The organism is Legionella steigerwaltii, from assembly GCF_001468065.1.
Lineage (GTDB): Bacteria > Pseudomonadota > Gammaproteobacteria > Legionellales > Legionellaceae > Legionella > Legionella steigerwaltii.
Map to the genome: position 1 here is coordinate 1 of NZ_LNYZ01000010.1, position 112,500 is coordinate 112,500.

Genomic DNA, 112,500 nt, shown 5'->3' on the forward strand with positions numbered 1-112,500 from the left:
AAAATTATTGTAGCCTGGGTGCAGCGCAGCGGAACCCGGGAATGCGTATCACTTATCCCGGGTTCCGCTGCGCTGCACCCAGGCTACGTATGATTCGACGAATCAAATAATTTAATTTGCATTGCTTGTGATGAGCTTTGCCAAGCCCTTTTCATAATTTCGGTATTAAAAGAAATGCCAAAATCACCATTTCGATTCAGCGCAATGACTCCCATTTCTCCATTTAATTGCTTATTCCGCTCATGAATTACATGATCACATGCTTCCTGCAAGGACAGACCAAATTCCACCATCATGGAGATAGTATGACCAACCACCTCCCTAATTATATATTCACCTTCCCCAGTCCCAGATACAGCGCATGTCGCATTATTGGCATAACATCCAGCGCCAATCACACAACTGTCACCAATTCTCCCAGGGAGGCAATTGCTGATTCCACCTGTTGAGGTTGCTGCTGCAAGATTTCCTTGCACATCTAAAGCCACAGCACCAACGGTTCCTTTCATTTTCTTGTTCTGAATTTCTTCCATGGTTTCTATTTTATTGAGCTTTTGATACACCTCATACTGCTGTGGCGTAATAAAATAAGATTCTGCTTCAATTTCTAGACCATATTTTTTTGCTATTTCTAAAGCACCATATCCTGAAAGAAAGACATGTCTTGTTTTCTCCATCACCAGCCTTGCCAAACGAATCGGATTTTTTACGGTGCGAACCATAGACACAGCACCAGCTTGTAAATCTGTGCCATTCATAATCGAGGCATCCATTTCGACTTCACCTCGAGAATTTAATGCTGACCCTTTTCCTGCATTAAATAAGGGATTATCTTCAAGGATTCCAACGGCTTCTTCCACTGCTTCTAAAGCAGAGCCGCCTTTATCAAGCACCGAATAACCCTTTTCTACTGCTTTAGCCAAACCATGTTCAAATTCTTTCTGATTCTCGTGTAAAAAAGAATAGTTTTCACTAGCACCACCATGTACCGCAATTGCAATTTTATTCATTAAGTTATTCCATCATTCAGATTCTTCACTGATAGGGATTGCAGGGTTCGCTAGAGTACGATCTGCAATTGAAAATTGGCAGCCTTTTACCAAAAGATGAACGATTAAATTTTCAACAAATACTGGCTCCCCTTCTTCAACATCTGTGATATTCGTTTGATCAATATTCCTGCCATCAATAATCACTACCATACCTGATCCATAACATTCTGCATCCGATCCATTTCGAATGATCAAAGCAGTATCCTCGCCTAAACCAATACCCAATTGTTCTGGATTCATAATAATTGCATGGGCAAGACGACTAAACCGCCCTCTTTTAATGAAATGTGTATCAATAATGCAAGACAATAAAATCCCCAATCCTGAAGAAGTTAACAAATTTCGATACCTTAGAGCCTCTGATAAACCGCCCCCGGTAATCATTACTGTGCCCATAACCATAGCTCCAGCACTGGTACCCGCAATAATAAAATCACTATCTTTCAGATATCGTTCTTTAATAATATCAACAATTGGGGTGCCACCTAGTATGGTTGATAAACGAAACTGATCTCCTCCTGTAAAAAAAATAGCCCCAGCATCTGCTGCCCTTTTTAAATACTCATTGTTGCGCGCTTCACTTCTTTTTTTTATAGGAAGAAAACCTATATTGTTGTAGCCCATATCATGAAAAACTTTTTGATAAATTTTTTTTACTTCATCCTGAATTTCTGAGCCTGTTGTAATAATTTCTATTTTCTTATTCGATGGAGGTAATAATTCACTTAAAATTTCATAACGAGTAAATTCTTTTTTTTGCTCCAAAATATCCACCGGTTCATTGTCGCCCTTATCCTCGGCACCACCGATAATCAATAACTTAGCTTTGGGTGTCATTGTAAACCTCATTCGCCATCACCAATTGCTTTTCCTTTTTCTTGAGAAAATTAGTTGTTTCAAATACATCCTCAACGGCACAAAAGATAAAAGTATTGGGCTCCGCTACCCCCATCATATGTTCAATAGCCTCAATTTCATCTGAAATAATATTTAAAGACGGTTTAAAATCAGAACGAAGAATTCCAGCAACAAGAAGGCGGTTAATTTCATGATGCGTTCGCCCTCTCCCATCCTTATCATGGCGAATGACAATTTCATCAAACATGGAAGCAACATGATAGCCCAGATTTTCTATGTCCTCATCTCGTCGATCACCTACTACACCTATAATTCCGATTTTTTTAGCACAGTGAATTGAATCAAGATAATTTTTTAGCTCACAAAATGCACCTTCGTTATGCGCGTAATCGACCATGATTTGGCAATGAGGAAATTTAAAAAGATTCATTCTGCCTGGGAGATTTTCAACGGTGGGATAAAAAACCTGGAGCGCTTCTTTTATTTTCTCGAAAGAGAAATGACTAATCACTCCAGCTAATACCGCCGCTAAAATATTTCGAATCATGCTGGTTGCCGCACCTTGAAAACTGAGCGGTATTGATTTTATATCCGCTAGAATGGTTCGCTCAGATCCCCTTTGCACTATAACATTCTCTTGATCAAGATAAGCAGCCAATCCACCTAAGCTGCAATGCTTTCTAATCTGAGGGCTTTCAAACATACCAAACAAGGCGATATTGCAATGTAAATCATTTCTTAAATCATAGGTTAAAGCATCATCAGCATTTAAAATAGTATATCCTGTTTCCTTGACGCTCCGCGCAACAACCGCTTTGACCTCTGCCATCTCTTCCAACGTATGAATATCATTTAATCCGAGATGATCCCCAGTAATATTAGTTATCACACTAATATCACATTCATCAAACCCCAGGCCTGAACGCAGAACCCCACCACGAGCACATTCTAATACTGCATAATCAACCTCAGGATCATACAAAACAGCTTGTGCACTAGCAGGACCACTACAATCCCCGCTATAGATCAATTTATTATTTATATAAATACCTTCTGTGGTTGTATAACCTGTATAATGATTTGCAAAACGTGCTAAATGAGCAATCAGCCTGACCACCGTTGTTTTTCCATTAGTACCTGTGACTGCGACTATTGGAATTCTTGAGGTTAAATTAGCTGGATAAAGCATATTTAAAATAGGCTCGGCTACATTACGTGGTGTCCCTTCATTAGGAGACAAATGCATTCTTAATCCTGGCCCAGCATTTACCTCAATAATTGCCCCATGGTTCTCATTAAGAGGACAACTAATGTCTTTTGAAATTACATCAATTCCACAAATATCCAAATTCACCAGTCTTGCGACACGTTCTGCAAGAAAGAGATTAAAAGGATGAACCGTATCTGTGACATCGCTAGCTGTTCCTCCAGAGCTTAAATTTGCAGTCTCTTTTAAGTTTAAAATATGATCTTTGGGTAAAATACTTTCCAAAGTCAGATTATTTTGTCTTAAAATGGAGAAAGTAGACTCATCAATTTTGATTTTTGTCAGTATATTTTCATGAGAATCACCTCGATTGGGATCCTCATTTGTCTGCTTTATTAATTGATTAATTGTAAGTTCTCCATTACCTACAATTTGAGCCGGGATACGTTTAGCTACCGCAACGACTTTATAATTGATTACTAAAAATCGATAATCATTTCCAGATATAAAACGTTCGATGAGCAATTCATTGGAAATTTTTTTTGCGAACTCATAGCCAAAATTTGCTTTATCAAAATTTGTGATATTGGCCGTTACTCCTTTTCCATGATTGGCATTTAACGGCTTAATCACTAATGGGAAACCCAATTGTTCGATCGCTTCTTTAAGTTCTACTTCAGACCTAATAATCATTCCCTTTGGAGTTGGAATAAAATTCGCGTTAAGAATACACTTGGTCAGCTCTTTGTCAGAAGCTATATCAACGCCAATTGAACTTGTTTTCGAAGACACAGAGGCCCATATCTTTTTTTGATTTCGACCATATCCCAATGTAATTAAGGAGCTATTTTCATAGCGCTTCCAAGGAATTTTTCTTTTTTTGGCCTCATCCACAAGCGCTTGTGTGCTTGGTCCCAAACCTTGTTTTTTAAAAATTTCTTTTAAGTGATTGATTGCTTCATCAAGAGGATAATTTTTGCCTTCTGCTATGGAGTGGATGAAATCGACTGCTATCTTTCCTGCATACAAACCGGCTTCTTCAATCTGGTATGCAAAAATAACATGGTAAACCCCATAGTCCTTAGTGCCATAAGTTCTACCAAAGCCACAATCCATCCCTGCGAGACACTGCAATTCCAACGCAACATGTTCGATTACATGACCTAGCCAAGTGCCCTCCTCAATTCGTTTTAAAAATCCACCTTCAATCCCCAAAGAACAACGATGACTGTATAAACTAGGTAGCTTTTGAATCAATCTCTCTTTGAATCCAGCGATACGGTTTGTAGGAAGCTCTTCATATTTTCCTAAGTCAAGTTTGATGACAATGAGTTCCCTTCTGAAATTTGACCAATAATTAGGCCCATTCAAGACTTGGGTTTTTAAAATGTTCATTCGCAGTCCTTGGCATAAAATGAATTACTAAAAACTCCTTTTAGCATAGGAAGAATTATTTAATTCTTCAAATTAATTAAAAAAATAATTCATTCATGAATTGCAGGGAACTAAGGGAAACACCTAATTGATACAAAAAATATAATTTTTGCAGAAAAAACACCTGCATTCCTTGCAAAGGAATGCAGATATTCAGACTATTTTTTAACATTACACGTGATTTGTGTGCAATCTCGACAATGCTTTTGTGCAAAAGCAAATGATTTAGCAGCAGAAGCAGCATGATCGGACATTTTCTTATCCGCATCTTGATCTGCTCTTTTTTCACTTGAGCTTGCATTAGTAGTACAAACCCAATTTGATCCCATTGACGTCTTTGGAGTATTCGCATTCGAACTTGAACTTGCAGAAGAACTATTTGCATTTGAGCCCATAGTGTCATCACTAGCAAATGAGGTTAGTGAGATTAAAACCAACCCGCTGAATAATATTCCTGATAAAATTTTCATGATTTTTTACCTCCTGTATAAAAACCAGTTATTGTCGTTTTAAATTCAGGTGCTGAAAAATTTGGCCAATGATTTTTATCAAAGCCAGGTGCATCCTTCAAATGCTGCTTTTCTACATTGAGAATAAAACAATCATCCTTGTTATCGTACAAAAAAAGATTCCAGGGCACAGCAAAGTATTTATTTCCGAATCCTAGGAACCCGCCAAAATCTAATACCAGATAGTTTACTTTTCCGGATTGCTTATCAATCACAACTTCTGCAATCTCACCTAGGTTTTCATGTGCGGGATTCATAACCTTAGAGCCTGTGAGCTCGCCGGATTTAACAATTCCTCTGTTTTCCATGATTAAACTCCTTTTTTATAAGACGAAATCCCTTTGACATTTTAATGGTGCATTTTCTTTTGGAAATCGTGCACTGCTTTTTTAGCCTGTTCTTCCGTATAACCATAATGCTTTCTTAGTTTTCCAAAAATTTCCTCTTGATTCCCTTCAATTTGTTTTAGGTCATCGTCTGTAAGTTTTCCCCAAAATTGCTTCATTTGACCTTTTATTTCCATCCATTTACCTTGAAAAATATTCTGATTCATTATTTTCTCCCTAAAATTTTTAAGCCAATAAAAGAGTTTTTTATTAGGCAAATAAAGGCTAGTCAATAATTTTTAAAAATGCAAAAAAATAGAACCAAATATTCAAAATATTAGCAAAACCGTGAGGTCATACTGTAATTACCCTTAGGATTATTAGGGTCTTTTACAATTCTACTATCTTGGCCCTAGGGAGGTTTCCATTACAGTAACAGGATGCCCTTTAAAGTGATCTGTATCTATAATTTTCCATCCTAGGGACTGGTAGTAATTGGGAACCGTGCGATCAAAAGCAAAAAGATAAAGCATGTCATACCCCATTTTTTTTGCTTGTTCTTTAGTTACTTCAATAAGACGTTTTCCAAGCCCTTGGTTTTGATATTCAGATTTTACGGTTAAGGAGCCTAACCATGGCATTAAATCGGGACGAATACCATCATTTTCACGCAAACTGCACATACCCACTGGTTTTTTTCCATCCAATGCGACAAACATAATTGGCATTTTTTCATTATTTGCATGGTCACGAAAACGTTGTTCTACCGCTTCAAGCGGTACCTCGGGTAGCCAAATCTTTCCAAGAAGCTCTCGCCAAATAAGGGCAAGCTCAGGGATCGCATCAAGATTATTTTTTAAAAGTTCAATTTTTATCATGTTTACATACCCATTAATTGTTCCATTATCGAGTTATCTCGGATGGATTACCGTTGTGCGCGCTGATTATCTCATAAATTATCTAAAGATTATTAGATATTCATCTATACTAAACATAGTTTGATGTAGGAGAAAGGAATAATAATGAATACTCATTCTGGTAGCGGTCGTGGTGATTTTCGTACGCTTTATTTAGGCCGATCTGTAGACGATCTCATTATTGAGTACATGGAAGAAAATGATATCCCAGGGATGTCTCTGGCGATTGTCCAGGCTCCCTATATTACGCGTGTAGTTGGTTATGGATTCGCTGATACAGAAAAAAAACTTTTAGTCTCCACACGGACACTCTTTCATGTGGGTCAATTGACTCATGCTTTTACTGCGGTAGCCATCATGCAATTAAAAGAAGAAAAGAAACTGCAGTTGGATGACTTGGTTTCCGTTTATATATCAATTCCGCAAACATGGGAAGGCGTTACCATTCGACAATTATTGACTCACAGTTCAGGTATACCTGATTTCACAAAATGTGACGATTTTTCGTTCCACAAGGACTATAAACCTAAAGACATTTATAGTTTATTTACGGATTCGAGCTTGCATTTTCCTTCAGGGACCAAAATGCAAGTCAGTGCCACAAATTATTACTTATTGGGACTTATTATAGAAAAAGTCAGTCACATGAGTTATGAGGACTATGTAACAAAAAATCAAATTAATCGAGTGGGTTTAAAACGAACATTTTTTATCAAGAATAAATCGTCAATCGATAATGAAGTGAACAATGACACCCATCCTTTTATACACAGCGAATTTTTGCATAAGCCAACATATATAGACCCTATAGAAGTTGCTCAAGGTTATAAAACGGAGAATAAAGCAGTTCCGGAAGTTACCTGGACTACCACTTTTTCGCACTGTGGTGTTGTTGCGTCTGCAGAGGACATTAGCCAATGGGATATCAGCCTGGCTGGAACTATTTTAGTCAAAGAAACAGAGAACAGAGACTTTCTTTATCAATGTATTACCTTAGATAATAAAACGATTATTCCTGGAAATGCAGGATGGCTATTCCCCGGACACCCGGGATTAATGGAGATCAAAGGAAATATTCCAGGTTTTTCGACATTTTTAAGCCGTTTCACTGCAGCAAGTGAACTCTTATGCGTCACTCTTTTAGCCAATAAGGAAAATTTAACTGATTTAGATATACTAGGCCGAAAAATTGCTGCAGCATTTGACATTAAGCTAGGAGCTCCTGAAGGATCGGGGTCAGAAACGTTGCAAAGTCCTTATTCTGTCTCAAAAACAATAGAACGAATAATTGATATTATTACCCAACAAGGCGGAAAAATATTTGCCCATATTGATCACAGCAGCGAAGCCCAAAAGGTAAATCAAACATTACGTCCAACTGAAGTTCTTATTATAGGTAATCCCGCAAAGGGAACTCCATTAATGCAAGAAAATGCAGCCATTGCACTTGATTTACCTTTGCGGATAATGGCCACAGAAGACAGTGATGGAAAAGTATGGTTGAGCTTCACTGATCCAATTCAGTTAGGTAAGGAATATCATTTACACAATAAGGAATTAAAACAAATCGCTACCGCATTGCGCATGCTTTGCGAGAAAGCTGTATCTGCACAAAGTATTATTTAAGATTTTGACATATGATTGAATGTAGCCTGGGTGAAGCGAAGCGGAACCCGGGTTTAAGAAGCTTTATTCAAATTAAGAAATCCCCGGGTTCCGCTTCGCTTCACCCAGGCTACGAGTTGCAATCTAAACTAAACTTTTTCTTCTATCTCATAGTTCTGAATTAATGCAGGATTTTCTGGTGATAAAGTAAAACTCACTTTAAGACTTGCTTTTTCACCTTTAAGAATAAAATATCCCCGTAATTGATTTTCTGGAGTTACCGCGCCAACTGTGAGGATTTTTCCTGCCTTGGCAAAAAGCTCTTGAGTTTTCTTTTGCAACGATGCAACAGATGAATCCAAAAAGAAATTTGCTGCGAATACGCCGCTTGTTTTTGCGTCCTTCCATGCAGGCAGTAATTTCACCAATGCTTTTTGTCGCTCATTCAATATGTGTGAAGGGGGTAACTCTCGTGGTTTGAGTTGTGCCCCTTTAATGAGCTTATTCAACACGCGTACATTAATTGCCTCTGCAGAAGCATAAGTCACATTAGTCAATAAAACCACGCCCACACCATATTCAGGCAATATAAGCCAATTACTTCCAAAACCAGGTAATCCGCCGGTATGTCCTACTGCTATTTTAGCATCACAATCCCTAGACCATCTTAATCCATACCCGTAAGCACTGATTGTTGGACACTCTTTGCCATATACCTTAACTTTTGAATCTACTGCGTAGAATCGCCAAGGTTGATGCATTTCACGTATAGAGCTTCTTTTTATTGGCCCTGTTTCTGCATCATCTCGTGCGGGCCATGCGGATTGATGCAGGGTAACGTAATGGCTAAACGATTCAATGGAAGCAATCATTCCTCCCATGGAAGCATAACTGCCATCGTGTAAGAGAGGTTCTTCCTGCCAATATCCATTCACCCATTGATAACCATGCGCTAATTGATTTGGTGGAATCTGGGCAAATTCCCAAGCCACCTGCTTCATGTTCAGAGGCTGCCAAATATTTGCCGCAACATAATCCTGATAGGAAATTCCTGATGCTTTTTTAACAATCAATCCCAGGAGAGCAAATCCCAAGTTACTGTATTCAAATGATGTCCCAGAAACATTAGATAGTGAAATTCCGTGTTTCACTAAAGCAATTAGTTCTTCATTAGTTTTACTCAGATTCCTATCACCCCAGGGATTATCTTCTGGAAATCCGGCAGAATGAGTTAATAAATCACGAATCGTAATCTCTGGCGCATCTTGGGTTAATTTTTGATCTTTTAGCTCAGGAATATAAAGAGATACAGGATCATCTAATCTTAATTTACCCTCATCACGAAGTTTTAAAATAGCCATGGCGGTGAAACTTTTAGTCATCGATGCGATACGAAACATCGATTGAGAGGTAGCAGGGATTTTTTTTGCGATATCGATGTAACCACCACTTCCTGTATGCACCAAACGACCATCTAAAATAATCCCATAAGCATAACCAGGAACATGATTTTTTTCTGCATACTGCTGGTACATTTTATCAATGATGGGAAATGTTGTCTGAATTTCTGCAAGCCTATTACTCTCAGTAAAAACAGGTGGAAGATAGGAGTTATTTTCACTGTTTGCCACTAGAGGGAGCATTGCAGTGAGAACAACAAGTTTTCTTGCGATAAAGCGATGCATCATGAAATCTACCTAGTCCGTTAAGAAAAAAGTGGAGTATACCCAAGAAACTTCAAAATGCTAGGGTTTTAGAGTTTCGTGGGTATATATAATATTTGTTGACTGAAATAGACTTAAAATGAAAAATAAGATCTGTAAATAGCCTCCATTTTATTGGAATAATCGAATGAAATTCTCAATGTTACTAAGAATGATGCGGTTTTGGCCTCCTTTTTGGGGCGCTGGAATTAGTGTAAAAAACTTTCATCCAGAGGGTACTCATATTCTGGTACAGATGAAAATGCGCTTTTGGAATAAAAATTATGTTGGAACGCATTATGGTGGTTCTATGTATTCCATGACCGATCCATTTTATATGTTGATGCTCATGCATTTATTAGGAAAGGGATACATTGTTTGGGATAAATCAGCATCCATTCGCTATAAAATACCTGCTAAAGGGACTCTTTATGCGCGATTCGAATTATCCCGAGAACAAGTTGAAAAAATTCGACTTGAAGTCAACGAAACCCAAAAAATTGAGTCAGAATTTATTGTTCCTATAACTGATGAGGAAGGGAAGGTCGTTGCTGAAGTGAAAAAAATTCTTTCGATTATAAAAAAATAGAGGCGCAGCGAATCAATAGTTGCTTTGGGATACTCATTATTTAATAGGAAATACTATGCCAATACATTCTTTTTCAGAAGAAGAGCAGACCCCCGTTTTAAAGCGCCACAATGAGTCTCAAACCAAGAAAAATAAAATTCCCGAATTGTTACGCAATTACAATTCAGGCTGGCCACTCTTACAAGTCAGTTTATATAGTGTGACTAATGATGCAATTGAGCCAATAAAATATGAACCAGTTCTAGGCGGTGGCACATGTCATTTTTTTTATATTGGAGCCTTTAACCTTGCAAGCCTCTTAACAAAAATACCTGGAAATATGGAAATAATTACACCTTATCCCATAACCCCAAAAAGGGAACTCGTCAAAGCAGATAATGTGCTTTTATTTTTAAGGTCTTTTAGCATTCATCATAAAAGTATTGGCATTAAAATTACCAGTAAATCAAGAGGTTATTGTAAAAGTCTGTCTGTTGATCTCCCTATGGGAGATGAAAGCAAATTTTGCGATGCGTTGACTGATATCTTCTCATTTGCACTAAAACAAGGTGCTTCACTCAAAGCAATTGGTGGATCGAATTGGAATACCCACATATATACTCAAAAACAAATTGAAGAAGCAATTAACCCTGAGGTTGCTGTTTTTCAAAACGGCCAAATTTTTATTGATTTAGGAATGTTTTTAGAACAAAGAGTAAAAGATGCAGAGATAATTGCATTATTTAAACATCTATTTAAAATTGAACCTTTTTTGGAACTCCAAAAAAAATTCCCCGAATTCAAACCGAATAGTCTCAAAGTGGTTACAGAAGCCGAGGAAACGGCTGCAAAAACACTTGAGCTCACTAGGCCAAAATCACCTTCTTTTTTCCAGGAAGAAAAAAAGGAAACATCAGTGGTTGATGCTCCAACCTTGTTTATGCATAGTTGATAGAAAAAATCGATTTGACACCCATATAGGCTTATCACCCTTGGAATCAAACTCAACTTCCAAAAGTAAAAGTGTATACTTTGACTCCAGGCTCAGTAGCAATAATCTGTAAATAGCCACTGGTGAATTTCTTTTGAGAAACTAACTCATAAATGGAATATTTATCGATTAGTATGCTGCTTTCCTGAAGTTTTTTACCCGATTGTTCGTCTGTTACGATCACTTTGACCTTAATGGGGCTTGCAGAGCTATTTCCCATAACCGCATATACCTTACGCGCATTAAAATGTATTTTTACAGCAGCATTTGCTTCTTCAGCAATAATATTCTCTGCATTGATTTGCCATAATCCTTCTAAACCCCATGCATTAGTCGATAACTGCTCAGGAAAATGATATCGAGATGCCTTATCTTGAATAAGCTCTGGACTGTAAGAGGAATCAGCCTTTGCATATCCTAAGTAAGTTTCTGGTGTTTGGGCGAGGTTGAAAGAAATATTTTTTAAAGATTTTAAAGTGCTTAAATCCTTAATCCCCAATAAAAAGCGAATATTGTTTTCCATCACATCGTATTCACCTTCACCAAAACGTTTATAGACCACATCGCCTTTTTTATTAATTAAATAATGCGCAGGCCAATAATGATTTTGATAGTTCCGCCAGGTAACAAATTGATTATCTAGGGCAACAGGATACAAAATTCCATATCGCTGCACTGCCGCTTTGACATTATCCAGATTTTTTTCAAAATCAAATTCAGGTGTGTGGATACCAATAATAACTAATCCTTTATCATGGTAACGAGCATACCAATCTTTAATATAAGGCAAAGAACGCAAACAATTAATACACGAATAAGTCCAGAAGTCGATTAAAACTACTTTCCCATGCAAGTCGTCCAAACGTAATGGGGGGGAATTAATCCAAGCGTCAATTCCTTGTATCGGCGGTGCTGGATAAGAAAACCATAAACCATTAATGAGAGAATTCGACGTTTTAATTCCTGTTTGGGGAGTAACTGAAGAAGAAACAACCTCTCCTTCAAAGTAGATCATATAAACAACACTTGCAATAATCACCCCTCCTAAAAATTTACGAAAAAGAGTGGCGCGTTTTTTGAAAAAGGCGAATGTATTTATCAGTTTTTTCCCATAGAGGGAAATAATAAACATAGGAACTGCAGCCCCGAGGGCAAAAGCCACTAAAGTAAAAAAACTAATAATCGTTGTTTTCTGCAATGCGGTTTGTACGATAATCGCAGCCAAGATAGGTCCTGCACAAGGAGTCCAAATAATGGCAATGATTCCCCCAAAGAAAAGCCCATTCCAAAATCCTCCTTCCAGTTTATTGGCTGAGGAAAAAAGGTTGCCTATTCGGGTCAATCCTTGAGTTATTTTGCCAAATTGCTCTGTTAAATAATTCGAGAGCATAATGGCACCGAGAAGAAGCAAAATGCCATAACCAACATCTCGAACTAAATTAAAATCAATATCAAAGTAATGAACTAATTGATGAGAAAAAAATACTACTAAAGAAAAAAACAAAGTAAAACCAACAATGATCCCCATAGGTCTTTTTTTGGATCCGCTCAAAGAGCCCGCCAAAAAAATAGGCAAGATAGGTAAAATACAAGGAGAAATAATAAGACCGAATCCTTCAATAAATCCTAAAATAACATTAAGAAAATTTGCTTCCATTTTTTATTTCCGGACATCAGCCCTCGCTGCCATGAACTTCCTTCTCCCCACGGGAGAATGAGCCCTCACTCCTGCCTCTCTCCCACAAGTGGGAGGGGGATTTTTAGTGCCATCTGAATATATTTCACCATTATCCCTCTCCACCTTGGGGGAGATGGGTTAGGATGAGGAGAAACCTAAACGGCCATGTACTTACAAACGCACATGAGCACCACTTTCTTGCAACCGTTTAGCAACAACTAATTGAATATTGTCTCTTGCTCGAGCAGGAAAATATTGATAAACGGCTAAAAAATCTCTCGCGTTAATCGTAAGAAATTGGCATGCAGTTATGGTACTTATGCGTGCCGTTCTGCGTACATTACGCAAAATGGCAATTTCCCCGAACACATCACCGGGTCCCAAAGTATTAACACGCTTCCAACCCATTGATTGTGTTTTTACGGAGACTTGCACAGTCCCTCGAATAATAATAAAAAGTCTATCCCCTACCTCACCTTGCTCTATAACGATCTCTTCAGGCCTATAGTTTTCAATAACACATTTATCAGAAAGCATTTTTTGTTCAATAAGGCCGATGCCCGTAAAAATAGTTGCACGAGATAGTATTGGGATAATATCTGATTGAGATAGATAATTACTCGGTTCCATATACTCTCCCTATTCAAAATGAATTACCCTATAAATAACATCGTCTTGATCATAGTATAGATTGAATTTGCTAAAATTTTTTGAGATTGGGATAATCGCGTAATTGCTCACAAAATAATTGGCCAAGAAATAATAAAACACTGATCAAATCGGCCACCCCGCCTGGACTAATCCCCATCGTGGAAAAAACTTGATGCAATTCCAACGCTTTTTTTTGGCGAGTTTTCACACATTGAATCGCCAATAGTTTCGCTGTTCTATTTTTTGCATAATTCAACCCCAACTTGCCTTTTCGATGAAGAATATTGGTATCATCCATACGCAGTAAAAGCTCTGAGTAAGCAAACAAACAGACCGTATCGAGTGATTGTGTCTCAACAAAAAGTGAAATAAAGGCTGGAAGTAATTGAAAAATCAGATCATAACCATGCATCGCCATGTGCTTCGCATCAATGACCTTGTATTTTCGTCGGACTAAAGCACCATGACTTTCCGGATTTCCCAAATGGTTTTTCAAATGCCTTGGCCAATCGTTTAATATTTGCCGATGAACATCCAATGGAGTGAATTGTTTTTTTTCCTGGGCCAAGCGAATCACAGAAACGCAAACAATACCCAAAGCAAAGATAGCACCACGATGCGTATTTACCCCCCAAGTTTTCTCCAGCATGTGCTGCTCTGCTTCAATGGCTATTTGTTTTAACTCTTCAAAAGAATGAGTGATTAATCCTTTTTTTGTAATTTGATAAAAATAATGGCGTAAGGTAAACAGACTACGATAAAACGTTTCACCATTCATATCATGATGCGCACCTGCATCTACAAAACTAACTAAACCTGGTTTGGGGTATGCTTTCACTTCAAAATAAAGTGCTCTAACCGCCATCTTGGCGAGCGTTCTTTCACAGCAGGGGATAGTGTTCATAAAGTTCGGTTCTTGATAATAACGTTACTTTGTCCTTACTCTTACACAACAGTTTTTTTGCGGATAAATCGAGTAATTCTTTGATTGGAATATCACCAAAATTAGGAAAACGTACCTCTCCGTCTATCGTTCGATTAAATTTTTTTGTTAACGCACTAATTGTTTCATGCAAATCAGTCCAAGAATATCCTTGATAATTGATAAGTAAATCAAGATCAGAAGTATCGTTAACAAAAGCAGAGCCAGATAAATAATGGAATAAAAATGATCCATAAACAGCAATATCAGAAATAGAACACGTGTCAGTAATGCGCTTTAAATCCTTTATCTTATAATACGAAGAAAAAAAATCTTGCATCGCGATAAGTTGCGGAGGTGGTTGTTGTTTTTGTACAAATGATGGGGCGACCTGCACACCAACTCGATGCTTTTTATTTCCGTGCAAAAGAGTTACCCCCAAATTAATTAGATCTCTCTCGACGCAATCGGCCTCTGCAGTAGAGTTTCGGGCAAATTGTTTGGCATAAATGAAAGGCAATCCTCGTGCAAGCCAAAGTGCCGCCTCTTGTGCAATCATTTCGAGATCATCATGACATGAAGTAATAACAAAATCAGCTTGAGGCTGAAGATAAATCAAATGATGCCGTTGTGGATTCATAAATGATTGGCTACTTTATTGATAATCGAAAAAGCAAGTTTTCTGCCACCACGCTCGCTACCTAAGAACGCTCGCTCGTCTTTTGTATTGTTTTTTTGGATCGCTAAATCAATTTTTTCAGCAAGTTCAGATGGATTTACTATCTCATGTACCCCACCAAGTTCATAAAAATTTTGCACCCCCGGGGCAAAAACTGGAAATGTTTTACTGAGCTCTTGAAGTGTACTTAATTCTATTTTGGTTACTTTGGCAATTCCTTCCAGCCACATCACAGCTAAAGCTGCATCCGGTAAGGCTAAAATGGTATCTGCCGTCAAGCCATAGGCTATAAAAGCACCTCCTAATGCTTGATTATAAACAAGAGATATCAAGACATTCCCTTGTTGGCGCAAACACTCTAAACATTCGAGTAAATGACCAAAATATTGTTGCATCCCCAGCCATTCATCACGCATCGTTAACTCTTGTCCAGCAACATCAACTAAAAGCAAAACAGGATCTTTTGATTCACTCTCAAGAATATCGATGACATGCTGAGCCATAATCAATGCTTGTTCTGCTCCTAAGAATGTCGACTCCTTAACCCCAAGAATATGAACCGGTTGACTCTTCAGAGTTGCATGTCCATAAACAACCGATTGGTTTTCTGTCAGCTTAATGTCCTGAGAAAATATCTGTTTGAGAAGATCCTTTAATGCTACCATTTTTTATTCCTTTTGTATTATCGCAGACTAAATGCTTTGTAGCCTGGGTGCAGCGCAGCGAAACCCGGGATCGGCATAACTACATTTCCCGGGTTCCGCTGCGCTGCACCCAGGCTACAATTAATTACAATTACTTTTTTATATTTTTTGCTGCCTTTAAAAACTCCTGCTCGTCCATATCAAAAAGCGTTGCAGCATACTTTGGAGCAACGTGACTCAGATAAGTTCCCTCTTCTTGATATCCTTGCGTTTCTTGAAAACGTTTTTTTAACAAAGCCTGTTTTTGTTTTACAGAGCTAAGATTCAGCGGTACATTCTTATCAAAAGCAGCAATCAATTGAGCACGTATTTCTGCAACCTCTGAACCAACATAGCTTTGAGCAATACCTTGTAAATAGCGGGTTTTCCCCCCATATACACGCCAAACTAAAGCCCTATCCTGTGAATTAAAGGCTTTGACACCTGCCACAGCTTGAATCACCTCGGGACCTGATACGCCAATACGCCCTGTTTCATTAATCATAAGATAATCCAAACATGCAGAAATAATTCCCATGCCTCCAAATGCACCGTTTTTACCACAAATAACACCTATAGTGGTTACTCCATGACGTCTTGCTTCAAAAATAGAGCGAATCGCTTCCGAAATTGCGATTTCACCAGCATTCGCTTCGTGCAAACGCACACCGCCACTATCAATGAGAAGAATCACTGCCTTCGCCTGTGTTGCGATCGCCGCTTTGAATAAACCAGTAAGCTTTGCACCATGAATTTCGCCCACAGCACCGCCCATAAAATCTTTTTGTTGCGCAGCCACTAGCACTTTGTTCTTTTGTAACAGTGCTGAACCAATGACGATGCCATCATCTGCTTCACCAGGTAAATTTAAAGCAGCTAAATAGGGACTATATAATTTTTCAGCGGCAAGCCACTCCGTGAACGAGTCCTCATCAAAAATAATCTGAATTCGTTCGCGCGCATCAAGCTCTTCATAATTACTTCCTATTTTGTAATTACCCCGAAACTCGTCCAAGGCTTGACCTAAACGCAATAAAACAACTGCGGGTGTTGCGCCATTATCATTGATTGTAAATTGCAAACCGACCGGTTGGTGTTGATTCACAAAATCCCCAATAACCATTTTCCAAACGGGTTTATAATGCTCAATTGCAGTCTGGATCTTAAAAATTGTTTCTGAGGTATCATTGGTTTCAATAATAACTTCCAGATTACCTGAGCCAACCACGCCACACACTGTTTTTTTACCCTGAAGACGTTCACCAGAAAGTGTAAAACGAAATTCCATTTGTTCCATATTCTTTGTCCTACCAATTTCTAAATTTTACAGGGGGTTCATATAAACCTTGGGAGCAATCAACAAGATCACGAATTGACTTGGCGGCCAATAAATCTCGAGTTGCGTCAGCAACTTTAATCCCCAAATCTTCTGGCCGTTTTATTACTCCTCGACGACGCAATTCCTCGACTTTCATCTTATCGCGCATTATTCCAACTTCAGTATATCCGGCAATACCGCGAATGGCGTGTTCGCGCTCTTCAAGAGTTCGACACATCAGGAGATTAGCAATCCCTTCTTCAGTCACTACATGACTCACATCGTCCCCATAGATCATCACTGCGGGCAAATCCGCATTCATCGATTTTTGTAAAGCCCAGGCATCCAACTGCTCCACAAATGTAGGTTGTGTTGAACTCTGAAACGTTTCTACCATTTGAATCACCAATTTTCTTCCTCGAGGCATTTTAGTCGCCAGTGCTTGGCTGCGTTCTTGTCCTGCTTTTAACCAAGCATAGGAAGAATGACGTCGTCCAGGAGCATCACAACCCATGTTGGGAGCACCACCAAAACCTGCGATACGCCCCTCAACAGCGGTAGAACTATTTCCTTCGAGATCCATTTGCAATGTTGCTCCGATAAAAACATCACACGCATAATGTCCAGCCAACTGGCCTAACATACGATTCGAACGTAACTCCCCTTCTTTACCCGTGAAAAAAATATCGGGACGAGCGGCTGCGTAGCGATTCATTCCTACCTCACCCCCAAACGGATAAATGGTTTTCACAAACCCTGCTTCAATGGCAGGTATCAAGGTAGGTAAAGGATTAACCACCCAGTGTTGGCATATTTTTCCCTTTAAACCCAATGATTCGCCATAGGTAGGTAAAAGTAATTCAATGGCACAGGTATTAAATCCTACACCATGATTTAAGATATTTACTTGATAAGGTGCATATATCCCTTTGATGACCATCATGGCCATTAATATTTTTACTTCATCTATTTGTGCGGGATCACGTGTAAAAAGTGGTTCGATATAAGATATTTCCGGACCTTGCACAATCACATCAACCCAATCTCCAGGAATATCAACTCGTGGTAAGTGCTCAACCAGTTCATTGACTTGCACAACAACCACACCATTTTTAAAATTGGTCGCTTCAATAAGAGCAGGTGTTTCCTCGGTGTTCGCGCCAGTAAATAAATTACCCTGCCTATCTGCCTTATCCGCCATTAACAAACAGACATTAGGTGTCAAATCTGCGACTAAACGCCCAAAAAGCTCATTGTAAGTATGAATATTACCTATCTCAATTTTCTTCTCTTTCACCATATTGGCAAGTCGCACCGATTGCGGGCCGGAATAAGAGAAATCGATTCGATTTGCGATACCTTTTTCAAAAACATCAAGGTGTTCGGGCAAGGCAATTGCCGATTGGATCATATGCAAATGATTGATCGCTACAGGATCTAACTGAGCCATTGCTGTCGCCAAAAAGCTGGCTTGCTTTTGGTTATCCCCTTCAATACATACTCGGTCACCTGAGCGTATGAGCTGAGAAAGTACTGCGACTAAATCATGTGCTTCAACAAATTTGTTGTTTTTAAGATAGGGTTTAATTCTGGACAGACGCTTTAAATATTCTTTTTTATTCTGGTCCCACATTATTGCTTCCTGCTTTGTATTTTTTAACCAGGGTCTGTTTACAATTCGCTAGCTTGAGCCAAAATGCTGTGATTTTAGAGCACCGAAACGCAGCATACACAAAGTATGTGAGTATCGGAGCACATAAAATCACAGCATTTTGGTCATGATAGTAGAATTGTAAACAGACCCTAGTGCAACTTGAGTCTTGGCTTTACTCTGCGACTTAACAAATTCGACAAGGTAAGCAGAAAAACTCGCCATCCACCATATAATGCCATTTGGTGTTGTTTATATAAAGATAAATAGAATAAACGTGCCAGCTTACCTTCTATCATGAATTTCTTCGTAATTTTACCCATCAAATTACCAATCACTTGATGACTTAAAGTAACTAAAGAACCATGATCACGATAATGATAAACAGGTAAAGGTTTACCTTCTAAATATTTATCCAAATTTTTATACAAAAAACTGGCTTGTTGGTGTGCTGCTTGCGCACGTGGCGGTACTGTTTTATCTGAATTAGTTTGCGGGCAACTCGCACAATCACCTAGAACAAAAATAGAATCATCCAGGGTTGTTTGTAAGGTTTGCTTCACTAACAACTGATTGATGTGGTTCACCTCCAAACCATCTAAATAACGTAAAAAATCTGGGGCTTTAATGCCAGCAGTCCAGACAACAAGATCAGCGGGAATAAATTGTTTTGATTTAGTATGCAAACCATGTTCTGTAACTTCATCAACTTGCTCATTGACACAAATTTTTACACCCATGCGAGCTAACTCTACAGATACTTTTTCTGAGAGCTCTTCTGGAAGTGCAGTCAGTAATCTGCTTGCCGCTTCAATGAGAGTAAACGAAATAATTTCAGGTTGAATACCAATACCATAATTTATAATTTCATGGATTGTGCTGTTTAATTCTGCGATTAATTCAATCCCAGTAGCACCACCGCCTACAACCACAAGATTAAATTGATCCTGCTGTGGTTGCTGGGAAAGACGCATGCAACGGTTTAATAACTCGCGGTGAAAATAGGCTGCTTGCTGCATGTTATCTAAAAACAAACAATGTTCACGCACTCCAGGAATACCGAAATCATTAACCACACTTCCCACCGCAATGATCAAAATATCGTATGGTACAGCTCGTTTTGGCAGAACCTCTTGTTCATGACTGTAAAATGGGGACAAATAAATTTCTTTTTTACTTCGATTTAAACCTTCAAGCGCGCCTAAAACAAAATGAACATGGTGTGTCGCCGCATAAGCAAGATAATCAATTTCATTTTCATTGGTAAACAGGCTACCTGCGGCCACCTCATGCAATAACGGTTTCCAAATATGAGTTGGTGTGCAATCAACTAAAGTTATGGACGCTTTACCCGTTTTTCCAAACTTCTTCCCAAGCAATGCTGCTAACTCCATTCCTCCTGCACCACCACCTACAATCACAATGTTTGGTACTTTTTTTGACATAAAAATTCTTCCATGGGATAAATTATTATTATAGTAGTCTGTTGATAATTATCTTTCTATCATTTACGTGAACGTATGCGTACCACGGGTAATTCGGACCAGCACGTAGTGTAACGCGGTGAGCACATTTGCAAGCGTGCATCCCAAGGCTTACTGTTGCACCCTTCTGCCGCAAGATATAAGGTATTTCGACCGAACTTTTGATTAATTTTGTCAAAAACGAACATAAAATCTTCTGTTGCTTGCAATTCCTTTTGACTGACTTGATGAAATAAATCCAGTTGACGTGATTCTTTGGAGGTAAGATTAACAAGGCATACTCCAGTCTTTTTATAATGATATCCTTGCTTGAAAATTCGGAATAACCCTTTTTTCGCTAAATGAGTAATTATTCTCAAATCATCGGTGGGGTGAACAAAACGCACCTCAATGGATTGAACATGTTGTGCCAAATCATCTCGAAATCGATTGGTGTAGATAAAAACATGCATGCCGTGTGTTAATGAGCGTTGAGCACGCAATTTTTCAACTGCACGCGCGCAATGACTACTCAAAGCTTCTGCTACCGCTGCATATTCAGTTTGCATGGAACCAAAGCTTTTGGAGGATAGAATACTTTGTTTGGCTTCCTGTATTTCCAAATCATGGCAAGAAATACCTTGCAACTCTAAAGCTGTGCGCATCACCACTACATTAAACTGTTTTTTCAGTACGTGTACATTAGTCGTCGCTAAATCAAAAGCCGTATAAATACCGTAATCAATAAGCTTTTTACTCCACTTCCTACCAATACCCCAGACATCGCCAATGGCAATTTTTTTCAGCCATTCTTCTTGATTGTTCATATTAAAAATAGGAGTTTTTAAGACTTTTTTACACAGATGATTGGCAAGTTTTGCCAGTGTTTTAGTTTGAGCAATACCTATGGAAGTAGGAATACCCGTATTTTTTAAAATCTTTTTTTGCAAAGCCAGGCAAAATGAATCATGTAAATGTACAGGCATACTGCTTAAATCAAGAAAAGCTTCATCAATAGAATAAATTTCCATATGTGGCCAATCTTGCTCTATAGTCGCCATCACGCGCTGAGATAAATCACCATATAAAGTAAAATTAGAAGAAAATACCTGAATTTGATGGCGTGCACATAAAGATTTAACCCTAAAATAAGGCTCCCCCATACCCACACCCAAAGCCTTAGCTTCATTGGATCGAGCAATAACACAACCATCATTACTTGAAAGCACAATAATAGGCTTCTCTCGTAAATCAGGACGAAAAAGACGCTCACACGATGCATAAAAATTATTACAGTCAATTAATGCATACATGATTTAGGTCACTTTTTGATTTTGGTACATAAATCAAATATAAGCTGAATAAAGCCACTTGTAAATTATTATCTGCACAATTACCGCTTATTCGAACTGACACTCTTTCAAGGGTATAATTTTGGTCTTTTTAATCCATTTATGCCCAATCCATATCATGAGAAAAAGTGGCACTCCGATGTAAGAAATAAGCAAACCATACCAATCAATAGGGGTCGCCATTAAAGCAGTATAATTCTGTCCGCCAATAACGATGATGCATACACCAAAAGCAAACAAGGGTCCAAAAGGATACCCCTTAGCTAAATAAGGAAGCTTGGCAGGATCTTTTCCTTGATGCAAATAAGCCTTGCGGAAGCGGTAATGACTTATTGCTATTCCCATCCAGGCAATAAAGCCGGAAAGACTCGTTGCATTGAGCAACCAAAAATAAACCGTACCGTTACCGAAAATGGAAGATAAAAAAGCCAACATAGCAACTGCACTCGTTAAAGCTAAAGCATAGATGGGTATTCCTCTTCGGTTAACAACAGAAAAAACTCGAGGAACATGCCCTTCCTTAGCTAGATACCAAAGCATTCTGCTGCCAACATACATACTTGAATTTGCTGTTGATATGACTGCAATAAGAATGACCACGTTCATAATCGTTGCTGCAAACGCTTTATTGTATTGTTGAAACACTAAAGTAAAAGGACTCGTTACCACATCAGAGCTAACCAATTGTGATGCAGTATAGGGAATTAAAAGACTGATAATAAAAAGAGATAAAACGAAAAATATTAGAATACGCCAAAAAACCATTTTTATGGCTTCGGGAATAGTCTTCTCAGGATGTGCACTTTCCCCAGCAGCAACTCCGATTAACTCGGTACCTTGAAAAGAAAAACCCGCTGCAACAAAAGCGCCAAGAACACCAATCCATCCGCTATGAAATGGAGCATCACCAATGCGCCAATTTTGAAAGCCACCTGCTTTGTACTCTGTGAACCCCAAAACCAAAAAAACTCCGGTTACAATAAATAAAATAATGACAAAAATTTTGATAAATGAAAGCCAATATTCCATCTCACCGAATGCTTTAGTGGATATCGCATTAAAGCCGATAATCAAAAAGAGAAAAACAGAACACCAAAGCAATGATGAACTCTCAGGAAACCAAAAATGCATGATTAATGCAGAGGCAGAAATTTCTGATGCAATATAAATGGCACAGCTATACCAATAATTCCATCCTAGCGCATAGCCTAAAGAGGGGTCAAAAAAGCGAGCTGCATAAACATAAAACGATCCGCTAGTAGGCATCAATGCCGCCATTTCACCAAGACCAGTCATCAAAAAATAGACCATGATCCCCATAATCAAATAGGCAAGCAAGGTACCACCAGGTCCAGCTATGGATAAAGCATTACCACTCGCTAAGAAAATACCCGTTCCAATAGAACCACCCAATGTTATCATTCCCAATATACGCGCATTGAGTTTGCGATGAAGCGAAGGTTCTGGGGTTAGATCATGCATCATTCAATCCTTGAATTTGGAAAAAGAGTAAAGTACTCACACTTCCATTAATTATCTTGACGTACTGCGCTTTATGCGCAGTATCCGGAGCTCTTGCTTTTAAAAAGAGCGCTCAAGTACTTCAAAGTAACATCCTGGATACCGCGAATAAAGCGCAGTATGTAGGATTTATCTCTTCACTTAAGGGCAGTGCACCTAATCGTTAAGAAACTCACACAGTAGACGTTGAAAATGATGGGTTCCTTGCTCTTTTGTCGGAGAGAATCGACCGGTTTCATAAAAACGAGAACGAATCCCCCGTTGGACGGATTCTACGACTGCCTCATCTTCACGTTCTACTTTATCCAAATCTCCACCAGCTCCTTTACCTAACTTGGATTCATCAAGAACGTACGTTAAGAATGAAACTTTAGTTAATTCAGGACCTAATGGTTTTACCACATTGACAGAACATCCCCATGGATAAAAGTTAAGCATTGTATTTGGAAAAATCCAATAATAATACGCGGCGACTTGTTTCCCGTAGTCAAGGGAGTCTTTAGGCAAATCAAAACTTTCTTCACCATGGCTGGCTAGAGCCAATTGTAAATTACAATAACGATAAAGCTCGGTGGTATAAGTGGTGCAATCAATCACTTTTCTTAATGAATGATGGACAAAGGGAATATGTAACGCCTCAAGATAATTTTCGCAATACAATGCCCAATGCGCTTTAACTAAGTAATCACGTGAGCGATTGCTATCGAGATGCATTTTTTCCATAGGTAACCAAAAAAGACGCTCTTTAATATCAGCAAACACATCCCTAAAAGATACTTGAGGCGCTAATGAGGCAAAAAGAAATGGTTCAAGACAATCAAATGGGATTTGCGGTAAATTGTCCTTTGCCGTTGGGAAATTGCAGGTTTTCTCAAACTCAGGCATATGCAAAAGTTCACCGCAAAGATTAAATCTACGCCCATGATAGGAACATTTAATTTTCTCGGCAGAACACGGTGCCTCAATCAAGATATTCCCTCTATGAGTACAGACATTACTAAGGCAACGAAAACAGTCTTGTTCATCACGTACAAATAATAAAGGTTCGTCCAACAAGCCTGGCAATAAGGTAAAAGGTACCAGCTGTCCCTCTAATCGTAAGCTTTCTGTGCTGCAACAAAATTGCCAAGTCCTGGCAAATATTTTTTCTTTTGCCTGTTCGAAACATTCCACAGACGTATAAAAATGTGCAGGTAAAGTGGAGGCTTGTGCAATATCAGGATCTACGTAAAACTTATTCATGATCAACTTCCTTATAAATATTCCTGTCTTTACTTATTGGGCAGGGCAACTTTGGCGATATTAAAACACCAATCACTTTTGTTATCCATATCTAGCATTATCGGAGTCAATCACTGCTGACAAAAACTGTCAGCACGATCCTTTAAACTCTTATCTCCATTAAATCAAAAGGAGTTTATTATGCATCTTGATCCAAATTTAATAATTTTCTATGTCGATAATCCTCTAGTCAGTGCACCTTTTTATGAGGGGATACTGAAGAGCCAACCCATCGACTCATCACCTACTTTTGTCATGTTTGTATTGAAATCAGGCATGCGTCTTGGTTTATGGGCTAAACATACTGTTGAACCATGCGCCACCCTGATGGGCGGTGGAAATGAGCTTTCACTGCAAGTACAAGATGATCGTGCAATTGATGAACTTTATACCCTCTGGCAAAAACAAGGAATCCAGATTGCTCAAACGCCAACGATGATGGATTTTGGTTATACCTTTGTAGCCCTTGATCCAGATAATCATAGAATTCGGATTTTCTCTTTAAATCCACAGCTCAAAGTTGCTTAAGGATACTGTAATTAGATTCCCTTCTCCCTTGTAGGGAGAAGGTGCCCGTCAGGGCGGATGAGGGATGCCCTCACCCCTGCCCCTATCCCACAAGTGGGAAAGGATTTTCTCTTAAAATTCCAGCTGAAATAAAGCCTCAGATAAATTATGATTAGGTCATTGAGTGGATAATTAAGGGTCTGCAATGAATGTATTGGTTACTGGTGCATCAGGTTTTATTGCTGCTCACATTGTAACTGATCTCATTACAGCTGGACATGCAGTCACATGCTGTGTTCGTGATGTTGCGTTCACTCAAAAATTGTTCCCCTCAGCACGTATTATTCCCTGTGATTTTATCCATGATCAATCCATCAATCTCTGGGGCGAACGTTTGCAACAAATTGATCTGGTGATTAATTGTGTAGGAATTCTTTACCATCCTAAGAATAAAATAATATGGTCCATTCATTATGAAACACCGAAAGCATTATTTGATGCATGCGTCCAGGCAGGAGTAAAAAAGATTATTCAAATCTCCGCTCTTGGCATTGAGGCATCCGATGTAGTTTATGCTCAAAGTAAGAAAGCAGCGGATGACTATTTACTCACACTTCCTATTCCATCAATTATTCTGCGCCCATCCTTAGTTTATGGTCGTGGCTCATACGGCGGCTCCTCTTTATTTCGCGGTCTGTGTGGATTACCATGGATTACCCCTGTACCCGGTAAAGGGGGGCAAGAGTTTCAGCCCATTCATGTTGAAGATCTCTCTAAAGCCATCATCGAGTTGATTGATTTACCTCTGGAACACAATTTACTGTTACATGCAGTCAGTGCAAAACGAGTTAGCTTAAATGATATCCTAATGCACATGCGAACCTGGTTAGGTTTTGCCAAATCACGATTGTTTTTTGTCCCTGCACAACTTATTCGATTTGCCTCATTTATTGGCGATTTAATCCCCTATTCCGTTTTGAATACTAACTCTTATAAATTACTTGTTCAAAACAGTGTTACAAGCCCAGAAGAGACCCAAAAATTTCAAGAAAAAATTGGTTTTACGCCCCAAGTATTCCCTGAGGGGATGTATCGCCATCCCAGTTCGATACAAGATCGTTGGCATGCACGACTTTATTTTCTTAAACCCATCCTAAGATTTAGTATTGCATTTATTTGGCTATTTACTGCAATCATCTGCCTGTTTTTCTACCCTAAATCTGCTTCTTATGAACTTTTAGCTCAAATTGGGGTGAGTGCGTTCTGGCAACCTATTTTATTTTATGGAGCCAGCATTCTTGATGCCGTTATTGGTTTGGCCGTATTGTTTATGAATCACCTAAAAAAAATCAGTCTATTACAAATCATCATCATTTTAGGTTATAGTGCCTTATTAACGTGGAAGCTTCCTAATCTATGGTTTGAACCGTTCGCACCTTTAGCAAAAAATATTCCGCTTTTGGCCGCGATATTCGTTTTTTTAGCCCTGGAGTCTGATCGATAATGCTCTATTTTTGGCTCAAATTTATTCACGTCATCAGTTCGACAATCCTTTTTGGTACGGGCATGGGAACTGCCTGTACCATGTTGTACGGACATCGAACAGGAAAAACTGAAGTGATTGCTGCTACAACACGCTATGTCGTGCTTGCAGATTGGATTTTTACTGGAACCTCTGGCTTTATTCAACCGGTTACTGGGTTTTGGATGGTCTATTTAGCAGGTTATGCCTGGACCTCATTATGGGTAATGGGATCAATTATTGGCTATTTAATTGCAGCTTGTTGCTGGTTTCCTGTAGTGTATCTCCAGATTAAAATGCGCGATTTTGCTGTGGAGGCAGAACAAAAAAACATGCCCTTACCTCCTACTTATTTCCGTTATTTTAAATATTGGTTTTGCTTAGGTTGGCCAGCATTTATTAGTCTGATTATTGTTTTTTACCTGATGACCAATAAACCTGCTGGTTTTTAAAGATGTAGTTTGGGGGTATTGTAGCCGGATTACGCTGCGCTAATCCGGGCTACAAAAAACTCCTGATTCCGCCGTGCAAACAAGAGTGATGAGCCCAATTACTCTTCTACTGTAATATCAATTTTTTTCTCAACCGCCATTTCCTTTTTAGGAATTGAAATTTCCAACACGCCTTGTTTGTATTTAGCGCTTATTTTTGCATCATCAGCAGTTTGCGGTAAGCTAAAGCGGCGATAAAAATGACCTTGCGAACGTTCCATACGCGTATAGTTATCTTTGTTTTCTGTTTTCTCAAAGTGACGCTTCCCGCGGAGTGTTAAGATGTTATGCTCTAAAGATATTTGTATGTCTTCTCTATTCACTCCAGGAATGTCTGCAAGTACTAAGAATCGATCTTTTTCTTCTTTAATATCTACAGGAGGCGCCCATGTACTTGTATCAACAATCGAAGAGTCTGATTGGTTTCCTCTGAAAAAATTGTCTAGCAAAGTCCCAATCTCATTGTATACCGGAAAATAATCACGTCTTACTATACTCATAATTTTCTCCTAATCGTTGTTTATATATTTAAGAAATAAAGGCGCTTTATTAAAATTCAAGGGGGTATAAACGTTATTTTTGTCAACTGTGCACTATCACTATTGCCAACGGCCTCAAATTTAATATTAAATGAAGAATCAATGGTTTTAAGGGCTTTATGATGGATAAGCGCGTTCTTTTTAGTATTTTTTTACTTTTAACCACATTAAAGGGCTTAGCAGGCAATCAGTCCGTTTGTCAAAATCCACAGATTAAAATTTCCGGTCCTCGTGAGGTTGTTTATTCTTATAAAAAAGATCATTGCAGCGAGATGGATATTCCTGATACTCCTGCTATGGCCTTCAAAGATGCCGAGGGGATGGTGCATTTATTTAATGGATTTTCCGGCAGTTACATGAGTGTCGGTAAAACTCTAAATGAGGTTAAACGCGATTGCAGTCAACCTTTTACCAATGAAGTAAAACCTATTGCTGGGAATACACCGGATTCCTTTGATAATTGGAAATGGTTCCGTAGCCCCTGGACTTACGATGGCAAGACTATTTATAGCTTGATCCATAACGAGTTTCATGGCTGGGAACAACCTCAGCAATATTGCCCCTCTGGTAAAGAAAATCCCTGCTTATATCCTAACGTCACTGTTGGTAAATCAACGGATAGCGGAAAAACCTTTCATACCGAGAGAGTCAATGGCCAGGTTAGACTAGGGCTGGTATCGCCTTATCCCTACGTGCTTAATGCAAAAAAACAAGGTGGCATTCGCGCATCAACCAATATTATTTCAGCGAATACAAATGGCAAAACCTATTATTATCTTTTAGCGAGCAACCGTGGTGCTCCCGGCCAGGCTCAAAAAGGAGGAACCTGCCTCTATCGAAGCGATGATGTCAGTAAACCAGGTCGTTGGCGCGCCTGGAACGGTAAGGACTTTTCAGTTGTTGTGAATGCAACACCTTACCGCGATAAAACGATTGATCCAACGCAACACCTCTGTACTCCAGTATTTTCTGCACCACCAAGTTCTTGGACCTACAACACCCTACTCAAGCAATATGTCGCAACCGTTGGAATCAGAGAAGGGGGTTCTCTCTTCTTTGGCTACGTCACTAGCCCTGATATGATTAATTGGTCACAGCCGCAGAAAATCATGAAAACTACGTTTACGGAATTCCATGCATCTCATAGAGGTTCAGGAGTCGTTGGACAAACCTATCCCAGTATTCTTGATCCCCAAAGCCCGGGGCTCAATTTTGAATACTCAGGTCAAACACCTTATCTCTATTTCACTCGCTTTAATCCCAAAGTAAAAGGAGGTACCTGGCATAATCGCGATTTAATGCGTGTACCACTTCAGGTTTCTTGTGGCTAATTTATGACGGAAAAGTTAACATCAACAAAGGGACAATTTCTAATTAAAAATGGAGAATTACGATGCAGTATCTGCTAAGAATTTTAATATTAGGTTTTACTTGTGTTTCCACGAGTTTTGCAAATTCATCTGCCACAGAAGTACCTATTTTAGGTAAAACAATAACTCAAACAAAACAACAACAGATGACCCCGAAGCAAGCCTTGCAACGCTTGAAAGTGGGAAATCAACGCTTTTTAACCAACACCCAAATACAAAGAGATTATTTAAAACAGGCACATCAATCCTCTTTTGGTCAATATCCATTTGCAGTAGTCCTCAATTGTATGGATTCACGCAGTGTTCCTGAATTATTTTTTGATCAAGGTTTAGCTGATTTATTTACCTTACGTGTGGCCGGAAATGTACTCAATGATGATATTTTGGGAAGCATGGAGTTTGCAACTAAAGTAGTTGGCTCTCGTCTTATTGTAGTCTTGGCACATACCTCATGCGGCGCAGTAGCTGGTGCATGTAGTGGGGTTCAACTGGGACATCTCACCGATGTTTTAGACAAAATCAAACCCGTTGTTCAAGAAAGTATGCAAGAACAAAAAACAAAAAATTGTGCTGAACCCCAATTAATTGATGCGATTGCTAAAGCGAATGCCTTGAGGGTTGTCAGAGAAATACAGGAAAGAAGTCCAATACTCAAAGACTTAATTAGTAAAAAACAAATAGGAATTGTTGCGGGATTACATGACATAAAAACAGGGAAAGTGCAGTTCTTTGAAGAAGAGCGTTCTCTTCCCAATTAAAATGAATTGTAGCTTTGTAGCCTGGGTGCAGCGAAGCGGAACCCGGGATTGAGAAAGTTCATTCATGCTCATAAAACCCGGGTTCCGCTTCGCTGCACCCAGGCTACAAAAAATCAAGCCAATCAGGACGTTTTCTTTTTTAATGTGTCCATTAAAATATTTTCTAATTGTTCTTGATTTACTGAAGTGCATACCCGTACTGTATTACCCTTCTCATCTTCTACCGTAGTCCCCGACCGTTCTTCCGGACTTAATACTACCCTTAATTTTCTATTACTGGATTTAACAATTGAATCATCATAGGCGATTACTGCAGAGAGTACGTCCCAAAAATACCATTTATGTTCAAATATTTCCGCCTCATTATGATGAAAAAGCTCATAGAAAAATTGATTGGCGAGATTCGTTTGATTTAGTTTCAGTTTCTGATAGAAAGCTTTTGTTACAGGAACCTGATTGGTCACATCCAAGCCTACCATAGTGATAGGGATTCCAGAACGAAATACTTTGTCGGCAGCATAAGGATCAATATAAATATTCCATTCTGCAGTGGTATTTTTAATTGAACGATCCACATCCACCAAATTCCCTGGACTATCCACTGCTCCCCCCATAATATAAATCATTTTAATTTTATTTTTTATTTCTGGCATTTGGGTCACAAGCTCACCCAGATTGGTTAACGGACCAATCGCTAAAATCTCGACTGGCTCTTTTGCGTTTTTTAAAGTGGATTGCAACAATTGAATTGCAGTTTGTGAAGGCATCACTTTGACTTTAGGTAATAAATCTGCAGCACCCACTAGATTATCAGCGAGTTTACGTAACCAGTCAGGGAATTGATGTGTTCCGGCCATAGGGGTTTCACGGCCACAGCTTAGTGGAATTTTATCATGATGCATTAAGGCTAATAATCCAGCAACATTCCTTAATCCAGTGGAACAATGAGCCTCTCCGGTGCCTACCACTGTAATCGCTTTAACATCAATATCTTTTTGTGCTAACAAATAGAGAATTGCCAATTCATCATCCACCCCCACATCTGTATCAATAATAAAAGGCCTCGCAGCATTCGCTAGAGACAACAACAAAAATAAACTTAAAAAGACAAAAGCTTTTACTACAAAATTCACGATAAAACCTCCGTTTCTGCATAGAGTTTTTTAATGGTTAATGCGGCTATAAAACATAGAATTGCACTCAACATTAGATAAAAACTGGGGGCAAGATTGTTGTTTAACTTTTCAATTAAATAAGTAGCAATAAATGGGGTTAAACCTCCGAAAAATGCGAATGCAAGATTATAAGAAATAGCGATCCCGGTGTAACGAATAGATACCGGGAAGAGCTCAACCAGTAAACTGGGATAAACCATAATAGAACTACTCAAAACACCAAAAATAGCTAAAGCAGCAGTTAGTGATAAAGTGGTTTGCTTGGATAAAAGAATAAATAAGCAATGACTTAATAAAATAAAACCAGCCACTCCAATTAAAAGAACCAGCTTACGCCCCACTCGATCAGCACACCAGCAAAAAAATATAAGTAATAAAGAAAAAAAACCCAAATTAATGGTATTAAATAAGGTCGCTTGTTGTTTTGGATAAGCAAGGATCGTTGAAAGATAGGTGGGCATATATAAGAATAATAAATTAATCATTACAGAACCAAGACACGTTATACCAATACCTTGTAAAATCTTTCGCCAGTATAAGGTAATTGCTTCAACAAAAGGCATTCGCGTATTTTCCGCTGAATTTTTAAATGCAAGAAACAAAGGACTTTCAGCCAACCGTTTGCGAATGTAGAAACTGAATATCCCAAGCAATCCACCAAATATAAATGGAATGCGCCAACCGAAGCGTAACAATTGAGCGTTTGAAAGTTGATTCGTGAGAATTAAACTAATCAAAGCCCCCAGAAAAATACCTAAATTAAGAAAAGAAAAGATAACACCACAAGCAAGTGCTCGCGAACGAGGATTCACATGTTCACAAGTAAAAGTTAATGCTCCGGGAATCTCACCACCGATTGATAATCCTTGCAATAAGCGCAAAAAAATCAAAAGGATACTCGAAAAAATCCCTATGTGTTGATAAGTAGGTAAAAATCCAATAAGAACCGTGGGAACGGCCATTAGGATAACTGAAAAAATAAACGTTTTTTTACGACCGTATTTGTCTCCAAAATGACTAAAGGCGATTCCACCTAGGGGACGGATTAAATAACCAATCGCAAAAACGGCATATACACTCATCAGTGAAGCTAATTTGTCAGTTTCCGGGAAAAAAATCTGGCTGATTATTGGTGCAAAAATAACGTAAATGACAAAATCATAAAACTCCAACGCACCACCCAAAGAAGCAAGAAAAATAATTTTTCGTTCGCTAGAACTTAATTTCAGCTCATGCACGTGCAAATCCTTTTTATAGCAAAGCTGTAAAATAGCATAACTTTTCATTGCGCTCATGAATTTTTTAAAAACAATATGCTGCACTTACAGTAAATATTTCAAGAAATAGTTCTTTTTCCTGAATTTTAGTATTATCAATGGATGTGATACATTGTTCTTCACCAACAGATGAAAAACCATTCCATTTCTCAGCAAATTATTCAGCGTGTTGAGGCGGTTATTACGCAGGCTCATATTGATGCTTATAAACAAGATGGAGCCGTTTGTATTCGCCAAACTCTAAGCTTTGAAGAAATAGAATTACTTCGTGAAGGCATTGAACTTAACCTGAAATCGCCCAGTCATAGGGTTAAAATTGCGAGTAAAAGTGATGATCCAGGGGAATTTATTGAGGATTTCTGTACTTGGCAAGCAAACCCTCATTATAAGCAATTTATTTTTGAGTCACCGGTTAGTCTGATTGCAGGCAGGCTCATGGAGAGTAAAAAAACTCGACTCTATCATGATCATCTCTTAGTCAAAGAACCAGGTACTCGACAACGAACACCCTGGCACCAAGATCAGCCTTATTACAATATTGAAGGAAGGCAAAATTGCAGTTTATGGATACCTGTTGATCCAGTACCACGCGTATCCACTTTAGAGTTCATTGCTGGTTCTCATTTGGGGCCATGGCTCATGCCTCGTTCTTTTATGGATCATCAAGCAAAATGGTTTCCTGAAGGAAGCCTCGCGGATCTCCCCAATATCGATGCAAAGCGCGAAGACTACCCCATTATAGGTTGGGCAATAAATCCTGGTGATGTGGTTTGCTTTCATATGCTTACACTTCATTCTGCAAATGGAGTGAATTATAATCAACGACGAAGAGTATTCTCTGTGCGTTTTCTTGGTGACGACATAACTCATGCACCAAGAAAATGGGTTACATCACCTGACTTTCCAGGTTTAATCGAACAGCTTCCAGCAGGTGCACCAATGGATCACGCTTTATTTCCTTTAATTTGGGAATGCTGAAGTGAGATTAGGGAAAAACCATTAACTGTAGCTGTTCAGGTAATGGCGTCAACTTAAGCATTCTAACCTCTTGTAGCCCCGTAGCCTGGGTGCAGCGAAGCGGAACCCAGGGAAGCTTGCGCCAACAAAACCCGGGTTCCGCTTCGCTGCACCTAGGCTACAGGGCTACGATTTCTTAAGTTGACGCTATTATGCGAACGTTTACCATTAACTTGGCATATGAATTACATAAGTAACTACACCCCAAATCACTAAATCTTGTCCATCCGTAATATCAATCGGTTTATACTTCGGATTTTCAGGAAGAAGCTGCACGCGATCGCCTATTTTAGATAAGCGTTTCACTGTCAATTCACCGTTGAGCGCTGCGATCACAATTTTCCCATGCTGTGCTTCGAGACTCTTGTCAACAATCAAGAGATCACCAGTATGAATTCCCGCATCAATCATCGAATCTCCGGTCGCGGTAAGAATGAATGTCGCAGCAGGATGTTTTATTAATTGCTGATTTAAATCCAAATAGTGTTCAATATAATCATCACCTGGAGAAGGAAATCCTGCTTGAACTCTGCTGGAGTAAAGAGGCAATTTATATGTTTTAGGCCCCTTTTCCAATAAGGCATGAATTTCCGAAAGACGAGAAATAGGAATCCGTATTGCTTTAGTTGGTTCTAATCCATATTTTCCCCCACCTGGAGGCCTTCCCGCTCCTTCTCGTTTCCCTCCACGTTGACTCATAATGCCTCTCATTTGATTTTTGAAACAAAAATCAATGATAAAAACATATTAATTCATTGTAAATAGGGTACTGTGTTTCGTTGCTCAAAAATTAGGCCATTTTGGCTCAATCTAGCGAATTGTAATCTGACTCAAACAAAAAATTCTGTTTTTTTTCTTAAAAATAAGCAATACTTCTTTCTGAATGAATCGTGGTAAAACCTATGGTTAAAATAAGGCCTTTCCTTAAATGGGCAGGCAGTAAATACAACTGCCTGGAAAAAATTATTCCCTTTCTCCCCCCGGGTAAACGTTTAATTGAACCCTTCGCAGGCTCGGGCGTTGTTTTTATGAATACGAATTATTCGTCCCATCTGTTAGCAGAAAGTAATCAAGATTTAATTTATCTTTTTACTACATTGCAACAACAAGGGGATGCATTTATTAAGTTCTGCCAAACCTATTTTAGTCCCGAATTCAACCAGAGAGAAAAATATTATCAAATAAGATCTGATTTTAACGACTCGTCTCATTCACCACAAAAATCCGCTTTTTTTCTTTACCTAAACCGTCATGGTTACAATGGATTATGCCGATATAATTCTAAAGGGTTTTATAATGTTCCATTTGGACTTTACAGCAAACCTTATTTTCCACATAAAGAAATGCATCTTTTCCATCAGAAAAGTCAACGAGCTGAATTCATCCATAATGACTTTAGAAAAACATTTGAATATGCGGAACGAGGAGATGTAATTTATTGCGACCCACCTTATGTACTTCTTTCAGAGAAATCACACCATTTACCTTACACCAAAAAACTGTTTACAACAGAAGATCAAATAGAGCTAACCGAGTTGGCCCAAGAGACAGCAGCAAAAGGTATTCCAGTTATTCTGTCCAATCACGACACCGAATTTACTCGATACCACTATAGAAAAGCAGAAATCAAGAGCTTCCCGGTATCACGTTTTATTAATTGCCAAGGATCACTACGCCGACCGGTGAACGAGTTAATTGCAATATTTAGCTAAATAAATCTATGTAGCCTGGGTGCAGCGAAGCGGAACCCGGGTTTCGCTTCGCTGCACCCAGGCTACAATTGGAATGAATTCAGTCCATTCTAATGAATTGGATGATCTTTATGATCTTTTATAAAAAAAGCAAGAATAGTAACAAGCAATAATGAAAGAGGTAATATAGATAAAGCAACCTGGTAGTCCACTACTGTGTAGATATGCTCTCCCTCCACAATACCACTGTCACCAAAAGTATCCAGTAATTTACCGACTAGTGGTTGGAAGATTACCCCACCAAGAGTTACTATCATATTTGTTGCTGCAAATACCGTACCTGATAATTGAGCGCCACTACATTCTTTGGCCATGATAAATACAATAATTTCTGTGGCACTAAATACACCATATAGAAACAATAAAACATTCAAGCTAAAGTAGGATAAACCAGGCCAATATAATACAATGCTAATACAAATTAAGGCCAAAATGGCACCTAAAACCAAAGGCAACAAACGTCTTCCTGTATGATCCGATAAATAACCGGCTATAGGAGCACCAACTGCCCAACCTAGAAAAACTGCAGAAACCGTTTTAGCAGCTTCAACCTTAGTCAAACCGTGCGCTTGTTCTAAATAAGTTTTTCCCCACAGTTCACCAAATACAGACAAAGAAGTATACAAACAAGCACCGACAAAACCGATAACCCAAACCTCAGGAGCCATTAATACTTTAAGAACATTTTGAAAGAATTCTGGCAAAGGATGTCGATTAGGGTGATGTCCCTCAGGCCCATCACGAACCACAAGAAACATTAATACACTCAATCCAGCACCTACTATTGCGATCAGGAATAGTACCTGTTCCCACCCCATGCTCTGAGACCATTCAGTAATCTTCACTTCACCATAAACAAGGCCTAACATTCCTAAGGTAGTCATCAGGCCTGCGACTAAAGAAAAATAACGTCTGGGCAACCAATGTAACGCAAGTGATAAGACCCCCACAAAAGCAAAGGAAGAGCCAAAGCCCACTAGAAAACGTCCGGCCCCTACCAAAAACATGGACGAGGTCAGTGAAAACATCCAGGAACCAACAGTACAACAGACACAGGCAAAAGTTAAAAGCCGTCTGGGGCCAAATCGGTCCATGAGCATGCCTACAGGCATTTGCATAGGAGAGTATGCAAAATAATATAAGGCAGATATCTGACCAAAAGTAGTTGCAGAAATATGCCCCAAAGCAATACTGAGCTCAGTCTGTAAAACGCCAGGAATAATGCGTAAGATAAACTCATAGCAATAAAAAACAGCCCCAACAAAGCAGATAAAAATGCCATAGAGCATTTGTTTTCTTGAAACGATATCATTTAGGCGCATGAGCGTGTGTTTCCCTTAAAAAGAAAGTTAATAAAGCTGCAATCAACATACTGAGAGGTATAAAAGCAAGCGCAATACGGTAGTCAGCCACGTTGTATAACTTATTAACATTTTCCACAACTAATGCTGAAGATAACGAAGCACCACTACGTAAGGAATAGCTGAAATCCAATAAATGTCCTACTAAAGGTTGCAATAACATACCACCGAGCATAACAATCATATTAGTAAATGCCATCGCTGTACCCGCTGCTTCCCCGGGGCTCAACTCTCTTCCGACTGCAAATACGATTGCTTGTGCACTATAAAATAACCCTAAGAAAAACATGAGTATCTGAACGTTAGTTTCTGTCAAACCAGGAAAGTATAGAATAACCAACATAAGCACGGTCGCAACACTAGCACCTAAAAACATCGGCAGCTTTCTGCGCGCTATTCTGTCAGAAAAGTACCCCATCAGTGGAGCACCTACAGTAAAACCTAAGAAAAGCAATGAGTTTGCTAAACCAGCACCATGTGCAGACAACCCATGTGCATGTTTTAGATAGGGAATACCCCATAACTCAGCAAACACAGTTGTAGGTAGATAAACCATGCAACCGTACAGTCCATTAATCCATATTTGCCTGTTACTGATTATTATATTTAAGTCAACTAGACCTCTTTTAAAATTAGAAACTGTACCACTTTGTCTGTATCGACCTTTTTTATCGTGAATTCCTAACCATAAGACAAAAGTTAATACAATCCCAAAAAATGCGGTCATGTTTAAGGTTCTAATCCACCCGAATTGAATAACAAATATTTCTAAAAAATTATCACCCAACATGGCCCCTACTGTTCCTAATGCCGAAGTGATACCAGAAACCATCGCAAGCTTATTCTCAGGCAACCAGATGGTCGCGAGCTTTAATACTCCAACAAAAGCAAACGCAGAACCTAATCCAACTAGAAATCGTCCTGAAGCGGCTACCCAAAAAGAGGTTGTCCCTGTGAATAAAAAAGTTCCAATAACGCAGATTAAACAAGCAAAAGTTAACAATCTTCTAGGACCATATCGGTCCATCATAATCCCTACAGGTAATTGCATAGGGACATACGCATAATAATATATGGATGAAATGTGCCCAAATCCCGTGGCTGACAAATTAAAATGCTCGCGTAGCGCGCCCTCCATCGCACTAGGCGCAATTCGAAGCAAATATTCGTAACTATAAAACAAGGCCCCAAGACCACAAATAAGCCATCCAATTAATGCGTAATTTCTACGGTTTTCAGAAAGCAAGGCAATCTCCTTAATATTCGTAAAGCAAGAGTATGCACTGTCTTAAATTCAACAGTTAAAACTCTTATCTTTATAATTCACCTATTGTTATCCTGAATGTAACCAGGCACACCTCATCCGGGTATTTACTACACTTTGATGAGATACCTTATTGCATACAGAATGCTACTTTTATTCTAAATTACTACTCATTTGATTCGCGCCACTTGCTATTGCAGCTTGAGCTACAGCAGCGGGAACTCGTTCTCTTAAACGAGGATCTATAGGCTTGGGAATAATGTAGTTAGGGCCAAACTCCCAATGCGTAACACCTGGGTAATTATCCTTTACTACCTGGGGAACGGGCTCATGCACCAGTTGACGAATTGCTTCAACTGCCGCAATCTGCATCGATTGATTAATACACTTAGCACGAACATCCAACGCGCCACGAAAAATATATGGAAAACACAACACATTATTAACCTGGTTAGGATAATCGCTACGTCCAGTAGCAATGACTAAATCATCACGTACTTGAAAAGCCAATTCAGGTCTAATTTCTGGATCAGGGTTCGATAAAGCAAAAATAACAGGTTTAGGTGCCATTAATTTCAATAAATCAGCATCTAACAAATCTGGCTTGGCAACGCCAATAAATACATCAGCATCAACCAGCGCATCAGCTAAAGTCCGGCATTCGGTAGTCCGGGCAAAAGCAAATTTATAAGCATTTAGATCGGCACGTCCTGAATGAATGACACCCTTAGTATCCAAAAGCAACATATTTTCTTTATGCGCACCTAAAGCAACAAGCAACCGCATAGAAGCAATTCCCGCCGCACCTGCGCCAATACACACAATTTTTGCTTCCGATAGTTTTTTTTGTTGTAACTCAAGCGCATTAAGCAACGCCGCTGCAACAACAATGGCTGTGCCGTGTTGGTCATCATGAAATACTGGAATATTCAATTGCTCAATCAAGGCTTGCTCAATTTCAAAACATTCAGGGGCCTTAAGATCTTCTAGATTGATCCCACCAAAAGTAGGAGCAATACGTTTTGCTGTAGCAATAAAAGCTTGTGAATCATGAGCATCTATTTCTATATCAAATACATCAATACCAGCAAAACGTTTAAATAAAACTGCTTTACCTTCCATAACTGGCTTACTGGCGAGAGGCCCAAGATCTCCCAAACCTAATACCGCAGTGCCATTGGTCATTACTGCGACTAAATTTCCTTTATTCGTATAGCGATAAGCATCTTCGGGGTTTTCTGCTATCGCAATCACTGGAGCTGCTACACCAGGTGTATAAGCGAGAGACAAATCACTCTGAGAGTCAGTTGATTTTGTAATATGGACACCAAGTTTTCCAGGAACTGGAAACTCGTGGTAATCTAATGCGCACTGCTTTAAAACTTCGTTATCCAAAATACTCACTCTCTTACATGTAAAAACAAAACTTAAGTAAGGTCTAAAATCCTACCAACCATTATCAATTCACTGCTCATCCTAAGTGTCATAGACACACAAACATCTGACTATGAAACTCTTAAAGTAATTAAGAGAAACAGCCATAAAATGATGAGGATTGAGACTAAAATCGAACGACAAGAAACCTACAACCACCGCAAATTAGCACTGCAGGAACAATCTGTCAATAAGCTATACTTCGAGTGAAGTATATATAAATAAGGCGCAAAATGCGCGCCTTATTTCTTTTCTTCTTTCGCTTGCGTAGAACGCTGGCTATAACGATCACGGAACTTCTGCACACGTCCACCAGTATCTACCAATTTTTGCTTACCAGTATAAAAAGGATGACATTGTGAACATACTTCAATGTTCAAGTCTTTACATAAAGTTGAACGAGTTTCGAATTGCTCGCCACAACTGCATGTAACCTTAACTGTTTTATATTCTGGATGAATTGATGCTTTCATAACACTACTCTCTATAATAATGAGTATCGCCACCTGAGCTCACCGTCAGGCACCATACTCCACACAAATGACGCAAGACAATAGCAGAAAAATCCTTGTAAAGCAATTTTTATAAATGGGGATAAAACTTAAGTTATACTTGCTTCCCACTAGCCAAAAAGGAATACTGTTTATTATTAATATAGTTTATAGACTATAATTTGTATATATTTCGTTCATATGGCAATTATTATGGCTGTTACATACAAGCCTTTTGACGAATTGGATCATGAAATTCAACTACAACTCGGTAAGAGATATAGAGAAAGTCAAATAGACTTTGATAATTCTTCCATAGTTCAAAGCGCCACAAGAGTCCTTAAGAGTCTAAAGATTCATAATTTTACGTCAATCATGGTAGGCCCAGATAGGGCTGGCCAAAGTTTAATTTGGCGAATCAATTAAAAGAAAAGAAGATCGAGTTGATAAAAGATTATTTAAAAGACAATCTAAATATGGGAGAGCCCCCGATTCGATTAGTTCATATAACAGCGTATTGACTCAACTCGATAGCCACCCCTTTCATGAGATAAAACCGAGCAAAGCAGAAGGCTTACAACAAACTATTACTATAACTGTAGAAAAAGAAATCTCAGAGCCCGCCTTGGAGACTGACAAACCAGAGGAAGTACATTCACAAATTCCTCATACTGGATAGCATGAATTGCTCTAGTCATGGCTTCTTGTCGCATTTGAATGCAATATTTTCATCAATTTGTAACAAATTTGAAACGATTGGTCTACTCTTATAAAAACATGTTAATTTAATAGGAGTTAAAATGAAAAAACTGGAATTATATAAGCTTGAAACACCAAATGACCTCGATATAAAAGATCGTCGTCGAATTGCTGAGGCTGTTAATCCACTCCTAGCTGACACGTTTGCTTTGTTCGTTAAAACCAAGAATTTCCATTGGCATATGACGGGACCACATTACCGTGATTATCATCTTTTGCTAGATGAACAAAGTGAACAAATTTTTGCGATGACTGACGTTTTAGCAGAGCGTGTACGCAAATTAGGAGAAAGAACCATCCATTCTATTGGACAGATCAAACAATTGCAGACGCTTCGAGATACTAATGAAACCCTTTCTGCAGATGATATGCTACAAACTCTACTGGAAGATAATAAACATTTTTTAAAAAATTTGCGAAAAGTTCATGAGGTGTGCAGCAAAAGAAATGATTTTGCCACAACAAGTATCCTGGAAGTTTATATTGATGAAACAGAACGACGCGTTTGGTTTTTATTTGAAACATTGCAAAATAAGTGATGAAAATAGACTAGCAACAACGAAACCCTATCTTGTAGCCTGGGTGAAGCGAAGCCGTAACCCGGGTTTAGGAGAGCGATTATTTTTCATACCCGGGTTACGGCTTCGCTTCACCCAGGCTACATCTAACTGACATTAAAATCCAATTCAACCCAAACAGGTGCATGATCAGACGGTCTTTCCGCTTTACGCGGCTCTTTATCAATAACTGATTTTCTGCATAATGCATTGAGCGGTTCACTCAACAAAATATGATCAATACGCAAACCCCGGTTACGCCTAAAAGCACCCGCCCGATAATCCCACCAACTGAATGTTTGCTCATCCTGTGGAAAACTTCTAAAACTGTCATGCAACCCAAGTTGTAATAATTGAGTAAACGCTTCCCGTTCAGCAGGACTTACTAATACAGAACCTATCCATTCAGCAGGATCATGAACATCGCGGTCTTCAGGAGCGATATTAAAATCACCGACTACGGCTACATTAGGGAAAACACTCATTTGCTGTTGAATAAATGCAGTAACCTTTTGCAACCAATTCAGCTTATATTGATATTTATCCGAAGTTAACTCCGAACCATTGGGAACGTATAAATTGATGAGACGAATACCCGAAACAGTAACAACTAAAATACGTCGTTGAGGATCTTCAAAATCAGGGATATCGGTTAGAACATCAGAAAAAGGATGTCGACTGATTATGGCAACACCGTTGTACGTTTTCTGTCCTGAAAACGCGATATGATAGCCTCTCTCAGTAAATGCTGTTACAGGAAAATTTTCGTCAAGCAACTTAGTTTCTTGCATAGCAAGAACATCTACACCAGTAGAATCAAGCCATTGCACGACTTGATCCAGTCTTATCTTCAATGAGTTCACATTCCAGCTTGCTAATTTAAGCACACCAATCTCCCTTATATTCAATTAACAAAGGAGCATGATCAGACAAACGTGCTTCTCGAAAAATGCGACTATCGACTACATCCTCCATAAGACCGGGAGTAATGACTTGATAATCAATTCTCCATCCTACATTTTTTTCCCAGGCACGCCCACGAAAAGACCACCAGGTATATTGTTCTTCTTCTTGATTATGCACACGAAATGCATCAACAAAACCCAGAGTCCCAAACAATTCATCCATCCAAGCTCGTTCTTCAGGTAAAAACCCTGAGTTTTTTTGATTGCCGCGCCAATTTTTCAAATCAATTTTTTTATGGGCAATATTATAATCGCCACACACAATCAACTCTCGTCCTTCATTTTTTAATCGTACTAAATGCTCAGCAAATTGTTCAAGAAAACCATACTTCACCATCTGGCGTTCATCGCCACTGGTGCCTGAAGGTAAATAAAGCGAGACAATACTGAATTTGGGATAATCAAATTGAATGTAGCGTCCTTCATTATCGCAATAGTCAAAGCCCATGCCTTTAACGATACGATTCGGTTTATGGCGTGCATAAATTGCCACCCCGCTATATCCTTTCTTTTGAGCGGAATAATAATCACAAAAATAATCACGTGGATAATACAATTCCTCAGGAATTAATTGCTCGGGTTGGGCTTTCGTTTCTTGAATACAAACAAAATCAGCGTCTTGCATTAAAAGCCACTCATAAAATCCATTACGTGCTGCTGAACGGATGCCATTGGCATTAAAACTTATTACTTTCATTTCTATTCACTTAATATTTATTATAGCCTGGGTAAAGCATAGCGAAACCCGGGATATCATGGTCAAATAGTTCGAGCCATTTCACCTAAATTAGGCCTAAATCTTTTTTTCATTTAATTTAAGAGCAGCTCGAGCCAAACGTTCACCAAGGTGCTTGGCTAAATTAATTTCATCCTGGCTCAGAGGTCGATCATTTGCTACACCAGAAACATGAGTCACTCCATAGGGTGTTCCACCGCTCATCGTATCATTTAAAGACGGCTCAGAATAAGGTACCCCTAATAAGACCATACCATGATGAAGCAAAGGCAACATCATACTTAACAACGTGGTTTCCTGACCACCGTGCATACTGGCAGAAGAAGAAAAAACACAAGCAGGTTTATCCACTAAATCGCCTGCCAACCATAAAGATGAGGTACTATCCAGAAAATATTTCAAAGGAGAGGCCATATTTCCAAAACGAGTGGGACTTCCTAAAGCAAGTCCATGGCAATAACGTAAATCATCTAAGGTTACATAGGGTGCACCGCTATCGGGAATCGCCTTATCTACTGCTTCGCACGTAGGAGATACAGGTGGTACCGTTCTTAATCGTGCCTCAATACCTGCAACACCTTCTACACCACGTGCAATGTATTGTGCTAATTGCGCTACAGAACCGGTACGCGAATAATATAAAACCAAAATATAAGGATCAGACATCAAAACAGCTCCATTATCTTAAACTTAGAAAAACAGTTGAGTTATACCTGCTGTGCAAGCCAATAGTATGAACTTACTCGCATAAACTCAACTGCTTCTTTTAGGTTAAAATTTAAAATCATACTTTAGTTGTTCTTCTAACTTCATTTCAATAAATTTAATTCGCTTAGACAAAGATCCTCCATTTTCAGGTTTTAATATTTTCAAATCGAGGATAATTTCATCAGTGGACTCATAATAATCATTAACTGACATATTTGCGATAATTTTACTTACTGCACTGACATGATGTCTATTCCAATGTCCTGACATGACACGCCCAATAAATGAACCAAAAAAACAACTTTCTTTGGTGTAGTCTATAAGTAGTGCTTTAATTCTTCTGTAATTAGACTCACCACTGACTTTATTCCAGACCTTGGTATAAGAATCAGGAAAATCTATAGTTAATTTCGAACGATTAAAAAAAGAGTATGCTTTTACTCCAACACACGAAAAAAGAGAATGAGACTCAGAATTTACTGAAGAAACACCAGAGCCCTCTTCTATTAGATCAAAATCGTCACTTAGTGTAGCAACAGAACGCGAATCATATGACATTTTTTTTCTCCTCCGTGAGAACAGCTGTTTTTTATAGAACTTGCTGCCTTAAATAATCCCTAGTCCTCCAAAATGTAAATAAGCAAGGCGAATTGTCGCAATAATTTTCCTTAATTTATTTGACAATGTTTATCATAACCAACAAATAAAAGCATACCTTAATTTTTAGAATAAAGGCGATCCTTTTGAATAATTACTTATTATTAATGGGATTGAAATTGTAGAGCGAGAGACTTTGTAGCCTGGGTGTAGCGCAGCGGAACCCGGGATTTTCTGCACAATTTCCCGGGTTACGGCGTACACGCCTTCACCCAGGCTACTTTAGATTAAAGAATATAACGCGCCAAATCCTCATCCGCCACAATCTGTCCGAGGTTTTTTTCCACATATGCTTTGTCAACATGGACTGATTCGCCTGATTTATCTGTAGCTTCAAACGAAATAACTTCCAATAATCGCTCCATCACAGTATAAAGCCTACGCGCGCCAATATTTTCGGTACGCTCGTTGACTTGCCATGCTACTTCAGCAATACGTCTAATTCCTGTTTCATCAAAAGTCAGCGTTAATCCTTCAGTAGCCATCAAAGCACTGTATTGCAACGTCAATGAAGCAGTAGGCTCAGTAAGAATACGTACAAAGTCTTCTACAGAAAGAGCAGATAACTCAACGCGAATAGGTAATCGACCTTGCAGTTCAGCAATCAAATCAGATGGCTTGGCCACATGGAACGCTCCCGATGCAATAAATAAAATATGATCGGAACGAATCATACCGTATTTGGTAGTCACTGTGGTTCCCTCAACCAAAGGCAATAAATCGCGTTGTACCCCTTCACGGGAAACATCACCGCCGCCCCCATTTTCAGCACGTCGTGCTACTTTATCCAACTCATCAATAAAGACAATACCATTTTGTTCTACATTTTCTATAGCACGAATCTTAATATCATCTTCATTAATTAACTTGACTGCTTCCTCTTCACGTAAAATTTGCATTGCCTTACCAATAGTCATCTTACGTGTTTTAGTTCTATGAGTGCCCACTTGTTGAAACATCGATTGCAATTGGCTTGTCATTTCTTCCATACCTGGAGGAGCCATTATTTCGATGCCTATTGGCGTTGCTGAAATTTCTATTTCAATTTCATTATCATCGAGAATCCCCTCACGCAATTGCTTACGAAAGACTTGTCTGGCTGTGCTATCTTTTTCACTCGGAGTTAAGCTACCACGAGCAGGTGGAAGCAATACATCAAGAACTCGCTCTTCAGCTGCATCTTCAGCCAAATGTTCCACCTTCTTCATAGCAAATTCACGTTCTTGCTTTACCGCAATATCTGCTAAATCACGGAGAATGGTATCTACATCACGACCAACATAGCCCACTTCGGTAAATTTTGTTGCTTCTACTTTGATGAACGGAGCACGAGCCAACTTTGCCAAACGTCGAGCAATTTCGGTTTTACCCACGCCAGTTGGTCCAATCATGAGAATATTTTTTGGCATGATTTCATTGCGCAAAGCAGTGTCTTTAATGTTCATGCGCCGCCAGCGATTTCGTAATGCAATTGCTACAGCTCTTTTTGCATCATCCTGACCAATAATATATTTATCTAATTCCTGGACAATTTCACGAGGGGTCATTACCTCTCGGATACTCTCATGAAGAGTCATCATTTTACTGTTTTTCGTTGCCATTATTTAATTCTTCTATAGTTAAATTGTTATTGGTATAAATACAGATATCTCCAGCAATAGTTAATGCTTTGCGCACTATTTCCACAGCGGATAATTTTGTATTTTCCATCAATGCTCGTGCTGCTGCTTGCGCAAAAGGTCCTCCCGAACCAATCGCAATTAAGCTATGCTCAGGCTCGATCACATCGCCATTACCTGTAATAATTAAGGAAGACTTTTTATCTGCTACAGCAAGAACCGCCTCGAGACGGCGCAACATTTTGTCCGTTCTCCAATCTTTAGCAAGCTCAACCGCAGCGCGGACTAGATGACCTTGATGCATTTCCAGCTTACCCTCAAAACGTTCAAAAAGAGTAAACGCATCCGCAGTACCGCCAGCAAAACCAGCAATAATTTGATCTTTGTAGAGTCGTCGCACCTTGCGTGCATTACCTTTCATCACGGTATTACCTAACGTTACCTGACCATCGCCGCCGATAACGACCTGATTTCCGCGTCTTACTGAAAGTATGGTTGTCCCACGAAATTGTTCCAAAATTAAATCCTCAAATCAAACCGGAATAACATACATGGGGATAATAAACAAAAAAACAAGGGGGCTTAAAATGAATAAATTCTAACTGCAGGCTACAATGATTTATATGACCACGAAAATAGACCGTAGCCTGGGTGCAGCGAAGCGGAACCCGGAGTCAAGAAGCACAATTTTTTATCTGAAACCCGGGTTACGGCTACGCCTTCACCCAGGCTACGATGATTTATATGACCCCGAAAACAGTTACAATAAATTTGCAGCTGCCAGGAATCAAATCAAAAAAGACACGCCATGGGGCAAGTTTCCTAACCCTAAGTGTTGGGCAATGCTTTGACCTACATCAGCAAAGGTATCTCTACGTCCAATAAAACGGCCCTTAAGGCTTGGTCCATAGACTAAAACTGGAATATGTTCCCTTGTATGGTCTGAACCAGGAAAAGTAGGATCACATCCATGATCTGCAGCAATAACAATGAGGTCATCAGGCTTTAATAATGCATCAAGCTCTGGTAGACGCGCATCAAACTCCTCAAGAGCGTGTGCATAACCCACTACATCACGTCGATGACCAAATGAAGAATCAAAATCTACAAAATTAGTAAAAACCAAACTCCCTTCGGGAGCTGTTTTCATTGCGGTTAAAGTGGCATCAAATAAAGCCATATTGCCATCGGCCTTAATGGTTTGCGTTATACCCTGGTGCGCATAAATATCAGCAATTTTTCCCAGAGCGATAACTTCACGGCCCGCTTTCTTTAAATAATCGAGTAATGTTTTTGCTGGGGGTAGCGTAGCATAATCCTTACGATTTGCAGTTCGTTTGAACGCTCCTGGTTGGCCTATAAATGGACGAGCAATCACACGGCCAATCTGATATTCATCGACTAAAGCGCGAGCAACTTCACAGATATCATACAAACGCTGTAAACCAAAGCTTTCTTCATGAGCGGCAATTTGAAATACACTGTCCGCAGAAGTATAAACTATTGGTTTACCACTTCGCATATGTTCTTCGCCTAACTCCATGAGGATTGTAGTTCCTGATGCATGCTTCTCACCAAGGACTCCAGGTATACCAGTTCGTTGAATCAAAGTATCAATTAATTTTTTGGGGAAACAAAAAGGTTGTTCTGGAAAATAACCCCACTCAAACGTCACTGGAACTCCAGCTAATTCCCAATGTCCGCTCGGGGTATCTTTGCCTAAGCTCTGTTCTACTGCGTAGCCATAATAACCAATCGGCTCGGGAAAAGTGGATAACTCAACAAAGCGCAACCCGCTACTGGCTAAGGCAGCATGATGAAGCCCTAATTTGGCCAGATTTGGCAAAGTTAATGGGCCTTGGCGTAACCCTACTTTGTCGCACTCTCCACGCTCACATGCTTGATGGATATGAACAAAAGTATTGGCACCTGCATCACCATAGCGAGATGCATCCAAACTGGCGCCTATGCCAAAAGAATCCATGAGTAGGATACAAACTCTCATCTTAATCCTTAATATGTTGGCAGTGTGTTTCTTTTAAACCTAAAAGCATGAGAAAAGCAATTAATAAGCCTACAGGTAAAATAATTGCAGCATATTGATATGCATTAAGTAGATAAACGGGGGTTCCATTAACCATATGCATACCGCCATGATTCGTCAATAAATAACTAAACAAATTTTGATACACAATGTAACCACCCTGAGTCAATATCGAAATAACGCTGACAGCAGTTGCGGTCATTGCAGGTGAACTACTCTCAGCGACCAGAGCATAACTAATCACTTGCGCTGAAGTAAACAAACCAAGTAAGAAAAATAAAAATGCCATCGTGCTATAAGAAACAGGCAGGTAAAGCACTGCGAGCACAGTCAATAAGGAAGCAATCACACCCATTTTCATAGGCATAATCCGTAAACCTATCTTATCAGATATCCAACCCACCAGCGGCGAACCAATGATCGCGCCTAAAAATAACATGCCATTTACCATAGATGCTTGCGCAGAGTTAATGTCTAATCGTTGTACCAGATATAAAGTACCCATCATTGCACCAAATACAGCAATGGCCATGTTCATTAAACTGGCATAAAAAGCTGCCCGTATGTATTGAGTATTCAAATAGGCTTTTTTAGCAGCTGAGAGGACATTAATTGGTTTAGCAACTTGTTTGATTGTGTTCTTCGGTCTTTCCTTTATCCAAAAAAACATCACAACCAACATAGCAAAACCAAGAATTCCAACATTTTGTACTGCCTGGCGCCATCCAACCAAAATAACTAATTTGGTCAAAGGATATTGGGCCAACATACCGCCTGCCATTGCCATAGTCACTATAGCACCGGTTACCAAAGCCATCCGCTTTGGAGGAAACCAATGAGATGCCAAACGCACTGGCCCCAAGAAACAGAATGCACTTCCAATACCGGTGATAAATCGACAAAATAGAGCCATATAAAAAGAATGAGAGTGAGCCAAAAGAAAAGTACTGGCTACGCACAAAAACATAGCAAATAATAATGTATTTTTAATCGAAAACCGGTCAAGAACCATTCCAGCAACAAAAAGAAACAACACATTTGAAAGATAATAAATGCTTGATAACCAAGCCATCTTATCCGCTTGGATCTGATAGTCCTGCATGATATGTGCCGCGATGGACGCAAACATATTCCCCTGTATAAACTCATAAAAGAAGAATAAGGTTGCAGCAAAACACACAATCCAGGGTAATAATGATGATTTAATATCATTATATCCTTGAAACTCATCCACCACTTGCATTTTTACTCCTCAGCTTATCGCTTGCAATATGTTTCACGGGTTATTAACACGGCGATTAAAGCCACAATCGTAGTTATTGGAAATATCCACATAGCGTATTGAAAATCAGCCACAGAATAAGTTGTCACCGCTGCACCAGCATGATGCGCGATTAACCAACCAAAAAGTACTTGTCCTACACCGCCGCCACCCATAATAATCACTGAAGCAATCCCTGTTGCAGCGCCTGTATTTTCAGTGGAATTACTTTCAGCTACTAAAGGATAAGAAATTACTTGTGTGCTTGTAAAAAATCCTAACGCAAAAAAGATAATACTAAGCGTCGTTTGCGATAAAGTAACATCCAGGAATAAAGGAATGACTGTGATAAGCGTCGCAATAGCTCCCACTATCATTAAAGGTTTACGACGGCCCTGGGAATCAGACAACCATCCTGCCAACGGGCAACCAATGACACTCCCCATAAAAATCAGACTCACAACATTACTGGCTGCCATTTCAGGTAATTGATGCACCACTTGCAAATAGCTAGCACCCCATAAAGCACATAAAACCATAATGGGTAAATTAAGAAAAGAAGTATAAAATCCTGCTAGCCAATTTTGAGAATTGGATAATGCCTTAACAAATCCAGAAATGACTTGTCCCTGATGCGTATTAATCTTCATCGGTGAGTCTTCAGGTTTATCGCTTACCATCCAGTAAATCCAAAGTAGCAATACAGCACCAACTGCACCATCAATTAATAAAGCCTTACGCCATCCAAATAATTCATAAAGATAAGCAAAAGGAGTATGAGCCATCATTCCACCAACAAAAGCCATAGTAACCAAAGAGCCTATGACAAGCGCTTGTCTCCTTGGTGGAAACCAATGCGATACCAATACAACACAGGATAAAAAGCAAAATGCATTACCTATTCCAGAGAGAAAATGACAAAACGAAGCCAAAATGAATGAATGAGTTAATGCGAATCCGACAGTACCCAGGACACAAATAAACATAGCGCTTAAAATAACGGTACGCGTAGAAAAACGATCCAGGATGATCCCTGCAGGGAGAAGAAATAGGATATCCGCCCATAAATAAGCGCTGGACATCCAGCTTAATTGAGTTGCATCAATATTAAAGTCATCTCGTAAGGGCTGATTGATTACATCAAAAATATTGAGCTGAAAAAATTCATACAAGAAAAATAGGCCAGCTGACAGGCACACAATCCAGGCCATTAAGTCGCCACGGGGCACAAAAGTGCTCGAATTCACTGTAATGGATTGCGACACAGTTACTCCTTATGACCTAAAAATTGCGCCCGATTATATCAAAACTATAAATGAATTGGTATCTTTCTTGAACAAACTTTGAGCTTGCGAGCTCAACAAAGCAAAACCCTTTGGTCACTACATTTGGAATTTCCCTTCTCCCCGAGGGGAGAAGGTGCTCGTAGGGCGGATGAGGTATTGATTGTGGCTAATGAACCCCCACCCCTACCCCTCTCCGACACGTGGGAGAGAGGATTTCGTTTTAAGTACTTATCCATGCTCCGCGTTCGCACAAGCTTCTTTTGTCGAAACCGGAATACGCATCAATAATAAGGCCTTATCTCCTGCATAAACACGTTGAACTAAAATCATCTTGGAAAATAAATCAGGAGAAATCTCTTGGGTCTCGAGTGGCTCGATTGCCAAATAATTTTCTCGATCATTACTCAATAAGCTGCAAAGTCTTTTATTACTCAAAGCAAATTTCGCTCTGCCACCAGAGTAAAATTGTGCTGAGAAGTCTGCTTTGTAATCCCAATAAATAAGATAGCTTCCTGCAACTGGATTTTGTTTTAACCAGGCAGCAACTACAAATTTTTGTGTTTTGGAAACGGCTTGCGGTATTGCATTAAATGCAAGGGTTGCCACCAAGAAAATTACCCCGATAACAACAGAAAGTCTAATAAAAAGCTGCTGGGCTTTTGCTACAACACCAACTCGATCCCAATACTCTACAAAGAACAATGAAAAAGCAGGAATACTAGGAAAAACGTAGGTGTAAATGATATTACTAGAAAACGTAAAAAAGAATAAAGGAACTACAGTACAAAGAAAGAAATAACTTAGCCATCCATCTTTATCTATAAATACCTTACGCACATTATGTCGGTACTTAATAAACCAAGCGGCACCTAAAAGACACCAGGGGAAAATACCACTTGCCGCATAAATCCAAATCATACCCCAAGGTTGCTTATGTGCATAACCATATTTATCACCGCTCCATCCTGGTTTTAAAAATCGGTTGAAATTCTCACCCACAATAAAATAATTTAAAAACCCAGGTGTACGTATCTCCGCCCAAATATACCAGGGAAGTGCAATAGCAAACATCAATAAGATACCCTTTATCCAAGGTAATCTTTGCCACAAATTACGCCATTCATTGCGTAATAAAACCCAAAAAAAGATAGGCAATCCTGACAAGACTACAGCAACTGGACCTTTCGCCAGCAATCCTAACCCCAAGCCTATAAAAAAAACATAAGACCAAAGCGCACTGCTATCAACCACTGCGCGCCAAAATGCGACCAGGATTAAAGTAATGCAAAAGACTAAAGAAGGATCGGTCATCACAGTTCCTGCATCAAGGAAAAAATCTAATGTTCCAGCAAGAACTAAAGTGGTGATCATTGCGATAAAAGATCCACTATGTCTTTTAGCTATATCCCAAACAAGCCATAGCGTTGCCAAAGATAAGAGTAACCCAGGTAAGCGAACAGCAAATTCATTCACCCCAAAAAGTTGCATTGAAAAAGCAGAAAGCCAGGTAGACAAAGGCGGTTTCGCCCAAAAAGGTACCCCATAATCATGTAATGGAGTGACCCAATTTCCTGTTTCCAACATCTTGCGAGCAATCTCCGCGTAACGCGACTCGGAAACATCATTCAAGGGAATAAAACACATCGAAATTATTCGACAGACAAGCAGAAAGATTAATGCAAATACTGCATTATTATAAAATTGTTGTTGCAACTGTTTATCATTTTCGATATTCAAAACAGACCTCGTTAAAAAACTTTCTATCCCAGACAAGCAATATGTATTAAATAGATACAAACCTAGGTTTGTACAGTTTTATCAAGGCTACATTAATTAAGCACTCAATAAAAATGACAGAAATATTACCCGTTATTTAAATTAATACAATTTTTTTATGTTTTTTGATAAAAAATAGCTCAACGTTGAGGACAAATAAAGCAATTAACTTAATGAATTTTCATGGATTTTCATATAAAGAATAAATTGTATAATGAAAATACATGACGAGCGGTTTAGTTTAGTTTACACTGAGACCTTGTAAGAAGAACTTACATAATTATCCACTGGACATTTGGAGACTAACATGACGTTTGTATTAAAGGACCTAAGTGCAATAAGAAAGTATTTTGACGATACCGTTGAGATCTTATTAACACGTGAAAGTAAGGGAAAAATCGAAGACCTTACTAATGCCAATAGAAAATTTGAACTTCAATTTCTCACCTCAATACTTGTTAGACTAGAAGAACAAGCAAAAGAAAAATCTCCTAATCTAGTCTATCTATCAACCGTTTTTTACGGTGCAATGTACACGATAATACAAGATATCGAAAATCATAGAAAATCATGGGAAGCACCCGGATTCGTAAGCGACCGCTTAAAAGAATTAATTGGAATTGGTCCTGATGCCAAAGAAGAAGACAGGCCTGACTTATATCAAGTATCTAAATTCCATACTGCGTTAAATGGATTTATGAATCAGGTTTTTATAGAACATGATTCTCGTAATGGCTTTGCAAAAAACCATATGCTGACTGCTGTTCCTACAGATAACTTAAACGAGTTAATTCAAACCTCTTATAAACTGGAACAGGATGCTCAAAAAGCAATTGTTGCTTCCTTTGCCACTGATGGACAAGGTGCTCCTGTGCTCGCTGAGTACAAGCCAGCCAAAAAATCCCCTGCCTCTGCAACTGGTCGATTTGGTGGTTGGGCTAAACTTAATGCGGATATTGATAAATTAATCAAGGATGAGCTTGCTGATAAAAATACTCACAAGATTGAAAAGTTAAAGTCAAAAGAGCGCATTGCCCAACTCCATGTTCTGAATACTATAAGAGAAACACTCAAAGTATCAGAAATCACTGAAGCCGAAAAAGTTGCTATTCTCGCAGGAACAATGCACCTCATCCGTAAACAAATCCAGGATGAATGTGACGCTTCATATCTTAAGAAAAAGGAAAATTCTGTTATTTTCAAAGGATTAAGTAAGATCCTTGCAGTAGATGAAGTCAAACCACAAGACGTTGAAGCTTTGATTACATCCGCTACCCAATTTATACAATTTATGACAGTTACCCCAAAAATAAATGGTAAAAAAGCAATTCGTAGCGAGCATTTGCTTAAAGCAATTGCTGACTTTGATTTAAAAGCTACTTTTAATTTACTCATTGACATGATCCACGCTTGTCGTGTTGATGCATTAAAAGTGGTCGTTGAAGACTTTAAAAAAGAAACTAAAGGACCTGAAAAAGCTCCTAAAGGTTACATAGGCAGTCTCTCCTCTGCTCTAAACTTCTCTATCTGGAATAAAGCCAAAGAGGATGAGGAAGAAGAAGATGAAGAGCTGGAACATAAGCAGGAACATAAAAAGGGTGTTACTAGTTAAACCAACTCACTTTACCCTTTAAAGTATGTTTTTAACTTGATACTCAAGATAAGGTGACTGAATTATTCTTAATTCATCACCTTATCTTTTAAATATTTTAGTTACCGCTGTACTTCAGATAAGCCATTTAGGTTAATTTTTTGTTACAATGCCTTTTTTCTCGAATTTGTTTGTGCCTTACTCTAATGAAAATTAAATTTATTATTAAAAAAATTTCACTCATCTTAATGTTTTTAGTGATGAGTCAAAATATCAGTTTTGCATTTGAACCTAGTTTTTCCGAGGATACTGTTAACAAAAACGACAACATTATCAATTCAAGAAATCAATCTCTGAAAGATCACAACCCCCAAAAAGAGCTTTCGAAAAAATTACCTGTTGTCTCCAAAAAAACGGTCTCCATTACCATTGATGATCTACCTTTTGTTGGTGAATATCGAAATTTTCATTTGAACATGATGATCAATACTATGACTAAGGAACAAGTTCCCGCTACCGGATTTATTATAGCCAGAGAGGTTCGCAAAGATAACTGGGAAATACTCCGCAAATTTCGCGATGCAGGCTTTGGATTAGGTAACCATACCCTCTCTCATGCTAATTTAAATAAAATGAACACCCAAGAATACATTCAGGAAATTAAAAGAGCGGACCATATTTTGCATCCTGTTATGACTGAGCCTAAATATTTTCGCTACCCCTATTTAGCGATGAGCACAGGACAAAAGAAAGAAGACATACTGTGTTATCTTGCGAAAAAAAATTACCATGTTGCTCCCATTACCATAGATTCCAAGGACTTCGTCTTTAATCAACGCTTGTTATCCGTACCCGAGCTAAATAGACGCGCTTACCTTGAAGAATTAAAACCCTTTTATCTTGATTTTATTTGGCAACAAACGCTTCGAGCCGAAGAGCACAGTCAATTTCATCACAATACCGAGCAAGCACAAATATTACTGATTCATGCGAATTTGCTTAATGCTTATGTTTTGCCTGATATTATCCATTTGTACAAACAAAAGGGCTATGAGTTTGTCAGCTTAGAAGATGCATTAAAAACCTTTAAATATCCAATGCAATGCAGTAGACATTCTATTTTTGCTCAAAACAAAAAAAGACATCCACAACAAAAGACTGAAAGGGATGCAGATATTGAGACATTTATTGAATGGGATTAGGAGAAAAAACTACAAATTTCACTTTTCACTAGTTAAAACACGGTAATTCTTGGTAAAAAATTTAGCTTTCACCTAAACTAATAGATAATGGACTTGCTCTAGTTACAAGGGACTGATAGTCATGTTAGTTAAAAAAGCAGCTTTTACTTTAATTGAACTTTTAGTGACTTTACTGGTACTCTGCGTAGCTTTAGTTATAGCGCTTCCAGCCTTAAGCAATATGCTCATGAACAGTCGCCTAACAGCATACACAGATATGCTTGTCAATGCACTGAATTATGCACGCAACAATGCACTTAATGAATCAATGAATGTCATGGTCTGCCCATTCGGAGCAGCACAATCTACCACTTGTGGGGTAAATTGGGCAGCAGGATGGATAGTGGTAACCCAGCCTACGGCAGGTACAAGCACCTTATTGCAAAGTCAACAATTTTCCCCCTCAGATCCTACCCTTTCAGGAAATGTTGTAAGTGTGAGTTTTGATCCTCATGGATTAACCTCCGCACCAAGTAATTTCAAATTCTGCGATAGTCGAGGTGGAACATTTGCTCGCTCCGTGGAAGTGTTAGCAACTGGATTTGTCCAATCTGGTTCAACACCCGGACAAGCGGTTTGGGACAACAGCGCACTTGCATGTCCTTAATGGAGATTATTTATGAATTATTCAGGAAGATACCGTGCGCAACAAAGAGGAATGTCGCTGATTGAAGTCCTAATTGCTTTTGTGATCCTGGCTGTGGGTATGTTAGGGATAGCAAGTATGTTAATCCTGTCTAGCAAAGCGAATAATTCAAGTTACGCCAAACAACAGGCGGTACAATGTATTTATGATATATTTGATAAAATTCGTGCCAATACTCAAGCTGCGATTAATGGTAATTACAATATCAGTAATATCAACAGCAGTGGTTCGCCTATTCTTCCAGCACCTCCTGGGGTTATGTGCAACCAATCATCTTGTTCGAGCGCTCAATTGGCTTCATATGATACATGGTATTGGCTAAGCTTTGATGTGAACAGACTGCCCAGTGGAAGTGGTTCCATTACTTCTGCTCCTGCGCCGGGTACAGGAGGAAATACAATTATTACGGTAACTGTGCAATGGGACGATAGTCTGGCACAAAATCAGGTTGGTGCAAGCAGTACTCCAGCGCCAACTAACCCTAACTACGTTCAACTGAGTGTACAAAGTCAATTATGAACACATATACAAAACATCAACAAGGTTTTTCGTTAGTCGAATTAATGATTGCCACAGCAATAGGCCTCCTACTCAGTTATGCTGTGATGGAAGTATATGTAACTCAAACCCAAATCTATAGAACAACAAATTCACAGGCACTTATTCAAAGTACAGAAAATGCTATTGCTAACTTAGTAGTCCCTATTATTCGCTCAACCGGATTTGTAGGATGTGGTTCAATCAGTACCGCAATGTCTAATTTAAATGGCGGCGGATCAAGTCCTATCGGGACATTGAATGCCAACCCAGCCTTAATTGCCGGTTACAACCGCAATGGGGCAACAATTTCAATTACTCAGGATAATTCTACCAATGACGGAAATGCTGGTGATTGGACGCCGTCCCTGGATCCCTCTTTGGCAGGAAGCGTAGAAAATACCAGCGATGTTTTGGTTGTTCTTGGCGCAGCCCCCGCAAGCTTTCCTGTTTCAATAACAGCGATTGATTCAAGCAGCAATTCCTTTACGGTGCAAAGTACAACTGGTCTTAGTCTTGCGATAGGGCAATTTGCTGCAGTCTCTGATTGTGTTAAGTCCTCTGTGTTTGCCCTTACAGGAGTCGCAGGAACAACTATTTCCCATGACGCGGGATCAGGAGAGTATGACAATTCTACCTCTACTTTTATCGTTAATTATCAGGCCGGATCTCAATTCATCCCGTTACAGCAAACAGCATTTTTTGTAGGACAAGGACAAGGCGGACAAAGTGCATTAATGCGGGCCACCCTAACTTCGGCAGGTTGGTCCATTCAACCGCTTGTTCCTGGAGTTGAAGTCATGAAAGTCGAATATGGCATAGGTGGCAATGGCTCAATCTCTCAGTATGTCACTGCCGACGCTGTTCCAAACTGGGCTCAAGTTTATGCAATTCGTCTGGGTTTTTTAATTGAGGGGCAAGCGGCTTCCGGCACTCAGAATACCACTCAATATAATGTATTAGACACCGTAGTTACGGTGCCAAATGATAATCGACTTCGTCATGTATATGAAGTCAATATTGCTTTAAGGAATGCGGGATCATGAAACTTATTTCGCACAATACAAAATCTATTCGCTCATCCAGTGATGACAAACATCCTATGGATAAACAGAGCTCATTACAAGAGCTTTCTCGGAAGAATGTCATTGTAAATGAAAAAGGTTATATCCTTTTACTCACTATGGTTTTACTTATTATGCTTACCGTTTTGGCACTTACAGATGTGTCACTAAACACCACACAAACACGGATTGCAGCTAATGCTACAGACAGTGAAATAAGTTTGGAAAAAACTGAAGGAGCACTAAACGAAGCAATTAATAATTTACTGAATGGAACTTACAACGCAAACGATTTTTTAAAAAACAGTACTGGGTTGTATCTATTAACTCCGGGTAATCCGCCATTATGGACAACAGTTAATTGGTCCAGCTCTACGTCAGTAATTCCCAGTTTTCAAGGCTACTCCAATAGCCAAGCAAGCTATATCATAGAGCAACTACCCTCGGTTATTCAGCCTGGGCAAAATATGAAAACGCCCACTTATGTATATCGGGTTACAGCACGCTCTTTAGGTGCCAATGGCAATACATCGGTAATACTACAAAGTACAGTACAAATACAACCATAGGTAAAATTGATTATGAACAATGCACGACGCAAATATTATGGTAAAGGACTCAAGAGTTTATTATTAATCTTGCTGTCATCCTTTGCTATTGCGGCGAGCCAGCCTACTTTGAATATTCCCCAAGTTCCATTGATCTTAGCTAGCCCTATTCATCCCCAAATATTAATTGCGATTGGAAATTCAGAGTCAATGGACGGTGACTTAAGCGGTGCGATTATGGTCGGTTCTGGCTCTCTTTCAGGAGGTTTATCCTCACTGAGTAACTCCAGTTCCCCAGTAAATTATACCGTACCTGCAGGATTTACTCCTCCAATACAGGCAGCAAATAGTAGCGGACAGGCCCCTTTTACCGTCAACCAAAGCGGCACTCTGGTGGATAATAGCGATAGTCGTTTAAATGTGGCAAAAGCAGGTGTTCAAGCAATTATCAATACCTACATGCAATCTACTGATTTTGCTTTGGAAACATACAGTGTCAGCAGTGTCGGAGTATTTAACACCTGGGTTTATTACATGTCCCCTCAAAGCAGTAATTTTTCATTCACCAGTACACCAGTTGCAGGTAACACCTATGTAACTAACCCTTGTTACAACTACACTAGTGCCTCTTCAACCATTCAAAGTAATTGCAGCTCAATCGCAACTTTTTATGGTACGTCTGTAGTGTCTTCTAGTTTATACATGCAAATTGGCTCATCAAGTGACTATCCTTCTATTAATGACGTACTTTATGCAGGAGGTGGATTCCCAGGGGTGTTTCTTACTTACAGTGGACCGTCACCTGCGACCCCCTATCCACCTAATTTTTCTATTAGCAGTTACAATAACGGTAATGTATTAATTTCTTACTCCAAATCATTACCAAATGTTGGTAGTTTTGCGACAAGTCCAACCAACGCAGGTTTTGTGCCCTTCTCCCCACAAGTACTTTATTCTCAGCGCGGTTTTGGATATAACGGCAGCCAATCCGCCACCACAGGAAACATTCTAGTTCCTATGACCAGTGCCGGAACAACCCCGACTACAACAAGTATCAATAATGCCATTGCTGTATTTACACCCTACTTACAACCTGAGACAAATTCGACGTCAACCAAGGAAATTAAATCTTCGGCAGTTCAGTCACCTATTGCAGGTTTACTCACAAAAGCCAACTCTTATCTCACAACATTAGGTACCACCAGTGGCAATGGTTGTCCCCAGAAAAAATACGTTATCTTGATTTCTGATGGTCTGCCAACTCAAGATCTTAGTGGCAAACTATGGCCTCCCTTAGGCAGTGCCGCTGCTGCAGGTTATGGTATTACCGCAACCTTTAATGCAGATGGTTCGCTTAAAAGTACCAATTGCCAAGCCTTAACCGATGCAATAAATACGATTACTACACTCAAACAGAACGGAATTCCAACCTATGTTATAGGACTAGGTGCTGGGGTAAATCCTTCATTAAACCCTCAGGCAGCATCAACACTCACGGCAATGGCTGTAGCTGGAGGTACCACTAATTATTACCCTGCTACCAGTTCAACCGATCTGGTTAATGATCTGAACTCCATTATGATTTCTATCCAAAATGGATCTTATACAACCACTGCTGCATCAGTAAGTTCTACACAACTGAGCACAAACAGTGTGGAATATAAGGCTAGTTTTGTATCCAATGATACCCCTTATCTCGATTGGACGGGAAGTCTAGTTGCCCTGCCCCTTGATCCTACAACAGGGATTCCAACAGGAGTGACTAACTGGAATGCACAACCGCTATTAGATAGTCTGGTCGCTGGTTCAGGATGGTCATCCAACCGATTTATTGCAACCTGGAACCCTACAACCAGTGCCGGTGTTCCTTTTGAATGGGCCAATATAAGCACTACCCAACAAGCGTCACTTCAACCTTCAGATTCATTAGGCCAACAAAGGTTACAGTATTTACGAGGTAATACAGCCCTAGAGCTCCATAATGGTGGGAGCTTCCGAAATCGTTCTCATATTCTTGGTGATATCATAGATAGTCAGGTCCTGTATGTGGGCTCCCCATCAGCACCTTATACCACCCCAAGCTATCTTTCTTTTGCCCAAGCACAAGCGAATCGTCAACCCATGGTTTATGTGGGCGCGAACGATGGCATGTTGCATGCGTTTAATGCCACGAATGGTCAAGAGGTATTTGCCTTTATTCCCAACGGGGTATTTAATAATCTTGTCTATCTTACTAGTCCGCTTTACAACTTAAGTCATCGTTTTTATGCAGATGGCTCACCTCAATCAGCAGATGTGCAATTTTCTGACAGCAGCTGGCATACTGTGCTGGTTAGCAGTGAAAATGGAGGTGGCAACAGTATTTTTGGATTGGATATTACCAATCCCGTCAACTTTATTAATGAAACAAACCTGGCTCAAAAGGTACTTTGGGAGTTTACTGATAGTGATATGGGTCTTGGTTACAGCCAACCTCAAATCGCTCAAATTGGCGCGAGTAATGCAACGCCGGCTACTTTTGCGGTCTTTTTTGGCAATGGTTACAACAATCCTAATAATACGTCGATACTGTATGCAATCAATCCACAAACAGGCGCACTGATTAGCAAAATTAATCTATGCAGTGCTGTGCCAAGCGCATGCAGTAGCACAACACCTCAAGGATTATCCTCAGTCGCGGTGGCAAACTCAAATGGCTTTCAAGGGGTTCCCATAACTAATGTCTATGCAGGAGATTTACAAGGGAATATGTGGTCTGTAAATGTAAGTGATCCAAACCCAGCCAATTGGACTGTGCGCTTATTATTTCAAGCAAGGGATTCTTCAAACACAGCCCAACCCATTACTACAGCACCTGTAGTAACTCTTAACCCCAATTATCCACGCATACCCGGATTGTTTGTCATGTTTGGTACTGGACAATTACTGCAGACCGCCGACCTGCTCAATACCCAGACACAAACAATTTATGGTGTCTTGGATAAACCGCAATCAAGTGTTACTTATACGCGGACTAATCTTCAACAACAAACTCTGAATTTGGTTTCTACTGCAACCTCGGGTTTATCCGTACCTGTAGTGACTGCATCATCAACTCCAGTCAACTGGAATAATCAATTTGGTTGGTTTACTGATATGATTACCTCAGGGCAACGTATTGTTACAAATCCTACTGTATTCAATGGTGCCTTTATCAGCACGTTAAACACACCACCGCAATCGTGCGGCCCCAGCTTTTCTTCCATGTTACTTGAACTCAACTTCAAGACAGGTGGGTCATTTCCTAACCCTCAAATTACTGGTGTGAGTGCTAATGGATCTGCCAATAATCAGTACTTGTACTCGGGCGTTGTAGGCGTTCAATTGTCCAATAACTTTGCAAATGCACCAACTGTTGTATCGAATCAAAGTGATTACATCGTTCTGCTCATTACCCAGGCTAATGGCAGTCAATCGACCATATTAAATCCTAATAGTACTCAAAGAAAAACAGGATGGTGGCAACTGCAATAAGGATGCAAAAATGAATCAAACACGAAGAAAAGGCTTCACCTTAATTGAACTAATGATGGCAGTACTTATTATGGCCATCCTGGCTACAATAGCTTATCCTTATTACGTGAGTTTTTTGCTGAAATCGCGTCGCTCTGATGCGATAGCCACCTTAGCACAAGATCAGATCACATTGGAACGGTGTTATTCCCAAAATTTTTCCTATAGTGCAGCCTGTGGTTCATTACCTGCATTTCCTCAAACATCGGCGCAAGGGTTCTACAATATTACCCTAACTAATTTGGGGCCAACGTCGTACACGCTGACAGCAACTCCAATAGGCAGCCAAACTGAGGATACGACTTGCGCCAGTATGACTGTGGATCAAGCCAATACAAAAACTGCGGTAGATACAGGAGGAACAGCACAAACTATTTGTTGGAATCCAACATAATCATCCAATAGACACCGAGTAAGTAGAGTTTGGCGCTGCAAAATTTACTTTACAAAGAAATCTCAATTCTCTACTATCCCTTTCAACGGAAAGTCCAACTTAAAAATGAAATGGAAATTTTTTGCTTTTTTATAGGCATTCTCTATCTATATACCTCAAATTATTCTTTACCTGTAATCAGCCTACTGATTTTTTACCTCAACCCAAGGTATCCAATAATTTTGTTTTTCATTTTAGGGGTCTTATTCGCATGGCTGCATCAAACTTTAGTTTTACCCAAAGGAATAACGAACATTAGACCTCTTTCGAAACGTGCTGCAGAGAGACAAATGCCAGGAGGGACAGAGCACAGAACCGGAGTGTACACGTCAGTACATGAGGACTCGAGCGCCGTACCGAAGACGCAGTTGTCCTCTGCAGTAGCGTTTGATGTAATACCTAAGGTCACAATAGAAGGAATTATTGCATCCATTCCTACCCAAAATTTTACCAAAACACAATTTTTATTGGCTCTTGAGCAGTACGATCACCTTCCCGCACGCGGTTTAATCCAATTATCCTGGTATAACAATGCCCCTAAATTACATTCTGGACAACGATGGCGATTCACTGTCAAATTGAAAAGGCCACGAAATTATCTTAATCCTGGAAGCATGGATTATGTGCGTTCACTTGCTGCACGTCATATCTTTTGGACCGGGTATATTCTCTCTAAAGACAATACACTACTCACCGAATCATCTTCTGATTTTAGTTGGCTTGGATTACGTGAACACTTGAGCAATCAACTCACTCAATTAGCGCCAGACCAAACCACAGCGGGGATTGTTGAAGCCTTAACTTTAAATTTAACAAACCATATTAGCCAGGAAAGTTGGGATTTATTTAGGCGCACTGGCACAACCCATTTATTTGGAATTTCTGGAGAACATATTGCATTGATATCGGGAATGATTTATTGGCTAGCTCGCAGGTTATGGTGTCAAAGTGCACGTTGTTGTTTGTTCATTCCGGCACCCTACGTAGCCAGTGTTGTTGCGCTTTTAGCTGCTGTATTTTATGCCTTTTTAGCAGGATTTGCCCCCCCGGTACAGAGAGCATTAATCGGATGTTTCTTTTACACAATCTACCGCTTAGGAAAACAACGATTTTCCGCATGGCAGGTATGGCGTTATGCTTTGCTTGGGGTTTTATGTATTGAACCACATGCAGTGTTCATGCAAGGATTTTATTTTTCCTTTCTCGCTGTTGCTTGTTTGCTTTTAACCCAACAACGCTGGAGATTAGAAGGATATAAGGGAAATTTAGCCTTACAATTAAGTTGCTTGATTGGGCTCATGCCTTTAACTCTCTATTGGTATGCTTATGGTTCAATCAATGGATTTATTGCGAACTTATTTGCTATCCCTTTAGTGGGTCTACTGATTGTCCCCTTAGCATTAATCACGATGGCACTTTGTTCTTGGAGCATTGCTGGCCTATTCATGAAACTTTTGTCTTTACTGATTGCCCTCTTATTTAAGGGATTAAATTTGATTGAGCATTTAGCAAGCATGAATATCAATGGGTCCATTCACAATATTGAATTAGTTATCAGCCTAATGGGTGCTTTATTGATGTGGGTTTTATTGCCAATTAAACCCTTTCAATGGATAGCTCTGCTGTGGGCATTACTCACCTTTTTCCCGCCTCATACGGTACGAGCACCTGGAGAAGCAGTGATTGATATTTTGGATGTTGGCCAAGGTCTAGCAGTTGTAGTAAGAACCCAAGGTCATGTTTTGATCTATGATACCGGAGATCGATTTTTCCAAGGAAACGATCTGGGAAAAATGGTGATTTTGCCCTATCTTAAAAGCTTAGGAATCCAAAAAATTGATGCTGTAGTCATTAGCCATCCAGATAAAGATCACCGAGGTGGACTCAATTCACTGGAGAAGGGTATCCAAATAGAACAACTGGTAGTAAATGAGCCTCATTATTATCATAATCATGGCATGCGGTGTCATGATTACCCACAGTGGGTATGGGATGGCGTGAATTTTCGTTTCTTACCAATCACAACTCACTTTAAAAATAAAAATAACAATTCATGTATTTTACAAATAAGTACAGAGGCCGGGAATGTGCTCCTAACAGGTGATATTGAGAAAATAGCTGAAGATTATTTAATAAAATCTTATGGAGATGAGCTCGCATCTGATGTTTTAATTGTTCCACATCATGGCAGTAAAACATCCTCTTCCTATCGATTCTTGCTGGAAGTTGCCCCGCGCTATGCTATCGCTTCTTTAGGTTTTGACAATCGTTTTCATTTTCCGCATGCTAAAACGTTAACAAGCATGAAATCATTGAATATTCCCTTTTATAGAACAGACCGCTGTGGTATGGTCCAAATTACCCTGCCCGTTCAAGGGGAAATAAAAAGCCCGACTTGTTTTAGTGGTCTCGATGGCACTTAATGCATTTGTAGTTATAATTAATTGTAGCCTGGGTGAAGCGCAGTGTAACCCGGGATAAAGAAGTGAATTCGTACTCAAAATCCCGGGTTACGCTGCGCTTCACCCAGGCTACAAATAGTCATTTCCTTTTAATTCAATGCCTGAATTTCGGCCGCACTTTTTTTAAAAAAAGCTATAGTGACTAATGGAACAACAAATTTTGAGCGATTCATGTTAACTGATTCAATAAAGAAAGAATATTATCAAGCATTACTTGCTAAAAACTCTAAATATGAAGGTGTATTTTATGTAGGTGTTAAATCGACTGGAATATTTTGTCGACCCACTTGTCCTGCCAAAAAACCTAAATTTGAAAATTGTGAATTCTTTCGAACGGCTCAAGAAGCACTTCTTGCTTCATATAGACCATGTGCGCGCTGCCAGCCATTGTCCTACCCTAATCAGGCTTCACATTTAATTCAAAAATTAGTTGCTGCAGTAGAAGGTAATCCTGAAAAGAGATGGAAAGACAAAGACTTTGCAGAATTAGGAGTTGATACATCAACCGCACGTAGACAATTTAAAAAACGCTTTGGCATGACCTTTGTTGCTTATGCACGCGCAAGAAGAATGGGTATTGCCATGAAACAAATTCGTGAGGGTAAAATAGTGATTGAAGCACAAGTTAATGCCGGATACGAATCCGGTAGTGGTTTTCGTGACGCTTTTTCTAAAATTATGGGTGCAGCCCCTTCACAATTAGACAAGCATCATATCGTTTTAAAAGCTTCTTGGTTCGACTCACCTTTAGGACCAATGTTTGCAGTAGCTGATGAAGAGGCTTTATATCTTTTGGAGTTCGTAGATAGGAGAGGATTAGAACGAGAGGTAGAACGGCTGAGAAATAAAATGAAAGCAGCTATTATTCCAGGCGAAGCGCCCCCACTTCGTTCTATTGAAGAAGAGCTCAAAGCTTATTTTTCGGGGAATTTAAAAAAATTTAATACCCCAATACAGATGCTAGGCAGCCCTTTTCAAAAAATGGCTTGGCATGCTTTGACACTTATTCCTTATGGGGAAACCAGAAGTTATGCAGAGCAAGCACAAGCATTAGGTAAACCTACTGCATATAGAGCAGTGGCCAATGCCAATGGTGCAAACTCGCTTTCGATCATTGTTCCTTGTCACCGAATTATTAATTCCAGTGGAAATCTAGGGGGTTATGGGGGAGGAATTGCACGCAAGCAATGGTTACTTGATCATGAAAAGAAAAATAAATAACACACTATTTCAATAGTAGCCTTAGTGTTTAATAGCCGGATTATCTGTGCTAATCCAGGCTACTGAAAACCCGGGTTACGGCTTTGCCTTCACCCAGGCTACACAATAAGAAAGTTTCAAGGCTATATTTGTAGCCTGGGTGCAGCGCAGCGGAACCCGGGAATTTAGAGGTGATATTAATCTTCAGGTATTAGGATTGTCCGCCAAAAAGCTTGGTCAATGAAAACGAAAAAGGAGATGGATTAAAGACGCTCTCTACTCCCGATGTATACTCCGCTTCCATCGCTGCTTCATCTTCTTCATCTTGTTTTTCTTCCTGTTTACTACGAACCGGCGGTGCTGGTGTTGTAACAAAAGGAGTTAAACGAGGGGGGTGATTTTCGAACTTCTGGCTTGGGGCATATGCTTTAGGAAATAGGTTTTTACTAATCAGTTCTTTAATCAAAGCATTACTAACAGTGAGTTCATTTTCATTCCGGGTTACCGTGAAATTATCCACTGGCACTCCCTGTTTTGCTAAAGCAATCTTAAATTGCTCAAAAACCAATTGCAAAAGCCGAACAATCTCCTGAATATCTTTTTCGTTATACAATAAAAGGCTCGGTTTAGGACGGATTGTTATTGCATTTTGTCCACCGTCCCCACTAAACAATAAAAACTCCATCATTTCTTCCAGATCAAATAAGTCAATTGCAGCTGTATCCTGCGCAATTAGTTCCTCACCTGACAGTAAATCCAGTGGAGTGCTTCTGACAGCATCTTGTTTTTTCATTCCTATACTGTTTTGCTCAAGCGATAGAGCCTGGATTATAAATCGGCTACTATCTGAGTATTTTAAATCGGGCATATTTCTCCACCGATCATTATCATCATGATCCAAGTTTTCATAATAGCAAACTGCCGATCCTTCTTTTGATTCCTGCAACCATTATTTACAGTTTCTTAACCATTTATTTGAGCTATTTGCCTCGTTTTCAGAAGAGCGAATAGGTTCCACTGATAAATGATTAAGTCGCAAAGTGCCTCTCTTGATTTCAAAAATCCGATATAAGTTCAAAGGTAATAATAAAGAATGCAGAACAAAAATCGGGTAAAGCGTGCTCCCAAGAGCATAAAGAATAAAGGCTACATTGGAGCATATTGCTATAAGACGTAATGTCAAAATCCTTTTGACATAAAAAGTCGCTAAAACCAAACAACAGGCAAGATAGCCAATAATTTCGATCGTTGATTCCATTTCAACTCCCATTTACAATCCATTCATATTCAACATACACCTAGTATGCGAGACTCGCAAGTGGCTTCGGATTCGTAAACTGGGTGAAATGAAATGAACTCTGATCAAAAAGCAATCAAATCAGGAGCAATCTTGATTCTGTTCGTTTCACCAAACTAGGTCTGTTTACAATTCGCTAGTTTGAGCCAAAATGACGTGATTTTAGAGCCGAAACGCAGCATATATGAAGTATGTGAGTATAGCAGCGCATAAAATCACGTCATTTTGGCCAAGATAGTAGAATGCTAGGGTCTGTTTACAATTCGCTAGATTGAGTCAAAATGACGTGATTTTAGAGCACCGAAACGCAGCATACATGAAGTATGTGAGTAGAGCAGCGCATAAAATCACGTCATTTTGGCCAAGATAGTAGAATGCTAGGGTCTGTTTACAATTCGCTAGATTGAGTCAAAATGACGTGATTTTAGAGCACCGAAACGCAGCATACATGAAGTATGTGAGTATCGGAGCGCATAAAATCACGTCATTTTGGCCAAGATAGTAGAATTGTAAATAGACCCTATAAAGGTAGTGGTGTGGATGAAGAAGGCATTGGCGGCATAAACACTCGCTCGTTCACAAAAGTGATTGCCTCTCGTTCAAACGTTGTCTTAACTGCAGAAAGCACTTCGTCTCGTACCATAGCTAAATCACTTTTTGACCAATACAATATTTTAAGCTCAACCCCTCCCCTATCAATCATCTGCGATAATAAAATTTGAGTATTGGGCTTAGGTAAAATATAACTGCATTCCTCGCAAATTTTGTAGAGCAATGATTTAATCGTAGCTACATCATGCACGGCATCGATTCGAAGTACTATTTCATCACGTTTTTGGGGATAGGTACTTAAATTAGTAATTTCTGATTTAATTAAACCCTCATTAGGTATGCGAATCAAACGATTATCACTGGTTTTAATTTTGGTTGATAACCAGTCAATCGTTTCTACCGTTCCTTTAATGTCTTTAAAGGAAATTACATCACCGACTTGAAAAGGACGTTCAAATAAAAGAAAAACACCACTAATGAGGTTGGAAGCAGCAGTTTGTGAAGCAAAACTCAAAGCGACAGTAAACAAACCCGCTGTACTCAATAATATAGTTAGCTTAAATCCCATTTCATGTAATGCTGAGATTGAAAACAGCAAAAACAAGCCATAATAAACCACGCGGCTTGACAACATGGCATGATGTTTTGAGAATCGACTTTCAATTATCTTTTCAATCAAATGACTCATTTTTTTTGCAAAAATATAGCCAAAAAAGATCAAAAATAAAGCAAAAGCGATGCGCTCCCAATCCATATGTTTCAAATATTCTAGGGTGTAATCCATAATTGCTCAAATAAGATACCGAAAACAAGCAAAAATAGTATCAATTTTCACCAATAGATACTATAAACTTTTTTATCGATCCAGGATTTTTTAGTAAGGTTCATCGTGAATGCACTCGAGGGTCATGACTGAATGAATAAATCGTATAGCATGGTCATTTTTTTTGAAAAAAAACCCACGCGCCTTACGCTGTGGGTTAAAAAATCACTATTTCACTTAATTAATAACAGGATTCTTGTAACCAACAATGTCCATATCTATTGCATACGCGAACAGTTTGACAGTAATCGTTATAATAATAATCATTATAGTAAGGAACGCCTATAACAACACCGGGTCCATACCAACCACCACCCCAGCCACCATACCAGCCGCCACCATGCCAGCCGCCACCATGCCAGCCACCGCCGCCATGCCAACCACCGCCGCCATGCCAACCACCGCCGCCATGCCAACCGCCGCCACCCCAGCCACCATGTGCAAAACTTGCCCCAGCAGTAAATAGGCCGAGAGCAAAAACCGTAACACATATGATTTTACTCATAATATTTCTGCTCATGATAATTTCCTATTTTCTAATGTCCATAAACTTAAGTATAGCTTAAATATGCTTCAATAATAATAGAATTGTCAATTTTTTGTCGCCCGGAATGTGCATTTTAAATGCATCTAATAAAAAGAAATAATCAAATTTGGTACTCATTTAAAGTTGTATTTAAAATGAAACTTAAGTATGATTTATTTTATTTATATCAGCGGATAGTAGTATGACCGAGCTGAGTAAAACACACATCGAAAAACTCGTGACTCATTTTTACCAAAAAGTACAAAGAGATGAGATCCTTGGCCCCATTTTTAATGATGTGGCACACGTTGACTGGAACGAACATATCCCTCTGCTGTGCCAATTTTGGAATAGCGTTATGTTGAAAACCAATGAGTATCACGGTAATGCCTATCAAAAACACGTCCTATTAAAACAATTCGCCCCTATTGAAGAGTCACATTTTGTCCGTTGGCTTAATTTATTCCAAAACGAAGCGGCAAACCATTTACCTATGGAGATTGCTGAGGAAATAGTTCAAAAAGCCACGGTCATTGCAGAGTCTTTAAAATATGGGATGTTGCACCAGGAAAAGAGGGTTAAAGAACATGATTAAGCCACTAACTCGTGATATTCTAATAACCTTAATTATTAAATTTAGCTTATTGATTTTATTATGGATAATTTGCTTTAAGAATGTGGAAAAACCACATCAAAGCAATGAACAATGGCTGTTAGGCACAGTACAAACAAAAGAATATCCTTCTTCTAAAGAAGAATAAACTGGGGAAATCCTTAGTATTTTCCGAGACAAACTGGGGATTTAAAGGTTTTATCAATATATTACATGTGAGGTGAGCAATGATTCCTGGCAGTGACCTGGTCGATCTTTCCCGTTTACAGTTTGCTCTAACTGCGCTTTATCATTTTCTTTTTGTCCCACTCACGTTGGGCTTGTCGTTAATTTTAGCGATCATGGAAACCATTTATGTAATGACCGGTCGTGATATTTGGCGACAGATGGTCAAATATTGGGGGATTCTCTTTGGCATTAATTTTGTTTTAGGCGTAGCTACCGGCTTAACCATGGAGTTTCAATTCGGTACCAATTGGGCTTATTACTCTCATTATGTTGGAGATGTTTTTGGTGCCCCATTAGCGATTGAAGGACTTATGGCGTTCTTCCTAGAAGCTACTTTTGTGGGTTTGTTTTTCTTTGGTTGGGATAGATTAAGTCGCGTGCAGCATATGTTTTGTACCTGGTTATTGGCTTTAGGTACAAATCTTTCTGCATTGTGGATTTTAATTGCTAATGGCTGGATGCAAAACCCTGTTGGCGCTGAATTCAATTTCCAAACCATGCGTATGGAAGTAACTGATTTTGCTGCAGTAATGTTTAATCCAGTGGCACAAGCCAAATTTGTTCATACCATAAGTGCTGGTTATGTTACTGGCTCAATTTTTGTTTTATCCATTAGCGCTTATTTTTTATTACGCGGTAGAAATATCAATTTCGCCAAACGTTCAATGACAGTTGCTGCAAGCTTTGGGCTTGCATCAGCTTTAGCGGTGGTCGTATTAGGTGATGAAAGCGGCCGTCTAGATAATGAAAATCAAAAAATGAAATTCGCAGCAATAGAAGCGATGTGGCATACAGGAGCAGCTCCTGCACCCCTAACCGTCTTTGGTATTCCCGATGAACAATCTATGAAAACCAATTATGCATTGGATATTCCCTTCGTATTGGGAATCATCGCAACGCGTTCTTTCACAGAACCCCTAGAAGGAATTTCTGAGTTGATAGAACAGGGGAAACAACGAATCAAAGAAGGTATGCTCGCCTATGAGGCGTTGACCCGATTACAAAAAAATCCTAATGATGTGCAAGCAAAAACAGATTTTACTGCACACAGCAAATATTTAGGTTACGGTCTGCTCTTAAAGAAATATACTGAAAAAGTAGTTGACGCAACTGAAGCGCAAATTAATCAAGCAGCACAGGATTTGAAACCCCGTGTGACACCTTTATTTTTCTCTTTCCGGATTATGGTTGCTTGTGGGTTCTTCTTCATCCTCTTATTTGCAACAGGTTTTTACTTGTCCATGAAGCGTAAATTACATACTACCCGCTGGTACTTGCGTGCTGCATTCTTTTCACTTCCATTACCTTGGATTGCTGCAGAGTTGGGATGGGTAGTCGCAGAATACGGACGGCAACCTTGGGTAGTTCAGGATATCTTACCCACAGCAATGGGTACCTCTAGTTTGAGTGTGACTCAAGTATTAACCTCAATAACCGGTTTTATTCTCTTCTACACAATTCTCGCTGTAGTTGAAATTTTCTTGATGGTGAAGTACATCCGTCTTGGCCCAGATAATATGGCTCATTAGGAGATTCAAAATGCCATTGGATTATGAAACATTACGAATTATATGGTGGATTCTGCTCGGTGTATTACTCATTGGTTTTGCAATCATGGATGGTTTTGATCTAGGTGTTGCCATATGGCTGCCATGGCTTGCTAAAACAGATATCGAGAGGCGTGTATTAATTAACAGCATTGGTCCAACCTGGGAAGGGAATCAAGTCTGGTTTATTCTCGGTGGCGGTGCAATCTTTGCTGCCTGGCCAGCCTTATATGCCCTCTCTTTCTCGGGTTTTTATTTCGCTATGCTTCTGGTTTTGTTAGCACTCATTTTACGTCCGGTTGGATTTAAATACCGTTCAAAATTAACCAATTATCGATGGCGTACTTTTTGGGATTATGCGTTATTTGTCGGTGGTTTCGTACCATCACTAATATTTGGTGTTGCTATAGGCAATGTATTACAAGGCGTTCCTTTTCATTATGATGAGTATTTACGACCTTTTTATACTGGCAGCTTTTTTGGATTGTTGAACCCTTTTGCCCTGTTATGCGGCATCTTGTCGGTATTAATGCTTTCTATGCATGGTGCTTTTTTCCTTAACTTGAGGACGGAAGGACATTTACAGCAACGTGCCATGAGCGCAGGAAAAATATCTGCACTATTGACGTTATTGGTCTTTATTGGTGCGGGGATTTGGCTTCATTATGGTATTGATGGTTACAGTGTGACTGGAACTCTAGCCCATGATGGTCCATCTAATCCGCTTTACAAAACTGTTATTCGTCAAGCAACAGCTTGGTTTTCCAATTATCAAATCCTACCCATAACTCTATTGGTGCCAGCAGTTGGAATTATTGGAGCCTTGTTAGCCTTTCTTGCAGCAAAACATGTTAAAACTGCTTTTATATGCAGTGCACTTTCTGTTGCTGGAATTATTGCCACTGTGGGTGTGAGTATGTTTCCCTTTATACTGCCCTCTTCATCAAATCCAGAACAAAGTTTGCTGGTGTGGGATAGTTCGTCAAGCCATTTAACTTTATTTATTATGTTGGTAGCAACTGTTATTTTTTTACCGGTGGTACTGCTTTATACGACTTGGGTCTATCGTGTGTTGCGAGGAAAAATAACAGAAGATACCGTTAATAAAAATCGGGATACAGCCTATTAGGAGGTTATTATGTGGTATTTTTCCTGGATTTTGGGTACTGGTCTGGCTTGTTGTTTTGCGATCTTAAATGCAATGTGGCTTGAACTGGATGATTCGGACTTGGATAAAAAGAATATATAGGTCTGTTTACATTTCGCTAGCTTGAGCCAAAATGGCTTGATTTTTGAGCACCGAAGCGCAGCATACATCAGTATGTGAGCATCGGAGCATAGAAAATAAGGCAGTTTGGCCAAAATAGTAGAAATGAAAATGGCCTACAAGCCTACCCAACGAATAAATTCATTATGTGGATTTAAATTTACAGAAGATTTACCATCAAAATAAACCGTGATATTTTCTCTGGCTGAATCACCATTAACCTTAACTTGAGTGATTCTACCTAAATCAACAATTTGCATTTGCGTCTCATAATAACCACCTCGAACAACCTTAAGAGTGGGTATTACAAAACGGATTGCACTAATACCATCATCTTGTGCAGCACTTGGATTGTTGTGATTCGCCAAGTAATCAAGTTCACTGGCATTCAATGCAATATATTCTGCATTATTGATTTGTCGGCGCAGCATGCGTGACAAGGGCGCTTTAGTATGAAATACACGCTCATATGTATCTGCAGAAATGACTGCAACAGGATTGGTTTCAGCACGTTTGCCTTTATATCCGCTCCCTACAAAAAAGATTGCATCACGATGCTCATCAGGAGCCGATGCAGGTACTTGTATTGTCGGATTGCTCGTATATTGCGGCGCAGAATTTTTTTCACAATTTAAAAATTTTGATTTTGCAAACCATGCATCACTAGGATAATAGATAACCAATAACGACTTATCCTTTATGGTATTAATGATTGCTTGTGAATTTTCTAAAGGAAGTGCAGGACATCCCCAGCTTCGCCCCGGTCTTCCATATTTTTTGATAAAGCGTTCTTCTACATACCACCCGGAATGCATTACAACAGAGCGACCTGATGCATTATCGTTAAAATTACGGTCTAAACCATCTAAACGCAATGAAAGACCATCGCGACCATAATAAGCTTGTTGTGTTTGATAAACGCCTATACTACTCGCTTTACTATTGAATTTGTTTGAAAAATAATTGGTAAGTAAGGTACCGGATTTAATGCCATGTGACACATAGGTATGAAACAATAATTTTTTTGCATTTAAGTCAAATACCCACAACCGTTTTTCATTGGAAGGTAATGAATAATCGATAATCGTTAAAATATTATTATGATCCACATTATATTCAGTGGCACACTTTAAAGAAGTAAGTACCTTATTGATAACAAGTGGGTTTAAGTGAGGCGCTTCATGAGTTAACATCAGCTTAATGTCATTTAATGATTGGGCATTAATTTGCACCGAAAACTGCGCTGTTTCGCTGATGGAACGAACATCGTTCTTTATGGCTTGAGCCTGAGGAAACTCCAATGGCAGCTGCGGGATGTATGTAGTAGTTACTGCTAAAAATAATAGCAGAATTGAGCCCATGATTTGTCCTTATTAGTTTTTGTTCAAATCCTGTATTTTTAATATAGCTCAAAATTTTCAGTGCAACTGATTTTTTTATGAGAAAGATGATTTATTTTTAAACTGGTTTATTTTTTTGTAAAAAATGGACTTTTCAGCCAGAGTATATCAGTGAAGGATCTCCTAAATGCGGCATGTGCTTTAATGGTAAAATATGGCACAAATCAGGAGATCCTCCGTTGTCAACTTCAGGGATGACGAGGTCTTGAACAATTACGATTACATCGTTTTTCTTAGAGCTTCTGAAGCAGTTTCTTCTTGCTTTGGCTCATATTTATAACAAATACTCGTTACTGCATTGGTTAAATGTAACACAGCCTTGCCCGCGTTAACCGTAAGTGGATTCACAGTGCAACCTGAGGTAACTCCAGCATAAACAGTACCCAAACCGGTAAAATTAAGCGCGCAATTTCCTATGCTGGACAACGCGTTATCATTGCTACTGAATGTCACTACATTAAGTGCACACATTGCAATATCAAAGCCATTTTCCCAAACTGTTTCTGGATTAGACAACAAATTATATGCAGCAAACATCAGAGCAAGCCCATTTGTGATTTGCATGGCGGCACGCCATTTATTTTCCGCATTAAAAAAACCAAACATTTTAATCCTCCTTAAATCAGTAAAGTCTGAACGAACTTTAAACACAGGGTTCTTAAAAATCAAGTCATTTATGTTATTGGTTGCTCAAACAATTCAAAAACGCAATAAAGCAGTTTCAGTTCACTGAAATAAAGAAAATCCTTAACTATCACATGCATTTCACTTATGCATGTAAAAATTAAATATTGGCAGACGTTGAAATCAATTTTTCTTCATCACGCTCGTGTTCCTTTAAGGGTTGAGGTTTTCTTTCAGCAAACAAGCTTAATAAACTGTTCATTAATAAACGCACCGTACGCTTGTTTGGATTTATATAATTTTGCTCCTCTTGGAGAACTTCCTGCACCTCTACGTTAAATTGGCTTCTTATATGATTTTTAATGGGAAAATCCAGATTCGGAGTGCGTTCAATTTGTCGTATTCCCTGATCTACAGCACGTTGATATTCACCAGCTAATCGATCTACTTTAGTTTTCAAAACAACGGCATCATCAATCATTTTTGCTGTCTCAGTTTTGAAAAAAGCAAAGTACTGAGCTAAAAAATTGCAAATTTTCACGAAGAATCCATCATGCAACCGGATAAACTCCCCCAAAGTTTCACTATGTCCCCGAAGTGTATTTAGGGAAAGTGAATTTTGTTTTAGGGTGGTAAGTAACTTACAACTGGCTTGTACCGCATCGCCCATCGAATCATTTGCTTTTTTCAAAAGGGCAAGTTGCTCAGAACTTTCATTTTCTATCAACAACCTCAGTGTTACATCATAATTAAAAAAACGATGGTTTATCGCAGCAATTTGACTCTCTTTCTTTTTCAACTTGCTTTGTAAATCCTGCAAACATTCATCAAGCAAAGCTTTAAGCTCCATTTTGCACGAACTATCTAATGTAGCAGGCAGGGTGGATCCAATTGCTTCTTGCATCACTTGAGGTGTAGCCGTTCGATAAACAACAGTGAACGGTGTAGCCACCCAATTGATTCCTTGCACAGCCCCTGAAGATAAATTTGAAGACGCGAGCGAACTCTTTAATTGCTTTATTTTATCAAGAAGTTTTTGCTTTTGGGGACTCTCTATATCTTCTAAAAGAGCTTGATATAACTCTTTATGGGCCTCTATAAAATCTAAAAAATATTTTCTTCCAATAATTTTTTTATCATTTTCATCTATTGCTTTAATGAATTGATTCACCTTCTCTATTTTTCCATCAAGCTCCGCCTTTTTCTTGCGTAGCTCAATTAAGCTAAAAATACCTGAAGAAACTTTTTCTATATCTGCTTCAAGCTCATTAAGGCTATCAAAAATACTTTGCTTGACTTGCTTTTCTTCTGCTGGAAACAACCTGGCTGTTGCCGGTGCATGGCGTTTTATTTCATGCAATTCATGTGTTCTTGCAGGTTTTGCATTGATTGAAGGACTAATACCTAATATTTTGAGGTAGCGTCTGCTTAAGAGATCTTTAATTGGTTTTAAAGGATCAACCGCAACACGATCGGTTTTTTTTGTTGATAGTTCTGGATGATTTAATCGCTCCATTTTTTCTTCTATTCTTTGCAAAAAAAAATCTATTTTTGGTTTGATTTGATTTAAATCAAAAAAAAATGAAATCGCGAGTTGTGCTTTCCAATCTATTTGCTCAATTGCTACTTTGATAAGTTGGAGTAACATATATGATGAGAACATAAATGCTTTATAGTGATTTTTATCGGCAAAAGGCTGGGTGTTTAAAATAAGTAATTTTTCAATATTTCCAATTAAGGTAAAAACATTTTCCGTGGCATTCTCTTTCCAGTTCTCATACATCTTAGATACAATCATACTGGAATGAGAAAGTAATTTTTTTTCTTTATCCGCTGTTTCGGGTAGTTGTGCAATTGCTTCATCAATAAATAGTTTAACAAAAGCGATTATTCCCCATGAGCGCACTTTATATTGATCAAAATCTTGAAATTTTTTCTCCGCATTGGTTCGGATTACTTCAAGATCATCTACTGAGCTAACGTAATCGCTAATCAGCAGAGCTGAGTTTAGGATATTTTGCTCTGCATCGGATTGGCTTCCACGCCATTGTTTAAAACGTTCACTTTTACTCAGCATAGACTAATCGATTCGTTGAATGGCCCTAAAATTCATTCTACAAAAACACAGATTAAAATAAAACCATAATAACTATCAATTGATCCAAAAAAACAATCTACAAAAATTAATAATAACAAGGAAGTAAATGCAAGTGAGTTTAAAATCAGCTATTCTAAATGCATACACACAAGGAGAAGCAAATATGCCATCAAGAAAAGGAATCTATCTCTTTACCCTAATTGGCTTACTCCTTGGATTTGCTCTTGATGGGTTAATCCGAAATGAAATTACCAAAATATTTGATTATGCCTTAATCAGCCTCTTTGCCCTTTTATATGCACTGGCTTATAACGATAAAAATTGCTTACGATTGGTTGCAAGCAGCTTTTTAATCGCCTTGTTCTTGTCGTTGCCTTTGCTCCCTATGGAAGCGCGTTTTGCAGTCTTACCGCTTGAACATTGGTTTACATTTTTATGCGCCTTCCCAATATTTATTTATGTAGGACATTCATTTCACTATGCATACCATCATGATAATACCTGGCGGATCACCTACAACAGTTTATTTGCTGCTGTATGGAATACTATTCTTCTACTTTTTGTTGCTTCTGTGTTTTCCGCTTTAGCTAATTTGCTTATCTTTTTAGGCGCTTTTATATTCAGAACTGTAGGAAATGATTTCTTATGGAATTTGTATTCAAATAATCTACATTTTCGTTTGATTTCCCATGTTACTTTGTTTTTTATAGGACTTGGCATTGGACAACAAAACATCAACATCATTTACAATTTACGCTTTTTATTATTAAGGATGATGTATTATCTATTCCCTTTTTTAGCCTTAATCAGCATCGTGTATTTTATTCTTTATTTAGGCCATTCCCTAAAAGACGGTGAAGAATACGTCGATCCCCTCACTATTTTAATTCCTATTACGTCCTTGGGGATTATATTTTTTAACGCATATTTCCAAGATGGAAGCATAGACTCAGGAACGCCCTCCTGGCTGAAGTTATTATTACGTATTTATCGTATCATTTTATTTCTTTTAGTCATAATGATGACTTATAAAATTTTCCAATCCTATTCCTTGGATGTTAATGTTGTCATTTGTATTATCACGGTAATCTTATTTAGTTTAACTTATGCAATTACCGCGTGGTTTCCTGAACACATGGAGCAAAAATGGATACGAATAGGAAATATTAGCTCTGCATTGTTTTTTATAATTGTGCTCTTTTTGTTCAACCTACCGTATGCGCCAATAGTATTTCAGGTAGGCTCTCAGTCTGCCCTATTAACATAGTAGGAAGTATTTGTATAAAAATAACGACGAAGGATCTCCTGAATGTTGTACAATACTAATCCATACATATGCTTCATTCAGGAGATCCTTCACTTCGTTCGGGCACGTAGCCTGGGTGAAGGCAAAGCCGTAACCCGGTCTCGAAACTATATGTAGACACCAGCTCCCGGGTTACGCTATCGCTTCACCCAGGCTACAATGTTTTCTTAAGTTGACGCCATTGTGAGAGCGATTACTCCATATCAGGAGTGGGTCTGACATTTCCTAATCGAGTATTTTCCTCAACTACCTGATTGACAAATGTATTTCCATAACCAATCCAGCACCCTTTTTTAATGGTTGTTCCTGGACCAATAACTGTATCCATACCAATAAAAACATTATCTTCGATGATTACCGGAGCAAGAAAAAGTAGGCTACCTACATCAGAGTGACAGCTTATTGACACTCCGCTCGCAAGAGTGACATTTTTCCCTACAGTAATTAATGGACAATCCACAAAATCGATGTCAAAAGAACTCACAATTTGAAAGGAAACTTTCGCACCTAATGCACGCCAGTAAAAAAACTTCGCGATGTTGAACGTCTGTAATAAAGGGATCAGGCCAATTACTTTAGCAGAACGAGTCAGCGCAAAATGACAAAACCAGGCAACCGTCATTTGATTCATTTCACGTTTATATCGGCCTGGTTTTAAGCGGGGTAAACACAGCCTAATGGCTGCAATGATTATGATAAAAGAGGCAAATAAAACAAAGGGAGTCAAAGGAAGAACGAACCATGTATAGGCATAACCATGATAGATAAATAGACCCGCTATACTAAAAGCAGCTACGCCAGGCATCAAACTAAATAAGATGGATACCAAGTCACTAATAATAAGCATAGACGGTGATAATTCAGTCTTTCCTGGAGCTTTTTTTGATTTGGTTTTATTCTTTTTAGTCATAACATGCATTCCTTTTATAATTGCTAGGTGAGCAGCCCCTGGGGAGAGTCACTTTTTCATTATTCATTAGTAAGCCAGCGTCATATTTATTGTTCTGTAATTACTCGCTGAGAAATTAGTTTGGGTTTAGTCTGTGCATGGCTATCTGCCAGCAATTCATCTTTAGGCAATTGCAATAAAACCATGGGAAGTACTTCTTGAGTCTTCACGCCATGAGCATAAGGTTCATTTATTTGCATTAAGCGTTCGTGCATACGCACTAATAACGAATCAGGTATTTGAATTGCATCATCAGTAACAAAGACAATTCTATTTCCCCAGCTATTACGAGCAAAATACCAATGAGGTTCTATTTCAAAAGAAATATCGCGTAACATGTTTTGCAACTCTTGGCCCGCGACAGAACAATTTTCCAACTTAATCATTTGTGTTTTATAACAAAACTCAAGTCTTGGTGCCTTATTTAAGAAGCCAGTACATTTCACTACATCTTTTAACTGATAACGAACAAAGCCCATTGCTGTAGTTAAGAAAACCTCATAATTTTTGCCTTGCTCTAACTCCCAAGATTGTAAAAAATTTTCTTTATTAATACTTTTACCCTCTTCAATAAACTCGGCAATATGTGCACCAGGATGCAAAAAACCTCCAGGTTGATCGTCTATAGGAACAGTAAGCCATCCCTCCGTAGCGGAAAAAGTACCATCAACCATGCCAACTCCTGGTCCTAACAGTTTTTTCAATTGACGTGCAGGATATTCACAAAGGCTGGAAATCCAGCATCCAACTAAATTCAAGGAAGGCCAAAACTCTTTAAATGAGATTGGATTTTGTTGTGCTAACTGACGTAAGAAACGTCGACGCTTTCTTGTAATTTGAATCGGAGGTAAAAAATCAGGAACAGGTTTTTCTCCTAATAAATAGGGTAAAAAATGTTTAAAATCTTTAAGACAGCGCTCAAAAAAAGTATCAATAACCATAGGGGTTACTGCAAATATTGCACTCAGATCAGATGCTAAAGCATATAAAGCGGACCATTGTTCATAAACTTCTGTATTATCGAATACTTCGTCAGGCATAGCATAAAAACGCTTAATAAAAGAAGGTAAATTACGATAATTAAAATTGCTAATCCAACCTGAAGGAGTACCAGCTGGAGACGTTCTATGCGAATCAACTGCTACCAAATACAACATTTTTTCTTTAAACAACCCATGAAAACGCTGAGCCAGAGTATAAATATAAGGTGGCATCGTACGTTGAAACTGAGTCTGAAAAGACGCGGTGATTGGAAAAAATTTTCGAACGCCTGTAGTTCCTGAACTCTCTGACCAAAAAATCAATTGTTCCCCATTAAAAGGCTGAATATGACTGTGTTGGGCAGCCAACAGCTCTGCTTCATAATCCTCATAATTCGTAATTGAAAAATCATTCAGGCTTAGAGTTCGGATATTTTGTAACCGAGGTTGCCAATACATGGACTTTTTTAATAAAGGTACAATCTCTTGATTCCATAAGCGTTCACGTGCATGCTCGGGATATTTCGTATCATTAATAAATACTTGATATTTTTTTCGGGTAATTGCTGTAATAAATAGTCTTTTCCAATTCATTCCCATTACTAGCCCAAATGAATGCGATACGAAATGATAACCTCAAAAACTAAAGTTGGCGAGGCACTTTAATCGGGTATTGATATGGGAATCACCGAAAATAATTGATGTTGCTCATAAAATTGAGATAAACAGCCTGCCATAGACTCTTGCAATCTGGTGTCAATCTTTGAACATGAATTTAATTTGTTAAGAATTAATTGGATTGCCAAATGAATCCAGTCTATACCCAGTAATTCTTTCGCCATGAGTTGCTGATTAAAATGCCAAAAATGAAGGCAACAACTTGCTGCAAAAATCCAGCAATATTGTTCTGCTAAACGAAATGCGGTTAGACTGCGTGGGTCAAATTGTTTTTGTTCTTGCAAAGAAACTACTTCGCAATCCAATCGATTGAGTTCGGTACGAACTGCATTGATTAATGGGTCGATTTGCTTCGATTTTAATACGGATAAACCAGCCAAAATATCGTCTTCTGTATGAGTGAAAAGACCCAAACTATCTAGAGAAAATTCGGGGCAAATACAGTTAAGCTTAAAAATAGACTCCAATTGCTGTAGTTGACTTGGAAGACAACTCCCTCTCATCTTTGCTTGCGGTAATAAACTTCCCGCAATCACCGATAAATTAACCTGACTACTCCCATCAAACAAACCAATTACCGAAATATCGCGTCTGATTTTCTGAAACATGGCCCATTCAGTTGTTCGCAAATAAGCTCGAGCCCCCATCACTATGCTGCACTCTTCGACAATTCCTTCCGTTATTTTAGGAATGAAAAATTTAATAATGGCAGACCAAAAAGATAATTGTTTGGGCATCACCGAACATGCCCGAGCCACAGCTAAAGCCGTACAATCTGCAACGAGTAATTGCGTAAACTGCTCTCCCAGTCGCTGTTTTACAACAGGAATCTCATATGCAGTCTTACCATACAACTGCCTTTGCCGACTAAAAGAAAGTGCTAACCGTAGCGCAGTATCTGCAGCACCTACAGAAAAAGAAGCACATAAAGTTCGTGAAACCTGTAACGTTTTATAGATAATTTCCAAACCGCGTTGTTTCTCACCAACCAATGCATCTTGGGGTAAAAAAAACTGTTCCAAAGAAAAACCACTAATGTCCAATCCTCTAACCCCGTGCGTAGGAAGTTTGGGGGTTGGCATAAAACCGGATTGAATTGCAGATTTATTTAGAAAAAAAACCGAGAAGCCTAAAGGTCCTCCCCGTTCATGAGTACGACAAAGGAGAGTAATATTGTGTCCCAGAGTAGCAAAATTAATGCACCATTTTCTTCCCGACAACTCCCAACCGTTCGTACAAGGTTGGGCTGTTACTTTGTTTGCCATGATATCAGACCCATGCTCTTCCTCAGTCAAAGCACATGCGGTAATTTCGCCACGACGAAAAGATGCTGCCAGCTCTTTTTTCTGTTTTTCATTTCCCGCTATCCAAACGGGTAAAGCCCCCAGGAATGGCAGACCCAGGGCGATACCTGTAGTTAAATCACGTCTGCATATTGATTTAACCAAACTATACCCAACATCGAGTGACTCAAACTTCCCGCCAAGATATTGAGGGATTAGATAATCCATAAAACCCCATTGCTGAATCCGCTTGATTTGCTTCCAGGCAAGCTGTTCTTGTTCATCATATTGCACGCTTTCTTGAAAATTGATCAGACTATCCTTTTTTTCAGGATTGCCTAAATAGGTTTCAAACGAATGAATTAATTGCAGTAAATCGTGGTAAGAAGACATGATGATCCTTACAAAGTTGCGTTTTTTCCCTTACCCCTGCCCCTCTCCCGAAAACGGGAGAGGGGATCTTCGCGCACTTTAAGCTAAGAAAGTATCCCTTCTCCCTACCAGGGAGAAGGTGCCCGATAGGGCGGATGAGGGTTCTTGTTATTTCCTCACCAACTTACACAATAGAATGTCGTGCAATGGGCAGATCATCCATCTTGCGATATAAGTATTCCAAATGTTGCGCCAAACGACTACGTATTTGTTCGGGAGTAATAATTTCATCGATCAAACCCGATACATATGCATCCATTAAAGATGGGTCAAGATGCAGCTCATTCGTTTCATTCGAGTTGATTTCGGTAGATACTTGTCCATCCGTACTTTGCACCTTTTTTGTAGTCTCTTTGCCCATAACGCCAAGCGTTGCAGTCTCTAAAGCCAAAACTAAATCACCCTGTTGCGATACGGTTTGCATCATGAGAAACGCAGCGGCACCATAACATTTACGAACAATCACGCTCATTCTGGGCACACGAGTTTGCATTGCAGCACATAATCTAGCCCCATGTTGTAATAAACCCTTTTGCTCTTCGCGTTTTCCTGGCATAAACCCCGGAACATCAATTAAAGTAAGTATGGGAATTCGATAAGCATCACATATACGGATAAATTTAGCTGCTTTTTGCGCAGCATCAGAATCAATCGCGCCACTAAATCGAATACTCTGATTTGCTACAACCCCTACCGCATACCCATGGATACGCACAAAAGCACAAATCATGGCTTGACCATACATGCTTTTGTATTGTCCTACGTCTGAATCATCCACAATAGCCTGAATTAAATCGAGCATATTAAATGGTACTCTGGGATCAGCAGGAATATTGGGAAAGGCATGCGCAGGCTCTAAAACTGCATGCACCGGAGGACATTCTCCGCTATGTAATGGAAAAAAGTGAAGCATGTTTTTTACGTGATTGATTTGCGCGCTGATACTGTCATCAACAAAATCAGCGATGCCAGTAGTACTCGCATGCATTGTTGCACCACCGAGTTCACTCATACTGACTTTTTCACCGATTGCCTGTTGAACAACCATAGGACTGGTAACCATCAAATAGCTACGATGCTTGTTAAAGAAGAGCAAATCCATCAACACTGCAGAATAAGCAGGTGCACCCAAAGTAGGAGCAACAAGTACTGCAAATTGCGGAACAACTCCTGATAGGTTGATATTACGTGCGATAATTTGCGTGTATTCATCACCACTTAGCAAATTTTCTTCTAAAGAAATACCAGGGGATGCTAAAAAAGCGACAATAGGGATGCGTAAGTCTTTAGCCCTATCCATGAGGCGTAGAATCTTTTTTGCACCTTGGCTGGTTATATATCCGCGATTAACCGAATGATTATGAGCATATATCGCAACCGGTCTACGATTTACTTTAGCTAAGCCCGTAATCACTTCAGCCCCAAATTGTAAATGGAGTTGATCATTAGGAGCATAATCGGCAAACAATGGAAGAAAACTATGCTCATCAATGAGACTTTCTATCCACTTCATCGTGGTTTTATCAACAGACGAAGAGGTCATATATCACTCAACTTTCAGTTAAATTTGTGCAAAATAATACACTTCGTAATTAATAGGGTCAAATTCTCCTAAAAAAAAGGTTATAATCCAGCCGCATTAAAGCCGTGAAAAAAATGTAAGGTAAATCTATGGAAATTTTGTCCCCTAATATTCGTTTTGATATTACAGCCGCATCTCGTGTCCTTCCTGACTCTCCTCCAGTCACTAATCTGGATATTTTACAAAACTTCCCAAGAACCTCGGGCCACACTTTATCTTTTTTAGAAAAATTTGCTGAAAAAATTGGTGAGGAGTTTGGCTTTAATTCTCGTTATTGGTGCCATAAACCTTGGGAACCGTTAGACAAATCCAAAGAATTGACCGCTGAATCATTAGCTGCTGAAGCAGTACAAAAACTATTGACACAGTTTACTCCCTCAAAAATCCATGCTTTTTTGTTGGGATCGACAACCAATAAACGCTTTACAGGCTCACAAGCTGCGGCGGTTCTTGGAAGCTTAGGAATAGATGCCCCTGCCTATGATTTAAAAACAGGCTGTTCCACTTCCTTATCTACACTTCATCTTGCCTATGCTTTAATGGCTTTAGGTTACAAGAATGTCATGGTCAGTTGTGCCGAGACATTATCCAAAGTAATCGACCCTGAAAATGAAAAAACCTGGATAGGTTTAGCTGATGGTGCTGCAGCTTTGTTCATGGAAAAAAAGGAAACAGGTGCTTTCACCGTTGAAAAAAGCTTTTTTTCTACTGAGGGAAAATACGTTGAAGCATTTACCACTCAGGGCGTTTTTCCGCCCACCAAAGAACAAATTGATACCATTGGTTATCATTTAATTGGTGATGAATTACTGTTGAAAGAACTGGCGTATGCTAAGTACAAACAGATGCTGGCTCATTTATTACCTACAGAAGAGGATAGAAAAGCCATTACCTGGATTATACCTCATCAAGTGAACCGCAAATTAATTACCCAACTTCTTCAAGAAAATCAACTGATCAATAAATCCATAATTTGGGATTCCGATACAATTGGCAATATTGGTGGCGCATCGGTTCTGTATTCTTTAGCAAGAGCGGTTGAAGAAAAGATTTTTGACCGTCCTGGAAAAATACTCATGATGAGTGTCGGAGGCGGCCTCTCTTATGCAGGGCAAGTTCTCCAATATCATAAATCATGAGGTTTCTGTGATGAATAAAGAGATTTTCAATTGTGCCTCGCTCGTGGATGCAGTTCAATACAGAGCCCTTCATACTCCAGCAAAGGTAGGCTGTACTTTTGTAAATAGAGATTTAGAAGAAAAAATGACTTATGCTGAACTGGATGAGCGAGCAAAAGCCATTGCTGCACAATTACGAACTCAGGGAGCAAAACCTGGAGACAGGATCCTATTATTATTTTCTCCTGGTATTCCCCTGATTCAAGCTTTTTTTGGTTGTCTCTATGCAGGGTGTATTGCGGTACCCATTTATCCCCCTGCCCAAGCAAAATTATTAGAGAAGGCACTTCGTATTATTCAAAATGCAAAACCTGTATGTGTGATTATGACCGCCGATCATTTAGTCAAATTTGCCACACCGGATAAACACGGAAAACCCTGTTTGGATAACGTTCCATGCTTAGCCATAGACACCATAGAATTACACATGAGTGAACTGTGGCAGCCATCGCTTATTCGTGAACACGACATTGCTTTTCTTCAGTACACATCAGGGTCTACGATGCATCCTAAAGGAGTGATTATTACGCACGGCAATTTGCTGGATAATATTCACAAAATATACAATGCTTTTCAATTAAATGAAGAAACCATTTCATTCAGCTGGCTCCCGCCTCATCATGATATGGGATTAATAGGTTATATTTTGACTCCGATTTACGCGGGTGTTCCAACCTATCTGATGTCTCCTTTTTCTTTTTTACAAAATCCGCTTTCCTGGTTACAAAATATAAGCAAATACAGAGTAACCATTAGTGGTAGTCCGAATTTCGCTTACGATTATTGTGTTAAACGCATAAAGGAAGAAAAAAAACAGGGCTTGGATTTAAGTTGCTGGAGAATTGCATCAAATGGAGCAGAACCCATTAGAAAAGAAACTTTAGAGCATTTTTATGATGCCTTTAAAAATTATGGGTTTCGCAAAGAAACTTTTTATCCTTGTTATGGCTTGGCTGAAGCGACTTTACTAGTAACCGGCAATGTTCCAAATACACCCTATCGCACGCTTACTTTAGCTAAAGAACAATATCAGGATCATCGAGTCCATTTTGCTGAGGAAGGAAGCTCTTTTAGCCACAGTCTGGTTAGTTGCGGCCAATTCATGCAAACTGTAAAAATTGTTGATCCAGAAACATTCACCCTCTGTGATGATGATCAAATTGGTGAAATTTGGGTGCAGAGTGCCAGTGTCGCTCAAGGTTATTGGCAACAAGATGAAGAAACACAACATGCATTTCAAGGCAAACTTCATGATGACCCAAGGAATCAATTGTATTTAAGAACTGGCGATTTAGGGTTTGTACATGAAGAGGAACTCTATGTGACGGGGCGTATCAAAGATTTGATTATCCTCTATGGAAAAAATCATTATCCACAAGATATAGAATACTCTATCTTACATGCGCCAGTGCATGAATCTCTAGGTAAATGTGCTGCTTTTGTCATGCAAACGGAGCATGAATACGAGCTTACTGTCATGTGTGAGGTAAAAAATCGCTCGATGACACCTGAGGAACAGGACACTTTATTCAATACCATCTTTGAACTGATTTATCAGACCCATCAACTTGAAATTCATAACATTGTTCTTATTCCACTCAAAGCAATGCCGCATACCACCAGTGGTAAAATTCGTCGAAATTTTTGTCGGCAACACTTATTGGATAGTACACTACCTATTATCGCTACTTGGCGATTGAATAAAGTTGAGGGTTAAGATCATGCAATTTTTAGCTCAAGATTTTCCAAATAGAATTGCACTAAGTCTTGAGGAGCAACACCTAAGTTTTGCTGAATTAGAAACAGCCATCCACAAGATGTCTTTGCAATTCAACAAACTGCCTTCAGGAATATTGGTCTTACAGGCCGCACCTCAACCTGTATTTGTGATTCAATTATTAGCGGCTTTAAAGATTGGAAAACCCGTAGCACTTTTTGCTCACGAGTTGGAATGGGAAAAACGAGCTATTTTAAGCACGAACATGACCGTTAATGAGGATGGAGAACTTATAGAAATACAAGAAAACAACTCTATCAAACATCATCCTCAGTTAGCTTTGGTACTCTTTACCTCGGGGAGTACAGGGCAAATGAAAGCGGTGCAACTGTCTCTAAAAAATATCACCGCAAATTGTCATGCGGTTATAGACGCCCTAAAATTTTCTAAAATAGAGGATCAATTATTATTTTTACCTTTATCGTATTCTTTTGGCTTGCTAGGGCAATTACTCCCGGGGTTGCTCGCAGGCATAAAGACTCAACTGATCGCACAATTTACTGACATCAAAACTTTGTTAGAAAGTGGTAAAGTGCCGCAAATGTGGAGTGGCGTCCCCTCCCATTGGGTTGCGATGAGTAAAATGGCTGCATTGTTTCCAGAAAGTGCAGCAAAGATTAAAGCAGTTGTTTCTGCGGGAGCACCTTTGAGCATTTCATTACGTGACCACTTAATTCATACCTTCTCCAAAGCAATAATTTATAATAATTACGGTTTAACAGAAGCCTCCCCTCGCGTACTCACTTATTCCAGCAAAGATCCTTTATTTCTCGAAGATTTTGCTGGCTACCCAATTGGTGATTGGCAAATACGTTTGTCGGAAGACAATGAATTACTCATTAAAGGCAGCCAATTGATGCTGGGGTATCTAGGGGAAGAAAAACCAACCCGAATACACGATGACTGGTTTTTTACTGGAGATTTAGCAGAGCAATTACCTTCAGGTTTAATAGCAATTAAAGGACGCATGGATCACATCGTGAATATAGGAGGTGAAAAGGTCAATTTAATTGATATAGAACATAAGATTTGCCAAATGAAGGGAATTAAAGAAGTGATTGTCTTACCTTTGGCTGATGAACTATATGGTATCCGTTTACTTGCCTGTCTGGAACAAGGTAGTTTTGGTCCCAACATCACAGAACAAATGCTTACCGAACAATTAAAACAACATTTTTTACCCAGAAAACTGCCAATTAGCGTGCAATTATTAGAAAAATTGCCACGTAATCAACATGGTAAACTTGATAGAAAAACCCTACTTTTAAGCCAGAAGGATAAAATCCATGCTCACTGAACGCATTCGCAATACATTAATCAAGATTGGGCTTACCCATCTTCCTCATGATACATCTGCGACATTGGAACAAGGCGGCTTAGATAGCTTAATGTTAGCCCTACTTATTATCGAATTGGAGCGGGAGTTTAAACTTAAAATCCCTGTTATGCCTCTAATAAAGGAACATTATGAATCGATAGACAGCATCGAAAAACATTTAATTGAATTGGGGGCAAAATGAATCTTTTGATTACGGGGGGATCCTCAGATATTGCCCAAGCCATAGCCAAACGCAGGCTGCAATTAGGTGATAGCGTCATCATCACCTGTTCCTCTAAAGAAAGTCTGGATAAAACATTAGAACACTACAAACAGCACGATATGCAAGTAAGCGGTTTGGTATACAACTTTTCTAATCCCGAAAACAGTAAAGAAGATCTGCACAATTTGCTGCAGACACCTTTAGATGGTGTCATACTGAATGCGTTTACTCGCGTAAATCAACTCCGTAAATTACACGCTTTATCTTATCCTGCATTACGAACATACATTGATGATAATTTGCATGGCAATATTTGGTTGATTCACCAATTACTGCCTGCTTTTTTGGCCCATAAATTTGGCCGATTAATTCTGATTTCCAGCCTTTCGGCAATTACGGGAACCAGTCGTTATGGCGCTTATTGTGCGACCAAAGCTGCACTAGAAGGATTATTTTTAAACCTGGCTGTTGATTACAGCGCCAACAATATTTTATCCAATATCGTACGTGTTGGCTTGATTAAGACATCAAGAACGGAACAATTCTGGAAAAGGCCTGCTTATCAAGAAAAAATGGCGCAAATTATCCCTCAAGGCATGATGGGAGAGACGGCACAAGTAGCAGAAGCGATGGATCCCTTATTATCCAGAACCTCATTTATGACAGGCTCCGTGATTACGGTCAGCGGAGGTTTGCCTCTAATGCGTTCGGAAGGAGTATTATCATCATGAATCTGTTATGCGCTGAAAAAAATATATACCTTAAAGGTCCATTCACTGCCTTGCCCGAAAAAATTATGAGTAATCAAGAGGTGCTCGATTGGATGAAAAGCACCCAAAGCCCAACACTGGTCAGTTTCTCGACTGGAATTCGTAATAGGCGTTGGGTTAATAACGATCAAGCATGTAGTGATTTGGCAGTACTTGCTGCGGAGAAATTATTTGCAGCAAAACCCACAGAAAGAAATAAGATCAACCAAATTATCTTAGCCACGATTTCAGGAGACTATCTCGCACCGCCAACTAGCCCTCTCGTGCAATACCGTCTTGGCTTACAAAATACCGGTGCCTTTGACATTGGCGCGGCGTGCGCGGGCTTTGTCGTTGGTTTACATACAAGTGCCGCGATTACTCAAGCGAGCATGGGTTCTATTTTATTAATAGCCAGTGAAATTCGTTCCAAATTTTTAAATAAAAATAATTTTGCCACAAGTGTTCTTTTTGGTGATGGGGCTGCTGCTTGTATTGTGTCCACTGATGCAGAAAATGCCGAGTTTCGTTTTATTGCTTCAGCGTTATTTGCAGATGGAGAGGTCAGCGATACAGTCTCTACTCCTGCAGGTGGCTCACGACTGCCCGCTGCACAATGTACAAACCCGGAACTGTTTTACATTACGATCAAAGAAAATACGGCATTGTTTGTCAAAGCAGTACACGGAATGGTTGATGGAGCTGAAGAATTTCTCAAGGCATTAAACCTTTGCACTGCGGATATCCAATGGCTAGTACCTCATCAAGGAAATAAAAATTTAGTTTTATCAGTAGCCAAACAATTAGGTTTCCCTGAAGAACGTATCGTTAAAACGGTAGAAGAAACAGGCAATACCTCCGGTTCCAGTGTAGGTATTGCTTTGGATTATCTCCGCGAACATGCAGACATTAAAGCAAAAGATAAAGTGTTATTAGTTGCTGCGGGTGGAGGTGGTATTGCCGCTTGCGCACTTTTAGAGGTTATTTAAATTTGTAGCCTGGGTGAAGCGCAGCAGAACCCGGGAAAATTAGGTAATTTAAATACCCGGGTTCTGCTGCGCTTCACCCAGGCTACAATTTATTTTTATTAAAAACTAAACTTCGAACCAAACCAAAATTCAGCCAAAGGTGTTCCCTTATAATGGGCTAAATGAAACTTAAAAAACTCTTGTGCAGCCTTCAGCTTCTTGCTTTGTACTAGACAAATAAAATAAGTCTGAGCGATGATTTCTGATTGCGCATCGCTGCCGCCAATTTCAGTGCGTCTTGAGATACAAGGTGCCATCAAATCACAGGCTGTTTGAAAATCATTATTTACAAACGCATGAACACCTTTACTTAAGGGCAATATCACAGAAAGCCATAATGTTTGGTTATATCCCTGCGCCAGAGTTTTAGCATACGTTTCAATCAACGATAGGGATTTCTGCACCGCAACTTCCTGACCTAAACGAGAAAGACAATAGATGTAATGAACCGTATTAAAACCGGTATAATGCGTAAATGGATTTTCATTCAGATAATAAGCAAGCGCATTAAATCGCTCCAACTGCGGCAATCCTGCCATATCCAAACGCCATAATAATGAAATGGCATCGATTTGCTCGGTTATAATATCTGGAGAAATGCCAAAAATCACAGGATATAGGTCCATTACTTTATCAACTTGACGCAATGCAACGTAGAATAACGCTAAATGCCAGCTGTTGTGTCCACGAAGAAGCGGTGAGATCTCGTCCCAACTTCCTTGGAACGTCTCTAAAGCCGTAATTCCTTTGGCAATATTATTTGTATTCAGATAGATGTGTGCCAAGGTATGATGAGCCCAAGGTGTAATGGGTTCCATTGTAAGAGCGTGCTCTGCCAAATGTTGGGCTTCTGCCTCATGGCCTGACAACTCAGCCGCAAAAGAATGCATGGCTATAAAATGAGACTCATCTTGATTGTGTGCAGAAATTCGTTCACAAAAAGTTAAATAGTTGTGGCTATTGTATGCTTGTCCCGCGCAATAAAATAACCATTCAGCAAACTTTGCTGCCAAGGTATCGCGAGGATATAAAGCCGTTAGACTCGCTAAAATAGTTAAAGCACTTTCATATTCCAAATTCATCCACGCTTTAACCGCTTGATAAGTTAATTTTTCTCTTAAATTTGCTGCAGACAATAATTTTTCAGCGTGTAATAAATGTTCTTTTGCCAAAGCAGTGGTTGAGTCAGTCTGGCCATAAAGATAAAAAGCAGCGGTATAGACCTGGAGGAGCAAATTATCAGGATTATTTTTAACCGCATCTAAAATGAAATGAGGTTCCTTCCCTGCCCCTAAAACTTGTTGATGAAAGTGATTAATACTTTCTATAACGTGCACTGACTCTGTCGTCACTGCTAAGCCACGATTCGTTTCCATAGTCTACCTACGAAGAGTCGTCTCCTTTCTTATAGTATATATCCCTTTAAATAAAGGAGAGTCAAACAAGCAAATCAGGATATAAGATCAGACATGATTTAATTGCATCAAGTAGGACCATCAGATAAGCTAATTGCCCAAATTAAGAGAGACGAAAAAGATGAAGAGTCAAAAAGAATTATTCGAATTTTTATGCGAATTGATCGATATTCAAATTGAAAAATACGTTGCATTAGCAAAATTTGGTGTTGGTCCAGATGCACGCCTTAATGCAAAACTTGTTTTCGATGAAGTGAATGAGTTATTAGGGTTTGCAGAACAGCTTATAGAAAGCTTAGAAAGTCAGCAACAAGATAAATCCATTGTTGATCCAAAGCAATTTATAACCCTTTTTAATCAGGTAAAATTCTTCATTGAACAAGAACATGTTCGGGCTTATGCAGGATGGTTGCTTGCTGAAAATAACATTCATTCAGAAGTTAAAGAACGAGTAGAAAAACAATTAACTCAACTCAAGCAAATCGGACAATCAGCAGGAGTTGATAACTCAATCCCCTCTATACCAATAACCGACGTACAAAAACAATGTGAGTATGACAGTAGTGCCATTGCATTTTATATTTTAGATTTAGCAAAAAAAATTAAAGATGATCCAAAGATGGAGCTTCCAAGAAACATTCCTCCTCATGCTCAAATCATATTGAAAAAAAATGCTCAAACTCGTTATTGTATGGAAGAAATTAGACAACCAATTGAAGAACTACATAAAAAGTATGATGACTTTTTACACCAATCAGAACTCCAAAAAAGTAGTAATGTGTTTTCAAAAGAAGATGCTAAATTACATCAAACAACTCACAGAACAAAGTGGGAAAATTTATTTAAGCGTTATAAGGATATTGAACCTTCTTCGCAATTGTTCTCCCCGGAGCATGAGTGGTATAAGGTTGCTCTCCCTGCTACAAAAAAGGAGTCCGAATCAAACTATTCATCACGAAACCTCAGGCTCTTTGGTGGAATAGTTGCAACAGGCGCAATAGCAATTTACATGCTCCTATCTTATTTCACGCAATTAGATAATGAAAATGTGTTAAATCCTGCGTTAAAATTTTAATAAGATATTTGTAGCCTGGGTGCAGCGAAGCGGAACCCGGGTTGTTATTTAGACAAACCCCGGGTTCCGCTTCGCTGCACCCAGGCTACCTTATGTAAACAGAATCCAGTTATGCCTGAGTAAAACCAAATAAATCCTTATAAGTATGAAAATTCATTGCATCTTCCTCAGTCACTGTTAGATTATATTCTTCACTAAGAATGGCCAGTAACTCAACAATTTTCAAAGAGTCTAAATGCAAGTCCTCTATTAAAGCAGTATCATCCCGAATTTCTTCTGCATTTGTACCCGATAATTTGGATATAATTTTTTTTAATTCGCTGTCAGTAATTTTCATATAATACCTATTAATTATCTTTCGAGGCCAAATAATACCATGAAGCAAAGGAACTGAGCCCCAAAATAAGCAATATGATAGCTAAAGAGAGTTGGCCATACCATTGACCCAGGGCAATAATGCCACTGGATAACGCGGCACTTAAATCTTGCATGCTCGCGTATAAAGCCCCTACTGTTCCCGCCATGTGAGGAAAAGGATGAAAAGCACCGGCGAATGCGTTGATAAAAGTAAACCCAACACCCATGCTAAACAATGCCATCGGAATCATGATGGAAAGCACATTCTGAAATCCTAAAAGAGCAAGGAACAGCATGGTAAAACTTCCTATAACCATAAAGACAATTCCCATAAAGACCATATAGGATACTCCTTTACTCATCACCAATTGGCTATTAATTATCCCACTCACACAAATAGCACCCGCAATAAAAATAGTTAATTGACCAAATTCTATAGGACTAAGGCCTAATACATCCTGAAAAAGGAAAGGTGCAATCGCGAGATAACCAATTAAACCTGCGGAAGCAAGACAAGCACACAATGCATAGCCTAGAAAGACTTTAGATTTTAATAAAGTAAAATAATTCTCCTGCATTACTTTAAATTTGGTTGCATCAGGATTAAGTTTTTTGTTTGTTTCTGGCAAGGCAAGCATCGCTAAAATCCATATAGCAATACCAAATACTAATAAAAATAAAAAATTGGCCCGCCATCCAAAACGCTCCTGAATGTATCCACCTAAGACTGGAGAAGCGACCATAATAAACACACTTACAATACCTACATAAGATCCTATCTTAGATAAGACTCTGTCAGTAAATAGATCACGAACGAGAGAACGTCCAACCGAACCGCAACATCCAATACCAAATCCTTGAATAAAGCGCCCAATAATCAATACCAAAACTGAAGGAGCAAGAAAACAGATTAAACTACCTAAAATACTCAGGCCCACCCCAAACATCAGTGGCGGTTTACGACCGATTTTATCGGATAATGGACCATAAAATACATGAGAAATGCTTAAGCCCAACATGAAAAGAGACAACGTTAATTGAATGGACGCTTCATTGCTGTTAAAAATCTTGGTAATCGCAGGCAATGAAGGAATATACTGATCCGTCGTCATCTGCATCAATATCATGAGCATTAAAACAACAAAAACCAATAAAGGATGAAGTGAAACCTGGTGAACATCATTTTTTTTGTGCATCAAAAAAACCCTTTTAACTTCTTATTAACAACCCTTTTCCCTTCTCAATTACTCATAACTCAATCACAGACATAGTCCTAATATTATCAAACAACAAACAAAACCAACAAACCACATGGTTGATCTTAATGAAGCCATATCCATTAAATAAAAAAGACTATAAATAACTCGGGAAACAATATAAATAATCGCCAAAATTTGAATTGTGATACTAACATGGTTCGTCGCTATCGCAGTTAATACAGTGGTAGCAAAAACAAGCAACGATTCAAAACTGTTTTGATGTGCGGCCACAGCTCGAGCCCCCATCCCCTGTAATCTTGCTTGTTGCTCTCTTGGATAATGATTGTCGTATCGACCTTCTTTTTGCATAAAACTAGCAACAACGATCTTGAGAAGATACGGTAATAATATCGCAATGAACAAACAAATAATTAAAATAGTTATAATGCAATCTCCTCAAATAAACGCTCATGCTTAAAAAGCAATAAATTGTAGCCTGGCTAAATAATGAATCAAAAGCGAATCATAATAGCGAGAATATTCCCCCAGTACAATGACTCATGTTTCCTTGTCCATAAAGGGAAAATAGTACTTTCTACCAATTAATTTCTTCTGCTATGATTAATTGATTAGGCTGTCATCATTTAAAGGATCGGTACTATGGTACAAGATGAGTCAAAAAAAAAATCCAAAGGACATATTGTTTTATCATCACATCCATCTGGACATACTGCTGCTCCATTAAAAATTAAATGGGGCGCACAAAACCCTAAAGAACGTGGTCCAGTAATCGCTTCACTTACTAATATCAAAAATCGCAATGCGGTCGGCACACACTCTGGCTCATATTCGGTTTATCGTGCTCTTGCCGTTGCTGCCGGAGTATTAGATCCGGAGCATGTGCCTGATCTTACAGACACTACCCCGCCAGTAACTATAGGCCCTCATCCTCAATGGAGTGATACCCAGAAAATTGTTTCACTTGATCCTTGGGGACATCTCGTAGCAAGCGTATTTGATGAAGAAATTCACGCAGGATATGACATTCGACCTACAATAGCAGTGACTAAAGCGCATATTAATATTCCTGAATTGCATACAGCCATCCAAAAAGGCCGCCTCATACCTGATGGAAAAATATTAAAAGAGTCAGGCGATGTTGCAGTGACTAAAGCAGCAATAGAGCCAGTCTGGTATTTACCTGGAATTGCTGAACGTTTTAAAATTTCAGAATCACTTCTGCGTCGCACCTTATTTGAACAAACTGCGGGGATGTTCCCTGAGCTGGTAACACGTTCTGACTTAGATGTTTTTCTACCCCCCATAGGCGGATTAACTGCTTATTTTTTTGGTGATGTAACCACCATCCACGATCCCAAAATTGAGCTCACTTGTCGTATTCATGATGAATGCAATGGTTCTGATGTCTTCGGCTCTGATATTTGCACATGTCGGCCCTATTTAGTTCATGGAATTGAATTATCTATTGAATCAGCCCAGAAAGGCGGGGCTGGTTTGATTGTTTATAATCGCAAGGAAGGAAGAGCGCTGGGTGAAGTCACCAAATTTTTAGTCTATAACGCCCGCAAAAGACAAAAAGGTGGCGATACTGCAGCGAAATACTTTGAACGAACGGAGTGTGTCGCTGGAGTGCAAGACATGCGATTCCAAGAACTCATGTCGGATATCTTGCATTGGCTTGGTATTACAAAGATTCATCGCTTTGTTTCCATGTCTAATATGAAATATGACTCATTACTCAAGTCAGGAATTCAGGTCGTAGAACGAGTAAGCATTCCGGATGAGCTTGTTCCTCCTGATGCTCAAGTTGAAATGAATGCTAAACGTGCGGCAGGTTATTACTCACCTGATCGAATTGTTGATATCAATGAATTAGCAAAAACTAAAGGACGTGATCTTAATGAGTAATCAACAACAAGAAATTGCCCAAGTATTAGCTACGTTAAAAGATCCTCGGACCATACGCTTACGCGCACAAGCTATTTTGGAACGAGTCAAACACGATCAATCAGCATACTTTTCCTTAGATCCAGAAAAGATGACCCGCACTGCGTCTTTTGTTATTGAAGTCATTCAAGATCATTATCCAAATCTTGATATTCCTTATCATAGCCGCTGGCGTCATTTTGAAGCTGGAGGTATTAATCGAATAAAAAAAATGCTGGAACAATTAGGTGATTTATCTGCAGCGGAGCATGGAAAAATTCTTTATGAGCTTGTTATCATCAGCGTATTTCTCGATGCCGGTGCAGGCCAATACTGGCGCTATAAGGAGTCTGAAACAGGAATAGAATATTCCCGCTCAGAAGGTCTTGCTCTAGCAAGTTTGTCTCTTTATCAAGAAGGTGTGTTTAGTGCCTATCCCAATGAACCACTAAGAGTGGATGCCGAACGTCTACTGAATTTTAATGAAGACGATCTACGGCGTGGATTCCAAGTAACGGCCAACAATCCTTTAGAAGGCCTTTCTGGACGAGTTGCTTTGCTGAATCGACTCGGTGCATTAATGCAACAGGATGAAAATCATTTTGGAAAAGAAAATCGCTTGGGTAACTTTTATTCCTATATCAGTTCCTTAGCAGTAAATAACACGCTTACAGCCTCGCAAATTTTTCATGAGGTCCTTAATGCATTTAATGATATATGGCCGGCAAGACTTTTATTTCATGGAGTTTCTCTTGGTGATGTGTGGCGATACAATGCACTAAAAACAACTGAACCTGGATCAGAATATATTCCATTTCATAAATTATCCCAGTGGCTCACTTATTCCTTGATTGAACCCTTAGAACAAGCAGGAATTACCGTAACTCATTTGGAAGAGCTAACAGGTTTACCTGAATATCGAAACGGCGGATTACTTATTGATTGTGAGGTACTGCATGTTAAAAATAAAAAAATTCTGGAGACTGAGCTTCCCCCTGATTCAGAAATCATTGTGGAATGGCGTGCATTAACCATTGCTCTATTGGATGAATTAGCCGATTTAATCAGAAAAAAACTGAAAAAAAATGCCATAGAACTCCCTTTGGCCAAAATTTTACAAGGAGGCACCTGGGAAGCAGGTCGACGAGTTGCGAAACAAAAGCGCTCCCAAGGCACGCCACCTATCCAGATTATTAGTGATGGTACCGTTTTTTAAATTAAGACATATTTAGCATGGCTTTGTAACCCGGATTAGCTCGGCGTAATCCGGGTTACAAAGCACCCAGATCCAATTTACCTAAAATCGCAGTTTTGGAGTTAAAATGAATAATCAACAGGTTGTCGTAGTGAAACATCCATTAATTCAGCATAAATTGACAATTATGCGTCGAAAAGACACCAGTACAGTCAAATTTCGTACCTTGATGCATGAAATCAGCATGCTGCTCGCCTATGAGATCACGCGTGATTTAGAAATGGAATATGAAGAGATCGAAACTCCTTTGGCCTTAATGCAATCACCTGTTTTAAAAGGTAAAAAAATGGTTTTTGTTTCGATTTTGCGTGCCGGCAATGGTTTAGTTGATGGCATGTTACAACTTGTGCCTACAGCAAGAATTGGTCATATAGGCCTATACCGCGATCCTAAAACTCTTGAGGCTATTGAGTACTATATTAAACTTCCAGAGCATACCCGGGATCGAGACGTTATTGTAGTTGACCCCATGTTAGCCACTGGAAATTCAGCAGTTGCCGCGGTTAAAGAAATTAAAGCAATCAGCCCTAAATCCATTAAATTTCTCTGTCTGCTCGCCTCTCCCGAAGGTATCGCTGCTTTTCATGAAGAACATCCGGAGGTCCCTATTTTCACCGCAGCAATAGACCAGCAGCTCAACGAAAAAGGCTATATTATTCCTGGTTTAGGTGATGCTGGAGATAGGCTTTATGGTACTAAACTGGAGTATTAACTGCAGAAGATTAGGGTCTGTTTATAGACCCTAAATAAATTGATCGAGAATATTCATTAGCATCAGTAGATTCTGTTGAAATATTAGCTTCACAGTGTTAATATTGGACACTGTGCACAGTATTATAAAGGAAAGATATTTTTATGTCAGCAACTGAATCTACAGCAATAATTCCACCTCTTGCGATAAATAAAAAAAATTCCTGGGCAAAAAATGATACTGTTTGGATGTTAAGTCTTTACGGCACTGCTGTAGGTGCGGGGACTCTATTTCTCCCAATAGATGCTGGATTAAATGGAATCTGGCCTTTAATTATAATGGCGATACTTGCCTTCCCCATGACCTACTTCTCGCATCGTGCTCTATGCCGTTTCGTTTTATCAGGATCTTCGGAACAGAATAATATTACTGATGTGGTTGAAGAACATTTTGGTACTTTTGCAGGAAGAATACTGACGGGTTTATATTTTTTTGCAATTTATCCCATCCTATTAATGTACAGCGTAGCAATTACCAATACCACTGAAAGTTTTCTTGTAAACCAGTTAGGGATGTCTGCTCCACCCAGGGCACTTTTAGCTATAATACTCATCCTTATACTCATGGCTATAATCCGTTTTGGGCAGGAAATAATCGTCAAATCAATGTCCTTAATGGTATACCCTTTTGCAACGATATTATTATTTTTATCCGTTTATTTAATTCCAAACTGGAACAACGCTATTTTACAGCAAAGCAATTCATTACATGCTAATGGCGGACATAGTCTTTTGATGACCTTATGGTTAGTCATTCCAGTTATGGTATTTTCCTTTAACCACTCACCGATTATTTCATCTTTTGCAGTCAATCAAAAAGAGCGCTATGGTGCTGACGCAGATAGAAATAGTACATCAATTATGCGCTACAGCCATTTACTCATGGTCTTTTCGGTTATGTTTTTTGTATTTAGTTGTGTTTTTAGCCTTTCGCCTCAAGACCTTTTACAGGCAAAACAACAAAACATTTCTATTTTGTCTTATTTAGCAAATCATTTTAAAACACCGCTAATTGCTTGCATCGCTCCTATTATTGCTTTTATTGCAATTTCCAAATCATTCCTAGGCCATTATTTAGGTGCTAAAGAGGGGCTAAGCAGCATTATCGTGAACCTGTTAAAACCAACAGGAAAAACAATAAGTCAAAGTAAGCTCCAGCGAGTCATTGAAATTTTTATGGTTCTGACATGCTGGATTGTAGCGACCATAAACCCCAATATCTTAAAAATGATAGAAACTTTGGGTGGTCCGGTTATTGCAGTCTTGTTATTTATCATGCCTATGTATGCAATTGCCAAAGTTCCCGCAATGAAAAAATATCAGTCACATACAGTAAGTAATGTATTTACTACAGCTATAGGCATCATCGCTATTTCAGCCATAGTATATGGTTTGCTTTAAAATGCCTGGGTGAAGCGTAGCGTAACCCGGGAATTCAGTAGTACCATCCCGGGTTACGCTACGCTTCACCCAGGCTACATCCTGCGTCCCACATCCCTATTTCCATTCCCACCAAAATATGAAACAATTCTCATCAATCCCATACAGAACCTTGTTTCATGCACGTTGAATTTCATCAGATACCTATAGAAAATATTCAAGCAGGACAGTATCAACCCAGACAGGATTTTAATGATGCTGCATTGAAAGAACTTGCCCAATCGATAGTATCTCAAGGATTAATTGAACCCTTAATTGTAAGAACTATAGCGAAACAACGTTATGAAATTATCGCTGGAGAAAGAAGATGGCGCGCAGCAAAAATGGCAGGATTGCAAACAGTGCCTTGCCTCATCGGAAACTATACTGACAAGCAGGCTTGTGCCCTGACTTTAATCGAAAATATTCAACGGGAAGATTTAAATTTGATTGAAGAGGCAAGTGCCTATCGGCGTTTGATTGATGAATTTCATTATCATCAAGATGAAATCGCCACTTTAGTAGGAAAGTCACGTAGTCATATTGCCAATATTATTCGCTTACTGAGTTTGGGTGAAAAAATAAAAGATTTAATTCGAGATAAAAGTTTATCTTTAGGGCATGCCCGTGTTCTTGTAGGGCTAAATCCGCCCCAGCAGGAATATTTAGTGACACAAACTATAGAACACCAATGGTCAGTAAGACAGTTAGAGCACGCAGTTAAAACGCAAAAAAACAAAGAATTACCTCTCCCTAAAAATGCGAAAAAAGATCGAGACATTGAACGATTACAAACCGTATTATCAGAACAAGTAGGTGCACCCGTACAAATAATCAACGACAATGAGCAAGGTGGATGGCTGCAAGTAAAATTTTTTGATAATGATACTCTTGCGGGACTTTTGGAGCGTTTAGGCTTAAGATATGATTAACGTTTATGAACTCTATATTCTGCATAGGGTGTAACAAAGGAACGACATCGATGAGAAGAACATTGACTGGCGTGTTTTTATTGGCCTTATCCACAATATCATATAGCGCCAGCATCCAAACTGAAGTTGATCGATTGATTAATCGCGTTAATCCCAATGTTAATCTTGGAATTGTTGTCCTTGACCTAACTTCCGGTAAAACTCTATATCGTCGTAATGCAGAGCGATTATATATTCCCGCAAGTAACATGAAACTTTTTTCTGAAGCAGCGGCGTTAATGGTACTTGGACCAGATTACCGTTTCAAAAACCAACTCAGTATGAGTGCAGGAAAAATACAACAAGGCGTATTGCAAGGGAACGTTTATGTACGGCTTAGCGGTGACCCTTCTTTTAGTCGTGACAATTTAAATACGCTACTTTCTTCATTGAAAGAATGGAACATTAATACCATTCAAGGTAACGTATACATTGACAGCAGCTTGGCCAATGTAGATCCCTATCCACCCGGCTGGCTCACAACTGATTTATCATACAGCTACGGAGCACCCAACGCCCCAGTTATGGTGGATTCAAATCGCTTGACTGTTACGGTGAATCCCGGGGCTCAAGCTGGAGATCCAGCCATTGTTGAAGTCGATGATGGTGGTGGCGCCATCGCGTTAAATAACCAAGCAACAACTAAAGCGAATGCCAAAGGTTGTGGCGTGGGTTTTAGTTTGGATCAAGAGAATCATTTAACTGTTAGAGGTTGTGTTGGTGTTGGGCAATGGGCAGTACAACAACGACTGGCAATAAAAAACCCTTTAATGTATGCCCAAGGCATGATCAAAAGCCAATTAGCAAAAGCGAATATCCAACTCAATGGCCAAGTTCAATTAGGTAAAACTCCAGCGGGTTCTTTATTAATTGCAACACAACACTCCAAACAAGTATCGCAATTGATGGCAGACACGTTAAAGCCTTCAGATAATCTCTATGCGGACAGCTTATATTTGCATGCTGCGGAAAAACTCAATAATGGAATACCAGTCAACTGGCGAAATGCCCAACCTTTGATTAAAAACTTTTTACAGTCACAAACAGGAATTGATTTTAGTAATGCAATTTTTACTGATGGCTCAGGTTTATCAAGGTATAGCTTAGTAACCCCAGAACAAACCATATCGCTATTAAAATTCTTATATCAACGTTTTCCATTATCTTATGAATACATCGCTGCACTACCAATATCTGGACGAGATGGAACGTTGCAAAAGAGATTTCAGATTCCAACACAACAAGGTTTTGTTCGCGCTAAAACGGGCACCATGACAGGAATAAATAGTCTCTCAGGATATTTATATACTGCCAATGGGCATACTTTAGCTTTTGCAATGTACGTTAACCGACAGCCAGGTAAAGCTTCTGGCCCAGGACGTCCTGTTTTGGATGCACTATGCACTTATTTCTTGCAGAAGAGCCCAGGAAGCAGTCGCTTAAGTCGAATTTTTTCACCTCATCAACGGATTAGTTTCCAATTAAACCCGACTCAAGCTGAACGACAAAAAGCACATCAAGCGAAATGGCGACGATTGGAGTCAGCAATACGAACGGCTCTTCGAGGCCAATCGGTCAATGTCATCTACCGAGGTAATGAACTTATTGTAAGCGATAACCAGACTGATCCTGGAAAAGTATGGTCAACATTGCAATCTGTAGTCAAGAAATATCCTTTTGCTGTCATGTTGTCTTCTAAGACGCTAACAATTAATCCGTCGGGGAGTCCCATACTACTTTGGGTACAAGCTTTGGATACTCCCAATCAGGCACAAAGGATCTGGAGCATTCGCGAAGCTTCTTAGGAATATAAAGAAATTGCCCTTCTCCCCATGGGGAGAAGGTGCCCATAGGGCGGATGAGGGTTTAATTGCAGCTAATCCTTAAGTTGGCACCATTGAGTGTACTCTTACGTATAAATAATCATCATGGAGATTCAATTGAATTCATTTTTTAAAGTTGTTTTATTGTTTTTTTGTTTTCTTCATTCCGTGTATGCAGCACCTAGTTTTCTAACAATTAGTGACATTCATTACGGCAGTAGTAATTCATCAAATGATGGAGAAGATACAGGCCCAGAGTTCCTAAAGATTGCCATGAAGGAATATGAAAAATTAAGTAAAAAAGTAGATTTTATTCTTTGCTTAGGCGATTTACCAACTCACTCTTTATTTAACGCATCGAAAAAAGGAGAGTTCGAAAAAACCGTGTTTGATGATTTATATGAGCACGATAAAGATCTGAAACCTATTTTTTACATTGCAGGAAACAATGATTCCTTGCTCGGTAATTACCAACCTTTTGAAGCGGACGGCGTTTCTCCATTAAATTATGCTGCAAGATGGAATGGAGCCTGTGCTCATTGTAAAGAATTAATTATCGATGGTAGTCACATGAGCCACGATGGATATTATTCCAGCTATGTAATCCCTGGAAATAAAAAGATTATCTTAATTGCCCTAAATGCTACCCAATGGACAAAAACCCCCATACTATCAAAATACCCCAATCAAGAACACGATGCCTTAATCCAACTTTCATGGCTAAATCAACAATTAAGAAAACATCATGCCAAACAACTATTAATTGCGATGCACGAACCGCCTGGAAATTCGTATCGTGGAGAACCCATTTGGCATAAAACATACCTAGAAGAATTTATAAAAATATTAAATAACAACAAAAAATCATATGGAGAAATTACCCTACTCACTTCGCATACGCATATGGATGGATTCAGAAAAATCCGTTTAGATAATGCCACTAACGTATACGCTTATTCTACACCCAGTGTTAGCCGCATCCATCATAATTACCCAGGTATGAAAATATTTAATATGGATAAGAACCTAAACATTAAAAACTTTACTACCTATTACACCAGTGATGTAAACAGCTGGAACGATCAACACTATCAAGCCATAAACTCCTCTAACGCAATTTTTCCGCATTGCCAGCACAAGACCTTATCCCAATGTCTTAATAAGCTAAATACACAACAAGTGTGTAATTATTTAGATAAGGGTTTGTTTTATGGGGTGAAAAGCCCTAATGTGCCAATTCATGAATGCAATACAATATATAGAGTCATTCCTAATTGACAAATTCATAAATCAACTCTAACTTGATAGCAGTTATCATTAAAGGACCAAAAAATGAAAGCACTTTATACAGCAACAGCACGTACGCATGGTGGTCGAGAAGGTCATATAGAAACATCTGACGGTTTATTAAGACTGGACCTGGCTAAACCCAAAGAACTTGGTGGCCAAAGTGACGGTACGAATCCAGAAGAATTATTTGCTGCAGGCTATGCTGCATGTTTTGAGAGTGCCATGCGCCATGTGGCTCGTTTACAACAAATTCCCCTGAAGGATGCTTCGATCCTTTCTCAAGTCTCTCTGTACTCTACACCTGACCAACGATTTAAGCTTGGGGTTGAAATGCATGCTCATGTCGTGGGCCTAAACCAAAAAGATGCAGAATCATTGGTAGCAAAAGCGCATGAAGTTTGCCCCTATTCAAATGCAATTCGCGGCAATGTTGATGTAAACTTTAAAGTAAGCGCGGAATAAAGCATATTTTGAATGAAGCAAAGTTTAGTCGTAGCCTGGGTGCAGCGCAGCGAAACCCGGGGATGCAATTTCCAATCCCGGGTTACGGCTTACGCCTTCACCCAGGCTACTAATTTCATTTACAATCAAACTGTTAGTTGCTTCTGAACATGAAGATTTTCTGCAACCACCCTGCTGAGCTCACCAATATAATCTTCTGATTGGGTCGTTTTCTTGCCTGCAAAAAAATCAAATATTGGATTATTGTGTCTTTTTATTATTTTCATATTATCAGCATCTCGAGTAAATGATTTTATAAAAGCATCAATCTCCTGCAAATTACCACTTTGACACTTCAGTTCAAAAATAAACTGTTTTAATAGTTCACCCTTTTCACGACGTGAAGCACTAAAAGATTTCTCCATACTCACGGCATTTGCATGGATAGTGCTTATTATTTTCACTAAATCTTGGGGCAAATGAGCGTAAGAGGCAGGTGAAAATTGACGCATTGCATCCCCTGCTTCTTTACAGCTTTTCTTTGTAGAATCAGGAGGAGTAAATTTAAAAATTTTATTGTATGCATCTTTAAATTTTACTGCTAACCAGGAATGTAAATTCATCGTAGGATGGATGACATCCCAAAATAGGAAGCCTTTAGCTGGAGAAATATGTTCTTCTTGATCCACTGGATTTTTTTGATTTTCCTTAAATTCCTCAGACTCAATATAGGGAGACTTTAATTTTTCTTTATCGAATCCATATTCTTCACAATGAGAATAAATGTCTTCAAATGGTTTGCTGACATCGAAAATTGAAAGATTTAGAGGTATGTTTAAACCCTGATATTTTTCAATAATTTGTTGTACTTTTGCTGCCAATTGTTCATTAAAATATACAGAGCATTTAGCGGCATTCTCTTGTTCCGTTTTACTTTGAGCCTGATATCTTGGAGTTAAGGAAAGATCAGGTAAATTCACCAAAACAAAATTTCGATATCCTTGTTGAATCAAGATTTCAAGATTGGCGATTCGCGCATTGACTGCATTATCTGCTTCAAGAAAAGTAGGCTCAGAATTTACAGTAAGTAAATCATTTGCCCCCGACCATTCAATAATTAAAGTTTCAGCTTTTTCCTGAGCGCTAATATGATACTTCTTATCGTCAGCACTGAGTAACTTTTGTTTCTCTTCTAAATTGGCCAAGACCAGCCTGATTACTTCGTTTTCAGGATTCAGTGTGAATTTTGTTTTGTAATCATATGAGGTTAAGCCTGCTTCACAATAGAAGCGTGCAAAACGTTCCCCTTTATATAAAATATGTTTGTCACTATTTAGACTAAATGCTTTCTCATTTTTTCTCAGCAGATTGCGATCATTCGCTAAAATAGCATCCGCTATATCTGCATTCCCTCGAGCATCGCGAGTGAGTTTCATTTTTTTTCGTGCATGCTCGATTTCAAATTCTTCGATAATCGCTGTAACAAAGTAATCACCCCAGACAAATCCGTTAGTAAATCGTCCTCTAGGTGCATCAAAACCTACCTCATAAATATCTCCCAGGGGTATGAAACCCAAAAGCATCCGTTTATTAAAAGTACCCCTATCTGATAAACTATCACCCAAAACAACCAAACGACTAATCTTAATCCTAGATGCTGGCATATTAATCTCCTTATAAAAGAGCATCGACCAAGATCTCCGTCCTATTGCAGAAAATACTAGGATAAGTCTAAGTTGCAACCCTAAATCTCCTAAACCTAATCCTTGATCAATGCTCAAAGAAGGGATCCGAAATGAACGATTACAAATTGTTTAAAAAGATAATTCCGTATTGAAATCAGGCTGCTTTTGTACTACTCATCCATACAAATTAGGGCTATTTAAATCTGCTTTCATTACCTATTGCAGTTTTCAGGTAGAACTTAAGTAATAAAGGCAAGGATAACTGGAAAAACATCCCATTAGTAAACTTCATTTATTGGGAATTTTAGTTGGTTGCTTGGACAGTTCCTGATAATATAAACTTATTTGTCAAAAATTGTCTATGAAAAACAATCAATTTGATCTCATTGTATTGGGTGGAGGCAGCGGTGGCATTGCCAGTGCTGTTCGAGCTGCAAAATACGGTGCCAAAGTAGCCGTAGTAGAACCAAGCTATTTAGGTGGCACTTGCGTTAATTTAGGCTGTGTCCCCAAAAAGATTATGTTCAATGCATCCATGATTTGTGACATCCTGCATCATGCACCTGAATATGGGTTTGCTCCCACATCAACCCGACTTGACTGGAATACTCTAGTTAATAAACGCAATATTTATATAGAACGTCTCAGAGAAAATTATGCAAAACGTTTTGCCCAATTTGATATTACCCTGATTCAAGGTCTGGGGACATTCCATGATGCACACTCAATCAAAGTAAATGATTCTGTTTATCAAGCAAAACACATCATCATTGCAACGGGTGGCGAACCTTCACAACCAGGAATTCATGGAGTTCAACATGCAATTGATTCGGATGGTTTCTTTGCTTTAACCAAACAGCCTGAAAAAGTTGCAATTATTGGAAGTGGCTACATCGGGGTAGAACTGGCGGGAGTATTAAATAGTCTCGGTAGTGAAACACACCTTTTAATGAGAGGTACACGACCTTTATCTCGCTTTGATAAGGTTTTGGGTGAAACATTAATGGATATTATGCAACAACAAGGTATCCATATTCATGCAAACCATAAAGCACAAGAAATAAATTTACATAGTGATGGCAGAAAATCGATTGTATGTGCCGCCAGTGGTTCAATTATTCATGATATAGACGTAATTATTGCCGCGGTGGGAAGAAAACCCAGAACATCTGGATTAAATCTAGAGAAAGCAAACGTTGCTACGGATGAGCATGGGTTGATTTCAGTCGATGCCTTTCAAAATACGAGCACTCAGGGAATCTATGCTTTAGGTGATGTAACGAATGCACCTGCACTTACTCCTGTAGCAATTGCTGCGGGCCGTCGTTTGGCTGATCGTTTATTTGGTCAACAACCTGAAGCTTGTTTAAATTATGATAATATTTGTACTGTAATTTTTAGCCATCCTCCCATAGGAACAGTTGGTCTTAGTGAAGAAGAGGCTATTGAGCAATATGGCAAAGATAAAATTAAAATCTATCAAACTCGTTTTACTCCAATGTTTGATGCATTTGCAGAAGAAAAAACACCTACCGTAATGAAATTAGTCACTTTGGGCAAAGAAGAAAAAATTATCGGCCTGCACGTTATTGGATTGGCAGCTGATGAAATGCTCCAAGGCTTCGGTGTGGCAGTAAAAATGGGGGCTTGTAAAAAAGATTTTGATAATACAGTCGCAATCCATCCTACAAGTGCAGAAGAATTGGTAACTATGGTTTAATAATATGAGTAATGCAATTCGCAGTTTTCAAGGTAAATCACCTTCAATAGGCCAAAGGGTCTTCATTGATCCAAAATCAGTAGTCATTGGCGATGTATTTCTAGGCGACGATGTATCTGTTTGGCCTATGGCCGTGATACGTGGAGACGTGAACTCAATTAAAATAGGTAATGCCTGTAGCATTCAAGATGGATCGGTTTTACACGTTACCCATGATGGCCCCTATACATCAGGTGGGCAACCATTAATTTTAGGCCAAGGGGTTACCATTGGACATCGAGCCGTATTACACGGCTGTATTGTGGATGATTTCTGTCTTATTGGTATGGGCGCCTTAATTTTGGATGCGGTACACATTCAACATCATGTAATGGTTGCAGCTGGCTCTGTAGTCACTCCTGGAAAGGTACTGGAAAGTGGTTATTTATATCTTGGTAACCCGGCTAAAGCGGTTAGGAAATTAACCGTTCAAGAAATCGAAATGTTAGACTATTCAGCACAACATTATGTGCGACTTAAAGATAAGCATTTGGTATCAATCTAAAATATATATATCGGTGAGATCTGTCGAATTCGAAAGAGCGGCTACTTACAAGTATTTGTTCAAATTCTAATCTAGAATAAAAGAAAAGAAATGGACCAATGGGTGAGTGTAAATGACTCAAACTATTTTGGAAATGGAAATATTAAAAACCGAAAAACTAAGAACAACAATTTTATCTACTGTTTTTTTTCTATTGTCGCTTATGTGGATAATATTTATTATTCACTCCCCTGAAGTATTTTTTCGAATGGCGAAAATATCATCCTTAATTTTACCAGGTTATTTAGCAGGTGTAGCGCTCTATTTTCTATTGATCCGCCAAGTTATTTGCCTATACATAGCCCATAAAAAAAATATGCCCATGTTTCTACGCTATTTGAATGGCTTTATCGAAATATCTATTCCAACATTTGGGATTATTGTTGCAGCTACTGTGCAAACACCTGTGTATGTTCTTTTAATGCCACCAGTTTTACTCTATTACATCTTCATTATTCTCTCTTCACTAACATTAAACGAATGGTTATGCCGATTTGCAGGATTAGTTGCAGCCCTTCAGTATTGGGGGCTTTCCTATTACTTTCTACACTATACAAATATCGAAGGGATTGATTACTATCTCGTTGCCTGGTTCCCCTTTGCTGCTCGTGGAATAATTTTATTAATGGGAGGGGTAATTACAGGATTTGTAACCTCTCAAATTAAAAAGCAACTTTTTGCTGTTTTTGATGCTCAAAAAGAGCGGGACAGAATTGAAGATCTTTTTGGCCAACACGTTTCGCCCGAAGTTGCATCCAAATTATTATCAAAAGATGCTAATTTGAGTGAATATATACCCGTTTGTATTATGTTTTTGGACATACGCAATTTCACTCATTTTACCGAAGCAAATGAATCACCAATTGTTGTTAATTATCTCAACAGCATTTTTAAATTTATGATAAAAATTATTCATGATAATAAAGGAATTATTAATAAATTTTTAGGTGATGGTTTTATGGCTGTGTTTGGTGCACCGCTTTCTAGCGGCAATGATGTCGCTAATGCTGTAAATGCGGCATTGGAGATTATTAAACGCAATGAAGAGGAAGTAAAAAAAGGCAATCTGCCTGATCTAAAATTAGGGATAGGACTACATTTTGGTAATGCGGTAACAGGTACGATCGGAACAAAGAAACGACAAGAATATACGATTATAGGGGATGTAGTTAATTCAGCAGCTCATATAGAACAGCTCAATAAAACGTATAACTCTACCATTCTTATTTCTGAAGATGCAATGAAACAACTTCCTGAAATTAAAGGCGAATTTGTTGGTGATGTTATTCTAAAACATCGTGATAATCCTATTAAATTATACAGATTAGCTTGATTACCTTTACGAATAAGAATCTTAATTTTTTAACCAGCCCTTGATTTGGTTTTAGAATCAAGAAATCTGTATAAAATAAAAATCAATTTCTACCTCCCAAAAATTAAGGAGGCTATAATTGAGTTTTAAGGAGTATGAGGTCCACTGAAGGTGAGTTCTAAAGATTCTTGCTGTCTTGGTGGTTTCATAATGCCATACCTGTTCAGCAGCTCTCCGTTATTTAAGTTTACTGCTTGTGCTGAATTGATAACATTCTCATATTGATTTAGTTGTTTCTCCATTTGCTCAGTCAGGGCTTGCATACGAGCATATATTCCATCCAGGTCCAATTTATCTAATTTTAGTTCTTCAATTTCATTTTCTAGTTTAGTAAGTCTTTTTTCAAGCGTCATCTAATTTCCTTATACACAGATAAAAATCAATTTAATTGTAATAATGTTTGGCTATGAAAATATTTTCTCCAATTTGAAAATGAGGTGAATACTAACACAATTATTGGAGCATAACTCGTGATATTTCGGGTATTTTCATGATTAAATCTTCTGTGTACGCACTGGAAGGAGTTTGAAAACCAATAGGAGCATCTCCTGATAGAACATTTTTTATAATTAATAGTGATGATAAAGTGGTCAATGTATACCCATTAGGTGTAGTCATTACTGCAGCAATTTTTTTCCCTGCTTCATTGGTTACTTCAGCATAAATTTTTACAACCGAGTTGTTTCTTTGTTTCTCATTAGGACCAGCAGGCAATTGATTAATTTTATGCGTTAGATATTTTTTAATTGGAGTCCAGCTTAAAAGCCATTTAAATAAATTAATAAACGTTTTAAATTTAATTATTTTTTTTGGCAATGCCATATAAGTTTCTATATGTGGAATCCGCGTGGACCACCATGCAGACGACAAATCACCCCATGAAATTGTGGCACATAACAGCTTCTTCGAAGTACCAAAATCAAATAATTGAGTCTTCCCGCAGAAAGGGATTTTCTTTAAAACACCCTCATCACGAATCTTAGTTCCCTCAGGGATATCTTCCAGCATTGTTTTAGCAGTTCCATGGGAAACACTTAAATGTTCACTTTTATTAAATGTACCTATAGCAAGAATCAATCGATTAGCATCAGGTAAGCAATGTTTTAAATAAGCAGCCAAACAATCGCTAGGAACCACATCAAATCCTGAACCAGGTAATAACATAATGCCGGCTTTTTTTGCTTCCTCATTCATTGCCATAAGTTGTTCTATTACAATAACTTCACCCGTTATATCCAGATAATGGGTCTTTGCGGCAAGACAGGCTAGAGCCATGTTTTTGAAGGTATACTTGAATGGTCCTGCACAATGAATTACTGCAATGAGATCGTTCAGAGCATTTTTGGTTTGCTCCAAATCATTCACATCAAAAACTCGGTATTGCAAATTTAAAGCTTTCGCTTGAAGCTTAAGTTTCTCTTCATCTCTGCCTGCTAATATCGGCTTTAGCCCCTGCTCTAGACTTAACTGAGCAATTAAATTACCCGTATAGCCATATGAGCCATAAATTAGAAAATTATTTTTCACCCAATTTACCTGAATGTTTTTTAATTCAGTGTATCTCGATAACTAGCATTTATCGAGAAAAGGTTTTAATTTATTGCAATACTTAACAAAAGGTATAACAGTTAGGAATAATTAGCGTATACAAAAAAAGAACAATATCTATCTTCATTAGATGATAGAAAGAAAACTAAAAGACTATGAGTGCTTATATTTTTTGAAGTAAATTTTGGATATAAAAAAAGCGGCATGGAAATGCCGCTTTAAAAGAATAAAACCCTGGCGATGACCTACTTTCACATGAGGAAACCTCACACTATCATTGGCGCGGGTTCGTTTCACTTCTGAGTTCGAGATGGAGTCAGGTGGTTCCAAACCGCTATGGTCGCCAGGAAAACTGGTTTTACATGATGTTGGGCGTATTATACCCGAATCATGCATTAGGTAAATAAAGGGTTCACAATTTATTTCTGTAGGTTGTGCCTTGGCCAACCTACAGCTTGTATACACATTCAGTCACTCTGAAGTAATTCAGATTATATGGTCAAGACAATCAGCCAATTAGTACAAGTTAGCTTCACACATTACTGCGCTTCCACACCTTGCCTATCAACGTCGTAGTCTTCAACGGGCTTCATGGGAAAACTCATCTTGAGGGAGGCTTCCCGCTTAGATGCTTTCAGCGGTTATCCCGTCCGAACTTAGCTACCCGGCGATGCAACTGGCGTCACAACCGGTACACCAGAGGTTCGTCCACTCCGGTCCTCTCGTACTAGGAGCAGCTCCTCTCAATTTTCCTACGCCCACGGCAGATAGGGACCGAACTGTCTCACGACGTTCTAAACCCAGCTCGCGTACCACTTTAAATGGCGAACAGCCATACCCTTGGGACCTGCTTCAGCCCCAGGATGTGATGAGCCGACATCGAGGTGCCAAACACCGCCGTCGATATGAACTCTTGGGCGGTATCAGCCTGTTATCCCCGGAGTACCTTTTATCCGTTGAGCGATGGCCCTTCCATTCAGAACCACCGGATCACTAAGACCAACTTTCGTTCCTGCTCGAGCCGTCGCTCTCGCAGTCAAGCACCCTTTTGCCTTTACACTCTTGGTACGATGTCCGACCGTACCGAGGGTACCTTTGTGCTCCTCCGTTACTCTTTGGGAGGAGACCGCCCCAGTCAAACTACCCATCATACACTGTCCTCATCCCAGATAATGGGACCAAGTTAGAACCTCAATAACAACAGGGTGGTATTTCAAGGTCGGCTCCATGAGAACTAGCGTCCTCACTTCTTAGCCTCCCACCTATCCTACACAGTTATCATCAAAGTCCAGTGCAAAACTATAGTAAAGGTTCACGGGGTCTTTCCGTCTAGCCGCGGGTACACTGCATCTTCACAGCGATTTCAATTTCACTGAGTCTCGGGTGGAGACAGTGTGGCCATCGTTACGCCATTCGTGCAGGTCGGAACTTACCCGACAAGGAATTTCGCTACCTTAGGACCGTTATAGTTACGGCCGCCGTTTACCGGGGCTTCGATCAAGAGCTTCTCCGAAGATAACCCCATCAATTAACCTTCCGGCACCGGGCAGGCGTCACACCCTATACGTCTTCTTACGAATTTGCAGAGTGCTGTGTTTTTAATAAACAGTCGCAGCCACCTGGTCTCTGCGGCCCTCTCCAGCTCTGAAAGTAAATCCCATCACCAGAAAGGGCGTACCTTCTCCCGAAGTTACGGTACCATTTTGCCTAGTTCCTTCACCCGAGTTCTCTCAAGCGCCTTAGTATTCTCTACCTGTCCACCTGTGTCGGTTTGCGGTACGGTTCTCTATAAGTTATGGCTAGCAGCTTTTCCTGGGAGCCGGGCATCAATAACTTCGCCGTACACCGAAGTGTCAGCACCACGTCGCACCTCAGAGTTAATAGTAAACCGGATTTGCCAAGTCTACCCCCCTACATGCACGTACCAGGTCAACCAACGCCTGGCTTATCTAGCCTTCTCCGTCCCCACTTCACCACTTATAAAAAGTCCAGGAATATTAACCTGGTTCCCATCGACTACGCTCTTCAGCCTCGCCTTAGGGGCCGACTCACCCTGCTCCGATTAACGTCGTGCAGGAAACCTGGGACTTCCGGCGTGAGGGCTTTTCACCCTCATTATCGTTACTCATGTCAGCATTCGCACTTCTGATACCTCCAGCAGACTTCTCAATCCACCTTCTTCAGCCTACAGAACGCTCCCCTACCACGTGTACTTAGTACACAT

General features: G+C 39.1%; 100 protein-coding genes and 2 rRNA genes (1 of these 102 only partly in view). 45 read left to right on the forward strand and 57 right to left on the reverse strand.

All coding sequences use genetic code 11. From position 1 onward, the window contains the following. Positions 1–83 precede the first annotated feature (83 nt). The 7 genes from Lstg_RS06625 to Lstg_RS06655 form a co-directional block, all read right to left on the reverse strand. Positions 84–1,010, reverse strand: a complete 927-nt coding sequence (locus Lstg_RS06625; protein WP_058476882.1) for an isoaspartyl peptidase/L-asparaginase family protein — start codon at positions 1,008–1,010, stop codon at positions 84–86. Between the two features lie 12 nt (positions 1,011–1,022). After that, positions 1,023–1,889 (reverse strand): cyanophycinase, encoded by an 867-nt coding sequence (locus Lstg_RS06630; protein WP_058476883.1) that lies wholly within the window; start codon positions 1,887–1,889, stop codon positions 1,023–1,025. Beyond that, a complete protein-coding gene (gene cphA, locus Lstg_RS06635) occupies positions 1,873–4,512 on the reverse strand; it encodes a cyanophycin synthetase (RefSeq protein WP_058476884.1) in 2,640 nt (879 codons plus the stop codon). The genes Lstg_RS06630 and cphA overlap by 17 nt, the downstream gene beginning before the upstream one ends. 197 nt (positions 4,513–4,709) lie before the next feature. Next, positions 4,710–5,021 carry a hypothetical protein gene (locus Lstg_RS06640; RefSeq protein ID WP_058476885.1) on the reverse strand — a complete coding sequence of 104 codons (312 nt, stop codon included), beginning with the start codon at positions 5,019–5,021 and terminating at the stop codon, positions 4,710–4,712. Further along, complete coding sequence (locus tag Lstg_RS06645) at positions 5,018–5,368, reverse strand: PRC-barrel domain-containing protein (protein ID WP_058476886.1); 351 nt, start codon at positions 5,366–5,368, stop codon at positions 5,018–5,020. Before Lstg_RS06645 ends, Lstg_RS06640 begins: the two co-directional genes overlap by 4 nt. Positions 5,369–5,409: 41 nt before the next feature. Beyond that, a complete protein-coding gene (locus tag Lstg_RS06650; RefSeq protein ID WP_058476887.1) occupies positions 5,410–5,613 on the reverse strand; it encodes a CsbD family protein in 204 nt (67 codons plus the stop codon). A gap of 174 nt (positions 5,614–5,787) precedes the next feature. Then, positions 5,788–6,264: a GNAT family N-acetyltransferase gene (locus Lstg_RS06655; protein ID WP_058476888.1), complete on the reverse strand. Its 477-nt coding sequence runs from the start codon at positions 6,262–6,264 to the stop codon at positions 5,788–5,790. A gap of 144 nt (positions 6,265–6,408) precedes the next feature. Between Lstg_RS06655 and Lstg_RS06660 the strand changes: the two genes are divergently transcribed. Continuing rightward, on the forward strand, positions 6,409–7,929 hold the full coding sequence (locus tag Lstg_RS06660; RefSeq protein WP_058476889.1) for a serine hydrolase: 1,521 nt from the start codon (positions 6,409–6,411) through the stop codon (positions 7,927–7,929). A 128-nt stretch (positions 7,930–8,057) separates the two neighbouring features. On the opposite strand, the gene Lstg_RS06665 is transcribed toward Lstg_RS06660, so the two are convergent. After that, positions 8,058–9,596 (reverse strand): serine hydrolase domain-containing protein, encoded by a 1,539-nt coding sequence (locus tag Lstg_RS06665; RefSeq protein ID WP_238585388.1) that lies wholly within the window; start codon positions 9,594–9,596, stop codon positions 8,058–8,060. A 163-nt stretch (positions 9,597–9,759) separates the two neighbouring features. Here Lstg_RS06665 and Lstg_RS06670 point away from each other — a divergent pair, with 163 nt between their 5' ends. Both Lstg_RS06670 and Lstg_RS06675 read left to right on the forward strand, forming a co-directional pair. Beyond that, positions 9,760–10,200, forward strand: coding sequence for a DUF4442 domain-containing protein (locus Lstg_RS06670; protein ID WP_058476890.1), 441 nt, complete (start codon positions 9,760–9,762; stop codon positions 10,198–10,200). A 55-nt stretch (positions 10,201–10,255) separates the two neighbouring features. Next, positions 10,256–11,131, forward strand: a complete 876-nt coding sequence (locus Lstg_RS06675) for a hypothetical protein (RefSeq protein WP_058476891.1) — start codon at positions 10,256–10,258, stop codon at positions 11,129–11,131. Positions 11,132–11,183: 52 nt separating this feature from the next. On the opposite strand, the gene Lstg_RS06680 is transcribed toward Lstg_RS06675, so the two are convergent. The 11 genes from Lstg_RS06680 to Lstg_RS06730 form a co-directional block, all read right to left on the reverse strand. After that, positions 11,184–12,827: a cytochrome c biogenesis protein DipZ gene (locus Lstg_RS06680; RefSeq protein WP_058476892.1), complete on the reverse strand. Its 1,644-nt coding sequence runs from the start codon at positions 12,825–12,827 to the stop codon at positions 11,184–11,186. Between the two features lie 192 nt (positions 12,828–13,019). Further along, a complete protein-coding gene (locus Lstg_RS06685; protein WP_058476893.1) occupies positions 13,020–13,478 on the reverse strand; it encodes a cyclic nucleotide-binding domain-containing protein in 459 nt (152 codons plus the stop codon). A 70-nt stretch (positions 13,479–13,548) separates the two neighbouring features. After that, positions 13,549–14,403: a triphosphoribosyl-dephospho-CoA synthase gene (locus Lstg_RS06690; RefSeq protein ID WP_058476894.1), complete on the reverse strand. Its 855-nt coding sequence runs from the start codon at positions 14,401–14,403 to the stop codon at positions 13,549–13,551. Then, positions 14,381–15,061 (reverse strand): phosphoribosyl-dephospho-CoA transferase MdcG domain-containing protein, encoded by a 681-nt coding sequence (locus Lstg_RS06695; protein ID WP_058476895.1) that lies wholly within the window; start codon positions 15,059–15,061, stop codon positions 14,381–14,383. The genes Lstg_RS06690 and Lstg_RS06695 overlap by 23 nt, the downstream gene beginning before the upstream one ends. Next, the gene (locus Lstg_RS06700) at positions 15,058–15,765 is read right to left on the reverse strand and encodes a biotin-independent malonate decarboxylase subunit gamma (protein ID WP_058476896.1); all 708 of its coding nucleotides are present in this window, start codon (positions 15,763–15,765) and stop codon (positions 15,058–15,060) included. Before Lstg_RS06700 ends, Lstg_RS06695 begins: the two co-directional genes overlap by 4 nt. 130 nt (positions 15,766–15,895) lie before the next feature. Beyond that, positions 15,896–17,080 (reverse strand): biotin-independent malonate decarboxylase subunit beta, encoded by a 1,185-nt coding sequence (locus Lstg_RS06705; RefSeq protein ID WP_058476897.1) that lies wholly within the window; start codon positions 17,078–17,080, stop codon positions 15,896–15,898. Between the two features lie 10 nt (positions 17,081–17,090). Next, on the reverse strand, positions 17,091–18,734 hold the full coding sequence (gene mdcA, locus Lstg_RS06710) for a malonate decarboxylase subunit alpha (RefSeq protein ID WP_058476898.1): 1,644 nt from the start codon (positions 18,732–18,734) through the stop codon (positions 17,091–17,093). A 170-nt stretch (positions 18,735–18,904) separates the two neighbouring features. Beyond that, a complete protein-coding gene (locus Lstg_RS06715) occupies positions 18,905–20,197 on the reverse strand; it encodes an NAD(P)/FAD-dependent oxidoreductase (protein WP_058476899.1) in 1,293 nt (430 codons plus the stop codon). A 59-nt stretch (positions 20,198–20,256) separates the two neighbouring features. Next, positions 20,257–21,528, reverse strand: a complete 1,272-nt coding sequence (locus tag Lstg_RS06720) for a Y-family DNA polymerase (protein WP_058476900.1) — start codon at positions 21,526–21,528, stop codon at positions 20,257–20,259. An 87-nt stretch (positions 21,529–21,615) separates the two neighbouring features. Then, complete coding sequence (locus tag Lstg_RS06725; RefSeq protein ID WP_172462826.1) at positions 21,616–23,052, reverse strand: amino acid permease; 1,437 nt, start codon at positions 23,050–23,052, stop codon at positions 21,616–21,618. A gap of 192 nt (positions 23,053–23,244) precedes the next feature. After that, entirely contained in the window at positions 23,245–24,330 is a 1,086-nt protein-coding gene (locus Lstg_RS06730) for an SRPBCC family protein (protein ID WP_058476902.1), read from the reverse strand. Between the two features lie 180 nt (positions 24,331–24,510). Here Lstg_RS06730 and Lstg_RS06735 point away from each other — a divergent pair, with 180 nt between their 5' ends. From Lstg_RS06735 to Lstg_RS06745, 3 genes are all read left to right on the forward strand, one after another. Next, complete coding sequence (locus Lstg_RS06735) at positions 24,511–24,897, forward strand: VOC family protein (protein ID WP_058476903.1); 387 nt, start codon at positions 24,511–24,513, stop codon at positions 24,895–24,897. A gap of 184 nt (positions 24,898–25,081) precedes the next feature. Then, positions 25,082–26,380, forward strand: a complete 1,299-nt coding sequence (locus Lstg_RS06740; RefSeq protein ID WP_058476904.1) for an NAD(P)H-binding protein — start codon at positions 25,082–25,084, stop codon at positions 26,378–26,380. After that, positions 26,380–26,850 carry a DUF2269 family protein gene (locus Lstg_RS06745; protein WP_058476905.1) on the forward strand — a complete coding sequence of 157 codons (471 nt, stop codon included), beginning with the start codon at positions 26,380–26,382 and terminating at the stop codon, positions 26,848–26,850. The genes Lstg_RS06740 and Lstg_RS06745 overlap by 1 nt, the downstream gene beginning before the upstream one ends. A gap of 98 nt (positions 26,851–26,948) precedes the next feature. On the opposite strand, the gene Lstg_RS06750 is transcribed toward Lstg_RS06745, so the two are convergent. After that, positions 26,949–27,389, reverse strand: coding sequence for an Hsp20/alpha crystallin family protein (locus tag Lstg_RS06750; protein ID WP_058476906.1), 441 nt, complete (start codon positions 27,387–27,389; stop codon positions 26,949–26,951). Between the two features lie 158 nt (positions 27,390–27,547). On the opposite strand from Lstg_RS06750, the gene Lstg_RS06755 reads away from it, so the two are divergent. Both Lstg_RS06755 and Lstg_RS06760 read left to right on the forward strand, forming a co-directional pair. Then, a complete protein-coding gene (locus Lstg_RS06755; RefSeq protein WP_133129196.1) occupies positions 27,548–28,759 on the forward strand; it encodes a hypothetical protein in 1,212 nt (403 codons plus the stop codon). 62 nt (positions 28,760–28,821) lie between these two features. Further along, the gene (locus tag Lstg_RS06760) at positions 28,822–29,556 is read left to right on the forward strand and encodes a carbonic anhydrase family protein (RefSeq protein ID WP_058476908.1); all 735 of its coding nucleotides are present in this window, start codon (positions 28,822–28,824) and stop codon (positions 29,554–29,556) included. Positions 29,557–29,678: 122 nt separating this feature from the next. On the opposite strand, the gene Lstg_RS06765 is transcribed toward Lstg_RS06760, so the two are convergent. Together Lstg_RS06765 and Lstg_RS06770 are read right to left on the reverse strand one after the other, a co-directional pair. Continuing rightward, positions 29,679–30,689 (reverse strand): nucleoside hydrolase, encoded by a 1,011-nt coding sequence (locus Lstg_RS06765; protein WP_058476909.1) that lies wholly within the window; start codon positions 30,687–30,689, stop codon positions 29,679–29,681. After that, entirely contained in the window at positions 30,686–31,969 is a 1,284-nt protein-coding gene (locus Lstg_RS06770; protein WP_238585389.1) for an MFS transporter, read from the reverse strand. The genes Lstg_RS06765 and Lstg_RS06770 overlap by 4 nt, the downstream gene beginning before the upstream one ends. 168 nt (positions 31,970–32,137) lie before the next feature. Here Lstg_RS06770 and Lstg_RS06775 point away from each other — a divergent pair, with 168 nt between their 5' ends. After that, positions 32,138–32,986 (forward strand): phytanoyl-CoA dioxygenase family protein, encoded by an 849-nt coding sequence (locus tag Lstg_RS06775; protein WP_058476910.1) that lies wholly within the window; start codon positions 32,138–32,140, stop codon positions 32,984–32,986. A 207-nt stretch (positions 32,987–33,193) separates the two neighbouring features. On the opposite strand, the gene Lstg_RS06780 is transcribed toward Lstg_RS06775, so the two are convergent. Then, positions 33,194–33,724, reverse strand: coding sequence for a LexA family protein (locus Lstg_RS06780; protein WP_058476911.1), 531 nt, complete (start codon positions 33,722–33,724; stop codon positions 33,194–33,196). Positions 33,725–33,927: 203 nt separating this feature from the next. On the opposite strand from Lstg_RS06780, the gene Lstg_RS06785 reads away from it, so the two are divergent. Then, positions 33,928–34,737, forward strand: a complete 810-nt coding sequence (locus Lstg_RS06785; RefSeq protein WP_058476912.1) for a Dam family site-specific DNA-(adenine-N6)-methyltransferase — start codon at positions 33,928–33,930, stop codon at positions 34,735–34,737. 89 nt (positions 34,738–34,826) lie between these two features. Here Lstg_RS06785 and Lstg_RS06790 read toward each other — a convergent pair whose 3' ends face one another. The 4 genes from Lstg_RS06790 to rpmE form a co-directional block, all read right to left on the reverse strand. After that, positions 34,827–36,098: an MFS transporter gene (locus Lstg_RS06790; protein WP_058476913.1), complete on the reverse strand. Its 1,272-nt coding sequence runs from the start codon at positions 36,096–36,098 to the stop codon at positions 34,827–34,829. Then, the gene (locus Lstg_RS06795) at positions 36,085–37,383 is read right to left on the reverse strand and encodes an MFS transporter (RefSeq protein ID WP_058476914.1); all 1,299 of its coding nucleotides are present in this window, start codon (positions 37,381–37,383) and stop codon (positions 36,085–36,087) included. The genes Lstg_RS06790 and Lstg_RS06795 overlap by 14 nt, the downstream gene beginning before the upstream one ends. A 171-nt stretch (positions 37,384–37,554) precedes the next feature. After that, complete coding sequence (locus tag Lstg_RS06800) at positions 37,555–38,796, reverse strand: malic enzyme-like NAD(P)-binding protein (RefSeq protein ID WP_058477047.1); 1,242 nt, start codon at positions 38,794–38,796, stop codon at positions 37,555–37,557. 281 nt (positions 38,797–39,077) lie between these two features. After that, positions 39,078–39,308 (reverse strand): 50S ribosomal protein L31, encoded by a 231-nt coding sequence (gene rpmE, locus Lstg_RS06805; RefSeq protein WP_058476915.1) that lies wholly within the window; start codon positions 39,306–39,308, stop codon positions 39,078–39,080. An 818-nt stretch (positions 39,309–40,126) separates the two neighbouring features. On the opposite strand from rpmE, the gene Lstg_RS06815 reads away from it, so the two are divergent. Then, positions 40,127–40,624, forward strand: a complete 498-nt coding sequence (locus Lstg_RS06815) for a Dps family protein (protein WP_058476917.1) — start codon at positions 40,127–40,129, stop codon at positions 40,622–40,624. 125 nt (positions 40,625–40,749) lie between these two features. On the opposite strand, the gene xth is transcribed toward Lstg_RS06815, so the two are convergent. From xth to Lstg_RS06865, 10 genes are all read right to left on the reverse strand, one after another. Further along, on the reverse strand, positions 40,750–41,529 hold the full coding sequence (xth, locus tag Lstg_RS06820) for an exodeoxyribonuclease III (protein ID WP_058476918.1): 780 nt from the start codon (positions 41,527–41,529) through the stop codon (positions 40,750–40,752). Next, positions 41,522–42,304 (reverse strand): exodeoxyribonuclease III, encoded by a 783-nt coding sequence (locus Lstg_RS06825; RefSeq protein ID WP_058476919.1) that lies wholly within the window; start codon positions 42,302–42,304, stop codon positions 41,522–41,524. The genes xth and Lstg_RS06825 overlap by 8 nt, the downstream gene beginning before the upstream one ends. Before the next feature lie 96 nt (positions 42,305–42,400). Beyond that, the gene (wrbA, locus tag Lstg_RS06830) at positions 42,401–43,009 is read right to left on the reverse strand and encodes an NAD(P)H:quinone oxidoreductase (RefSeq protein ID WP_058476920.1); all 609 of its coding nucleotides are present in this window, start codon (positions 43,007–43,009) and stop codon (positions 42,401–42,403) included. Positions 43,010–43,114: 105 nt separating this feature from the next. After that, positions 43,115–43,609: a DUF5617 domain-containing protein gene (locus Lstg_RS06835; RefSeq protein WP_058476921.1), complete on the reverse strand. Its 495-nt coding sequence runs from the start codon at positions 43,607–43,609 to the stop codon at positions 43,115–43,117. A 326-nt stretch (positions 43,610–43,935) separates the two neighbouring features. Further along, on the reverse strand, positions 43,936–45,309 hold the full coding sequence (gene hslU / locus Lstg_RS06840; RefSeq protein WP_172462825.1) for an ATP-dependent protease ATPase subunit HslU: 1,374 nt from the start codon (positions 45,307–45,309) through the stop codon (positions 43,936–43,938). After that, positions 45,290–45,844, reverse strand: coding sequence for an ATP-dependent protease subunit HslV (hslV, locus tag Lstg_RS06845; RefSeq protein WP_058476922.1), 555 nt, complete (start codon positions 45,842–45,844; stop codon positions 45,290–45,292). Before hslV ends, hslU begins: the two co-directional genes overlap by 20 nt. A 270-nt stretch (positions 45,845–46,114) precedes the next feature. Further along, a complete protein-coding gene (locus tag Lstg_RS06850) occupies positions 46,115–47,338 on the reverse strand; it encodes a phosphopentomutase (RefSeq protein ID WP_115324536.1) in 1,224 nt (407 codons plus the stop codon). Next, entirely contained in the window at positions 47,334–48,614 is a 1,281-nt protein-coding gene (locus Lstg_RS06855; RefSeq protein ID WP_058476924.1) for an MFS transporter, read from the reverse strand. Before Lstg_RS06855 ends, Lstg_RS06850 begins: the two co-directional genes overlap by 5 nt. Before the next feature lie 14 nt (positions 48,615–48,628). Beyond that, on the reverse strand, positions 48,629–49,897 hold the full coding sequence (locus Lstg_RS06860; RefSeq protein WP_058476925.1) for an MFS transporter: 1,269 nt from the start codon (positions 49,895–49,897) through the stop codon (positions 48,629–48,631). Between the two features lie 249 nt (positions 49,898–50,146). After that, positions 50,147–51,655: an ArnT family glycosyltransferase gene (locus Lstg_RS06865; RefSeq protein WP_058476926.1), complete on the reverse strand. Its 1,509-nt coding sequence runs from the start codon at positions 51,653–51,655 to the stop codon at positions 50,147–50,149. Between the two features lie 346 nt (positions 51,656–52,001). On the opposite strand from Lstg_RS06865, the gene Lstg_RS06870 reads away from it, so the two are divergent. The 10 genes from Lstg_RS06870 (at position 52,002) to Lstg_RS06915 (ending at position 64,989) form a co-directional block, all read left to right on the forward strand. Next, a complete protein-coding gene (locus Lstg_RS06870) occupies positions 52,002–53,306 on the forward strand; it encodes a hypothetical protein (RefSeq protein ID WP_058476927.1) in 1,305 nt (434 codons plus the stop codon). Positions 53,307–53,491: 185 nt separating this feature from the next. Beyond that, the gene (locus Lstg_RS06875; protein WP_058476928.1) at positions 53,492–54,487 is read left to right on the forward strand and encodes a polysaccharide deacetylase family protein; all 996 of its coding nucleotides are present in this window, start codon (positions 53,492–53,494) and stop codon (positions 54,485–54,487) included. A 121-nt stretch (positions 54,488–54,608) separates the two neighbouring features. Beyond that, positions 54,609–55,133 carry a GspH/FimT family protein gene (locus tag Lstg_RS06880; RefSeq protein WP_058476929.1) on the forward strand — a complete coding sequence of 175 codons (525 nt, stop codon included), beginning with the start codon at positions 54,609–54,611 and terminating at the stop codon, positions 55,131–55,133. Positions 55,134–55,145: 12 nt separating this feature from the next. Continuing rightward, on the forward strand, positions 55,146–55,691 hold the full coding sequence (gene pilV, locus Lstg_RS06885; RefSeq protein WP_058476930.1) for a type IV pilus modification protein PilV: 546 nt from the start codon (positions 55,146–55,148) through the stop codon (positions 55,689–55,691). Further along, on the forward strand, positions 55,688–56,755 hold the full coding sequence (locus tag Lstg_RS06890; protein WP_058476931.1) for a PilW family protein: 1,068 nt from the start codon (positions 55,688–55,690) through the stop codon (positions 56,753–56,755). The genes pilV and Lstg_RS06890 overlap by 4 nt, the downstream gene beginning before the upstream one ends. Positions 56,756–56,811: 56 nt before the next feature. Next, on the forward strand, positions 56,812–57,342 hold the full coding sequence (locus Lstg_RS06895) for a pilus assembly PilX family protein (RefSeq protein WP_238585395.1): 531 nt from the start codon (positions 56,812–56,814) through the stop codon (positions 57,340–57,342). 12 nt (positions 57,343–57,354) lie between these two features. After that, positions 57,355–60,834 carry a pilus assembly protein gene (locus Lstg_RS06900; protein WP_058476933.1) on the forward strand — a complete coding sequence of 1,160 codons (3,480 nt, stop codon included), beginning with the start codon at positions 57,355–57,357 and terminating at the stop codon, positions 60,832–60,834. Between the two features lie 10 nt (positions 60,835–60,844). Next, positions 60,845–61,267 (forward strand): type IV pilin protein, encoded by a 423-nt coding sequence (locus tag Lstg_RS06905; protein WP_058476934.1) that lies wholly within the window; start codon positions 60,845–60,847, stop codon positions 61,265–61,267. Positions 61,268–61,377: 110 nt separating this feature from the next. Next, positions 61,378–63,729: a DNA internalization-related competence protein ComEC/Rec2 gene (locus Lstg_RS06910; protein ID WP_058477049.1), complete on the forward strand. Its 2,352-nt coding sequence runs from the start codon at positions 61,378–61,380 to the stop codon at positions 63,727–63,729. 210 nt (positions 63,730–63,939) lie between these two features. Continuing rightward, entirely contained in the window at positions 63,940–64,989 is a 1,050-nt protein-coding gene (locus Lstg_RS06915) for a bifunctional transcriptional activator/DNA repair enzyme AdaA (protein ID WP_058476935.1), read from the forward strand. Positions 64,990–65,179: 190 nt separating this feature from the next. Here Lstg_RS06915 and Lstg_RS06920 read toward each other — a convergent pair whose 3' ends face one another. The 4 genes from Lstg_RS06920 to Lstg_RS06935 all read right to left on the reverse strand — a co-directional run bounded on the left by Lstg_RS06920 (position 65,180) and on the right by Lstg_RS06935 (position 68,160). Continuing rightward, positions 65,180–65,761, reverse strand: coding sequence for a hypothetical protein (locus tag Lstg_RS06920; protein WP_238585391.1), 582 nt, complete (start codon positions 65,759–65,761; stop codon positions 65,180–65,182). A gap of 156 nt (positions 65,762–65,917) precedes the next feature. Beyond that, on the reverse strand, positions 65,918–66,226 hold the full coding sequence (locus tag Lstg_RS06925; RefSeq protein WP_238585392.1) for a hypothetical protein: 309 nt from the start codon (positions 66,224–66,226) through the stop codon (positions 65,918–65,920). 559 nt (positions 66,227–66,785) lie between these two features. Next, positions 66,786–67,601 carry a mechanosensitive ion channel family protein gene (locus Lstg_RS06930; protein ID WP_058476937.1) on the reverse strand — a complete coding sequence of 272 codons (816 nt, stop codon included), beginning with the start codon at positions 67,599–67,601 and terminating at the stop codon, positions 66,786–66,788. 220 nt (positions 67,602–67,821) lie between these two features. Further along, on the reverse strand, positions 67,822–68,160 hold the full coding sequence (locus Lstg_RS06935; protein WP_058476938.1) for a hypothetical protein: 339 nt from the start codon (positions 68,158–68,160) through the stop codon (positions 67,822–67,824). 208 nt (positions 68,161–68,368) lie between these two features. Here Lstg_RS06935 and Lstg_RS06940 point away from each other — a divergent pair, with 208 nt between their 5' ends. The 5 genes from Lstg_RS06940 to cydX all read left to right on the forward strand — a co-directional run bounded on the left by Lstg_RS06940 (position 68,369) and on the right by cydX (position 71,803). Beyond that, on the forward strand, positions 68,369–68,761 hold the full coding sequence (locus Lstg_RS06940) for a group III truncated hemoglobin (RefSeq protein ID WP_058476939.1): 393 nt from the start codon (positions 68,369–68,371) through the stop codon (positions 68,759–68,761). Continuing rightward, on the forward strand, positions 68,754–68,927 hold the full coding sequence (cydP, locus tag Lstg_RS17865) for a cytochrome oxidase putative small subunit CydP (RefSeq protein WP_165481741.1): 174 nt from the start codon (positions 68,754–68,756) through the stop codon (positions 68,925–68,927). Before Lstg_RS06940 ends, cydP begins: the two co-directional genes overlap by 8 nt. Positions 68,928–69,006: 79 nt before the next feature. Then, positions 69,007–70,536 (forward strand): cytochrome ubiquinol oxidase subunit I, encoded by a 1,530-nt coding sequence (locus Lstg_RS06945; RefSeq protein WP_058476940.1) that lies wholly within the window; start codon positions 69,007–69,009, stop codon positions 70,534–70,536. A 10-nt stretch (positions 70,537–70,546) separates the two neighbouring features. Beyond that, a complete protein-coding gene (gene cydB / locus Lstg_RS06950; protein WP_058476941.1) occupies positions 70,547–71,683 on the forward strand; it encodes a cytochrome d ubiquinol oxidase subunit II in 1,137 nt (378 codons plus the stop codon). Between the two features lie 6 nt (positions 71,684–71,689). Continuing rightward, on the forward strand, positions 71,690–71,803 hold the full coding sequence (cydX, locus tag Lstg_RS06955; protein ID WP_202972785.1) for a cytochrome bd-I oxidase subunit CydX: 114 nt from the start codon (positions 71,690–71,692) through the stop codon (positions 71,801–71,803). 134 nt (positions 71,804–71,937) lie between these two features. Here cydX and Lstg_RS06960 read toward each other — a convergent pair whose 3' ends face one another. The 3 genes from Lstg_RS06960 to Lstg_RS06970 form a co-directional block, all read right to left on the reverse strand. Further along, a complete protein-coding gene (locus Lstg_RS06960) occupies positions 71,938–73,182 on the reverse strand; it encodes a murein L,D-transpeptidase catalytic domain family protein (protein WP_058476943.1) in 1,245 nt (414 codons plus the stop codon). A 258-nt stretch (positions 73,183–73,440) separates the two neighbouring features. Next, positions 73,441–73,827, reverse strand: a complete 387-nt coding sequence (locus Lstg_RS06965; RefSeq protein ID WP_058476944.1) for a hypothetical protein — start codon at positions 73,825–73,827, stop codon at positions 73,441–73,443. Between the two features lie 178 nt (positions 73,828–74,005). Then, positions 74,006–75,922 (reverse strand): hypothetical protein, encoded by a 1,917-nt coding sequence (locus tag Lstg_RS06970; protein ID WP_058476945.1) that lies wholly within the window; start codon positions 75,920–75,922, stop codon positions 74,006–74,008. A 184-nt stretch (positions 75,923–76,106) separates the two neighbouring features. Here Lstg_RS06970 and Lstg_RS06975 point away from each other — a divergent pair, with 184 nt between their 5' ends. After that, entirely contained in the window at positions 76,107–77,210 is a 1,104-nt protein-coding gene (locus Lstg_RS06975; protein WP_058477050.1) for a hypothetical protein, read from the forward strand. Positions 77,211–77,442: 232 nt separating this feature from the next. Here Lstg_RS06975 and Lstg_RS06980 read toward each other — a convergent pair whose 3' ends face one another. The 4 genes from Lstg_RS06980 to Lstg_RS06995 form a co-directional block, all read right to left on the reverse strand. Continuing rightward, on the reverse strand, positions 77,443–78,159 hold the full coding sequence (locus tag Lstg_RS06980) for a DapH/DapD/GlmU-related protein (RefSeq protein ID WP_058476946.1): 717 nt from the start codon (positions 78,157–78,159) through the stop codon (positions 77,443–77,445). Between the two features lie 86 nt (positions 78,160–78,245). Next, complete coding sequence (locus Lstg_RS06985) at positions 78,246–79,772, reverse strand: GH3 family acyl-acid amido synthetase (RefSeq protein ID WP_058477051.1); 1,527 nt, start codon at positions 79,770–79,772, stop codon at positions 78,246–78,248. Between the two features lie 68 nt (positions 79,773–79,840). After that, positions 79,841–81,532: an acyl-CoA dehydrogenase family protein gene (locus Lstg_RS06990; protein ID WP_058476947.1), complete on the reverse strand. Its 1,692-nt coding sequence runs from the start codon at positions 81,530–81,532 to the stop codon at positions 79,841–79,843. Between the two features lie 163 nt (positions 81,533–81,695). Next, a complete protein-coding gene (locus tag Lstg_RS06995; protein ID WP_058476948.1) occupies positions 81,696–83,114 on the reverse strand; it encodes an acyl-CoA carboxylase subunit beta in 1,419 nt (472 codons plus the stop codon). Between the two features lie 128 nt (positions 83,115–83,242). Between Lstg_RS06995 and Lstg_RS07000 the strand changes: the two genes are divergently transcribed. The 6 genes from Lstg_RS07000 to Lstg_RS07025 are packed head-to-tail and all read left to right on the forward strand — an operon-like array spanning position 83,243 to position 89,387. Continuing rightward, positions 83,243–84,292 (forward strand): 3-oxoacyl-ACP synthase III family protein, encoded by a 1,050-nt coding sequence (locus tag Lstg_RS07000; RefSeq protein WP_058476949.1) that lies wholly within the window; start codon positions 83,243–83,245, stop codon positions 84,290–84,292. Positions 84,293–84,302: 10 nt separating this feature from the next. Next, the gene (locus Lstg_RS07005) at positions 84,303–86,048 is read left to right on the forward strand and encodes a fatty acyl-AMP ligase (protein WP_058476950.1); all 1,746 of its coding nucleotides are present in this window, start codon (positions 84,303–84,305) and stop codon (positions 86,046–86,048) included. A gap of 4 nt (positions 86,049–86,052) precedes the next feature. Beyond that, complete coding sequence (locus Lstg_RS07010) at positions 86,053–87,405, forward strand: class I adenylate-forming enzyme family protein (RefSeq protein ID WP_058476951.1); 1,353 nt, start codon at positions 86,053–86,055, stop codon at positions 87,403–87,405. Continuing rightward, positions 87,395–87,628, forward strand: a complete 234-nt coding sequence (locus Lstg_RS07015; RefSeq protein WP_058476952.1) for an acyl carrier protein — start codon at positions 87,395–87,397, stop codon at positions 87,626–87,628. The genes Lstg_RS07010 and Lstg_RS07015 overlap by 11 nt, the downstream gene beginning before the upstream one ends. Continuing rightward, the gene (locus tag Lstg_RS07020; protein ID WP_058476953.1) at positions 87,625–88,380 is read left to right on the forward strand and encodes an SDR family NAD(P)-dependent oxidoreductase; all 756 of its coding nucleotides are present in this window, start codon (positions 87,625–87,627) and stop codon (positions 88,378–88,380) included. Before Lstg_RS07015 ends, Lstg_RS07020 begins: the two co-directional genes overlap by 4 nt. Further along, positions 88,377–89,387: a 3-oxoacyl-ACP synthase III family protein gene (locus Lstg_RS07025; protein WP_058476954.1), complete on the forward strand. Its 1,011-nt coding sequence runs from the start codon at positions 88,377–88,379 to the stop codon at positions 89,385–89,387. Before Lstg_RS07020 ends, Lstg_RS07025 begins: the two co-directional genes overlap by 4 nt. Positions 89,388–89,485: 98 nt before the next feature. Here the strand turns inward: Lstg_RS07025 and Lstg_RS07030 are convergent, their stop codons facing one another. Next, a complete protein-coding gene (locus tag Lstg_RS07030; RefSeq protein WP_058476955.1) occupies positions 89,486–90,802 on the reverse strand; it encodes a tetratricopeptide repeat protein in 1,317 nt (438 codons plus the stop codon). A 160-nt stretch (positions 90,803–90,962) separates the two neighbouring features. Here Lstg_RS07030 and Lstg_RS07035 point away from each other — a divergent pair, with 160 nt between their 5' ends. After that, a complete protein-coding gene (locus tag Lstg_RS07035; protein ID WP_058476956.1) occupies positions 90,963–91,916 on the forward strand; it encodes a hypothetical protein in 954 nt (317 codons plus the stop codon). 109 nt (positions 91,917–92,025) lie between these two features. On the opposite strand, the gene Lstg_RS07040 is transcribed toward Lstg_RS07035, so the two are convergent. The 3 genes from Lstg_RS07040 to Lstg_RS07050 form a co-directional block, all read right to left on the reverse strand. Then, entirely contained in the window at positions 92,026–92,253 is a 228-nt protein-coding gene (locus Lstg_RS07040; protein WP_058476957.1) for an acyl carrier protein, read from the reverse strand. A gap of 10 nt (positions 92,254–92,263) precedes the next feature. Further along, a complete protein-coding gene (locus tag Lstg_RS07045) occupies positions 92,264–93,469 on the reverse strand; it encodes a multidrug effflux MFS transporter (protein WP_058476958.1) in 1,206 nt (401 codons plus the stop codon). 63 nt (positions 93,470–93,532) lie between these two features. Then, positions 93,533–93,916, reverse strand: a complete 384-nt coding sequence (locus tag Lstg_RS07050) for an MAPEG family protein (RefSeq protein WP_058476959.1) — start codon at positions 93,914–93,916, stop codon at positions 93,533–93,535. 216 nt (positions 93,917–94,132) lie between these two features. Here Lstg_RS07050 and Lstg_RS07055 point away from each other — a divergent pair, with 216 nt between their 5' ends. From Lstg_RS07055 to Lstg_RS07090, 8 genes are all read left to right on the forward strand, one after another. Further along, positions 94,133–95,401 carry a GTP cyclohydrolase II gene (locus tag Lstg_RS07055; protein ID WP_058476960.1) on the forward strand — a complete coding sequence of 423 codons (1,269 nt, stop codon included), beginning with the start codon at positions 94,133–94,135 and terminating at the stop codon, positions 95,399–95,401. Next, entirely contained in the window at positions 95,394–96,635 is a 1,242-nt protein-coding gene (locus Lstg_RS07060) for a URC4/urg3 family protein (RefSeq protein WP_058476961.1), read from the forward strand. Before Lstg_RS07055 ends, Lstg_RS07060 begins: the two co-directional genes overlap by 8 nt. A gap of 106 nt (positions 96,636–96,741) precedes the next feature. Then, positions 96,742–97,386, forward strand: a complete 645-nt coding sequence (gene upp, locus Lstg_RS07065; RefSeq protein WP_058476962.1) for a uracil phosphoribosyltransferase — start codon at positions 96,742–96,744, stop codon at positions 97,384–97,386. Between the two features lie 143 nt (positions 97,387–97,529). Continuing rightward, entirely contained in the window at positions 97,530–98,825 is a 1,296-nt protein-coding gene (locus Lstg_RS07070; protein WP_058476963.1) for a serine/threonine transporter, read from the forward strand. Positions 98,826–98,983: 158 nt separating this feature from the next. Continuing rightward, positions 98,984–99,775 (forward strand): ParB/RepB/Spo0J family partition protein, encoded by a 792-nt coding sequence (locus tag Lstg_RS07075; protein ID WP_058476964.1) that lies wholly within the window; start codon positions 98,984–98,986, stop codon positions 99,773–99,775. Between the two features lie 50 nt (positions 99,776–99,825). Then, the gene (gene dacB / locus Lstg_RS07080; protein WP_058476965.1) at positions 99,826–101,619 is read left to right on the forward strand and encodes a D-alanyl-D-alanine carboxypeptidase/D-alanyl-D-alanine endopeptidase; all 1,794 of its coding nucleotides are present in this window, start codon (positions 99,826–99,828) and stop codon (positions 101,617–101,619) included. A 135-nt stretch (positions 101,620–101,754) separates the two neighbouring features. Beyond that, the gene (locus tag Lstg_RS07085) at positions 101,755–102,915 is read left to right on the forward strand and encodes a metallophosphoesterase (RefSeq protein ID WP_058477052.1); all 1,161 of its coding nucleotides are present in this window, start codon (positions 101,755–101,757) and stop codon (positions 102,913–102,915) included. A gap of 54 nt (positions 102,916–102,969) precedes the next feature. Beyond that, positions 102,970–103,389, forward strand: a complete 420-nt coding sequence (locus Lstg_RS07090) for an organic hydroperoxide resistance protein (protein WP_058476966.1) — start codon at positions 102,970–102,972, stop codon at positions 103,387–103,389. 125 nt (positions 103,390–103,514) lie between these two features. Here Lstg_RS07090 and Lstg_RS07095 read toward each other — a convergent pair whose 3' ends face one another. Then, positions 103,515–105,032 carry an SGNH/GDSL hydrolase family protein gene (locus tag Lstg_RS07095; RefSeq protein ID WP_058476967.1) on the reverse strand — a complete coding sequence of 506 codons (1,518 nt, stop codon included), beginning with the start codon at positions 105,030–105,032 and terminating at the stop codon, positions 103,515–103,517. A 382-nt stretch (positions 105,033–105,414) separates the two neighbouring features. Here Lstg_RS07095 and gorA point away from each other — a divergent pair, with 382 nt between their 5' ends. From gorA to Lstg_RS07110, 3 genes are all read left to right on the forward strand, one after another. Further along, positions 105,415–106,773, forward strand: coding sequence for a glutathione-disulfide reductase (gene gorA / locus Lstg_RS07100; protein WP_058476968.1), 1,359 nt, complete (start codon positions 105,415–105,417; stop codon positions 106,771–106,773). A 4-nt stretch (positions 106,774–106,777) separates the two neighbouring features. Beyond that, positions 106,778–107,317, forward strand: a complete 540-nt coding sequence (locus Lstg_RS07105) for a gamma carbonic anhydrase family protein (protein ID WP_058476969.1) — start codon at positions 106,778–106,780, stop codon at positions 107,315–107,317. Between the two features lie 112 nt (positions 107,318–107,429). Then, positions 107,430–108,689, forward strand: coding sequence for an adenylate/guanylate cyclase domain-containing protein (locus tag Lstg_RS07110; protein ID WP_058476970.1), 1,260 nt, complete (start codon positions 107,430–107,432; stop codon positions 108,687–108,689). 125 nt (positions 108,690–108,814) lie between these two features. Here the strand turns inward: Lstg_RS07110 and Lstg_RS07115 are convergent, their stop codons facing one another. The 4 genes from Lstg_RS07115 to Lstg_RS07130 all read right to left on the reverse strand — a co-directional run. Further along, positions 108,815–109,081, reverse strand: a complete 267-nt coding sequence (locus Lstg_RS07115) for a hypothetical protein (protein WP_058476971.1) — start codon at positions 109,079–109,081, stop codon at positions 108,815–108,817. A gap of 100 nt (positions 109,082–109,181) precedes the next feature. Further along, positions 109,182–110,255 carry a saccharopine dehydrogenase family protein gene (locus tag Lstg_RS07120; RefSeq protein ID WP_058476972.1) on the reverse strand — a complete coding sequence of 358 codons (1,074 nt, stop codon included), beginning with the start codon at positions 110,253–110,255 and terminating at the stop codon, positions 109,182–109,184. Between the two features lie 253 nt (positions 110,256–110,508). Continuing rightward, positions 110,509–110,624: ribosomal RNA gene (gene rrf, locus Lstg_RS07125) — 5S ribosomal RNA — on the reverse strand. A 147-nt stretch (positions 110,625–110,771) separates the two neighbouring features. Then, positions 110,772–112,500: ribosomal RNA gene (locus Lstg_RS07130) — 23S ribosomal RNA — on the reverse strand (it continues 1,168 nt past the right edge of the window).

What these genes read in the sequence shown, in the direction of transcription:
- Lstg_RS06970 (WP_058476945.1), bottom strand. Translation starts at nt 75,922, where the DNA reads ATGCTGAGTAAAAGTGAACGTTTTAAACAATGGCGTGGAAGCCAATCC.
- Lstg_RS07090 (WP_058476966.1), top strand. Translation starts at nt 102,970, where the DNA reads ATGAAAGCACTTTATACAGCAACAGCACGTACGCATGGTGGTCGAGAA.
- Lstg_RS06895 (WP_238585395.1), top strand. Translation starts at nt 56,812, where the DNA reads ATGGATAAACAGAGCTCATTACAAGAGCTTTCTCGGAAGAATGTCATT.
- Lstg_RS07005 (WP_058476950.1), top strand. Translation starts at nt 84,303, where the DNA reads ATGAATAAAGAGATTTTCAATTGTGCCTCGCTCGTGGATGCAGTTCAA.
- Lstg_RS07055 (WP_058476960.1), top strand. Translation starts at nt 94,133, where the DNA reads ATGGTACAAGATGAGTCAAAAAAAAAATCCAAAGGACATATTGTTTTA.
- Lstg_RS07060 (WP_058476961.1), top strand. Translation starts at nt 95,394, where the DNA reads ATGAGTAATCAACAACAAGAAATTGCCCAAGTATTAGCTACGTTAAAA.
- Lstg_RS06705 (WP_058476897.1), bottom strand. Translation starts at nt 17,080, where the DNA reads ATGGAACAAATGGAATTTCGTTTTACACTTTCTGGTGAACGTCTTCAG.
- Lstg_RS06660 (WP_058476889.1), top strand. Translation starts at nt 6,409, where the DNA reads ATGAATACTCATTCTGGTAGCGGTCGTGGTGATTTTCGTACGCTTTAT.
- Lstg_RS06975 (WP_058477050.1), top strand. Translation starts at nt 76,107, where the DNA reads ATGCCATCAAGAAAAGGAATCTATCTCTTTACCCTAATTGGCTTACTC.
- dacB (WP_058476965.1), top strand. Translation starts at nt 99,826, where the DNA reads ATGAGAAGAACATTGACTGGCGTGTTTTTATTGGCCTTATCCACAATA.
- Lstg_RS07070 (WP_058476963.1), top strand. Translation starts at nt 97,530, where the DNA reads ATGTCAGCAACTGAATCTACAGCAATAATTCCACCTCTTGCGATAAAT.
- Lstg_RS06755 (WP_133129196.1), top strand. Translation starts at nt 27,548, where the DNA reads ATGATGGATAAGCGCGTTCTTTTTAGTATTTTTTTACTTTTAACCACA.
- Lstg_RS06855 (WP_058476924.1), bottom strand. Translation starts at nt 48,614, where the DNA reads ATGCAAGTGGTGGATGAGTTTCAAGGATATAATGATATTAAATCATCA.
- gorA (WP_058476968.1), top strand. Translation starts at nt 105,415, where the DNA reads ATGAAAAACAATCAATTTGATCTCATTGTATTGGGTGGAGGCAGCGGT.
- Lstg_RS06900 (WP_058476933.1), top strand. Translation starts at nt 57,355, where the DNA reads ATGAACAATGCACGACGCAAATATTATGGTAAAGGACTCAAGAGTTTA.
- Lstg_RS07020 (WP_058476953.1), top strand. Translation starts at nt 87,625, where the DNA reads ATGAATCTTTTGATTACGGGGGGATCCTCAGATATTGCCCAAGCCATA.
- Lstg_RS06720 (WP_058476900.1), bottom strand. Translation starts at nt 21,528, where the DNA reads ATGTATGCATTAATTGACTGTAATAATTTTTATGCATCGTGTGAGCGT.
- Lstg_RS06905 (WP_058476934.1), top strand. Translation starts at nt 60,845, where the DNA reads ATGAATCAAACACGAAGAAAAGGCTTCACCTTAATTGAACTAATGATG.
- Lstg_RS06640 (WP_058476885.1), bottom strand. Translation starts at nt 5,021, where the DNA reads ATGAAAATTTTATCAGGAATATTATTCAGCGGGTTGGTTTTAATCTCA.
- Lstg_RS07015 (WP_058476952.1), top strand. Translation starts at nt 87,395, where the DNA reads ATGCTCACTGAACGCATTCGCAATACATTAATCAAGATTGGGCTTACC.
- Lstg_RS06645 (WP_058476886.1), bottom strand. Translation starts at nt 5,368, where the DNA reads ATGGAAAACAGAGGAATTGTTAAATCCGGCGAGCTCACAGGCTCTAAG.
- Lstg_RS06625 (WP_058476882.1), bottom strand. Translation starts at nt 1,010, where the DNA reads ATGAATAAAATTGCAATTGCGGTACATGGTGGTGCTAGTGAAAACTAT.
- cydB (WP_058476941.1), top strand. Translation starts at nt 70,547, where the DNA reads ATGCCATTGGATTATGAAACATTACGAATTATATGGTGGATTCTGCTC.
- Lstg_RS06880 (WP_058476929.1), top strand. Translation starts at nt 54,609, where the DNA reads ATGTTAGTTAAAAAAGCAGCTTTTACTTTAATTGAACTTTTAGTGACT.
- Lstg_RS06735 (WP_058476903.1), top strand. Translation starts at nt 24,511, where the DNA reads ATGCATCTTGATCCAAATTTAATAATTTTCTATGTCGATAATCCTCTA.
- Lstg_RS06650 (WP_058476887.1), bottom strand. Translation starts at nt 5,613, where the DNA reads ATGAATCAGAATATTTTTCAAGGTAAATGGATGGAAATAAAAGGTCAA.
- Lstg_RS06745 (WP_058476905.1), top strand. Translation starts at nt 26,380, where the DNA reads ATGCTCTATTTTTGGCTCAAATTTATTCACGTCATCAGTTCGACAATC.
- Lstg_RS06985 (WP_058477051.1), bottom strand. Translation starts at nt 79,772, where the DNA reads ATGAATTGGAAAAGACTATTTATTACAGCAATTACCCGAAAAAAATAT.
- Lstg_RS06965 (WP_058476944.1), bottom strand. Translation starts at nt 73,827, where the DNA reads ATGTTTGGTTTTTTTAATGCGGAAAATAAATGGCGTGCCGCCATGCAA.
- Lstg_RS06930 (WP_058476937.1), bottom strand. Translation starts at nt 67,601, where the DNA reads ATGGATTACACCCTAGAATATTTGAAACATATGGATTGGGAGCGCATC.
- Lstg_RS06665 (WP_238585388.1), bottom strand. Translation starts at nt 9,596, where the DNA reads ATGATGCATCGCTTTATCGCAAGAAAACTTGTTGTTCTCACTGCAATG.
- Lstg_RS06935 (WP_058476938.1), bottom strand. Translation starts at nt 68,160, where the DNA reads ATGAGCAGAAATATTATGAGTAAAATCATATGTGTTACGGTTTTTGCT.
- pilV (WP_058476930.1), top strand. Translation starts at nt 55,146, where the DNA reads ATGAATTATTCAGGAAGATACCGTGCGCAACAAAGAGGAATGTCGCTG.
- Lstg_RS06980 (WP_058476946.1), bottom strand. Translation starts at nt 78,159, where the DNA reads ATGACTAAAAAGAATAAAACCAAATCAAAAAAAGCTCCAGGAAAGACT.
- Lstg_RS06920 (WP_238585391.1), bottom strand. Translation starts at nt 65,761, where the DNA reads ATGAAAAAACAAGATGCTGTCAGAAGCACTCCACTGGATTTACTGTCA.
- Lstg_RS07105 (WP_058476969.1), top strand. Translation starts at nt 106,778, where the DNA reads ATGAGTAATGCAATTCGCAGTTTTCAAGGTAAATCACCTTCAATAGGC.
- Lstg_RS06925 (WP_238585392.1), bottom strand. Translation starts at nt 66,226, where the DNA reads ATGGAATCAACGATCGAAATTATTGGCTATCTTGCCTGTTGTTTGGTT.
- Lstg_RS06960 (WP_058476943.1), bottom strand. Translation starts at nt 73,182, where the DNA reads ATGGGCTCAATTCTGCTATTATTTTTAGCAGTAACTACTACATACATC.
- Lstg_RS06785 (WP_058476912.1), top strand. Translation starts at nt 33,928, where the DNA reads ATGGTTAAAATAAGGCCTTTCCTTAAATGGGCAGGCAGTAAATACAAC.
- Lstg_RS07030 (WP_058476955.1), bottom strand. Translation starts at nt 90,802, where the DNA reads ATGGAAACGAATCGTGGCTTAGCAGTGACGACAGAGTCAGTGCACGTT.
- wrbA (WP_058476920.1), bottom strand. Translation starts at nt 43,009, where the DNA reads ATGTCTGATCCTTATATTTTGGTTTTATATTATTCGCGTACCGGTTCT.
- hslU (WP_172462825.1), bottom strand. Translation starts at nt 45,309, where the DNA reads ATGGCAACGAAAAACAGTAAAATGATGACTCTTCATGAGAGTATCCGA.
- Lstg_RS07025 (WP_058476954.1), top strand. Translation starts at nt 88,377, where the DNA reads ATGAATCTGTTATGCGCTGAAAAAAATATATACCTTAAAGGTCCATTC.
- Lstg_RS06690 (WP_058476894.1), bottom strand. Translation starts at nt 14,403, where the DNA reads ATGAACACTATCCCCTGCTGTGAAAGAACGCTCGCCAAGATGGCGGTT.
- upp (WP_058476962.1), top strand. Translation starts at nt 96,742, where the DNA reads ATGAATAATCAACAGGTTGTCGTAGTGAAACATCCATTAATTCAGCAT.
- Lstg_RS07045 (WP_058476958.1), bottom strand. Translation starts at nt 93,469, where the DNA reads ATGCACAAAAAAAATGATGTTCACCAGGTTTCACTTCATCCTTTATTG.
- cydP (WP_165481741.1), top strand. Translation starts at nt 68,754, where the DNA reads ATGATTAAGCCACTAACTCGTGATATTCTAATAACCTTAATTATTAAA.
- Lstg_RS06780 (WP_058476911.1), bottom strand. Translation starts at nt 33,724, where the DNA reads ATGAGTCAACGTGGAGGGAAACGAGAAGGAGCGGGAAGGCCTCCAGGT.
- Lstg_RS07000 (WP_058476949.1), top strand. Translation starts at nt 83,243, where the DNA reads ATGGAAATTTTGTCCCCTAATATTCGTTTTGATATTACAGCCGCATCT.
- Lstg_RS06675 (WP_058476891.1), top strand. Translation starts at nt 10,256, where the DNA reads ATGCCAATACATTCTTTTTCAGAAGAAGAGCAGACCCCCGTTTTAAAG.
- Lstg_RS07075 (WP_058476964.1), top strand. Translation starts at nt 98,984, where the DNA reads ATGCACGTTGAATTTCATCAGATACCTATAGAAAATATTCAAGCAGGA.
- Lstg_RS06835 (WP_058476921.1), bottom strand. Translation starts at nt 43,609, where the DNA reads ATGTCATATGATTCGCGTTCTGTTGCTACACTAAGTGACGATTTTGAT.
- Lstg_RS06890 (WP_058476931.1), top strand. Translation starts at nt 55,688, where the DNA reads ATGAACACATATACAAAACATCAACAAGGTTTTTCGTTAGTCGAATTA.
- Lstg_RS06870 (WP_058476927.1), top strand. Translation starts at nt 52,002, where the DNA reads ATGACGTTTGTATTAAAGGACCTAAGTGCAATAAGAAAGTATTTTGAC.
- Lstg_RS06995 (WP_058476948.1), bottom strand. Translation starts at nt 83,114, where the DNA reads ATGACCTCTTCGTCTGTTGATAAAACCACGATGAAGTGGATAGAAAGT.
- Lstg_RS06730 (WP_058476902.1), bottom strand. Translation starts at nt 24,330, where the DNA reads ATGAATAAGTTTTACGTAGATCCTGATATTGCACAAGCCTCCACTTTA.
- Lstg_RS06680 (WP_058476892.1), bottom strand. Translation starts at nt 12,827, where the DNA reads ATGGAAGCAAATTTTCTTAATGTTATTTTAGGATTTATTGAAGGATTC.
- Lstg_RS06670 (WP_058476890.1), top strand. Translation starts at nt 9,760, where the DNA reads ATGAAATTCTCAATGTTACTAAGAATGATGCGGTTTTGGCCTCCTTTT.
- Lstg_RS06790 (WP_058476913.1), bottom strand. Translation starts at nt 36,098, where the DNA reads ATGCGCCTAAATGATATCGTTTCAAGAAAACAAATGCTCTATGGCATT.
- Lstg_RS06700 (WP_058476896.1), bottom strand. Translation starts at nt 15,765, where the DNA reads ATGGTAGCATTAAAGGATCTTCTCAAACAGATATTTTCTCAGGACATT.
- Lstg_RS07095 (WP_058476967.1), bottom strand. Translation starts at nt 105,032, where the DNA reads ATGCCAGCATCTAGGATTAAGATTAGTCGTTTGGTTGTTTTGGGTGAT.
- Lstg_RS06695 (WP_058476895.1), bottom strand. Translation starts at nt 15,061, where the DNA reads ATGAATCCACAACGGCATCATTTGATTTATCTTCAGCCTCAAGCTGAT.
- Lstg_RS06760 (WP_058476908.1), top strand. Translation starts at nt 28,822, where the DNA reads ATGCAGTATCTGCTAAGAATTTTAATATTAGGTTTTACTTGTGTTTCC.
- Lstg_RS06630 (WP_058476883.1), bottom strand. Translation starts at nt 1,889, where the DNA reads ATGACACCCAAAGCTAAGTTATTGATTATCGGTGGTGCCGAGGATAAG.
- Lstg_RS06655 (WP_058476888.1), bottom strand. Translation starts at nt 6,264, where the DNA reads ATGATAAAAATTGAACTTTTAAAAAATAATCTTGATGCGATCCCTGAG.
- Lstg_RS06740 (WP_058476904.1), top strand. Translation starts at nt 25,082, where the DNA reads ATGAATGTATTGGTTACTGGTGCATCAGGTTTTATTGCTGCTCACATT.
- Lstg_RS06990 (WP_058476947.1), bottom strand. Translation starts at nt 81,532, where the DNA reads ATGTCTTCTTACCACGATTTACTGCAATTAATTCATTCGTTTGAAACC.
- Lstg_RS06915 (WP_058476935.1), top strand. Translation starts at nt 63,940, where the DNA reads ATGTTAACTGATTCAATAAAGAAAGAATATTATCAAGCATTACTTGCT.
- mdcA (WP_058476898.1), bottom strand. Translation starts at nt 18,734, where the DNA reads ATGTGGGACCAGAATAAAAAAGAATATTTAAAGCGTCTGTCCAGAATT.
- Lstg_RS06875 (WP_058476928.1), top strand. Translation starts at nt 53,492, where the DNA reads ATGAAAATTAAATTTATTATTAAAAAAATTTCACTCATCTTAATGTTT.
- Lstg_RS06940 (WP_058476939.1), top strand. Translation starts at nt 68,369, where the DNA reads ATGACCGAGCTGAGTAAAACACACATCGAAAAACTCGTGACTCATTTT.
- Lstg_RS07115 (WP_058476971.1), bottom strand. Translation starts at nt 109,081, where the DNA reads ATGACGCTTGAAAAAAGACTTACTAAACTAGAAAATGAAATTGAAGAA.
- Lstg_RS06685 (WP_058476893.1), bottom strand. Translation starts at nt 13,478, where the DNA reads ATGGAACCGAGTAATTATCTATCTCAATCAGATATTATCCCAATACTA.
- Lstg_RS06750 (WP_058476906.1), bottom strand. Translation starts at nt 27,389, where the DNA reads ATGAGTATAGTAAGACGTGATTATTTTCCGGTATACAATGAGATTGGG.
- Lstg_RS06715 (WP_058476899.1), bottom strand. Translation starts at nt 20,197, where the DNA reads ATGTCAAAAAAAGTACCAAACATTGTGATTGTAGGTGGTGGTGCAGGA.
- Lstg_RS06725 (WP_172462826.1), bottom strand. Translation starts at nt 23,052, where the DNA reads ATGATGCATGATCTAACCCCAGAACCTTCGCTTCATCGCAAACTCAAT.
- Lstg_RS07110 (WP_058476970.1), top strand. Translation starts at nt 107,430, where the DNA reads ATGACTCAAACTATTTTGGAAATGGAAATATTAAAAACCGAAAAACTA.
- Lstg_RS07040 (WP_058476957.1), bottom strand. Translation starts at nt 92,253, where the DNA reads ATGAAAATTACTGACAGCGAATTAAAAAAAATTATATCCAAATTATCG.
- Lstg_RS07035 (WP_058476956.1), top strand. Translation starts at nt 90,963, where the DNA reads ATGAAGAGTCAAAAAGAATTATTCGAATTTTTATGCGAATTGATCGAT.
- Lstg_RS06825 (WP_058476919.1), bottom strand. Translation starts at nt 42,304, where the DNA reads ATGAAAGTAATAAGTTTTAATGCCAATGGCATCCGTTCAGCAGCACGT.
- rpmE (WP_058476915.1), bottom strand. Translation starts at nt 39,308, where the DNA reads ATGAAAGCATCAATTCATCCAGAATATAAAACAGTTAAGGTTACATGC.
- cphA (WP_058476884.1), bottom strand. Translation starts at nt 4,512, where the DNA reads ATGAACATTTTAAAAACCCAAGTCTTGAATGGGCCTAATTATTGGTCA.
- Lstg_RS06775 (WP_058476910.1), top strand. Translation starts at nt 32,138, where the DNA reads ATGAAAAACCATTCCATTTCTCAGCAAATTATTCAGCGTGTTGAGGCG.
- Lstg_RS07010 (WP_058476951.1), top strand. Translation starts at nt 86,053, where the DNA reads ATGCAATTTTTAGCTCAAGATTTTCCAAATAGAATTGCACTAAGTCTT.
- Lstg_RS06815 (WP_058476917.1), top strand. Translation starts at nt 40,127, where the DNA reads ATGAAAAAACTGGAATTATATAAGCTTGAAACACCAAATGACCTCGAT.
- Lstg_RS06910 (WP_058477049.1), top strand. Translation starts at nt 61,378, where the DNA reads ATGGAAATTTTTTGCTTTTTTATAGGCATTCTCTATCTATATACCTCA.
- Lstg_RS06945 (WP_058476940.1), top strand. Translation starts at nt 69,007, where the DNA reads ATGATTCCTGGCAGTGACCTGGTCGATCTTTCCCGTTTACAGTTTGCT.